Source organism: Rhizobium sp. CC1099 (assembly GCF_029714385.1).
Lineage (GTDB): Bacteria > Pseudomonadota > Alphaproteobacteria > Rhizobiales > Rhizobiaceae > Rhizobium.
In genome coordinates, this window is record NZ_CP121641.1 from 2026187 (window position 1) to 2135781 (window position 109595).

The window sequence follows — 109595 nt, forward strand, 5'->3', positions numbered from 1 at the left end:
AATGGCAGCAACGCAATGGATGACCGATGACGCCAGCCGCTTCCTTTCCCGATCGCGACACTGTTGCCAGCAAATTTGCAGGCGCTTCCGAAGCGGACAGGTCGTATCTTGCGCTGCTCATGGAAAATGCAGCGCAGGACGACAGCCTGATCGACGGCTTGCATCGGTATCTGGATCTGGCCGCGGCTGCGCCCTTTCTCAATTCTCTGAAACTTGAAAATACCGGAATGTGGATTGGTGAAGCCGCGCCGGCGCGGCTTCAGATCCGATTGACCGAAGCAGCGAAATCAAGCCAGCATCCGGCCTATCTTGCTTTCCGCACTGGCCTCAACCGATCGGGCGGCCTCGAACGCGCCTATCCTGCCGCAACGGTCTGAAAAGATTTAGCGGCGTGCGGCGCGGTTGACCGAATGGCCGGCATCCTGCGTCGCGTTGACGGCGTTTGCCGTATCACGGCCCACGCCACGGATGGTATTGCCGCAGGAAGAAAGCGCCAGAAGCAGCATCAGCGCTGCGCCGATTTTGACCGTTATCGTCATTTTGGAAATCCTCTTTTGCAAACTAGAAATCGTGCGGCCGAGGCAGCATGCTGCTCTCGCCGTTCAACGCGCCGAAATCCATTAAAGTTCCTCGCCGTCCGGATCAAGCGGCGGCGGCCTTTGCCTTTTCCGCGAAAGCAAAGCGGATGCTGTCGGCGACCGCCTCCATGGGCCCCGAGAGCTGGGAGGCCGTCAGCAGCCGGATGTCGAACGAGCCGAGTTCAGGCAGGCCTTCTTGCGCACCGAGCATCACCATGCCGTCGGCCACATAGGAGCGCGGCAGCGGCGCGATCGCAAGGTCGGAAAGCACGGCGGCGCGCTGCGCCATCGTATGGCCGCTGAGATAGGCGACGCGGTAAGGCCGCTTGTTACGCTCAAGCTGCGCCAGTGCCTCCTGGCGCCAGATGCAGCCATCCTCCCAGATCGAGATCGGCAGGGGATCGCGCCTGTGGGCAGTACCGCATTTGGCGCCTGCCCAGACAAGGCGTTCACGAAACACGATCTCCCCGCCGGTCGGAAACGGCCGCGTGGCGCAATTGATCAGCGCCAGATCCAGCCTCTGCTCTTCCATGCGCTTCTTGAGGCCCATGCTCATGTCGATCGTCACGTCGACCATGATGCCCGGATAGCTCTCCGCGAAGCTCTTCAGGATACTTGGCAGCAGCCGCTCGCCGATATCCTCCGGCGCGCCGAGCCGCACGACGCCGCTGAGTTCCGGCATGATGAAGCGCGAGACCGCCTCGTTGGAGAGCGCCAAGATATTGCGAGCGTAAGTCAGCAAGAGCTCGCCGTGCTGCGTCAGCGTCACCGAACGCGCATCACGCATAAAGAGCGTCGCGCCGAGCTGTTCCTCGAGCTTCTTGATCTGCATGGAAACCGCCGACGGCGTGCGGAACACAGCCTCGGCTGCAGTCGAAAAATTACCCGTTTCCGCAATGGCGACAAAGGTTCTCAGAACATCATTGTCGAGCAACGGGATCGGGCGGCGAAAGGGCATAGTCATCGTCGCATCTTTCAATTTTTCTGATATTAAACACCATATCATTTCGTTTGTTTGAAAGTCAACGCAAAGCTATTTTAGCAACATGGCTCGATAAACAAAGGAGGCCATAATGACCGAGGCTGCACACAGCATTCTGGACATCTTCTTTGCGTTCAGGGCAAGGCAACTGCAGCGCACCACCTGGGAGAACACTATGCGGCAGATGACCGCGCTGCCCAGCCACCTGATCGCTGATGTCGACCCATATGCGCTCAACAATACCCGAGAAGGAGGCACGCAACCTTCTCCTCACCAGAGTTCTGCACGTTTGGCGATACAGACACTGCATGAAATGCGGTTCACGCCCGGCTCGTCCGCCGCCAGCTATCATCGCAACGCTGGCTCCTAGGTGTGCAAGTCGGGGGTGTGCCCCCACTTGAACTATTGATGCCGCCAGACTTTCAACGCTGAAATCAGGAGGATCACGGCAAGCGTAGGCAATAGGAACACACTCGGTACAATGCTGAGAAGTAACCCGCCGATGAAGGTTCCGACAGTCGATCCCGCCGCCATCACGAGCAGAAATGCCTTGTTGCGACGGATAGCCGAAAAGCTCTGATCCCGGCTGTAGCGGGTGAAGCCGACAAGCATCGTCGGCAGGCTCACCGCGAGCGAGAGGCTTCCGGCCAGCTTGATATCGGCGCCGAACAGTAGCACCAAAGTCGGTATCAGCAATTCCCCGCCTGCCACGCCGAGCAGCGAGGCTACCACGCCGATGACGAAGCCTGCGATCACGCCCGCAATCATCTGGGACGGCCCAGTCAGAACCGGCTGACCTGCACGAGCGTCATGGCCGAGGACCAGCACCGCCGCGATAACAACGAGCAGGACGGCAATAACCTTGTAGAGCGTTTCCGATTTCAGGCGCGTTGCCCATCCGGCCCCACACCATGCACCAAGCAGGCTTCCGGCGAGCAGGTTGGCGGCGATAAGCCAGTTTTCGGCGATAACGGCGAAAGGCACCGTTCCGGCACGGAGCGGCAGGGCCGTCGCGACCACGACGAGGCTCATGGCTTTGTTAAGAATGACGGCTTCCAGGGCCGCGAAATTGAAGCGGCCAATCAGCAACGGCAAACGAAATTCCGCGCCGCCGAGGCCGATCAGCCCACCGAGCGCGCCAATAATTGCGCCTCCCGCGAATGCCATGGGTAAGTTGCGCGATTGAGATGCGGCCGCCGTTTCATGTGTCATCGATATAGCCAGATGGAAGTACCGACTTTGTAGCGGCTTTTCTTGGCGCAGGCGAGATCAAGCGTCGCCGCCGCTAATGCTTCATCATCACTGGATGCGGCGAATGCGACAGCAGGTAGTGAGTGACACGGCCGAGCAGCAGCTCCAGGAAATAGCCATGCTTGAAAGCGCCAATCAAAAGGCACGTCGCATTCACCGACTTGGCGAAATCGAGGATCGCCTCTCCGACGGACCGGCTTCCCGAGCTGATTGCAACGACGTCGCCGTCAAGCCCCAGCTGATCTAGCAATTCCCTTGCCGTTGACTGGTAGCTTCCGTCCGGTTTGTCGTTGACGCATAGAACCGTCAAGCGATCGGCCGCAGCCAGCCAGCGCCTGGCGGCGGCGACGGCACCCTGCGCATGATCATGCGGTTTCCAGCCGATCACCACATGCCCCAGCAGATTGCCGGCATAGGCATCGGCAGGTGGTGCCAATACCAGCTTGTGCTCATTGAAAAGGAGATCGTGAAAAGCGTCGCGGGCATCCATGTTGCCATGGCATGGGGCGACGACGAGCGCCGTCTCATGGACTTCGGCGGTCACGCAGCGATTGAGATCGCCGCGGCAGTCATCGAGAAGGAGCCGTTCTCGGCTGGGCTTGCCCTGCTTCCAATCCTCGAAGGCGCGGGCGACCCGCTCGAACCGCTCTTGCGGCGAGCCTTCGGCCAGGTCGCGCAGCATCTGCAGATCGATCTCCTCCGGCGCGGCGATCATCCGTTCCGGATCCGCACCGACATGGGCCACGGCCATGGTGCCGTGGATGGCGCGGGCGGCGTCTTCTGCAATATCCAGGCAAGGCTGCGCAGTTGCCGGATCGGGCAGCAGAGCGAGAACGTCGGCATGGACGGTCACTTCCCGCACATGGCCGGCGAAGATGACACCGGCTTCTGCCGGGGGCGGTTTCCGCGCGGTGTCGTTTACGGTCGCATTGCTCATACCGGCCTCCTTTCGCGAGTGCTCCCACCTCGCTCCCGGTCCATCACGTTTGAAAGTTTACTCCTGGGTCCCATGGCTAGCAAACGCTGCACACTTGTTAGCACGCAATCACTCGTTTGCCATGGAAGTGACGGTAGGAACTATTCCATGCGCTTCATGACAACCCTTCTCGCCTTGAGCGTCATTGGTCCCACGGCCGCCCAGGCCGAAATGAAATGGAGAATCTACGCGAAATGCGCCTCCCTGCCCCGCGGCGGCCATCCCGCCGCGGAGCAAATGATCGTGGCGAAGCCGCGCCGCTTTCGCACCACTTGCGGCATCCTTTGAACAATCAGGCAGTTTCCGCGTTCATTTGAAGCGCAAAGGAGCTCTTGATGTCATACGGATCGCTGAGTGCTTTTGGTGACACCTGGTGCCGGTACAGCCCGGACACCGAGACCCTCGAGGCCGCTCATGACCTGGTGGACCAATACCTCGTGTTCGCCGAGGAAGCGCAAGTGGGAAATGACATCATCGACGAGATCGAGCTGCCCGTCCCGAAGCCTGTCCTGATCAAGTCGTTTGGCCTCGTCATCGCTGCCGAGCACCGTCCGCAGATAAGAACTCTGCTGATCAAGGCCGCCATGACGCTTGCCCAGTACCGCGACGACGTCGGACCACGGATGCGGTTAAAGCCTACGACACCGCACGGCAGGCCGCGGGCGGCCCGATCGCGGGAATTCGAGCGCCGTCTCGAAAAGAAGCTTGTGGCGGTCGCTGCAGAACGGATCAACCTCGGCGCGTTCTATCGCCGCGCCTTTATCGAGGCCATGCATTGACGCCAGGTGCGGTCGCACCTTGCCTTGCCCGCGACGTTCAGATCGCCGCCTGCATCAGGTAGAGGGATCGTTCCGGAGGAAGCTGTGCAACCATTTTCATCATGATCTTGGGATCGACATGGGGAACGGATCGCAGTTGGCCGTCCCGGTAGATGATCGTCAAGACGCGCGTCTCTTCGTCATAATCGAGTTCAGCGATCGTTTTCGTGTACACCAGGAACCGCATGCCGTTTACACCTCGCTGGTCAATGGAACATCACCAAGGTGATGGTGCCGACCATGACCCACCCGGAAACGATAATCAGGGACATTCTCAACAACGCCGTCTTGATCGTCATGGAATACTCCAAATCGCTTCAACCAAACTAGCTGTACTTTGGGACGAGTGTGGCCTATCGGGCCGAACCCTCATCCCGGCGGGATTATATGTCTGACGCCCTTAGGCGAGTATGGGAGCCGAAGGCGGACTGGAATCACCTCCAGCGCGACTAAGCACACCCTAATATAGGCAGTCGCGTGAAATCGACGTGACACACGTATTGCGCGAACAGCTGTATCGCGCGTCTCAATCTGTGCGCACAGCGACGGGGATAGGATAGGAACCTGATCCGGATCAGAAGTCGCCGAGTGCGTAGCCGGCGCCACGCACCGTCCGGATCACCTTATCGGCCTTGCCGAAACTGATGCCCTTCCGGAGACGCCCGATGTGTACGTCGACAGCGCGCTCATCGACACTGGCATCGTTACCCCACAGCGATGCCCTCAATTCCGATCGGGAGTGGACGCGGCCGGGGGACTTCATCAGAAACTCGAGCAGCCTGAACTCGGTGGGGCCGAGCTTGACTTCCTTCTTCTGCCTGTGAACCCGGCGGGCGTTCTTATCGAGCGTCAGATCCCCGACCTTCAGCGTGCTCTCCAGCAGCGCTGGATTGAGACGCCGCAGGAGGTTCCGCAAGCGGATGAGGAGTTCCACGGGGGAGACTGCCTTTATGAGGCAGTCGTCGGCTCCGGCGGAGAGGACGGCCAACCGGTCCTGCTCGAGGGCCGAGTCCAGCAGCACCACGATCGGAAGGCGGGCGGTCGCTCCAGTTGTCCGGAACTGGCGGCATGTCGAGATTGCCATCGAGCCAGGAGCCGGCGCACCGAATATCACCGCATCAGGCAGCCGCAACGCCACGAGCTCGACCAGCGACGCATGCGGGTGAAGACAGTTCACCGAATACCCTTCTGTCTCCAGAGCATGCTTCAGTGTCGCGAGCAGATCTTCGTCCTGCTCAACAACAAGTACCCGCACCGACATCTTCTCCGGCCTCCCTGCTATGCTTCCATCGAATATCCTGCGCCGCGGACGGTGCGGATGACGTCCTGCATGTTGGAGAAGTTCAGCGCCTTGCGCAGGCGACCGACATGAACGTCCACGGTGCGCTCGTCGACATAAATGTCGTGGCCCCAGACACCGTCCAGAAGCTGCGAACGCGAGAAGACGCGGCCGGGCGACGACATCAGGAATTCCAGTAGACGGAATTCGGTCGGGCCGAGACGGACTTCGCGGCTCTTGCGGTGAACACGATGCGTTTCGCGGTCGAGTTCGATATCGCCGCATTTCAGCACCGTGGAGAGCACCTCGGGCTTGGCGCGGCGCAGCATCGCCTTGACGCGGGCAACGAGTTCGGGCGTGGAGAACGGCTTGACCACGTAGTCGTCGGCGCCGGTGGAAAGGCCGCGCACACGCTCGCTTTCCTCGCCGCGCGCCGTCAGCATGATGATCGGCAGACGCTCCGTTTCCGGGCGCATGCGCAGGCGGCGGCAAAGCTCTATGCCCGACACGCCCGGCAGCATCCAATCGAGGATCAGAATATCCGGCGTGCGCTCCTGAAGCCTGATTTCGGCCTCGTCGCCGCGCAGAATGGTGTCGACCTCGAAACCTTCGGCCTCAAGGTTATAGCGAAGAAGCACGCTCAGTGCCTCTTCGTCTTCAACGACTGCAACTCTCGGGATCATTCGGTTCTGTCTCCTGAGGGCCGGTTCGGAATTGTCATTCCGTGACCGCGCCGACGGTGTTGGCAGTATCGTCCTTCGGACGTTCGCCTTCCGGCTGTGCGCCGGTCGCCATGTAATAGATCGTTTCGGCAATGTTAGTGGCGTGATCGCCGATGCGCTCGATGTTCTTCGCACAGAAGAGAAGATGCGTGCAGCTGGTGATGTTGCGCGGATCTTCCATCATGTAGGTCAACAGCTCGCGGAACAGCGAGGTGTACATCGCGTCGATTTCCTCGTCGCGCTCGCGGATCGACTTCGCCTTGTCGGCTGAACGCGAGGCATAGACGTCGAGTACTTCCTTGAGCTGGACCAGCGCCAGTTCGGAAAGATGCTCGAGACCGCGGGCGAGCTTGCGCGGAACGCCGGTGCTCTGCACGGCGATGACACGCTTGGCGGTGTTCTTGCCGAGATCGCCGACGCGCTCGAGATCGGCCGCGATGCGGATCGAGCCCATGATCTCGCGAAGGTCCGAGGCCACCGGCTGGCGGCGGGCAATCGTGACGATCGCCTTGTCGCCGATCTCGCGCTCGGCGTGATCCATGACGACATCGTCGGAGATGACCTTCTGGGCCAAGCCAGCGTCACCGTTAACCAGCGCGCGGACGGCGTCCGACACCATCTGCTCGGCAAGCCCGCCCATTTCCGAGATGCGGCGGGACAAATACTTCAGATCCTCGTCATAGGCAGAAAAGATATGGGTCGATGCCATTGGGATTGTCCTTGAATAGCCTGAACGCCGCAGCTCAGCCGAAGCGGCCCATGATGTAATCCTGGGTGCGCGGGTCGTCCGGATTGGTGAACATCTTGTCGGTGTCATTCTCCTCGACGAGATTGCCGAGGTGGAACATGGCGGTGCGCTGCGAAACGCGGGCTGCCTGCTGCATCGAGTGCGTCACGATGACAATACTGTAGTTCTCGCGAAGCTCGTGGATCAACTCCTCGACCTTGGCGGTCGCGATCGGATCGAGCGCCGAGCACGGTTCGTCCATCAGGATGACTTCCGGGCTGACGGCAACGGCGCGCGCAATGCACAAGCGCTGCTGCTGGCCGCCCGACAGACCGGTGCCGGATTCCTGCAGGCGGTCCTTGACTTCGTTCCAGAGGCCGGCCTTATGGAGGCTGCTTTCGACGATCTGATCAAGGTCGGCCTTCGACCTCGCAATTCCATGGATGCGCGGTCCGTAAGAAACGTTCTCGTAGATAGACTTCGGGAACGGGTTCGGCTTCTGGAAGACCATGCCGACGCGGGCGCGGAGTTCCACGACGTCGATGTCCGGATCGTAGATATCCGCGTCGTCCAGCTTGATTTCGCCCGTGACGCGGCAATTGTCGATCGTGTCGTTCATGCGGTTCAAGCAACGCAGGAACGTGGACTTGCCGCAGCCCGATGGGCCGATGAGGGCGGTAACAGTGTTTTCGCGGACGTTCAGGTTCACGTCGAAAAGCGCACGCTTCTCGCCGTAGTAGACAGACACCGTCTTGCCGACCATCTTATAGGCGCTCGTATTCAGTTTCTGCTCCAGAGCCTTCTCAACTGCTGTTTCAGTCAACATGTTCATAATCCTTACTCCGTTACCAGCGGCGTTCAAAACGCTGCCTGAGGAAGATGGCGATTGCATTCATCAATATGAGGAAGCCCAACAGCACGAGAATTGCGGCGGAGGTCCTCGATACGAAGCCGCGCTCCGGGCTGTCCGCCCAGATGTAGATCTGGCTGGGAAGGGCCGTCGACGCCGCGAAGATACCATCCGGCGGGCTTGTGATGAAGGCGTTCATACCAATGAGCAGCAGCGGCGCCGTTTCACCAAGCGCTCGCGCGAGCGAGATGATCGCGCCGGTCATGACGGTCGGCATGGCGAGCGACAGCACGTGATGGAAGATCATCTCGTGCTTGGAGGCGCCGACCCCGAGAGCCGCCTCGCGGATCGAGGAAGGCACCGCTTTCAGCGACACGCGTGTGACGATGATGAGCGTCGGCAGCGTCATCAGCGAGAGAACGAGGCCGCCGACGAGCGGAGACGACCGCGGTAGGCCGAAGCCGTTCAGGAAGACGGCGAGCCCGAGGAGACCGAAGACCACCGACGGGACCGCCGCAAGGTTGTTGATGTTGATCTCGATGAGGTCGGTGAAACGGTTCTTGGGAGCGAACTCTTCCAGGTAGATCGCCGCCGCGATGCCGATCGGGAAGCTGATCGCGAAGCAGACCAGCAGCGACCAGAACGATCCGGAAATCGCGCCAGCCAAGCCAGCCAGTTCCGGAAAGCGGCTGTCGGCATTGAGGAAGAGCGCCCAGTTGAACGGGCTGGAGATCACGCCCTTGGATACGAGCTGGTCGATCATGCCGATCTGCTCGTCGCTGACGCGGCGCTGGCTCTCGGGCGTGTCCCGGCTGATCTCACCCTTGACGAACTGGTCGGCCGGGTCCGACATCGGGATAACGAAGGTGCTCGGCCCCTTAAGGCGCGCCGGATCCTTGATGACCGCGTCGCGGACGAGGAACGGTGCCGACGACGTGAAGAGGTCGAAGTAGGCCTTCTCCTGCCTGCGAGGCAAATCCCCCACCTGAGTGCGCAACGCGTCGCGCACAGCGCCGCGCCAATCGGCCTTCATCATATCGCTTGTATCGAGCTCAGCTTTGCTCAGGTCGATGTTGATGGTGGCCACCGTCTGGGTGAACGCCTTGTACCCCGTGAGCGTCAGAGAACCGATGAGGAAGGCGAGGAAGCCGAGCGCGAAAACAATCGCGATCATGCCATAAGCCTGGAGACGGCGCTCGGCGGCATAGCGTGCCTTCCGGCGCGCCTTCATGTCGTCCGAATGCCAGTTGACACGCGTTCCGGCGACTGCGGTCGTGGACATCAGTATTTCTCCCGGTACTTGCGCACGGTGCGCAGCGCGATGAGGTTCAAGCCGAGCGTGACGAGGAAGAGCACGAGGCCGAGTGCAAAGGCCGCCAGCGTCTTCGGGTTGTCGAACTCCGAGTCGCCAATCAGCAGGGTGACGATCTGGACGGTCACGGTGGTGACCGCGTCGAACGGGTTGAGAGTAATCTTCGCGATCAGGCCGGCCGCCATGACGACGATCATCGTCTCGCCGACCGCACGGCTGAGTGCAAGAAGGACGCCGCCGATAATCCCTGGCAAAGCGGCGGGCAGCAGGACCTTGCGGATAGTCTCTCCCTTCGTCGCGCCAAGAGCCAGCGAACCGTCGCGCATGGCACGGGGCACTGCGGCAAAGGCGTCGTCCGAAAGCGAGGAGATGAACGGGATGATCATCACACCCATGACAAGGCCGGTGGCAAGCGCGCTGTTCGGCGACGAGGGTATCCCGACGGCCGCGCCCAGAGCCCTGATAGCAGGGGCGACAGTCAGCACGGCGAAGAAGCCGTAGACGACCGTCGGAACACCGGCGAGAATTTCGAGAAGCGGCTTCACGACGGCACGGAACCGCGGGTGCGCATACTCGGTCAGATAGATGGCGGAGAGGATGCCTGTCGGCACCGCGACCAGCATCGCGATCGCAGAGATGACAAACGTGCCGAACAGAACGGGAAGAACGCCGAACGCGCCCTGCCCCGCCACTTGGTCCGCACGAATGGCGATCTGAGGTTCCCAGCGCAGGCCGAAGATAAATTCGGTAACCGGCACCTTCGCAAAGAAGTGCAGCGCTTCGAAGACGAGCGAGCCGACGATGCCCAGCGTGATGATGATGGCGACCAGGGAGGAGAACATCATGAAGCCCGTGACCGCAGTCTCGACGCTGTGGCGGGCGCGATACCGTGGGCTGATTACCTTCATGCCGAGGAACGCGCCGACGGCGGCGATGCAGAGGCCAATGGCCGTCATCAGGTAGGTAGAGTAGGTCTGGAGGGACCGCAGGTGCTCTGCTGCAGCGGCAACCTCGGGCGACGGCTGGCGGAACAGGTTTCCGGCCGCGACCTGGCGGATTTCGCCAATCAGCAGCGACCGTGCGGCACCGTCCATGGCTTCGGAGCCTGGATATGAGGCCACCACAAGCTGATTGATGACGCTGGACTGGAAGGCGAGCCAGAGAAGAAGAAATACGAAAGCGGGAACAGCAGTCCAAATCGCGGCATTGAGGCCGTGGTAAATCGGCCGGGAATGCGCCTTTATGCGGCTCGTTCCTGCCGTTGTCGCTACGGCGAGGGCGCGCGAGCCTCCAAAGTAGGCCGCGATCACGGCCGCGGCAACCAATACGAGGAAGAGATAACCGGACATGTTGCCCCCATGTGAGAAGAAGCCGCCCGCGGGGTGCGCGGGCGGCCGGTGAAATTCGATATTACGAGCCGAGCTTCTTGGCGGCCAGGACAGCCTTCTCGACTTCCTCGCGCTTGGGGTCGTCAAGCGGCGTCAGGCCACGTTCGGCAAGATAGCCGTCCTCGCCCATCGAAGCCTTGGAAGTGTACTCTTCCAGGAACTCCTTCATGCCAGGAATGACGTCGCGGTGCGCATTCTTGACGTAAATGAAGAGCGGGCGGGATACCGGGTAGGAGCCGTCCTTGATGGTGTCGAAGCTGGCTTCCACACCTTCGATCTTGATGTCCTTGAGCTTGTCTTCGTTCTCGTAGAGGAACGAATAGCCGAAGATGCCAACGGAATTCGGATCGGATTCAAGACGCTGAACGATGAGGTTGTCGTTTTCGCCGGCTTCGATGAACGGACCGTCCTGGCGCATGCGCGAGCAGGCTTCCGTGTATTTCTTCTCGTCGGCCTTCTTGATGTCGGCCATGCCAGGAACCTTGGCGCAGCCCTGGAGCATGACCAGTTCGACGAAGGCGTCGCGGGTGCCGGAGGTCGGCGGCGGGCCAAAGGCGACGATGTTGACGTCCGGAAGGGACTTGTCGATGTCGGACCACTTCTTATTCGGGTTGGCGACGAGGCCGCCCTTGCCGTCGGGAAGCTGGGCAGCGAGCGCCTGGAAGATCTGTTCCTTGGTCAGGTTCCAGTCGCCAGTATTGGAACGGGAGACGGCGATCGAGAGGCCGTCATAGCCGATGAGGGCTTCTGTGATGTCGGTCACGCCGTTGCCGGCGCAGAGCTTGACTTCCGATTCCTTGATCGCGCGCGAAGCGCCGGTGATGTCTGCGAAGTCTTCGCCGACGCCGCCGCAGAAGGCCTTGAAGCCGCCGCCCGTACCGGTCGACTCGACAACCGGGGCAGGCTTGCCGGTCTTGTTCGCGAACTCTTCAGCGACGGCCTGGGTGTAGGGGAACACGGTGGACGAACCGACGATCTTGATCTGATCGCGGGCCGATGCGACGCCTGCGGTTGCCAGCAAAATAGCGGCGACTGCGCAGCTTCCGAGATATTTCTTCATGGATACTCTCCCGTAGAATTTGACGATGACGCTTCGGCGTCGGCTCCCCTCTATAGGCACCACGTAACAGTTTTGTGACAGTTTTGTATCAATTCATTGTACGGGAAGGAAGGCATCGGCGATGCGCGCCGGCTGCGCCAGTGAGGCCGATTTTTAAGTATCGAACCAAAAACAAATTAGACAAACAGAGTCAACGCCTTCCCGACACTTGCCCATCTGATTTCGAGCTGAGCCGGCAGGTTCCGGCGTCCGGGCAGAAAAGAGCTGACCCACACATCCATTATCCGTCGCGCAGCCAAGGGAAAATCGGCAAACATTATAAAAGTGACATAAAACCGACATTACACCGTTAAGAACGCGGCATATGTCCCCTCAGACGCAATGACGAGGGACGCGCCAATGCTGGAAATAACGGATTTGACCCGGCGGTTCGGTGGCAAGACGGCGGTCGACCAGACGAACCTGAGAATACCGCAGGGCCAAATGGTGGGCATCATCGGCCGCTCGGGCGCCGGCAAATCCACGCTTCTTCGCATGATCAACCGCCTGCAGGAGCCGACGTCCGGCTCCATCCGATTCAGCGGCGTCGAAGTCTCCGCTCTCCGCGGCGAAGCCCTGCGCAACTGGCAGCGCGATTGCGCGATGATCTTCCAGCAGTTCAATCTCGTCCCTCGCCTCGACGTTCTGACCAATGTCATGCTCGGCCGCCTCAATCACCGCCCGACCATGCTGAGCATCCTCAACATCTTCAGCCGCGACGAGCGCATTCATGCGATTGCGGCTCTGGAGCGCCTCGGCATCGAGCAGACGGCGCTGCAGACCGCCGGCACGCTCTCCGGCGGCCAGCAGCAGCGCGTGGCGATCGCGCGCGCCCTGATGCAGAACCCGAAAATGGTGCTCGCCGACGAGCCGATCGCCTCGCTCGACCCGCTGAACGCCAAAATCGTGATGGATGCGCTGCGCGACATCAACGAGCGCGAGGGCATTACCGTCATCACCAACCTGCATACGCTCGATACGGCGCGCAACTATTGCGAACGCATCGTCGGGATGGCCGCCGGCCGCGTCGTTTTCGACGGCGAGCCTTCCGAGCTGACAGCCGCTGCAGTCAAGGAAATCTACGGCACCGACAAGGATGGCGCCGGCATCGACGAGACCATGACGTCTACCTCGATCAACATGCCCGCGCCAGCCACCGCTCAAGCATCCGTCGGCCTGCAACCGGTTGCCCTGGCGGGCCTCTGAGAGACGGCGGCGATCGACCGCCCGCGTCAAGGGCACACTTCTTCGTAACAGCAAGACCACCGGGGAACCGGTCAATCAGGAGAGAACCATGTTGAAGAAAGCACTCTTTGCCGCGACAGCGCTTCTAGCGCTTGCCGGTGCCGCCGCAGCCGAAGACCTCAAGGAATTCCGTGTCGGCATTCTCGGCGGCGAAAACGAGGCTGACCGCCTTCGCAATTTCCAGTGCCTGTCGGAAAAGCTTCCCGCTGCGATCGGCGTCGAGAAGGTCTCCTTCTTCCCGGCAGCCGACTATGACGGCGTCGTCCAGGGCCTGCTCGGCGGCACGCTCGACTACGCAGAACTTGGCGCCTCCGCCTATGCCAAGGTCTATCTCGCCAATTCCAAGGCCGTCGAACCGATCCTGACGACCGTGCAGACCGACGGCGCAACCGGCTACTACTCGGTCATGGTCGCCCGCAAGGACAGCGGCATCAAGAAGCTCGAAGATATGAAGGGCAAGAAGCTCGGCTTTGCCGATCCTGACTCGACTTCCGGCTACCTCGTCCCCCTCGTCACGCTGCCTGAAGCCATTGGCGCTCCGGTCAAGGAATACTTCTCTTCCACCGGCTTTGGCGGCGGCCACGAGAACCTCGTCTTGGAAGTCGTAAAGGGCAACTTCGACGCGGGCACCACCTGGGCATCGGGCGTGGGCGAGTTCAAGGATGGCTACAGCTCCGGTAACCTTCGCAAGATGGTCGACAAGGGCATTTTGAACATGGACGACCTCGTCGAACTCTGGAAGTCGCCGCTCATCCCGAATGGTCCGGTCGTCGTGCGTTCCTCGCTGAACGACGACATGAAGGCCAAGTTCAAGGCATTCATGATGGACCTGCCGAAGTCCGATCCGGCCTGCTTCTCGGCAATCCAGGGGGGCGACTTCAAGGGCTTTACCGAAGTCAACGTAGATTTCTACAAGCCGATCATCGACGTCCGCAAGGCAGCCATTGGCGGCTGATGCCGTTTCCTCCCGCAAAGCCGCCGGATCCCTCCGGCGGCTTTGCCATATCCCACGTTCGACAGGCTGAAGATGAGCGACACTGCGCTGCGCCACCCCCCGAGTGAAACTGCAAGCATGATCGAGCGGCACTGGCATGAGCTTGCCTCCCGGCGCCGCGGCCAGACGTTGCTTGCCCTGTTTCTCGTCGTCGTCTTCACCGCGGGTTCGGTGTGGTTCGCCAATGAGACCAACGCGGGCAAATTTTGGGACCGCCTCCCCTATCTGGCGGACTTCGTGGGGGACCTCGTGCCGCGCGACGCGTGGGAGCCGGTGCGTGCCCTGCTCGATCTCCCCTCCCCCTATCACGACGGGAGCCAGAAGTACGACTACCCCGAGGGCCGGTTCTACGTCACGCAGACCCTCTACGTTCCGGAATATGTCGAAAAGATCGTCGAGACGGTGAATATCGCCATCTTCTCCACGGGCGTCGGCTTCTGCCTGGGATTCGTGCTCTGCTTCTTCGCAGCGAAGAACATGACGCCGAATCCTTATGTCAGGGGCGCCGTACGCCGCTTCATGGAAATTCTTCGAGCGTTTCCCGAGGTCGTCATCGCAGGCTTCTGTCTGGCAATTCTGTCGCTGGGGCCGGTCCCTGCGATCATCGCACTATCCGTCCACACCACCGGAGCGCTCGGAAAGATGTTCTTCGAGGTGGTGGAGAACGCCGACATGCGCCCCGACGAAGGCCTGCGGGCCGTCGGCGCGACCTGGCTCGAACGGGTCTGGTTCGCAATGGTGCCGCAGGTCATGCCCAACTTCGTGAGCTATTTCCTCCTGAGGCTTGAGATCAACGTGCGGGCGTCCACGATCATCGGTGCGGTCGGCGGCGGCGGCATCGGCGAGCTTCTCAGGCTCTCGATCGGACAGGGTCATCCGGCCAAGACTCTTGCGATCGTATTCCTGCTTTTCTGCACCATCATTGCCGTCGACCAGTTCTCCGCATGGCTGCGTAAAAAGCTGGTCGGCGAGCAGTCGTTCCGCGCCGTGGCATGAGGTTGCATCGATGAACACGCTTTCGCCCGTCCAAAAGGCCGACATCGCCGCGCGCCACCCGCAGCTCTTCGACACCACCTCGCTGCGCCGCTACCGCGCTCCTCTTCTCGTCATTCTCGCAGCCGCCTATGTGGCGTTCTCGTTCTGGTTCTTCGCGTTCGGAAAGGTCTTCTCTCAGGCCGACTACTCGATCGCCGGCACCTACCTTGCCGACTGGATCTCCTTCGAGGTTCGTCCCGAGATCGACATGGCAGCCGACGGGACCATGAAGATTTCCTATTCCCGGTTCGATCCGCTCGGCGAACATCCGAACCCCGACTGGGTGCAGACCGAAAAATCCGTCGTCACCCATCAGACCGGCACGGCCACACCGACGGCCAGCCCGTCCGAGCCACAGACAAAGCCGAAAAGCGGCATATTGCTGATGGCTCCCGGTGCGGCCATGGGATCGTCCGCACCTAAAGGGTCCGGCTCGCCCGCGCAGCCCCCGGCGGCGACCGCTCCGGCAATCGTCACCGAGGAGGTTGTCACACGGGTGCGGATCGCCATGAGCAGCAGTTCCTCGATAGAAATGACTGCCAATAAGGCGGTGTTGACGAGAGGCGGAGAAACGGTCGTCGTGCCGATGGGCAGGCCGGACATCCGCATTGGCGCTCCCCTTCCGGACTGGGCGTCGCAGAGGCGGCCGGGCGAGAAGATCATAGCCAGCTTCGGATTCGCGGGCTGGGCGGAAGTCACGACCAACGACGTCAAGGTCCACAAGCGTTTCTCGGGTGGGTGAATTTCCTGTTCGACACGCGGTCTCCCTTCTTCGGGAAGCCATATTCCGAGGTTGCAAGCCTCATCCTCGGCGGTCCACGCATCGACCCGGAGCGAAGCAACCTCGCTCTCGCCTGGGACAACATCCTCTACAACGGCGAATGGCAGCACCTCGACGTCTGGACGAAGCTCCTGCAGACCATCGTGATGGCGTTCGTGGGCACCCTGTTCGCCTCGCTCGTCGCTTTCCCCCTGGCATTCGTGGCGGCACGCAACATCACCCGCAACCGCCCTACGAACCAGGTGACGAAAAGGTTCTTCGATTTCCTTCGCTCCGTCGACATGCTGATCTGGGCGCTTTTCTTCACACGCGGCTTCGGACCTGGGCCTCTGGCCGGCATCTCGGCGATCTTCTTCACGGATACCGGGACGCTGGGCAAGCTGTATTCGGAATCGCTCGAGAACATCGACGAGAAGCAGCGGGAAGGCGTCCGCTCCGTCGGAGCGTCGCCGATTGCGGTGCAGCGGTTCGGCGTCCTGCCGCAGGTGCTTCCTGTCTTCGCGTCCCAGGCCCTCTACTTCTGGGAGTCCAACACGCGCTCCGCGGCGATCATCGGCGCCGTCGGCGCGGGAGGAATCGGCCTCAAACTCTGGGAGGCGATGCGCACCAACCAGGACTGGGAGAACGTCGGCTACATGGTGCTCCTCATTCTGATTGTCGTGTTTGCCTTCGACGCCGTCTCGAATGCGATCCGGTCACGTCTGATGGGACGCCGCTGAACGCTTGGCAGCAGGCGTTTGGTTCTTGTGTCAGCTCACTGAATTACTATCTATGATGAGTGCTCCTACGAAGACTTATCGAGGTTTATTTTTCCTCGACTGCGTCTTTTGCTCATCGTTCAAGATGAGCTTCCTGAGTCAACGAACTGCATTTGGCAGACAAAAGAATTCGCCTCGTTTTGCCCACTTGCCGGCGGAAGTTTATAATGATTCAGCTAAAGCCTGGAACAAATATTGATCGAAGCCGCCCGTCACTTTCATCTATTGCGACAAGCCTCTTTTCCCAGTTTCGTCCCTAAGCGTACCGAGGACCGTCGCAGGCGAATCCGCTTCGGCGCACTCTGCGATTAGCCGCATGATGAGAAGATCGAACTTCGCGTGCAACTCTCATTATCCGGGTCCTGGGCATTCAGCGTGTCTCCTGGTGAGCAGGCAACACACGACGCGAGGTTCGTTTCATTGTGAGGGAACATTCCCCATAGCATCTCAGTTTAGCGGCATGAAATTCAAGAGGATGATGCCATGGCTACCCATTTAGACGAGCGCGGCAACCGGGTCGCGTCAGAGGACAAGGATAAGGATAAGGATGTCGTGGAAACGCCGGTCGAAGCACGACAAGGGTTTCTGGGCCGTCCGGTCTTGATGGTCCTGGTCGGGGGCCTGTTTCTGGCGATGATCGCTTGGGGCATCTCGGAAATGTTTGGCGAGGCGGTTGACAACGATGCGGCGACCGACGTCAACCAATCGACCACGACGGAGCCGAATGCCGTTGTCACTCCTACCGACCAAAAGGTGATCGACAATACCCCTCCGGCCGGTGAGAAGATGCAAACCGCGCCGACGGATCGCGATCCGACTGCTGGATCCGGTACGGGCGGAGATTCTCAGTCTGTCGCGCCAGCAGGCACCGAGAAAACACAATAACCTCCGACGAAAAGAAGACACATGACAAAGCGCGAACTCATCGATAGCGGCACCGACAAACGCTACGTCCGGCCGCGAACGGCCGGCTCAAGGAATCAGTGGACGTCGGAAAATCTCTGGCAACCGACCGCCGCACGAAGGCCAAGACAATGGCAAAACGGGCGAAGGTGACAAAGGCGATCACGAGCGCTGATGAAGATCACTTTGTCTTGCATTGTCATGACTTCGCTTCGGAAAGGCGATTTCGCTCATTTCGGCCCGCCTCGTGAGCCGCAGCCATTGTTTGACGCTTTTCGCCCCAGATTCTTAGCCGCCCCCGCGATTGTTTGTGAGGGAGGCTCAGGCTATTATAGAGCAATGCCGTGTCGTATGCTAAGTGCGTGGATAGCTGTGAACGGCATAGGAAAACCAACACGACAGGACGATACAGCTTGAGACATCCAGGCGATGATAATTTTGCCAATCGCCGCAAAGCGGCGAACGAAGCCAAGCAGCACCTGCTTGACAAACTCAAGGCCGCGCCCAAGGCCGACGACCCTGAGATGGTCGCCAGGCGAGCCGAACGACGGGCCACAGCCGAGGCCCGTGAACTACGACGTGCCGAGCGCGTGAAGTCAAAACAGGAAGAAGCCGAACGCAACCTTGCCGCCGCAGCCGCCCTGGCTGACGCAGCCAATGCTGAGGCGCGGGCTAAAGCCGAGGAGCGCGAAACGCAAGAAAGAGAGCGAATTGCCAGAGTGATCTCAGACGAGGCAGATCGGAAGGCTGAGCGGGACCGCCGCTACGCAGCCCGCAAGGCGCGGCGCGTCTAAAAGACAAGGCAGGTCTGGTTGATCAAAGTCCTCAGACTATGAGGACGATCAGCTTTCGGTCGAACAGGCAGACGATGGAATCGTGGTCGTTGGTTCGGTGGCAGCTTGTCAGCGAGGATGGCGATGAAGACCAGGTTGTCGATCCCCAACACGATTTCGAGAGCGATCAAGGTCGCAAGACCAGCCCAAGCCTCTGGATCAGACATGTCGACAGAAGCCGCGTACCGCGAAATGCATAGAGCGTGAAGACAGATCGTTGTAATCGCTGCGCCAACTAGAAAACGCTGACCGAACATGAGCCAGTGACGAGAAAAGCGTTTCATTCAATAGCTCATCTCGCAACCGTACATTGAAGCTCTCGATGAAGGCGTTCTGGATTGGCTTGCCAGGCGCGATGTAATCCCAACCCACCTTGGTTCAATCCGTCCATTGAAGGATCACGTTGCTGGTGAATTCGCTGCCATTGTCACTGACGATCATCTTGGATTTTCCGCGTTCCTCGATGATCCGATCCAGCTCACGAGCAACACGCAGGGCGGAGAGCGAGGTATCGGCCACGAGACCCAGGCATTCTCTGGTGCAAGAAAACTTCCTTCTGGAAGCAAGAAAAAGTTCCCCTGATACCACTATATGTGACGAACTCGGTTTAAAGAGAATCATCCAAGCCACTGATTTGCAACAACACGGTCAGTTTATAGCGAATCTCATCCGTCAGCACCCGTAGAACGACCGTGACTATCGTTGGGTTGTTCCGGTGTCGCGGAAGTACGGGTCACCAATTCGCGATGCTCAAGTTAGGCAGGGCAGCAAGGCGGCCGGACTAGGCGACACCACGAAGGGCCTGGCAGAGTGTGAGCGGGCCTCCATGCCGAAGATTCTTCTCTCGTTGAACATGAAAGACATCCCGGAGCCAACCGACCTCCCGCGCCTCTTTTGGCGTCATTCCAAACTCGTGTCTGAAGGCCCGGCTATATGCGGACGGATCGTCAAAACCCCATTCCTCCGCGATATGAAATATAGCCCGAACGTCATTGCTATTGGTGATTCCTGCACGCGTCCTGACCAGACGCTCATGCCGGATATAGGCCGCAACACCACCCAGCGGCTCGAATAATCGATATAACCGGGAGCGCGAGACACCTAGCTCGCTGCAGATCGTCTCGGCAGTGAGCGAGTGGTCGGCAAGTCTCGTGTTTATCAAACGCTTGGCGCGTTCCAGAACCACCGCCCCGATTGGTGTGTGAGCGTCTACGACCCGATCTTGCGAGGGAGCTAGACACGCGATGATAAGGTTCCTCGTGGCCTCGACCACGTATGGCACCTCTGCCACGGTGAGGTCGGCCAACGATCGAGCCAGAAGCACAAGGTAGTCGGCGAGGAGATGGCCGAACGCGCCCTCCATCTTCCTATGGAGCAGGCTCTCGAGCGTGGACGTCGCGACAAACCCATCTGACGGAAGAAAGACCGACAATGCGCCCTCATCTTCCACCATAACCTCGAACGGTTTGGCCAGGCATCGAAGATGGGGCAAGGTCTGCCCTCCAGAGGCGCGCTCCAGGGCCTGGACCGGCAAGCACAAATACCAGTTATCCAATGCCGCCTTCTTCACGTGCCGCCATTCGTGGGCGTAGCCTTTTCCTGGCAGGACAGTGGAAACAACCAGCATCGAACCGAGTATCCAGACCTTCAGTCGGGCGGGAAAGGAACCGTCCGCGCTCTTGCAGAATGTCAGATCAGCGACGCCAACGTGAGCATTCCTGAATATCTCGAACTGGTTGTCCCTGGGAAACGATTGGGTACTCACATCTATCGAGCAAGGGAATTTGTAATCAATCGCTCGCTCGGTACCCGTCTCTGGCATGTTGTCCATGACAATACCTTCGCCGATGTCCACGAAAGATTTTCCATTTCAAACCTGAGCAGAAGTATCATTTTTTACAACAAACCACAATCGCTACGGAGGTATTTGGAGATCGTGATATCGCGCTACAGCTGCATTTCGCGCCGCACGGCGCTGTTTTCTACTTCGCGCTTCTTGTGGCGGCAGCCTCGCCCCACTGCGGGATCTTTTCGGGACACGCCGCTCAGGTTGTGGATTCTGCGCTCACGACTCTGCGGCTGCTCCAACTAAGATGGGTTGTAGTTCGTCCGCGTCGGCGATGTCGGCGTTGCGCCTCGCGCTGCGGGGCTAAGGGGTAGGAGATCACCCATGTCCACGGCGGGAGCGGCTCCAAAAACCGTTATGCAGAGATTCCTCGATGGGGTCGAAAAGGTGGGCAACATGGTCCCCCACCCCGTCATAATCTTTCTCATCCTCATCGCCATAGTGATTGGACTGTCGGCCCTTCTGGGTACATTCGGTGCCTCGATAACCTTTGAGCGGATCAATCCGGAAAGCCATGAGATCGAGGCCGCTACGACTTCGATCAGGAGCCTGCTGAACACCGACGGCATCCGCTTCATGTACGAGTCGCTCATCCCGAATTTCATGAGCTTCACCGCGGTCGGACTGATGATAGCCGCGATGGTTGGCGCTGGCGTCGCCGAGGAATCCGGGCTTGTGACGGCGTTGATTCGGAAACTGGTGATTGTATCCCCGCGCTGGGCGCTGACCTACATCCTTGCTTTCGTGGGCATCATCGCCAGCGTTGCGGCGGACGCTGGCTATCTCGTCCTTATTCCTCTCGCGGGCATCGCATATCTCGCTGTCGGGCGTCACCCCCTTGCAGGTCTCGCCTTGGGCTTTGCCGCCGTCGCCGGGGCATTCACCGTGAACATGCTGATCAAGCCGCTCGACGCGGTTCTTGTCGAGTTCACCAATGACGCCGCCCATCTTGTCGACGCGACCAGGTCCATCGGGTTGGCCTCCAATGTCTGGTTCTCTGTCGCATCAGTTCTGTTCCTGACCGTAGTGATTGCCTTCATTTCGGACCGCATGATCGAACCGAGGCTCGGCACTTACACCCCTGACCGACCGGTGGACGGTGAGCGCACCGGCGAAGGAGCGGTGCTTTCTGAATCGGAATCACGGGGGCTGCGGTTCGCGTTGTTCGGACTGATTGGCCTCGTGATCGTGTTCTGCCTCCTGACGCTGCCCAGCGGCGCACCGCTACGGAACGCCGAGACGGGCGAACTGATCGGCAACTCGCCTTTCATGAACGGCCTAATCGCGCTGATCATGCTGATCTTCCTTGTCTCCGGCTGGTGCTACGGAATCGGAGCCGGCACGCTTCGGACTCTCACCGAGGTGATCACGGCGATCGAGAAATCCGTCAGGAATCTAGGAGGCACGATCTTCCTATTCTTCGTGCTGAGCCAGTTCGTCGCCTATTTCACGTATACTAACATGGGCACCGTCATGGCCCTGAGCCTCTCCGGAGCGCTGCAGGCCGCCAGTATCGGAGCACTGCCCTTGCTCCTCGGATTTATCATCGTCGTCGCGATCATAGATCTCCTGCTGACGGGTGCGATCGCCAAATGGGCGATATTCGCACCAGTCTTTGTTCCCCTTCTGATGAAGCTCGGAGTAGAGCCGGAGGCGGTCCTAGCTGCCTATCGTGTTGGGGATTCTCCGATGAACGCCATCACTCCGCTGAACGCGTACTTCGCGTTGGTCGTAGGTTTCGCCCAGAAGTACGACAAGTCGGCTGGCGTCGGGACCATTGTATCCCTGATGCTGCCTTACGTGGCTTGGATGTTCGTGTTGTGGACCTTGCTATTCGCGGCTTGGAAGATGGTGGGACTACCCTGGGGGCTATGAGAGCTGCTTGAGCGCCAGAATCTAATCGCATCAAAGGATGGACACGATGGACAACCCCTCGATTCCCTTGGACAAGACTGCTGCCGAAGAACACCTCATGCGGTTCCTCTCCGTCGAAGGCGTGACAGGTCATGAGGCGAACATCGCGTCGGCGGTCATCGAAGCTCTGAAAGCTGTTGGCGTTCCTGAAGCGGATATCCGCTTCGATGATGCAAACGACAGGATTCCTCTGCCAACCGAAACGGGGAACCTGATTGTCGATCTTCCGGGAACCCGCCCCGGCCCTCGCCTGCTATTCTCCACGCATCTCGACACCGTCCCTTCATGTGCGGGGGCAAAGCCGCGACGTGATGGCGACCGTATAGTATCGGACGGAACAACCGCTCTCGGTGGCGACGCGCGCACAGGAGTGGCGCTTCTGGTGGTGGCGGCGGAGATGCTGATCAAGCATAACCTCCCGCACCCGCCAATCACCCTCCTGTTCACCGTGCGCGAAGAGAGCGGATTGCATGGCGCGCGCGAACTCGATCCGGCCGTCCTCGGCGGACCGGTGATGTGCGTCAACGTCGACGGCCAGCTCGCATCGGACCTCATCGTTGGAGCAGTGGGGCAGGAGAACTGGGAAGTGGAAATCCACGGACAGGCGTCCCACGCCGGCGTCGCTCCGGAGAAGGGTATCTCAGCGACGCTCGTGGGAGCTCTCGCCCTTGCCGAGGCCCATGCGGCAGGCTGGTTCGGGAAAGTCGAGAAACCCGACGGTCGCGGCACAAGCAACATCGGAATATTCGGGGGGAAGAACGGCGGGCCTGCCGGCGACGCCACCAACGTCGTCACCGACTACGCCTTCCTAAGAGGCGAGGCCCGCAGCCCCGAACTGACCTTCGCGACGATAATCGCCAAGGGATATAAAGCCGCTTTCGAGAAGGCGAAGAACAGCGTGAAAGACCACCACGGAGCGACTGCCCGCGTGACCTTTACCCACAAAATCGCCTACCCGCCCTTCAAGCTGAACGAAGATGCACCCGTCGTGGTTCGTGCGACCAAGGCAATGAAGTCGCTGGGACTCGAGCCGAACTATCTGTTCTCAAACGGCGGCCTCGACGCAAACTGGCTAGACAAGCACGGCATCCCGACGATCACGATCGGCGCAGGCCAAGCGGAAATCCACACCGTGAAGGAGTATGTCGACCTCGCGGAGTACGAGAAAGGATGCCGCCTGGGTGTGCTTCTCGCGACGATGCCGGACTAGCCTTCACTTAGGACGTGCGAATGATCGCGCGAACAGGGACCTGCAAAGTTTTCCGCCAGACGCAGTTGTTAGAAGGAAGCTGACCAATTGAGCCCGATAGCCTATATCGCCGCAATCGTCGCCGGGGCCGTCGTTTTGTTCGTTTGGAACAAGCTGCCAGTGGTTCTGGTCGCCATCATGACCGCAATGGCACTCTGGGCAAGTGGGGTGTTGACGGTCGAGCAGGCACTCGCAGGGTTCGGAGATCCTGCTGTCATCTTCATCGCATCACTGTTTGTGATCAGTGCAGGCCTCGAGGTGACCGGCGTGACGGCCTGGGCAGGACAGCTTCTCATCCGCGGAGCGGGCAAGGAAAGCAGATTTCGCCTTCTGCTACTGACCATGGGCCTGGTCGCGCTCCTTACAGCGCTCATCAGCGTCAACGGGGCCGTCGCCGCCCTGCTGCCAGTGGTGGTGGTTATTGCAGTAAGGCTCCGGCGGTATTCATCGCAACTTCTCATGCCGCTGGTGTTCGCCGCGCATGCCGGATCGAAGCTCGCGCTTACCGGATCCCCGGTGAACGTGCTGGTCTCGGACGCTGGCCGCGATGCTGGTGTAGGCGAATTCGGCTTCTTCGAGTTCGGGCTCGTCGGTGTTCCACTGCTTGCCGGAACCATGGCAATAATCATACTCTTTGGCCGTCCTCTCCTGCCGGAACGGAACGGCGCGGCGATGCCGGCCGACTTTAGCCGGCACGCCAAGACGCTGGTCGAACAATATGGCCTTGAAAGCGGTATTCACCAGATGCGGGTGCGGGCAAGCTCGCCTTATGTTGGCGCAGCAGCTTCGTCCATCGTTCTCTCGGGGGCGGCCAATCTTCAACTGGTTGCCGTACAGGACGCCGAGACGGGCGCGCCTCTCCGCAGAGCTACTATCGCCGAAGGAGACTACCTCCTGGTGCGGGGCGACAACGAGGCGGTGGCGGCTCTCGCCGCCGACATGCATCTAGCCTTCCGTGAGAAGACTGAATCCTCAAGCGGCGAGGACATGCTCTTCAATCGCCGGTCCGGCCTTGCGGAGGTAGTCATTCCGCCCCGCTCGGGCCTAATCGGCAGGTCAGTTTTCCCTGGTATGGTCACAGAAAGCGGAGACCTCATCGTTCTCGCGGTACAAAGGGGCGGCAACGAGATCGACAGCGAGGCAGGCGGCAAACGCTCAGGCACGACCACCTTGCAGGCTGGCGACACGATGCTACTTCAAGGTACCTGGAAGGCATTGGATATGCACCTCGACGACCCGGATGTCCTGGTCGTCAGCTCGCCGGAACTTGTCCGGCGTCAAGCAGTTCCAATGGGTCCGGGAGCATGGCAGGCGATCGCCATCCTTATCGCCATGGTGTTTCTGCTCGCGACGGGAATAGTGCCTCCGGTTGTTGCGGGTCTCCTGGCTGCCGGCGCGACGATCCTCGCCGGGATCATGACGGTCGAGCAGTCGTATCGCGCGATAGGATGGACGACCGTGATTCTTGTCGGCGCCATGATGCCGCTTTCCACAGCGATGGTGGAGACGGGAGCGGCAAAGCTTATGGCCGAGCAGCTTGTCGATCTAGTTGGCGATGCGGGACCTATCGCTCTTCTGGCTGGTCTCTTTCTGATGACCGCCGTGCTGGGGCAACTGATCAGCAACACGGCGACAGCCCTGATCATCATTCCCATCGGCGTAGCCGCAGCGACGACCATGGGCGTTTCCCCTCATCCGGTTCTCATGAGTACGTCCGTCGCCGCAGCGGCGGCGTTCCTGACCCCGATCGCCACACCGACGAACCTGATGGTCATGGGACCGGGAGGGTATGCGTTCAGCGATTACTGGAAGCTCGGCCTGCCTCTGATTATATGGTTCTTCGTCGTCTCGGTATTCATCGTTCCTCTCATATGGCGCTTCTAGGGTGGAACTCCTACCGCCATAACCTCGGTTTATCCCGGAGTTGCCCACATGCCGCCGATTGTCCCTCGAGGTGCACGATGATTGAGCGCGCTCCGGCGGCTGTGCCGACCATCCTTACAGTGATCGGCACGACAACGGCCCTTTATTTCGCGGACGCGGTGCTGGCACCTGTCGCAGGCGCGCTGTTCATCATCGCCATACTGTGGCCGCTTCAAAGCCGCCTGCAAGTACATCTGCCCAGAGTTTTGGCGTTGGCCATCGTCGCGGCGCTGCTGTTAGGGATCTTTCTAGTGTTCATGTCCCTCCTGACGTTGAGCTTCGGCAGGATCGGGCGCTCGCTGATGGCGGATGTCGGTCAGTTTCAATTGCTTTACACTCGCCTCGCCGAATGGCTGGAGGGGCATGGAATACCTCTGGGCGGAGTCTGGGCCGATAACTTCAACTCCCGGGTCCTGTTGCGCGTCCTGCAAGGAATTTCGGCTCGGCTGAACACGATGGTCGCGTTCTGGCTCGTGGTTCTCGTTTATGTCATCCTCGGACTTTTGGAGGTGCCCGACTTGGGAAACAGGATCCGTCGGCTGGCAGACAGCCGAAACGCTGCTCACATGATCAAAGGCTTCGCACTCGCGTCATCGAGGATCCGACGTTACCTTCTTATCAGGACGATCATGAGCGCGGCAACCGGGCTGGCAGTCTGGGCACTTGCCGCTGCATTCGGTCTGCGATTGGCCGCCGAATGGGGAATAGTCGCGTTCGCATTGAACTATATCCCGTTCATCGGTCCCTGGATCGCGACGCTGCTTCCGACATGCTATGCCCTTGCTCAGTTCCAGTCCCCGCAGTCCGCTCTGGTCGTCTTTGCATGCTTGAGTGCTGCACAGTTTGTGATAGGGAGCTACATCGAGCCAAGAGTGGCGGGAAATACGCTCGGCATCTCTCCGTCGCTCGTCCTCTTTTCCGTCTTCCTTTGGACGTTTCTCTGGGGAATATTCGGCGCGTTCATCGGCGTGCCCATCACGATCGCGGTCCTCGCGTTCTGCACCCAGTTCGCGTCGACCAGATGGATAGCGGAACTTTGGGGCACAGAGGGGGTGGCAAACGGAGAACTTGAACGCAGCTGACGCTCGATCCGCCGCGCACTCCTGTCAAACTGATGTCTGCTAGGGACGAGAACGAGAACCAGCCGACGCCGTCTTGCATGGGCGATGTCTGGTTGATGAATCCTGACAAGGCCATCAGTTCGCCGTTGTCGCCGGTCGCCATTTTTAGCGCCTCTGCAGGTTTGTACGGCGACCAAGCCGTGCAAGCGAAGCATCCGACCGGAACGGCTGGTTCCTCGAAGTCGTCTGCCAGGCTTGGAGCGAGCGCATCTGGCGACACAGTAAAAACGACCGATATTGATAGCCGATACCACCGTCTTCCGAAGCCTGCCATCCATGCACCCATCGAACAGATCCGTCGGAGCTGCTCCTCCTATTGACCACGGGCCTTTGTGGTAGCTTTTTCGCGGATCATAATCTTCTCGTAGTGGTAGTCATGAGCCGAGAATCCATGACCTTGACGCTCCGTCCCAATTCATGGAGCAGGTCGCCGTCTTCCTTGACAACCCACAGTCTCAGAGAATGATGCATCCATCGGCACAATCGATGGAGGTCGCGATGGGCAACTTTGTTGCCGCCAAGCTGTGCCTGGCACTGATCCTGATGACGTTCGTCTCCCAGCCCGCGCTCGCGCAATCTGTGGATGTCAACATCCGCATAGGGACAAGTCTCAACAATGGCAGGTCGATCACCTATTCCCAAGGCGAGAGGCTACTTCGCCTCCGCGGATCCGATATCAGGCGGGTAGATTGCCGGGACGCTTCTACATCTACCGGGCCCGGCTCGGCATAAGACGGTTCAAGGTCGCATTGAACTCGCGTGATGGGCGGGTGGTGGATATGCGGCCAATAAGGAGGTAGCAGCTTCCCCACGGCCATGCGCGACAGCCTATGCTCGTCGTGGATGTGCAATTGAGGCGGGAGCAGCTATGCAGAAGGTGTCTCGATTGCCCCAATTTATCGAAAGGCTCAAGCTGCACTCCCGCGCGGGAGTGATGATGGCGCTGTTGTTTTTCGCCGGGTCGCTGACACCCAGCATGATTCCGAGAACCGACCTCATTCAAGGAATATTATCGGGACTCGCGACAGCGCTCGGGTATGGCATCGGGCTTTCGGTAACCGCGACATGGACTTTTCTCCAGCTTCCACCGGCAAAGGGGCTGATTGCGCGGGTGATAGCTACGGCGGCCACGCTCGCATGCGCGGTAGTCGCGCTCGCGGCTCTTTTGAAAATGCCTGATTGGCAGAACTCCGTCCGGCTGTTGATGGGATTGGAAGCCGTCGAGATTGGCAGTCGACTACGGACTGCACTGGTGACGGCTCTTGTTTTTCTAATGCTTGTCCTTTTGGGACGTCTCTTCAGGTTCTGCTTCGTACGCGTCTCGACGACATTCGAGCGCTTCGTTCCCGTGCGGATTTCCTATGCGATCGGTGCGATCGTCGCGACAACCTTGTTCTGGTTCGCCGCCGAAGGTATTCTCTTGAGGGTGGCGTTGAGGGTGATGGATTCGTCCTTTCAGGAACTCGATGCTCTGGTGGAGGACGACATCCCCCGCCCCACACAGCCAGGGAAGACTGGAAGCCCGCCGTCCGAGGTGTCATGGGACAATCTGGGGCGGCAGGGACGCCGATTTGTATCATCCGGGCCTACCGAGGCTATGATCCGGGACTTGTTCTACGGCGAAACCGTTGAGCCGATCCGAGTCTATGTCGGAATGAATTCTGCCGGAACCGCGGAAGAACGGGCGGAGCTCGCCCTGCGGGAGCTCATGCGGACTGGCGCATTCGAGAGATCGATATTAATCATTGTCGTTCCGACCGGGACTGGGATGGTCGATCCAGCCGCTCTTGATACGGTGGAGTACCTACATCGAGGCGACGTGGCGAGCGTCGCGGTTCAGTATTCCTATCTTGCAAGCTGGCTTTCACTCCTCGTGGAGCCCACCTACGGTAGCGAGACAGCCGTGGCCTTGTTCCGCGCAGTGTACAACTACTGGATCACGCTTCCACGCGACGACCGCCCCAAGCTCTATCTCCACGGACTAAGCCTCGGTGCCATGAACTCCGAGCTATCGGCCGATCTGTACGATATTATTGCCGATCCGTTCCAAGGCGCTCTGTGGAGCGGGCCTCCGTTCACGAGCAGAACCTGGCGGTCGGTGACGAACGGCCGCGATCCACGGACACCCGAATGGCTCCCGCGGTTCCGCAGCGGCTCAGTTTTTCGATTCACGAACCAGAAGAACGCATTGGATATCCCCGGCGCTGTCTGGGGGCCGATGCGGATCGTCTACCTCCAATATGCCAGCGATCCGATCACCTTCTTCGACACTGCCACGTTATACCGGGAGCCGGACTGGCTTCGTCCACCACGAGGCCCCGACGTCTCGACGGAAATCGCGTGGTATCCAGTCGTCACGATGTTGCAGCTCGCTGTCGACATGGCAATCGCGACAACGTCGCCAATGGGTTACGGGCACGTGTTCGCCCCGGAGCACTACATCGACGGATGGGTAGCGGTGACCGATCCGCCGAACGTAACCGCCGACGACATCTTGCGGCTGAAGACTTTCTTCGCCAATCGCCGAACCGGAAGCGGAACCGACTGACAGAAAGGAAGTCGAATTAGGGGAATCACGGACATGGACTGAGGCAACGATCTTAACCGCGCGCCCGGGGTTATACCGGTGTGGCTGACTACATTGGACGATAGGCCGCGAGAACAGAGCAGCGCTTTCAAGAATATCGTCTGATGTAGGACGAGACGCACAGTTTTGGAATTCTGAGCCAATGGCAAGGCGGCCAGAAGGCGCTATCTTCAACGACTGAAACGGAACTGATTAGGTTTGACTATTCCAGTACTGATTATCTCGATGGTAGTGGAAAGCAACAGAACAACAACTGCGGCGCTGCGCTGCTTGCGCTCTCATATGCAGGCATCGTGAGGGTTCTCAAACTGTAACCACGATCCACCGGCGATTGCAACGAAGTCCAGGCATTGGTTCCTGAAGCAACCGCCCAAATTGCATCCCGGCTGCCCTCGGTTCTTGCCAACGGTGGCCTCCGGACTCGGGACTGTTGATCGAGCGTGAGCGGAAAGTGGTGAGGTGACGATGCTGTCGAAGGCATCGTAGCGGAACCGCGAATTTATGCACTAGGTGCATTCATCTCGCGAACGTGGGGGCCCCTGCTCAGATGTCGATCGAACTAAATCATGAAATGCCAGGAAATCTATCCGCCACCCCACCCACATTTCACAAGGGACTTCATCATGTCCGGCAACTCCAAAAGAGGCCTCGACCGTCGCGATCTGCTAATAGCATCCATCGCCACGGTCGGCGCCGCGGCCACTCTCGCAGCTGGCTCTGTGAAAGCCCAGGATGCAGCGGCTCCCTCTGCCGAAGCCGCATCCGATGGGTCTCAGGGAACGGTCTATACCGGCGAAGTGATCCAGGGAAAAAAGGTCGTCAGCGCGCTCGACGTCAACGACCTGGAATCTGGGCAGAAGCACCTCTTGTATTTTCAGGGCGTGCAGATGCCCACCGGACAGTACTGGTATGTGTCAGTGACGGTCGCCAAGGGGGCGAAGCCGGGCAAGCGCATCGTCATGACCAGTGGCGTGCATGGCGACGAGATGAGTTCCATACATACGGTCCAGACCGTGATGAACCAGCTCGACCCGGTGCAGATGTCGGGCACGGTGATGACGGTCACGGACATCTCCCGCCCGGCCATCGAGGGCATGCAGCGTAGATGGCCCAATTTTGGCAGGGGCAACGATCTGATCGACATGAACCGGGAATGGCCAGGGAACGAGAACGGCGCCACCGCGCCGAGCCGACACGCCGGGCTCCTGTTCAACCGACTGCTGCGGCCGAACGCCGACGCCGCGATCGACTTCCACACCGGGACGAGCGGTTTCGATGTCACTGCATTCAACATCGGCGGCATGGACATTCCCGAGGTCAAGGCGATGGTGGAACTCTACCCAGTCGGCCAGATCTTCGACAGTCATGTGTATCCCGGTGTCCTTCACAACGCTTTTGTCGACGCAGGCATCCCGTCCTTTTGCCCGGAGATAGGCGCTGCACGGGTCTTGGACCTCGAGATGATCTCGCTGTTCGTGGAAGGTACGATGAACGTCCTTAAGCATCACGGTATCATTGCTGGGCCCGTGGGGCGCACAGGCAAGGACGTGAGTGTTTTTCTTGGCAACAGTGCGTTCCCGATACTAGCAACAGAAGGCGGGATCGTCGAGCACCTGGTCAAGCTCAACGACAAGGTCGAAGCCGGGCAGAAGGTGGCGATCCAGCGCAACAGCTTCGGTGAGGTTGTTGCGGAATATACAAGCGGCGTTACCGGAGAGGTGACGGGCCAGCGCAGCGACGCGATGTCCGAGCCTGCCAACCCCCTTGTATTCATCCTTTTCCAAAAGCCGCCGCCGGAGGGCGTCGAGGCTTACCCTGAGTGATCTTACACGGCCTCGACCGCGGCAAGCCAACACGTCGTGCTGAGCCGCGTGCTCAAGCGAAGAACGGGCACCGCTCCCGGAAAATGGCGGCAGATGATGTCCACTGCCGAACTAAGCACCTCAGGAGAGATACACACCATTGCACTTAAGCCAGAAGGCGGATCGTGTTCGTTCGACCTGTCAGCGGACAAGGGTGGGGCCTGGTCGACAATTCGCTGGCCACGAACGCTAGAGCGCAGTCCACAGAAGGCTAGCCGCGTTGTCAGGCTCGATCCGTTATACCCTGACCAACCCAGGGTTACCTCACGACCCAAACTCATGAGGGCACTGGTGAAGCGGTATTTACCCGACGATCCACTGACTGAAGATCAAGTTTCTTAACCGGCAGATCGCAGCGTCGGCAGGTTGCTCCGACTGAAAAATTTGGCGGGCTGGCGCCCGACTCTTTCCTTCGGTGTAGTTGAACAACCACGTCATCGTGCAACACGGATGAACGGCAACCGCTGAGTTGCCACTGCCGTCCACCTTAAGCGCTCTACCCTGCATCGGGGTGGCGACCGTCGAGCAAGGTCCCGAGGGTCAGCATCGCTCCTGCTTCGCACAACACTCTCGTTCCAAGGGCGGCCGCGAGCGCGGACGCAAATGGGGTCTTTCCAGTTCCGGCAGTCCGGAAACAAGCGCCCCGGCGCGGGCGAGCTTCCACTCCAACTGCCCGTTACGCCACCGACCTTTATCTCGTCGTTGCCGGGCAAATTCGGGCAAATTAAAGAGGTTGAGTCCAGCACCATTCGCTCGATTAAATCATTGATTTCTTTGATTTTATCTTCGACGTTTTATTTTAATAAATGGTTTCGCTATGGGTAAATCGGTTTCCCTTTTCCCGAATCTGTTTCGCTATAGGCCGGAGTTTATTTCGCTTTAAGCCGGGTTCCTCAATATGCGGTTGCGGCGGCAAACGGGAACCGCCCCGATAGGTTCAACAAATCTGATCGTATCCATAAAATCTATTCGTTTGTTTGATGGATGGCCAGGGAGCATATTAAGCATCAAGCGCAAACCTCGTGAGAAAGGAAACGATGATGACTACGATCGGTTACCGGGATGGCAAGAGCTCATCCTCCGACGCGCACTTTGATGTAGCAAGCCTTGCCCGCAGGCTCGCACATTCCTGGCACCAGTGGCAGAACGCGCGGGAAATCGAATCCATGCCTTTCGACATTCGCAAGGATATTGGTTGGCCGTCTGCGGACGACGCGGATGAACGCAAGGTTATGTAATGAATGCGACATACCTCCCCGCTTGAAGGCGGCGCCAGCCCACCGGCAGCGCCGCCTTCATCGTCTCAGCGCCCCGCAGATTTAATCTTGAATTCTAGAGGCATATATCTTCAAACAAGCCGATGCCGCAACTTTTGCCGACTGTTTTCGTCATTTGACGACGATCAAATTCGCCAATGTCGCAAAATAGCTCTTCACGGCCGCATTTTTCCATGCGAATGTCGCTTTCGAGACATCGGAACGACGCATTCCACGCAACGAATAGGCAATCGCCCCTCGAGCATGGATTTTTCTCATGAACAAGATGCTGACCAAGAAGCGTTCTCTCGTCTTCTTTATGGTTCCCCAGTTCACCATGCTGCCCTTTTCGGCGGCGATCGACACGCTGCGCATCGCCAACCGCATGCTCGGCTATCAGGCTTATACCTGGCGGCTGACCTCGGTCGACGGCAACAAGGTCTATTCCTCCTGCGGCATCGGCGTGGAGGCAAATTCGTCGCTTGCCGAAGAGCGCCGACACCTCGGCGGTGAAAACCGCCCGAACATGGTGCTCGTCTGTTCGGGCATCGATGTCGAGGATTTCAACAACAAGTCCGTCAATGCCTGGCTTCGCGAATCCTACAATCGCGGCGTGGCCGTCGGCAGTCTCTGTACGGGCGCGCATGTGCTTGCTCAGGCCGGGCTCTTGAACGGCAAGCGCTGCGCGATCCACTGGGAAAACCTGCCGGGCTTCTCCGAAGCCTTTCCGCAGGCCGAGGTCTATGCCGACCTCTACGAAGTGGACAGCAATCTCTACACCTGCGCCGGCGGCACCGCGTCGCTCGACATGATGCTGAACCTCATCGGCCAGGATTTTGGCGAAGCGCTCGTCAACCGTGTCTGCGAGCAGCATCTGACCGATCGTGTCCGCAGTCCGCACGACCGCCAGCGCCTGCCGCTGCGCGCCCGCCTCGGCGTCCAGAATTCCAAGGTTCTGTCGATCATCGAACTGATGGAAGGCAATCTCGCCGAACCTCTGTCGCTGCTTGAGATCGCTGATGGCGCCGGCCTGTCCCGCCGCCAGATCGAACGGCTTTTCCGGCAGGAAATGGGCCGGTCTCCCGCCCGCTACTATCTGGAGATCCGGCTCGATCGCGCCCGCCACCTGCTGGTGCAGTCTTCAATGCCGGTCGTCGAGGTCGCAGTCGCTTGCGGCTTCGTTTCCGCATCGCATTTCTCGAAGTGTTATCGCGAACTTTACAACCGTTCACCGCAGCAGGAGCGCGCCGAGCGCAAGCTGACGATGGCAACGGCTCGCCAAGCGATCGCAGCATAACAAAGATGGCGGCGCACTACTGCGCCGCTTCCTCCGTCATCCTGGCGTCGGAATAGACCTGGTTACGGCCCTTGTGTTTGGCCATGTAGAGAAACTGGTCGGCGGCGTTGAGGTAATTCTCGAAGGTTTCGTAACCCGAGATTTCCGCAACGCCGATCGAGATCGTGACCGACAGTTCCTCGTCGTCGGCAGCCACCTTCAGCCGTGAGATATCCGAGCGGATTTCGTCGCAGAGCTTCGTTGCCGCAGCCGAATCCACCATCGGGAAAAGGATCGCAAACTCCTCGCCGCCGAGGCGCGAGAGAAGATTGTCGCTGCCTTCGAAGATTGCAGCAAGCCGGCTTGCAACCGCCTTCAGCACCTCGTCGCCGATCTCGTGGCCATAGGTGTCGTTCAGCCGTTTGAAATGATCGATGTCGAGGATAGCGACTGAACTCGGCGATTTCTGCCTCAGGCACTCGTTCACGACCTTCGGCCCGTAATCGTAGAAATAGCGGCGGTTATAGAGGCCGGTCAGATAATCGCATGCGGCGGCGGATCGCAGTTGCTTCATCTGCGTCAGCGTTTCGACATTGTTGGCAATGCGGCACTGAAGCTCCTCGGCCACGAACGGCCTGTAAACGAAGTCGCTGGCGCCGGCCTTCAGGAAGCTTGCCGACAGCATCCGGTCGTTGGACGAGGAGATGCCGATGACCCGCATCCTGTCGGACCCGAAGCGATGACGGATGCGCCGTGTCAGCTGATAGCCCGTCATGTCCGGCATGTGATGGTCGGTCACCACGAGTTCAATGTCGCTATAGGCCTCAAGCGCAGCCAGAGCTTCGAGCCCCGAGGTTGCCTCGACGACCATGTACTGCTGCGCCTTCAAGAGGTCGACGAGCACCTGGCGCGCAGACGGAACGTCATCGACAACGAGGACGCGCGTCTTGCGGTTCAGCATCGCGCGGCGCACGGTCGCGACCAGATTGTCGAGCGCGAATTCATTGTCCTTGAGGACGTAATCGATGACGTTGCGTTCCAGTATCCGGTTGCGGGTCGCGGTATCGAAGGTCGCGGTAAAAACGATCGTGGGAACATTGTGCTCGATCGTGCAATCAAGCGCCTCGCCATAGGGCGAATCCGGCAGGTTCAGATCGACGACGGCCATCGTGAAGCCCTGACCGTCCTGCGCCAGAGCCTCCTGCAGCGCCTTCAGCGAAGAACAGGGTTTGACGTTGAGGCCGAGTTCGGCCTGAAGCCGATGGCAGAGCACGGCGGAAAACATCCGGGAATCTTCAACCAGAAGTAACTTCTGGGTTCCGAAGCGTGGGCCTGGGCCGTCCCGACTGAAATCCGCCTGAAATGCCATGCCCCCTACTCTCCCAAGTGCAATGAAAACCCGAATCGGCCTTCATTGCGGCGGCAGGGACGATAGCCGAGAGGCCGCAAGGGTTGAAGGGGCAGAACGGCTATAAAGTAACCTCTAATTGCAACAATTCGAGATATCTTAACAGCGGCAGGGGGCTCCTCATTCATCCGGGCGGCTTCCTGATACCGCGTTCGATCCTCGAATCAGGCAACGGCCCTCTCCTTCTTCATCGTCTGGATCTGCAGCAGCGTGTCGAGGTTTTGGTTGACGCGGCAATAGAACTCCTCGTCGATGAACGGGCGCAGCATGAAATCGTTGCCGCCCGCCTTGAGAAAGCGCGCCGAAAGCAGCCGGTTAGATGAGGACGAGACGCCGATGATGCGCAGCTGATGCGAGCCGATATTGGCGCGGATGCGCCGCGTAAGCTCGAAGCCGTCGATATCGGGCATGTTGTAGTCGGTGACCATGAGGCCAATGTCGCGATTGGCCTTCAGGATCTCGAGCGCCTTGGCGCCGCTCTCGGCAACGCTGACGCGGAAGTTATAGCGCCTCAGGCGGCTGGAGAGCAGCGCGCGCGCCGTGGCGCTGTCGTCCACGATCAGCACGTGATGGCGCTTGTTGGTCAGGAAACGGCAGATCGCTTCGGCGAGCAGATCGACTGCGAAGATGTTGTCCTTGAGGATGTAGTCGACGATATCCTTCGCCATCAGTTCGTCGCGCAGGCCCTCGTTGAAGGTGCCGGTAAAGACGATGGTCGGAATGCTGAGATCGACCAGATATTCCAGCGCCTCGCCCTTCTCAGCACCGGGGAGGTTGATGTTGGAGATCGCGAGCATGATCGGCTCGGAAGACTTGTCGTAAGCAAGCTGCAATTCCTCGAAATTGCGGCAGATCTCGACGTCGATATCGAAAAGCTCTTTCAGCCGTTTGCTGATCATCGACGTAAAGACATTTGAATCTTCAGCGAGAATAATACGCGCACCAGCAAACATCTCTCCGGAATACTGCATTCCCGAAATGCCTAAAAATGACATAGCAAACCTTTTGATGGAAATTCTGTCCCCGGCCGAACCGATACATCAATTCGTTTGAGTATTTGTTAATCGACGTAGCGCGATGCCATAAGAAGAAGGCAGTCCGTAAGACCGGCTGCTATTTCTCGACTTATGCTTAAGAGACTATGCGCGAAGGGCTGTGCCGAACGTCTACTTGATGATCGCCGAGCCTTTGACGATCTCGATAGTCTCGCCGCCGCCGAGGCCGATGCGGTCGCCGTCCGGCGTCGTCATGAAGCAGCCTGTGGCGCAGAGCGTCTCCGATGCGCCGGCATCGACGAAGACCTCGACGCGGTTTCCGCCTTCGGTGACGATGACGACGACCGGTGCCGGATCAGTGTTGGTGATTGTCGCCGCTTCAGCGCCCGCGGCGATGAGAAGCGAAAGAAGCATGACCGTGGCAAACCTTGCCATTCAGCGCGGCGCAGCGATGCGCCCTCCCCTGGAGCGTCTCGGCGCTGCTGCCCCAGCAGCGAAATCCCGATTGCCCAGGCTTTATAAGCGAGAGCCTCTGAACGATCCCTGAATAAAATCCTTAGCCTTTGCGATTGCCATCGGCCGCTTTGCTGCGCAGCTGTCGCACCGCTCCGCTGTCCGTCACGCCGGTATCGCCGACAGGCTGTTCGTCTGCTCTTGTCGAGGAAGGTTCCAGCGCCGGAGCAGGCACGTGGTCGCGGTGAAAAATGACATCGCTCTGCGGCAGCGGGATTTCGATCCCTTCTTCCTTGAAGCGCTTGAGGATGGCGATACGCAGGTTGTTCCTGACGTTCATGCCCTCGCCCATGTCGGCCAGCATGAAGCGCAGCTCGAAGTCCAGCGAATAGGCGCCGAAACGCAGGAACTCGACATGCGGCTCCGGATTGCGCAGCACGAATGGCGCCTCGTTGACCAGCTCCAGGAGGATATCCATGACCTTCTGCGGATCGGCGTCGTAGCTGACGGAAATGGGAATTTCCGAACGGCCAACCTTGTTGCGGTGTGTCCAGTTGCCGACCGCAGCATTGATGAGTTCGGAGTTCGGCACGATGATCGACTGCTTGCGGAAAGTCTCGATCTCCGTCGCACGCACGGAAATGCGCGTCACGATGCCTTCTGCCGTGCCCGAGACGACATGGTCACCGACCTTGAATGGCCGTTCCACAAGCAGGATCAGGCCCGAAACGAAATTCGAGACAATGTTCTGCAGGCCGAAACCGATACCGACCGAAAGAGCCGAAGCAACAAGTGCCAGGTTCGAAAGGTCGATACCTGCCGCCGAAACGCCGATGATCGCTGCAACGGCGACGCCGAGATAACCGATGCCGGTCTTGACGGAATTGCGCACGCCGAGATCGACATGGCTTCGCGCCATGACGTTGCTGTCGAGCCATCGCTGAACCCAGCGGGTCAAGAAATAACCGCCGGCGAAAAGCAGAATACCGGTAAAGATGCCGAGCAGCGAAATGCTGATCCCGCCGAGGCGGACCTCCGTGAAAAGACGGTAGGCGATCAGCTGAAGATCCTGGATATGGAAGCCCCAGAGCAACAGGATCAGGGGAATGCCGGTCATGAGCGCAACGGCATAGATCGCAAGTCCCACGCCAAGGCCGACCTGATCGATCGCCACCGGCCCCATATTGAAGCGGCTCTTCAGGAAGCGGCCGATGAAGGTTTCGCCGAAGCTCTCCTGCTTGGAAATCGCCTTGCCCGAGAGCAGGCCGATATAGGTGGTCACGATGATCGCGCCGGTGATGATGAACTGCGTGGCGACGAAGCGGGCAAGGCCGACATAGCCGGTCAGCGCGGTCACGATGAGACCTAGGCCGAGCAGGCGAAGGATGATCGCCATGCCGCGCGGCCAGTGGCGCCCTGGCGCGTCGGGATCGCCGTCGTGCGCCAGCATCGGACGCCCGAAGGAGGCCGCGATCAGGATGAGACCGATAATCAGCGCCGCAATCAGGCTTCTGACGACGGTCAAAACCAGCGGTGAGCCCATCGCTTCGCTGACGCTGCCGAACAGGTAGTCGAGCGCATTGACGATCGCCATCGCCAGCAGGCAGGCGCCGATCGATTGCGCGCCGCGATTGGAAAGGCGCACGAGGCGCCACTGCGGCTCCCGGGGAGCGAAGACGGCATTGCTGAAGCGGCCGACGAAATAGATCAGCCCGATCGCTCCGAAAAGAGCGGCGACAACAGGCGCAATATCCGGCCTCAACACGTTGAAACCATTGAGGAAGATATATGAGGTCACCAGCACTGCGGCAAGCGCGAAGGTGCGGATCAGCGTCGACCAGAAGGCAATCGAGAGCCGGCTGATATAGGAAGGATTCTCGACGCCGTCGTCCCGCGTCAGGTAGCGGCCGAACATCCGGTAGCCGCCTGAAAGCATGACCAGGCCTGTCGCGAGCGACATGAAGATCGCGGCGAACATCGCGAATCGCTTGAACTTCCACACGAAACTCAGCCAGCTCGAAAGTGCCTGCCGGAACTCGCCAACCTCCTCGACAAAGGCCTTGGCCGCATCGTCGAGCACCGACACCGAAACCTCGGTGCGCCTCAGCAAAGTTGCAGCAAAAAGCCGCCGGCGGGTTTCAACCACTTCGTTCATCAGCTGGTTGATCGCAAGCGAGAGGTTTTCGGCATCGCCGGTCACGGCATTGATCTGCGCGCGCTCTGCCGTCAGCGCATTTCGCTCCTCGGTAACGATCTGCGCTTCCGGCGGCTGTCCCTCCTTCGGCGGATCGCCGAGCTCGGTGAGACGGCTCTTGATCTGATCGAAACGCGGGCGGAGATTGACGGAGGTCGTGAGAATGTGGCGTCCCAGTTCATCCACCTGCGCGGACAGGCTGACGAGGGCGTCGTCATTGTCGGCGTTCTGCTTCACGCCGTCCTGCAAGGACGCGAGCTTTGCCTTGGCCTTTTCAATCTCCTTGACTGCTTGGTCGAGCCCCGTATCCGCAAGGGGAACCGGCGCCTCCGTCTGCGCCTGCGGTTGCGGCGGCTCCTGCGCAGCCGCAAAGCTGCCAGGCAGACCGGCAGCCGATGCTGCAAGCATCAAGCAAAGAAGCGTCCGGAGCAGAATGATTGTCAGCCGCAAAATGTCCCCGCAAGGATTCTGTTCATCAGTGAGGCCTGCTTCTTATAGCAAAGAAAGGCGACAGAAAGGCGGAAGTTGTTTTCGCCGCTCAGAAACCGGCGCCGGGCCCGGCAAGATAATCCAGTTCGGCCGTCGTCGAAACTCTTCCGATGATGGCGTTGCGGTGCGGAAACTGGCCGTAGGCAGCGATCACGTCGCGATGGCGAATGGCATAATCGAGATATTCCGCATCGCCAAGCGCCTGAAACAGCATCACCGACCGCTCCTGCTCCGCCATGTCCTCGGCATGCTCGAAAGGCAGGTAGAAGAATGTCCTGCATTCTTTCTCGACCATCTGATCGGCACCGGCATCGAGCGCCAGTTTCGCCTCGCGAAGCGCCAATCCGTCGGTCGCAAACGCAAGCGGCGTGTTCCGATAGATATTCCGCGGAAACTGATCGAGCACGACGACCGCGGCGAGCCGGTTCTGCGGGCTCGCATGCCAGGCGCCGATCACGCCGCCCGCCAGTGCCAGGTGCGTATCCCGGAAACGGTGCCGAATTTCCTCATCGAGTGAGAGGGTCCTTTCGAACCACTGCTCGCGGCTGCATTCCTCGAACCAGAAGGAATACACCTCCTCCGGCGTGCATATCTTGGCCACCGCTCCCCTCCCTGCGCCAGTCAATCGATGGAAAAGACCAGTATGGCCCGGGTGCCGCGGTGGGCCGGGTCATAGGTCAACTCCGATTTGAGGCTTGCTGCCATCGCGGTCAATATCTTCGTGCCGAGGCCGGTGCCCTTCGCGGGGCTGGAATGGTCGAAGCCGGCGCCATCGTCCTCCACGACGAGACGCAACTGCTCGCCCGCTTGCTCGACGATGACCCTGATCTCGCCTTCAACACCTTCATTATAGGCATATTTGAAAGCGTTGGTGACGAGTTCGCTGACGATGAGGCCAAGCGTGACGACCTTGTCGGTCGGCAGATCCATCGGCTGGGCGGTCAGAACGATTCGGTGCGGCCGCTTGTCGTCGCGAATGGAAGCCTCGAGTTCGCTCAAAAGGTTCTCGACATATTCGTCAAGCTGCACGGTGCCGATCTGGCGGCTGTTGTAGAGGCGCCGGTGGACGCTCGCGATGGCGTTGATGCGCATCTGCGTTTCGTGCAGCGCGTCGATCGCCACCTGGTCCGTCGTCATCGACGACTGCATGCGTATCAGCGCTCCGACAAGGCCGAGGCTGTTTGCGATACGATGATTGACTTCGGCAAGCAGCATTTCGGCGCGGTCCCTCTGCTGGCGGATCACTTCTTGCGCATCAGCCGTCTCGCGCCGGTAGCGCGCACGTTCCAGCCCTTGCTCCAGCGTCGCCGCAAGCAAATCGAAATAATCGGGGGAACTGCCCTTGAGGACATAATCGTCGGCGCCCGCCCTCAACGCCGCAACGGCAATGCCGGAGTCGTCGGAGGCAGTCGCATAGATCACCGGCGGATGATCCGGCAGCGCCATCAATTGCGGCAGGACATCGAGTCCGGTTTCCGTTTGCAGGAGATGGTCGATCACGACAGCATCGATGCCGCCTTCAGCAATCCGCTTCAATCCGGCCGCGCCGTCTCGCGCCCATTCCACCGCGAAACCATGGCGAGCGAGGTTCTCCTTCAGCCGCAGCGCGAGCGTTTCGTCGTCATCGATGTAAAGGATGCGGATTTCGAGATCCGCATCATCAGCCGAGTCACGCATTGGGCCTCCGGACTTTGCCAAGCAGCAACGCAACTGCCCGGCGGCCGGGTCGCCTGCATTCGAATGTCGTATTGTATCGGCCATTGCGCGTAAACAGCGGCAAAGCCTCTGTCCCCCTGCAGACCTTCAATCGAAGGAAGTTCGCATTTGAAATCATGCCGGCAATATGACCCCGCCCGCTGGAGACTCCGCGGGATAAAAAGATACTGCGAACGCAGAAAGATGCGCAAACCCGAAACTAAACGCAGCCGGACCGGAATGGTTCCATCGCCTTCACTTTTCTTGAAAGCGCTTGTGCTTGGACACTTCCGCGCCGGCATCTGCAGGCAAACTGAAAAAGCGTAACGACGACACGATCCCCATCAGGCCGACCGCCAAAAAGGCCCAGCGGAAATCGATAAGCGCAGGCTCCAGTGCCGCGCGAAGCGCGGTTGAGATATTAAGCAGAGCCGCCGCAACAGCGACGCCGAGCAGCATGGCGGCCTGCTGGAGCATGCTTGATAATGTCGAGGCAGAGCTGCGCTGCGCCGGGCTGATATCGGCGAAGGCAAGCGTGTTCAGCGCGGTGAATTCCATCGAGCGTGAAAGACCGGCCGCAAGCAGGATCGCGTAGATCACCGCCAGCGGCGTATCCGGCGTGAAAAAGCCGCACGCAATGATGCATAAAGCCGCAATCAGCCCATTCACGCAAAGAACATTGCGGAATCCGAACTGCGCAAGCAGCGGCGTGGTCACTGCTTTCATGCCGAGATTGCCGAGAAAATAAACCAGCAGGTATGTGCCCGCGGCAATCGAGTTCAAACCGAAACCGAGCTGGAACAACAGCGGCAGCAGGAAGGGCGTGGCGTTGATCGCTACCCGGCAGGCCGTGCCCGCAGAGAGCGTCGAAATCGCAAAGGTCTGGACCTTGAACGCCGAGAGGTCGAGCAGCGGATTTTCCACCTTCAGGAAATGCCGGGTGGCCATGACGGAAAGCACGATGCCGGTTGCAAGCATGGCAAAGACTAGAAGCAGGCTGCCTTCCCGCTTCACGGAGAGCTCGAGCGCGGCAAGCACGAATGTCATTCCGGCACCGCTCAGGATGAAGCCCGGCACATCGAGACGACCCGGGTTCTCTTCGCGCTGCTCCGGCACGAAGCGCAGCACGAGCGCCATGCCGAGAAGGCCGATCGGAATATTGATCAGGAAGTTCCAGTGCCAGCTTGCATAGGTTGTGATGAAGCCGCCGAGCACCGGTCCGATGACCGGAGCCGTCAGCGCCGGCCAGGTGATGAGCGCGATCGCATTCACCAATTCAGACTTCGGCGCACTCTTCAAAACGATGATGCGCCCGACCGGCGTCATCAGCGCACTTCCGGCGCCCTGGATCGCACGTGCGACGATGAATTCCGTAAGACTGCCGGAAAGCCCGCAGAAGAGCGATGCCCCGGTGAAGACGCCAATCGACGCCAGGAATATCCGCCGCGCACCGAAACGGTCGCCAAGCCAGCCGGAAAGCGGGATGAAAGCCGACATGGTCAGCATGTAGACGGTGATGCCGATGCTCATCGAGACCGGCTGCACGCCGAAGCTCGCCGCCATCTGCGGCAGCGAGGTCGCGACGATCGTGCCGTCGAGGATTTGCATGAAGAACGATACGGCGACGACCAGCGCAACGATCTTCGCCTGACCTGCGCTCGGCGCTTCGTCCGTTTTTTCACTCGTCTGTAGTGTTGTCATCGATATGCCATTGCGCATTGCGGAGGAGAAGTGCGTATCGCCGCTGGGAACCGGGCAGGCAGGAATTCGGCACCCTGAATACGCTCCTTACGCTGCCGGGAAAAGTCAAAACGGTCCGTGCCCGCTTACAATTTCCGGTTTCCTGCGCGATCCTGTACGCATCAACGGCACAAATTGGCTTCACAAACGTTTGATGATGACCGGGGCGGCAGATTTCGCCACGCCGGAATTCAACCGAGGATATTTCGATGACGCCGGAAGACCGCCGCGCCGTTTTCAGCCATCGCAAGATTGCAGCCATCGTCAAGGGAATGACACAGGAAGACGGAACTGACCTACCCATCACCGGCAAGTCGCTTGGCGAGGCGATCCTCTTCGTCTCCGAAGAATCGGCAACCGATGCGTCGGCCGTGCATATCATCTACGGTGAGCACGGTTCGCTAAGCTACACGGATTGCCTGAGCATCTACCGTGAATACGGAGCAGAGCTTCGCAGCGAATTGACGTAGACGGAAAGAGCAGTGCCCATTCGCATGGCAGCTATTCGCAACCGCATCTGCTCTCCGCAAGGTTTTTTTCGTATTCGGGAGACACCCTCCTCAAGTTCGATTCGAGAACATGTCCCCCACCCATTCGCCGCTCCGCGGTGTCCTCGTCGCATTCGCCGCCTATGCAGTCTTCGCTTTTAGCGATGCCTCGATCAAGATCCTTCACGGTGCGATCCCGTCTTACCAGGTGGCCTTCATCGGCTCGATCTTCGGCCTGGTCGTTTTGCCGGTGATCAAAGCGCGGGATGATTTCTGGCTCGATATCGTCCAGACATCGAACCGCATACTGTGGGCGCTTCGCTTCGTCTGCGGAGCGATCGGCGCGATCGCCTCGATCATCGCCTTCACGAAGCTGCCGATGGCGGAGGCCTTCTGTCTCCTCTTCCTGCTGCCCTCCTTCGTGACGGTTCTCTCGGTCATCTTTCTTAAGGAGGACGTGCGCTGGCAGCGCTGGACGGCTGTCGTCGTCGGTTTCATCGGCGTGCTGATCGTGTTGAGGCCCGGTTTTCGCGAATTGTCGGCGGGCCATCTGGCGGCCGCAATCGGCGGCTTGAGCGCAGCCATTTCCATCGTCATCCTGCGGGCAATGGGCCCCGCCGAAAAGCGCATTTCGCTCTATGGCGCCGGGCTTCTCGGAACGCTGATCGTCAGCGGCCTTCTGATGCTCTCGGATATTGCCGTTCCGACGCCGCGCGAGTGGCTCTTCATGGCGAGCTATGGCATTCTTGGGGCGATCGGCAACGTGCTTCTGATGACGGCGGCCCGCTTCGCGCCCGCAAACCTTGTCGCCCCGCCTCAGTACAGCCAGATGATCTGGGCAATCGTCTTCGGCTATCTCATCTTTGATGATACCATCGATCTCCCGATGGCCGCCGGCATCGTTTTGATCATCTGCTCGGGCCTGCTCACGCTCGCCCGCGAACGCAAGCGCGGTACGCCGCTTCCGGCCGCCGTCGTCTCGGTGGACAATCAGGCCCCCGTCTCTGCAACGGCGGAGCTTGCTGAAGCCAGCTTCGACGGCGTGGAACATCCTGCCGAATAGGCCCGCAGTGGCCATAGTCCGGCCCTCGCTCGCTGCTATTCGAAAGCCGGGACAGTCTTTAGCTCCTTCGGCAACGGAACAATCCGGAGAGGCGCTTGTTCCAGATAAAAGAGGGAGTTTTCATGACTGATGAACCCAAGGAACGCGGTGAGCCCGTCCCGCCGTCGCCCGCCGAGGAAGAAACGCGCCTACTGGCGGAGGAGCGGCGGAGCTGGCTGATCTGGACCTTCGGGATCGCCGGAGCGATCGCCGTTGTCATCATCATCGGCAGCATAGCCATTTCACCCGGTCCTGATCAGGCGACGACCGGCTCTACACGACCCCCGCCCCAGGTCGAAGCGCCGGCACCTTAAATGGGCTGGTGCCGCTGCATGAAAGCATTCTGGCTTTCATGTGCAGCCTTTCAGCTGTATGACGCGATAAAAATGAAGAGGAAGCCGATGGCCGCACGAGACCGTTTTTCGAAAAAGCTGACCTGCCCGCAATGCGGCAATACCGGCTTCGCCGAGGCCTCGGAGGACGACCACCCTTCGCGCAAGAATCCCGCATTTCGTGTCGATCAGCTGCCCAAAGGCTTCTTCGAACAAAAATCCTCGAATTTCCAGGAAACATACATCATCCGCTGCGAATGCAGCCGCAAGTTTCCATTCCGCGCACTGACGGAAAAGACCGCCTGAACCGGCTCAGGCAAGGCCCAGCGGGATTACCGCAACCTTGCGGCTCGGACCATAATCACGCTCATGCGACGAAGGATAGCGGTCATTACGGCGAGCGCTGAAATCGATGCGGTTCGATTCGAAGATACCGTCGGGATAGGTGCCGGTGTCGTCGGTTTCGACTTCGGATTTGGCGGTAACGATTCTAAAGATCATGGGCTCCTCCAGTTCGCCGCCTTAACGGCCGGCGGCACGCTTCCGTTCCGTCATATCCCCGAGATAGTTAAAAATTAACCATACTTCGCGGACAGAAGACGAAATCAAGGGCCGCCTTTGGCTAAGCAAAGAGCCGCTGCCGCGAAGAGAGCAGTGCGTCTCTCCCTGCAGGGGATGTGGATTTACTTTCACCTTCCGCATTTTCCTACCCGCAAGGAAGTGGTATTCTTTACATGGATAAAACATAGGGGGAACTCATGCCACGCGTAGCAGAACTTTACTTCAAGACCGCAATCGTCTTCTTCATTATCGGGATCGCCATCGGTTTGAACATGGCCATTTCCCACGATCATACCGTTATCGGCGCCCATGCCCACTGTAATCTCTTGGGCTGGGTCAGCATGGCGATTTTCGGAGGGTATCATGCACTGAACCCGAAGAAAGCGGAACGCCGCATCGCTATGATCCAGTATTACATCTACACGGCGGGCCTTACGGTATTGGTCCCGGCGCTCTACATGATGCTGCGGGGGAATGCGGCCATGGAGCCGGTCGTCGCCGTTTCGTCACTGATCATCTTCGCCGGCGCTCTGCTCTTCGCCTTCATCATCTTCTCGCCGAAGGAACCGGCAATTACCCCGTCAGCAGCACCGGTGCGGTAGGATCAAGACTCAGACGCAAAAGCGAGGGGCAGCCCATGCTGCCTCCCGCTTAGCCCAACATCTACCTCTTTTTCGAATCAGCTGACAGCACGCGATGCGACGCGTCGTCCATAGCGCGGCTCGCTTCCTGGCCATCACGCTTTAGGCCCCAGGCCGTATTTCCGCAAGACGAAAGCAGCAGTGCCGCGAGGCAGGCGAAGGCGAGCATGGATTTCGGCATCGATATCCCCTGATAGGAATTGGCAATGCCGTGAACATGTTACACAAAACGGCAAAATCAATGCCGTGGGTCGAACAACTCCGGTCTTCAATCCCAAATCATGAATACGAAGATCGCCATTCGACGCGAAGGCCTCATCGGCGCAGCCACTTGAATGATGAACATCAGAAATTACTTATATTAATAGGCGTGCAGTGCACGCGGGAATGATGCTTAGCTAGGCATCATGCTGGGAGGTTGTTATGGCAAACGCACTGATGGAAGGAAGAAGGATACAGGATTGGGTCAACCTGGTCCTGGCGGTATGCTTGTTCATCTCGCCATGGGTTGTCGGCTTTGCGGCTGAAGCCGCGCCGACCTGGAACGCATGGATCGTCGGCATCATTCTCGGCGCCCTGGCGATCACGGCGCTTTCGGCTTTCGCCGAATGGGAGGAATGGGCAAACCTGGTAGTCGGCCTATGGTTGATTGCCTCGCCATGGGCGCTCGGCTTTGCGGCCAGCGCAGCAGCGATGTGGACGGCCGTCATCATGGGAGTGCTCGTCGCTGCGATATCGCTATGGGCAGTCTGGGATGTTCATCATCCGCATGCTCACGCCTAGGCGCGGGTAACAGCAGTCCGACTGGCTGGATAGCATGCAATAAGGCAGTGAGGCGGCGTACAGCAAAACAGCCGCCTCGCGAAACGTTTGTTCGTTCTTACGGTTCTACTGAATGCCCTGCATAATAGGGAAAATGGTGGGTGATGTAGGGCTCGAACCTACGACCCGCTGATTAAGAGTAATCTAGAAATCTCTACAGGCCCTGCAAAGCAAGGAAAGTGGTTTCCAATGGGGTGTCAAAAAACCCGAAAAACTCCGTGAACAAATCGCGAATTGGAAACCGCTATTCGATCTCATAGATCGGCGCGTTATCCTTCAGCGCAGCTTTTGAACCGAAGGCCCCGCAGAGTTACTGCGGGGTTTGTCCTTCAACATCTGCGAGATTTTACTGGCAGTTGCCGGCCGCATTTTTAACCTGACCTGGTGCGCAGTCGGAAGACTCTTGCTTGCCTTGGGAATCCTTGTCTTTATCGGAAGAGCTCGTCCCAGAGGTTGAAGTACCAGATCCGGTACCGGAACCTGACGTGTCGCCGGACTGGCCAGAACCACTAGTTCCACCAGAACCGCCGCTGGCCTGAGCCATGGCCGAAGTTGCAAGACCGATCGAAAGTACAGAGACGGTGATGAGTTTCAGAAGCATTGGATGATCCTCCCATTAGCTTCAGTTATGATCCATCCTCAACACCATGGCTCTCATGATGTTCCGGGTTAGTGTCGGAGATGTGATCGATGTAGGCAGCGTTTAGCCGCGCGGCTATGTCGACTGCCTCCTCACGGGACAATCCAGTGAGCGTGCATCCGGATGCCTCGACAGGCAGGCCCGTTTCCTTGTCCAGCACTGACCATGAGCGATCTATCAGTTGCACGGACGCGGCCTTCGGTCCCTTTGTCAATCTGCGGCGAACCATGGGAACCTCCCGTCGCCGAACTTCCGCGGCGACGACCGGGTTCCTTCGCTTTAATTCAATCTCATAAATATCCGCATCCTCCTCCGGCTCGAGCGTGGTGCGTCGACGCGCGATATTCGATCTCGGCAATCAGTAGGTCACCCAGAAGGCGTACTAAAGGGACCAAGAGTACCCAAAAGGGATAGCTTTTTTGTCCATGCTCACTGACCTAATGTCACAATGACCGGCGATTCCCCAAGGCGACGGGCAGAGGGGCAGACATGGCACACATTCAACCTACTAGCGTTGGTGGCTTCACTCTCCGGCCGAACTCGCTATCGATCATATCGATACTATTCGTTGTGGCGTTCGTCATCCTTTCATTGTTCTGGCATGTCGGGAACGAACCGGGTGAGGGTAAGGCGATCATGTCGATCGCGCCTAAGATATCGATAAGCGCACCATGACGGGCGAACATTGGGAAACGGTCGCGGCAGGCGAGCTCATAGAAGGCGCTGGCCGCTCAGTTGTCGAGTGACCGCAACGGAATGCAGCACGTGACATTCGCCCGCGCCAAAAACGGGACTGACTTCAGCCTCACTCAATCTCGTAAATCCCGGCATTCTCCTCCGGATCGCGCCGCCCCTTGTATGACGACTGCCGCAGCTTTCCGTCATGCGTCCATGCCCGATATTCGACCTCGGCAACCAGCGTCGGCTTCACCCAAACGATATTTTGCGACGGCCGGAATATTCGACAGGTGGCTTCTTCACTTTCAACTTGTCGAGTGCGGCGCGTAGCTCATGGGCCGTTCGTTCATTGAAGCCAGTCCCGACCGATCCGACATAGACTAGTGGTCAAAATCTGACGCTTGGTACCGGAGCCGTAGGCCCGCTCAGGGTGGGAAGCGGACATCAGAGGCGATTCGCATTGAGCTCCCCTAGTCCGCCACCGTCACGCCCGGCTTGCGGCGGCCAGCGCCGCCTTGATCTGCGGTCCGATCTTGTCCCCTACCCCATTACCGAGGGCCATGACGCCCTTGGCCGGCCGCGCGATCAGGTCGATGTCCAAGATCTCCCCATCGGCGTTGAAGCGGATGAGATGCGCGCCCTTCATCTGGATGTCGCCGACATGCGCGGCGAATTCGAGCATGGCGCTGTCGCCGCCCGCCATCTGGCGTTCATACCTGAAGTCCTCGAATACCCCCGCCGCGGTTCGGACCAGAAGGCACACCAGGTCATGTCCCGGATAGGGGTGCCACTCCACCGGCGAATGGTAGATCGCCTCGGCGGCAATGATCGTGTCCAGCTCGCCAAAGTCACCGCTTGCGACCATGGCGAGCCACCTCGCCAGAGTTGCCCGCGCCGCCGAACCGAGCGGTGTCGTCGTTTCAGTGGGCATGGCAGTTCATCCTTCCGCTGAGGACAAGATAGGGATTCCTCTTTCGCGCCCATAGGACGAACGGCACCGACGCATTCCGACACCGAGGACGAATTATTCCTCGGCGGACGCGCGGGGCTTCCGCGCACTGCCACGGCCGCTATCGCCGTGGCGCAGGCGGCCGCTGAACGTGGCGGCCGTGAGCAGTGTCCTTCTCAAGACGCGACCGCAACGCTCGAATGGCAGCTCAGGGTCGGAACAGGTAATCCGCATCGGGTACCAAGCGTCAGATTTTTACCACTAGCTTGCGGCCCTGGCGCGCGCCGAGCAGCAATGAACCAATCCCGGCACGCGCAACGAACGAATGCTCATAGCCGACAATCGCGAAGCCTGCCCTCGAGGCCGTGCTCGCAGGCAGCAAAGTACAGCCGGTCTCCGTCGGCTTCGATCTCTTCCGAAAGCCGGATGACATCGTCCCTGCTCTTGATCAGCCCTTCCAACAGATGCCGGCGCGCGGTGAATTCCAACTTCCTCAGATCGCGGCCGTCGAAATAGAGAAGGTCGAAGGCCATGAAGATCGCTTCGTCTGAGGTACGCTTACCGCCGCGGCCGCCGAGCGATTGCTGCAACAAGCCGAAATCAGAACGGCCTTGCTCGTCGAGCACGACCGCCTCTCCATCGAGGATCGCGGTCGCCACGTCGAGCTTCTTCGCCGCTTTTGCGATGGCCGGAAATCGATCTGTCCAATCGTGGCCGCCGCGGGTTATGACGCGAACGCCTTTCGCCTCGATATGAATGGCTAAGCGGTATCCGTCCCATTTGATTTCGAATGCCCATTCCGGTCCCTTTGGCGGCCTTGGTTTGAGCAACGCAAGGCACGGAGCTATGCGGTCTGGCATGGGATCGAGGGGAAGATTAGGCTGTGCTGGATCTCGCGGCTTGCGTGCTCGGGAGCGAAGCGGCTTATCGGTGGCGAGCAGAGGCTTTGAAGGTGGAGACTTTGCCATCCGATGATTACATCAGGGAATACTTAAAAAGAAAACGAAATTTGAGACAATGACGACGGAAGAATATCAGCCGAAATACAAATGGCGGGAGACATGGCCGGGCGAAGAGCACCAGGACTTTGTCTCTGTGGATGGCGATTTACAGTTCGGGCGCAGCGCTGGATCAGTACCTCCTGTCCGTCATGCATTCACTCCTGCATGGCGGCCGTGCGGTCCGCCGCCAGGCACTTGTGCCTGTATCAGAACTAACTTCTCCAAAGCACACTGCCTCGCTTCATTCGGCGGGGCTTTTTATGTGCTAGCGGAACGATTTCGACGGTTAAGTCGTTGAATTGAACGGATTGCGCGGCGCTACTAACCACGCACGCGCATCTAGCCGGCGACCTGGCCTTGCTCAGCACCCCGTCCGCAGGGCCGCTTTTTTGTCCAGAACCACAGATTAATCTGCTTCGCCGCTCGAACTGTTCGCCAAGGGCGGTTGAAACCGTTCTAGCGATGTCTAGTTCACCATCAAAACCAGCAGGCAGACTGGGCATGAAGTATCGGATTGAGGCAGAGGGCAACGCCAAATACCGTGTTGTCGACAGTGACACCGATGAGATAGCCACCTGGAAGAGCCAACTCCAGACAGGCTTGTCGCATCAGTTAGCGGAAGCCCTTTCAGGTTATCTGAATGCGCTCCACCGTTACGATGAAGCCCATGGCGGGCACCTCAGAAGGCCAGAAGACTAGCCCTTCGCACGGCTGCTGCCACAGCAACTCACGTCGCCCTCTTCATAATGATCAGCTCTCGTGCCGGCGTACCTTCTCCACCAGAGATGTTGGTGTGGACGGCCCCCGAACGGCATCGAAACGTGCCAGAGTGAGTCGTTAAGATCTCAAACAAAGGGAGCCGCCCATGGACAAGGTTATTCGCATCGGCATGGACACGTCAAAGCATGTTTTTCAGCTCCACGGCGTGGACGCCGCTGAGAAACCGGTCTTGCGCAAGAAGATGCGCCGCAAGGAAATGATCGACTTCTTCAGGATTTGTCCGCCAACCGTGATCGCCATCGAAGCCTGTGGCGGCTCCCATCACTGGGCTCGGCTGCTGACCTCGCTCGGGCATGAGGTGAAGTTGATCGCGCCGCAGCTCGTGAAGCCTTATGTAAAGCGGAGCAAGAATGACGCTGCCGACGCTGAGGCATTATGCGAGGCGATGAGCCGCCCAACGATGCGGTTCGTGCCGGTCAAGGCAGCCGATGAGCAAGCCGCCACCATGTTGGTCGGCGTCCGGGATCGCTTGATCCGCAACCGCACCCAACTCGCCAATGCAATGCGAGGTTACGCCACTGAATTTGGCATTTCCGTCGCCAAGGGGCTGGCGCATATTCCCTTGCTGCTTGAACGGATACAGTCCGACGAGACCGTGCCGGAGCTGGCACGGGAATTGTTCGCGAGTCAGGCGGAGGAATACGCCCAGCTGGAAGAAAAGATTACGGACGTGGATGCCAGGCTCATGGCATGGCAGCGAGCCGACGAACGCTGCAAATGTCTCAATACTATTCCCGGCATCGGCCCGATCGGCGCGGCGCTTCTGATCATGAAGACACCGGCGCCAGAGCTATTCCGATCCGGTCGCCAATTCGCGGCGTGGATTGGGCTGACGCCAAAGGATCACTCGACCGGCGGAAAGCTGCGACTCGGATGCATCACGCGGGCAGGCGATGAGACATTGCGAGCGGTGCTGGTGGCCGGGGCAACGGCTGTCATTCAACATGCTCGACGACACGGTAAGGCCTCTTCGTGGCTGGCCGAACTGCTCAAGCGCAAGCCGTCGAAACTCGCAGCGGTCGCACTCGCCAACAAGATGGCGCGTATCGCCTGGAAGATCATGGTGTCCGGAGAAAGGTACAACGCAAAATATGCGTCCGCTCTGGTGGCTGACGCGACATAAAGATCAGCACGACACGGGAAGTTCTAACTTACAATCCGCGTTGAGTTGCTGATTCTCGAACTTGCAAGATAGGAGCAGATGGTGTGATCGATCGATCCAAGACGTGAGACAATCCGTCCTATCCTTTGGCCTTTTACAAGGTCGCAGAGATGTTTGGAACTCACGTCGCGGAAACCATCTTGGCCAGCGTCTATGTGAGCGCAACAACAGGCCGGACATATGGGCGCAAGCGATCGGATCAAAATCGTCTCAGAATATCTTGCGAGCAGGGGGCCGTCCACATATGGAATAGGTCAATTCCGCTGCTGCGAAAGTGACCGCTGAACACATCGCGGATCTGCGGAACGTCGTTGATGGACAAAATGAAGTTGCAGCTGGCATCCGCTGCACGGAATGGGGCAGTTACAGCTTCGAGGAGAGCAAGTCGATCACGCTCTGGTATTTGCGGCAAACATCAGCCGTTGAATTATCGTGAATTGCCACCGCATGACGGTGAGCGATCCTTGATCGGCGAATAGGCCGCCCTCATATGACGGGTCCCACTCTGCGGCGGCTGTCATATCCAGCGAAGATTTTGGGAGGGACGCATAATGGGTGATCCCGATCGATATTCCGGAAAGCCCCCGAAACGGGGCTGCGGCGTGTGGATACTGATAGGGATGGCAGTGGCATTAGCGCTTCTTAGTGCGTTGGTCTTGGGCTTTTTGGGCTAGCCTCGTCCGCGCATCAGATTGCCGGTGGATTCTTCAGCGTCGTGTGACCGTACGCTACCGGACAGGAACGCTGTTACTGTTTCGCTCGTTAACGCAGTGGATTGCGTGGTATGTCATCATCCCGGCTGTAGCTAACGGCCGCTCCAGACGCTGCGCGTCCAGCCAGTCATGCTGGCGACCTGGCCCTGCTGAAACCCCGTCCACAGGGAGCCTCCTTTTGTCCGGAATCGTACTAATACCTTTGGGCCAGTTTACCGGCAGATCGTCTCACCCATCTTATAGGAGCCGCCAGTTTGAGCGGTATTCTTCATTTCCCTTTCGCCCCGCCGATCGGACGCGGGGCTTTTTTTGGAAATTGTCTTTCAAGAACGCCGCGCGAGTTCCCGCTGAATGCGAATCTCTTCGCGGATCCGATCGAGTTCCGTCGCCAACAAGCCGTCGACGAGGAGCGATGCCGGCGACAGTGCGTTAAGCCAGGAACATTTGACTGTCTGGAATGTTAAGAGCGCGGGTCGCGTGGCTACTTGCTGAGAGTGCCATAGAAGAACGTCCCGATGGTAACGAGAACGGTGAAGCACACGCCGGCTGCAGCCCAGATAACAGGCCACTGCGTCTTGCTGCTGCTCCGAAGCTCGTTCGAGAGAGATGCAATATTGGTATTGACCCCTTGGAACCCGCTATTCATGTTCGAGCGAAGGTCGATAATGTCCTTGTCCTGGTTCTCGACGCGCTCGCTGAGCCGTGCCCAGGAGGCCATAGGATCGAATGAGTTGCCGTTCGTGGTCATATCGGTAGCCTCTGCCATCCCTGCGCCTGCCCCTGCCCTGTCTGCTGAGTTTCTTCTTAACGAACGGGAAATCACTCGGCTGGTAGCGTGTGCCAGCCGTTCGCGATCGCCCGTTTCGCGTTCGGTAAGGCCGTGGCGTCCTGTTGCGAGCAGGGCGCCCGGCCGCTTTGGTTCAGCGTGCGCCGTAGCGCGTCTGCATGTCGCGGCCCCAAGCCCTGCAATCGTCAGCCTGGCGGTCCCGGTTATCGGCAGTGATTTCCCACCGCTGGTTAATCCAGCGGAATTTCTCGCCCACCTTCGCCTTCACGCGCTCGACATGGGCGGTGCAGGCTTCAGGAAGCGGAGGGAAGTCTACCGAGGCGGCTGTTTGTCCCTTGGCCTGTGCGGCCCTTGTGGCCCGCTTCTCGACCGTCTGGCATCCGGCCAGGCCCATGAGGATGATGAAGATCAGCGCCTTCCGTCCCATTGCTGGTCCTCCTCGCTCCATCGGCCGCCGTCAGGACTGGTGTCTGCGGCAATCCTCGCCTCAAGTCCTGCCTCTGCCTCTGACTTCGCCCGCAGAGCCGCTTCTGCTCGTTTCGACGCTTCCGTGGTCAGTTGATCCGCGATAAGGCGTCTCCGGCGTTCCTCGGCCAATTGCGCGGCAATGGCGTCACGCTCGAACTTCGTCACCATCTGCGAGGTTGCGAGGCGTACCTGTTCGGCGGCGTAGCGCTGCTTCTCCCCGACCGCGAGATTACCAATAAGCGGAATGACGTTGATGTACGGGATCTTCGATACGACCGGCACGCCCTCGTAGTAGACGAGCAGTGCGACGACAGCGCAGCCGGCGACACCGAGATAGCGAACAATAGCGAGCAGGATCGTCATTGCTTCACCTCGACGGTGGTATCCGTGTCGCCTTGGCTGACTGCCTGCTGCGCAACGTCGGCTTTCAATTCGTTCTTGCGATCCCAGACAGCTCCAAAGATATAGCTGCCAACCGTGCCGCCGAAGAGTGAAGCGAGGTTGATCATGGCAATCTCGCCAATAGCATTCGGCCGCGGGAAGACGACAAGGAAGGTTATCAGCACCGCTTCCCAGATCAGCGACAGGATGATGATCCTCCGCCGCACCGCCCAATCAGGCGAGGCCTTGTGGTCCATGAAGAACTTCATCAAAGCAGTTCCAGAACCTTGGCGCGCAACTTGTCGCCGCAATCCTTGGCGCCGACGGTCTTCGGATCGAACGGCAGGCGAGCCACGTCCCATTTCCCGTTTTGCTGGATGCCAAGGTTTCTCTGCACCTCGGCGTGGGACAGGATGGTCTTGTCGGTGACCGGGATGTGATAGAAGGCCGCGAGGTGCGCGATGACTTCAATCGCCCTGTTCCACTGCGTTTCCGTCATCGGGAACTTGCCGGGATTGAACGGGCTCTCGATCGCACCCGCCATGCAGGCCATGGAAACGCCGATCGATCCGGTGTTGCAGTTTCGGGTGTGAGCTGCGTAATCGCCGTCGGCGCTCGTCACGTTGTCCGAGATCGTATGATCCCCGCGGACCACGTTCCCGTCGCCTTCGACGATGATGTGATAATGCTCCTTGTCGAGCTCAGAGCATTTATGCGCGCCGGCAGACCAATGCAGAATGACACGGCTCATCTTCACCGGCTGGAGCCAATCCAGCGGAAGTCGGTATGTCATGGCGATGTTCCTTGAGGTTAGGCGGAAAAGAAAAAGTCGCGATGCGCTTGTGTGCCGTTGGCGGCTGCGCTACCCAGATGCAATTTGAGATTTAGGGGCTGGGACTGTTTGCATGGAAATCGATTTCGACGATATCAACACACGCCATAAGCAGCATCCGAGCCGTTTCAAACGGGCGGTAAAGCTTGCGTGGAAGCATGTTCGCCCGAGGATCGATGGCGGAAAACTCCTAGAAATCGGGGCGCAGCATCAGCCGATCGGCAAGTACTTCCCGACGTTCGACTATTGGAGCATGGATATCCGAAAGACTGCGGACAACGTCATCGTTGGCGACATAACGAACTGTCCGGAGGTCGAGAGCGAGTCTTTCGACCTCATCGTAAGCCTAGACGTATTCGAACACCTGAACCGCCCATGGAAAGCAGCTGAGGAGATTAAGCGGTTGCTGAAGCCTGGCGGCATTGTGTTCGTGACGACCATCTTCTCCTGGCGCTACCACCCATCTCCGATTGACTATTATCGCTACAGCCCAGATGCGCTCGAATTCCTCTTCGAGGGAATGGAAACACTCGAAAAGGGGTGGGACTATACCGAGCGTCGACGAGACAACCGAAAGGAAACATCGGTGGAACCAGTCGACGAGCTTGGTGGTTGGCGCGAAAATGTTCGGGTCAACTATGTTGGGCAGAAGCCTGTGAAATAAGCTTCACACCGGTGAAACGCTCAAAATTGTAGGTGGCCCAGATGCTATCGCATCGATGACGATATCAAGCGTGACGATGCGGAAGTGTTTAGCCTTCGGGAATTGCTTAAGCATAGCAGCGTGCATTTCCCAAAAGTGAGCACCTTCAACTGTATAGGCCAACCCAGTGGAAGACATGCCACGATTGACATGACCGTCCTCACTATCGACCGCCAGTCCGTCAAGCACTCGCCAGATTATCACCTCACGAAAAATGATCCTTACTTTCCCATCGCCTTCTTTCCTTGCTAAGTCGATGTGCAGCGTCTTGGGCTTCCATTTGAGTGCCGAGACTTCTGCTTCAATTGCACGGAAAGGGGTAGGACCTGGAATTTCTTTGTACTCAGCCATCTAATCACTTTCGCTGCACGAACGATTGTACCGTCACGCGCATATGCGCTAAGGATGGCAAGATTTTCAATCACTTTCACAGAGGGGTAACGGCGTGTCATTCTTAGAACCGGGAAGCGCTTACAGAGAATTAGGTGAAAGGTTCTGCGCGCTACGCGATGTCGCTGCGCAGGCGACGTCTGTTGAAGAGCTAAAAAACGCGGTCTTAAAGCTCTTCGATATGATAGAGGAGATTAACGCCGACAGACTGATTGACCGTTACCACCATCCGGCATGGGATGGCGAAGAGGGTGGCCAAGTCATAAATTTAGATGACGAAGATTAGTCGTTAATCTATTTCAAACGCTCCACGTCGTCGGAACGGACCCATCCCCAGGACTTGCCGCCAATCAGGCCCTCGTCAGTCATCTCTCCTCCGATATTGTTGTTCTCGACCTCGAAGACCCGGACACCATTGGGAACGCCGGGGAGGCTGGCTGTTGTCTCCTGGCCAAGCGTGAACTCCTGCGCAAGATGCCATTCGGTGAAATCTTTCGAGACGTCGCCATGCACGTTCCTCGCAGGCCTCGTGAAGCGGACTCTGTCGCCGGTTTTAAACTCACTCATTGAACCATCCTTTTGGATCAAGCGATTTCGTAGGTAATTTCAAAGTAGATGCGCGATGTCGCGGTGAGGTTCGCGGATGCAAGGTTTGCATCGGAAGCATTGTCGCGCATTGAGAGTTCGATGACATTGGTATTCGGCGCCACATAGCCAGCGAGCACTTTTCCGGCTGTCAAGGCCAGGGACGCGAGATTTGCGAAACTAGCCGCCGCCACGGCCGCCGAATTGTTCCGGGAAGTATGCTGAAGGCCAGTAATGACCATCTGTCCGGTGCCGGCGAGCGTAATTGCCGACAGCCTTTATATGTGACCTCCCTACCCTTCCTTGTCCAACTACCGGCAGACGTGAGGCCATATGTTCCGGCCGTGGTCTTGCCGGCAATCCCCGGCGTCCAAGTCCCTTCCTCGTAGGAATACCAAGAAGAGCCGTCAAAGCTGATCTCGCCCTTGCCTGTGGCGCGTCGACGGCGCCGGAAATATTCGTCAATTCCGGACGAGCTCTTATAAGCATCGCGCATCTCGCCGTTCGCCGCCGGCGATCCGAACTGAGTAACAACATTGTTTTCAAAGTTCCCCTGCCTTGTCGTAAGGCCGTTCTTTGCGCCACTTTCCAAGCCATCATATTCGATCATACGACCAAGTGCAGGATATGCATCGAAACTATAGATCGGTACGTCTGAACCTGTATCCACGCGAACGTTCGAGAACCACTTGCCAGAGACGATCGAGACCGCACCAGTGCAGGTCGAGTCCGTCTGCATTTTGCAGGGGTCGCAGCCTGATAGGCAGAGCCAGTTTCGCAATAGTCAGCGTTGACGCGGATACCGCGGCAGTGACCCAGTTTGACAGACCACTAGCGGAGGACGGGGAACGCCAGCGGTTGACGCTATCTGTCGGTTTCCATCACTGGATGATACCCTTCAGTTCAAAGCCCAATGGGCGGCGCCAGACGACGACTAAGGCGCAGTCCTTCCCTGTACGATGAAGACGACATTCGTCACGCCGTCGTAGTTATTCGGATCGCCGTTGAGGACGCGATACTGTTTGCCGTTGGCGGTGACCACGATGTCGCCGACGGTCGGCTCGATCGCGAGGCCAACGGACGAGATGTAAATCTGCACATCCCCTGCCTGAATGACCGTCCCGTCGATCTCTCGCGCCGTGTATCCCATCGGCACGAGCTTGGCCGTGTACGAGGTTTCGACCGGATCGCCGCCCGTGACAGGGTCGGGAGGCGTCAGGCGCTTCACGTTGCCGATTTGCCCATATGACGTCAGCATGCGGTTCGCAGTGGCCTGCAGGCGCGTATAGAGGGCGTTGGCCATCAGACTACCAATATCCCCGGCAGCAGAGGCACGAGGAACGGCCAGAGCAGTCCTTCGATGATCGTCACGACCGGTGTTGCGAGCGCCACAAGATCAGCGATGTCCGTCGACGTCGAAACGGAATACTCAACTTCCAACTGTCCGACCTTCTCACGCTTCACCGTGGCAGAGCCGGTTATCACGGGTGAAAGGCTGCCAGGATTGGCCAGCTCGAGAAACGCGGCCTCATAGCTCGCGTTGATGATGGCGACCGGGATTTCGCTGTCTGGGATCGCCTCGCCGTAATAGGTGGTTGCCCCGGTGCGCGGCCAAGCCCGTTCTTGCGCATAGCCGCCCGTCCTTGCCGCTGAACCGCGGCTCGTACCGATCGATCACCAGAGAGCCGCGCTGGCGTGCTGCGGTTTTCTGGGCATCGGTCGTTCCAGCCGGAAAGACATAGCCGGCGGCTTCCGCATATGCCGTGAAATCAGCATTGTTTCCGTAGCCAGCCATGTCATTCTCCGGGAGGAAGTTGAACCTGGCAGTTGCCCGCCGGGTGGATTGTCACTTCTTGTCTTCGGCCGCGGCAGTCTTGGCGCCGAACTCGAACCAGCCGGTTTCTTTCGATACCTTCAGTTCTGCTTCGGAGACTTCGACGTCGACGGTCTGGCCCGGCTCGATCAGAACCGGACCTTCCTTGGCGTTGATGCCGCGCGGGCCTTTGGAGACGTTCGTTACCTTCATGGTCGGTTCTCCTCAGATGCCGTCGAGGTAACGGACAGCCTTCGGACGGCGGATATCGACACCACCGACGCGGAAGATCCCCGGGACATCGAACTTGATCGGCCCGGTCTGCCATGCCGGCAGGAACCGGAACGGCATGGGGATGTGCATCTTCAACACTTCCGGCGAGCGGCGATATGCCACCATACGCTTGGTGCTGGATGCGCCGGCCGTGTCGAGATATCCGAAGACGCCGCGGATCGTCAGCGCCTGCCCAGTCGTGCGGGTATAGATGTTGTTCCGTTCGATCCATTCGAGAATGGTCGTCTGGTTGACAGCATCGATACGGCGCGTCGAGAGGTCGAGCAGAACCGCATACGGCAGCAGGATGGTATCCGCGATCTCGGCGCCCAGCGTGCCGGTGAAGATGCCGGTGAGCTGACCGTTGATATCGCGAAGAACCTGATCCGGCGTCTTGCTGGCGAAGGTCGTGGCGGAGCCGGTACCATCTGCCGGCGCCGTCGTTGCCGTCGGCGTCGAAGAATTGACAAGGCCGGTATAGCCCTTGCCGACGGCACCGGAAGTGCTGGTATCCCACTGAGCGTTCGCGATGAGGGTGTTGGAGGTCGACGTCTTGGAAAGGACGCCGGTCGCCGGGGTGTAGTAGACGGGATCGCCAACCGCGACGGCCTCGGAAGCCGTAACGACGATGACGCCCTTCTTCACGACGGCGACATTGTCATACTGCTCGTACTTGCCGGTGGGCCGGGTCGTATCGAGCACGGCAATGCCGCAGAACTTGACGGTTGCTTCGGAGTCGACGACCTGGTTATCGGCCGTACCCTGGACGCAAACCTTGCCGAAGCCGATGCCTTCGACGTCTTCCGCAAGGCGGGTGACGACGACGGACGGCTCCATGTTGAGGACCATGCCCTCGACCCAGCGGGCGTGCTGGGCTGCGTAAGTGGTCTGGATTGCAGGCATTAGGCTGCTCCCTTCGACTGATTGCCCATCCATGCCGACGTCAGATGATCGGTCATTTCCTTGTGGGCTGCGGTTACGGTGGAGCCGTCAACGGGCTTGAGGCCATCCTTGACGACGGTGGCGAAGGGGTCTGCGGCCTTCACGTCCTTGGCAATTGCCTTGAACATGCCGGAAATCTCCGCATCGGAGGCATCCTTGACCATCTCGTCGCCGAGCTTGGCCTTGACGGCGGCGCGGCGGAGATCAGCGTCGGACTTGCCGCTGACTTCGATCTTGCTGTCGATCGCCTTGATGGTCGTGACCAGTGCGGCGCGATCGGCAACGAGCTTGTCGAGGTCTTCCGGCTTCGGAGCGGCGTCCTGGGCCTTCTTGAGATCGGCCTTGAGAGTGCCGATTTCCTCGTCCTTGGCAGCGATTGCAGCGTTGTGAGCCGCATCGTTCGCCGTGATCTTGGCTGCGGAGGATTCCAGATCCTTCTGCAGCTTGGCGATGGCCTGGGCGCCCTGGTCGGTCGTCTGAACCGACAGTCCGTCCACGACCACAGTCCGAAGTGCTTCAGTCATGTCGACTGTCTCCTTGTCAGTGGTGATAATCGGGGCGGCGCCCCACTTTTCCGCACCGTCGCCGATGCGAAGCTCTTCCCTGCCGCGCGCCTTACCGACGATCGCGACGTGGTTCATTTTGAAATCGGACATGATGGCGTCGAAGGCCTCGCCAGAAGGCGTCACACCGTCGGCAAACGTCACTTCCGCGCTGTAGCCCATGGAAAGCTCGCGCGTGCCGTCCTCGACCGTCTTGATGGCCTTGGCATCGCGAAGCATCATCGGCACGCGGACGAACTCGCCATCGCGGAGCACGTCGTCTCCGACCTCGCCAACGGCCAGGTCTTTCCATGTCTCTGCAGACACGCCGTTCTTCGGATGCCCGACAGTAACCGGGACGCCGGCATAACTCGCGATGGCGTCCTTCTTGAACACCTCGTTCTCGGGCCGGTAGACGCGTACCGCTGCTTTGTCCGCCATGCCTACCTCAGATCCGAGGTAAAGCTGCACATTGCCGCCACGGGCCACCTTGGCGGAAACAACGCCGTAGCCATCGGCCGTCCGACGGATCGCGCCGTCGAGCGTCAGCTTGTCTTCGAATTGCATGGGTTATCTCCCTGCCCTTGGTCAGGGCCGGTTGGTTAGGCGTTTCGATTTCAGATGGTCAGGATACCCACCATTTAAAGCTAGGGTACGGGTACGTCGTTCAACGTAATGTAGTCGTCACTAAAATATGCTTAATGAAGGCGAGGCGTTCCCGCCTCGATCTCCAATTGTCATGCTCTTTGGCCCGCCAACACCCCGGCGGGCCTTTTTCATTTCAGGGCTTGCCCCCCACAGATGATGGAGAGGTATACGAGTGGATAGCTCGCCTGATGCGAATGCATCTCTTTATTAGCAAGTACAAAAATGTTCTTCTGGGGATGCCTCCGCATAGGCAATCGTACTACCTCCCGATAGTGCGTGGGCTCTCTCTCCAGAGCCCGACTGCTTGGCCCGCCTCTCCTAGTGGCGGGCCCTTTTCATTTCAGTGCTCCCCCACCATTGAGGGAGGGGTGATGGGGAATGAGACGAAAAGACCAAATGCTCTCGGGTTTTGAAAATGCAGGCGTGCGTTCACATTCGAGATAGAGGGAAAATCCAAAATTCAGACTCGACTTTTGATTTACTTCCTGTTTGTTTTCCCTACGCGGCACTGGGGGACGCATGGCGCGCAAACCAAGACAACCGATTTCAAATCAAGAAGCCCTTGTGGCTACCTTTGCGAAACACTCCATTAGCTCTAGATCAACGTTTCATCCCGATCAGTGGTCGTCAGGAAAAGAGCCGGCCGATATGTTGATCATCGTCGGGAGAGCGCTTTTGTTCTTCAACATGAAGGACTCCAAGGCTTACCTAAAAGACCTATACGAAGCAAACCTGAAACAAGCGCGCGACCGTATTGATGAATGGCGCGGGGGTCGGCAGCTTCGCGGCAAGAACGATTGGCGATCATTCATCATCCATTGGACTGACATCGACTATATCCACGTGATCAGCGTCGTTGATGGCCGTTACGCCGGCTGTTTGGGGCATGATGTGGAGCAGTTAGACATGGATGAAAAGGTTCGCCTCTGCACTACCGTGACATCTAAGGTCCTCCGCGAACTCGCAAAACATGGGGGCGGCGCTCGCGATCTTATCGCGATTTGCCAGCAGATCGAGGCAAAGGGTCAAATCAGCGAAAACGCGACGGTGAGGTTGGTGCGTAAGCGCTACAACGCCCTCCTTTACGAGGCTATGGAGTCCGTTACCATTCAGCCATCGAGGTTGGGTCGAGCCATCATCGGCGGCCGGGAGGTCAGCGCGTTCGATGAGTATCGGTTCACATTCGAGGCTACCAGAAGCCAGTCCGGTGAAGGGTTAGAAGTATTCTCCGATCTAGCGTGGAGCGACATATTCCCTGCCATCGCTTTCATAGTCAGCAGTACCGCGGAAATGGAATGGCTTGAAGAAGGACAGGCAAGATCGGCATGTTTCGGGGAGAATACCAAATTCAGGGTTGTGATTTCCTCGAATATGCAAGGCTTGAATCTCAGACTCCAGGAGATCATAGACATGTCGAGACTTGAAGGCTCGACGTTCACTTACCTGATCAGTCTCACCAACATAGGGCCAATGGGAACTTTTGCCGTTTCCGGCCCTCCTGAAAAGTGGTCCACTGAATTAGACCTAGGTCGATGATGGGGCGGTGGGTGTTAGGCGGGTGCCGACCAGTTCAAGAGCGTGCGCGGATCACTCACCTTGCGAAGCTCCACCTCTCCGACCTTGACGATTGGCGTTCCAGCCACGTTGGCGTCAAAGCTGATCTCAAGACGCCAACGGACGTTCGACGCTGCATCTGTGATCTGGAAGGCCGGAGTTTCGAGATAACCCGCCCGAGCAAGCGCTGACCACTTTTCGTTGGCCGAACCGCTGTTGAACGGTTCCATCGCGTAGGCATCCATACTTCCTGCGCCTTGATCGGAAAGCAGTAGCGAAACGCCGGTGAAGCCAGCATAGTTGTTCGTCTCGATCTTGCACCGGGCGGTAAACCAGTCGCCAGCAACAGCGCCAGTCAGAGAGGTATTCGCCGCAGTCGTGCGGAAGTAGAACATATCCTCCGCTGTGCCGGCCGGCGTGAACGTCAACACCTGATAATCGCCAAGGCCGTCAGCGCGGCTTTCCTTCGAAGCAACCACAGAGGAGGCGCCTGAAGATCGCTCTGCGCGCATCCCTGTCGCAACAGATCCCGTTACGCCTGTTCCGAGGGCGCCGCCCGTTCCGAGGCAAAGCGGGTTCGTCAGACGATTGCCCATCGGATTGTTGGTCGCGTCGAATAGGTCATCCGGGTAGGCGCTGAAGTTCTGCGCGGCGGGTAGGATCGTGGCAAGGAATTGTGCGAAGGCATAACCGACAGCTTCGCCACCCTTGGGATTGAAGTGGATAGCGTCGGGCGAATAGCCGCTCTTCGGCTCGCCATAGGTCGACGCCATATCTACCCAAGGGAGGTTCCAGTCGAAGAAATTGCAGTTCTTTCCAGTTGGCCTTTGCCCGCTCAGCGCTTCCGCCTGCCCAGGAACCAACTCCTCTAGCGAGGATGGGAGCGATAATCACCGGCTTGTTGTATGAGCGGACCATCTCTGCCGCAGCCTCCCTTACCGTCTGGATCGTCTCTTTGGTTTCGGATGGCATATCGTTGGTGCCGAGATCGATAAACACGATATCGCAATCGATATTGCGGCAAAGGAAATCCACCCGATCCAGAATTTGCTGCGCCGTCTGACCGCTGACGCCGGCATTCAGCCCTTGGAAATACCGCGTAGCGCCGGGCGTGCCGCTCGGCTCCCAACCTACATAAACCGTGGCGTCCCACCAAATCGGGCACCAGAACAGTCTGCTGGCATAGAAACGAGCCCACGACAGCCAGCCGCGCGACCAGTGAGAAATCTTCGGGCTGGAAGTGCCAACATCATTTTGTTGAATGAGGGATGTGCCGATGACGCCAAGCCGGTAGCCGCGCGACGGGACAACATTTTCAAGATTGAGTGTCATGTTGCGATCCTCGTGGCGACGATTTCATAGTTTCCGGTGGCGGGATTAAGAGCCCTTACCGGCTCATAGTTTCCGGTGGCGGCGTTCCTTGCGACAAGGATCGTGTAACCAGCAGGCACCCCGCCGCCCTTTACTGGGATGGTGTCCACCCAATCACCAATACTGTTCTGGACGGCCTTCTCGGTGACAAACCGCACCGGAACGCCGAAATCGCTCTCCTCTACCTCAATGACGTCGACGGGATGGCCGATGATATCGGTTTCCCCATCTTCCACTTCGCGCACAGGGATGGATTCGACCACCTGCCCCGCGCTGTTCGTCGTGAGGACGGTCGAGACGGTCTTGACGAGCATCTATCAGGCCGTGATGTGCCGGACTGCCCGCATGACGGCGTCCTCTGCATGGGTGTTTGCCAGCGACAGGTCACGCGAGGCAAACCGATCCCCCTGCGGGTCCGTGCCGCCGATCTCATGCAGCTTCTCGATGAACGCCGCGCCCATGTCCTTCACTTCCTGCATCTGAGCCTTTTCGTCATCGTGAGGACGCGATAGGTATGGCGCACGGCATTGTTTACGGTGCGATCGTCGGAGGAGCTGTCTACTTTGCTCATGATTCCGAAACTCCTGCTTTCCAGTCGTCATTAACCTCGGCGAAGATTTCCGGACCGAACACAATCTTGCCGCGGTACGGCTCGACCTTGTCGATGTCGACCTCTCGCGGCTCATACGTGATGGTCACGTGCGGGCTGTAATCCGGATAGCTCGTCTCGGCGCCGATCCGCTTCAGTTCCATGTGCCGCCATGACAGCGAGGCTGATGCGAATTCCAGCACGACAGCGCCGCCATCGAACTTCGATATGACACGCGGTCCTCCGGGCGGGATGACGAGCGTGCCATCCTCGTTCCAATAATCCTGGCCAGCCTTCATCCAGTCGACTGCGGTGCGGGAATAGATCACGGTCACATGCAGATCGTCGGCGGCCAGCGTGGTCTTGAAACCCTGTCCCTTTGCCCATGCGATGATGTCTGCCGCATTGATGACCTTACGGCTGACATACAACGACCGTGGAGCTGCGTCGGCGGTTTGGCGGGCGTTACCCATTTGCTGAGGTCTCGTCGCTGCCTGTGCGGTTGCTGCGGCTGCCAGTTCCTCTTCGGATGGTTCTTGCTCCTCGATCGGGCCGTATTCCTCGATCGCCTCAGCCAATCCAGGCAGGTTGCCATCCTCAACGATGCGGTTTGCGAGAGCCTTGGACACGGCCTCGCGAGTGATGATCTCCTGGCCGCTCCCGTTGCCTACCAGTTGACGGGCACCATCGGCATAGGTCTTGAAGACGTCCGCCCGTTCCTTTTCGGTCTGGCTGTAAAGCGGTGCCCACTCGTAATAAATCGACTTGTCGCGTGTACCGGTCGCCGATCGAATGCAGACCTCGTCGAAACGCCACAGCGAGGGCGATAGCTTGTTGCGCTGGTCGGCACTGACGCGGTCGTAATAGTTCTTCAGCGTGACCTCGCCATTCGATCCGAGGCCGGAAGGGGCATCCTGCAGGAAGCGAACGAGCGGGATATCCGCAGCGCCGGCCGCCACCTGAAGGTATTGACGAAGAAGCTCCGGGAACTGCCCGAAATTGATGGTCTTCTGCTCCCACTTCTCGCCTACCCCGTTCGGCCCGGTGCCGCCATTACCCTCGAGCAGCAGCATATTGAACATGCTCTTGAGCGTGTTGGCATAGGTGAAGCGCTCGGTCAGCTTTTGCGTGCTGGTCGTATTGGCGAGATGCTGAGACAGGTTCGGGATGTAGATGACATCCGTCTTCGCCTCAGGGATCAGAGATGCCGTGTGCTCCTGCGATGACGCAGCGTTCTGAAGAGCGTCATAGACGACTTGCAGGACGCTATCGCCCCAGACTTCGTTCTCTGCCAGCGCCTTGTCGAGGATCGGCGCCCCGATGAACTTGATTACCCTGGAAGGATGGATATCAACCTGGATGCCATCCTTGCTGCTCACCCGCCACATGACCGGCTCGCCGTAATAAGGTGATGTGATATCCCGGTTGATCTCCTCGTAGCTGACCTGGTCGCGGCCGAGCACATGGACGTATTTCAGCGCATCCTTGCCGACGCGATCGAGGACAAGCTCCTCGTTCATCTGGCCGGACTCGACGCCGAGGATCATCAGCGCACCGCCACGCAGGCGGGCAAGCTGCATCGCCTCGTTGACCTTGGCCTGCACGTTGATTTGTGGAGCGCGCTCAACGGCCTCCAGGAGCTCGATGACTCCTTCGTCGGCCTTCCACTCGCGCCACTCGCGGGTCATATCGTCCGGAATGATGTCGACGACCTTGCGGGCCATCCAGTCAGACCGGTGCATGGCTACGAGCTTGGCGGGATCGATCGGCGTGAAAACGTAGCCTGTCGATACCTTCTTGTCCTTCGACGTGCCAAGGCCGCTGACGAAGTTCTGCAGGCGGTCAAAAAGCAGCATCAGACAACATCCAGCATGCCGTACCGGTAGGACGGCTCAACGAAGGTCAGCATGAGCGCATCGGCATAGTCAGGGCTGTTGATGCCCCTGCGCTTCAACGCTTCCTTCTTCTCAATCATGATTTTCCCACGTTCGTTGCGCTCCCACTTGACGAGAGACATCTCAAGGCAAAGCTGGTCGCTGTCTTTGTCGCCGGATGGCAGGGCAAGAAGGTCGGTGAGCGGATGCTCCTTACCGCCTTCCTTCCCCTCGATCATGAGGACATGCTCGTGCGTCCGCTGTAGTGCGGTGCGGCACATCCACCAGATCTCAGCTTTCTGGTTTCCGAATATTTCATCGGACGTTCTGCCATCGGGCCAGCGCGCGCTTGATGGCGGCACGCCTGTATTGACGGCTGTCACCTGCATTCCGGCGAGCGGGTTATGCATCAGCGTCGATGAGACGCCGGCACCAACGCCAGGAGCATCGAAATTCAGTTTCTGCGCTGCGGTCTCCCGCGCGATGTCCAGCATCCAATGTGCTGTCTCTGTGGTGTCAGGGTTCCCCCTGCTCCGCGGCGCCTCGACAATCGGGCCACGTCGGGGAACGACGACAGACTTAGCCTTGCCGGCGCCGACGTCGCCACCGAGCACCATCTCATTGCTTGGCCTCAGGCGAGGCTCCAGCGCGCGAAGACGCTTTGCGCTCTCCCACCCACAGCGCCGGGATGCAGATGCCTTCCACGGACGCGCTATAGTCGATATCGTACTCACTCGCCCATGTGGTCGGGTCGGAGAAGCTGGCCTGCTTCGCTGCTGCCCACTCTTCCGTCTTGCGCGGATCATCGCGCCAGTGCAGCCGCATGATCTGGTGCGGCTTCATGATCGAGTGACGCTTACGGGCGAACAGGTTGCCCATCCCGTTGACGGACGAAACCCAGATCACGCAATCGGTGTTACCGGACAGCGCCTTCTCGACTGTCTCAGCGTTCGGAACGAATGCCGCCTCGTCGACCACGTACATCGAGGAGCGACCGCCCCGGCCCATGTCCTCGCCACCCTCTCCCGATATGACCGATCCGGTCTCCGGGTTCGAGATCCGCATGTAATTGTCATGCTGCGACCAGTTGAAGCCCTCCGGCATCATCTCAGCCGGCAGCCGCCGCATCATGATCCGGAGCTTCGCGAAGATAGTGTCCGGGTTATCCTTCTTGTCGACGTAATCGACCTTGCGGGAGCCGAACGTCGCCTTGAAGCCGGGATTGAAGAGCCACTGGTGCAGCGCCACCCCTGAGGTCAGGTAGGTAGCTCCGGTATCACGGCTTTTCTCGACCAGCCCTTCCTCGGCGGCCTTCACCCGATCGAGCAGCCACAAGACAACGTCGCGCTGCCTTGGCCAAAGCTTGAATTGAACGTAGGCACCGCCTGGCTTGCCTACCAAGCGAGGGTCGTATGTCCAAACCCACTTATCGAACCAGTAAACGATATCGCGGGCGCAGCGTTCTTTTTCGGCCTGCCAACCACCCGCTTCAGTCTCAACTCGTTCACGTTGCTCGCGCTCTGCCTTCCGCTTTGCCTTGGCTTCGAGGAGTGCGAGATATTCACGCTTCTCCCTCAGATCCATCTTCGCCAGCACCAGCTGCGAGGGCTGCAATGCGAGCATCGATTTCCTCTTCGGTCAGGTTGGCGTATTCGATCGGGCCACCATTCGCGCCGGTCACTTCGCGCTTCACAGGTGCGTAGCTGCCCTGCATCTTGTTAGCCTCGGCGATGGCAGAGATCGCCACACGTGCGTCTTTCTCGGCTTCGCGGTCGAATATCGTCTTGAGGGCAAGAAGCCTGTCAGCGGCCGTCCATTCGGCTTTCTCGGCCACTCTGGACTTGATCTCATCAACGCGGGCGGAAATCCGCTCATTTCCTCTCAATCGCGCCGCGTTGCCATCGTGAGGCTTGAACCCAGCCTCGGCATAGGCGTCCGTCGCGCTCTTGCCTTTGGCGAGCGCCTGGGCAAACTTCTCATGCCGTGCGTTTTTCAGAACTGGCATGGGCTAACCTTGGGAGGAAGAGATGAAGTCTACAGATGATTGCATTCGAATTGCTGCGGCAGGTGGCGGTCTCGATTTAACGACAGGGGCAAAGTCAACGGATGACCTCATCAGGATAGCTTCTGCTGCCTCGGCCCGAGGCGCTCCTATCTGGGTTCCAGGATCAAAATCAACGGATGACCTAATTCGCATTGCCGCAGCCGGAAAAGGTTGCGTCATGGTTCGCTTTGATTGATTACCAGAACATCCATATCAGCGCGGCGATTGCACAGAGGCACATCACTAGCAGCGTGCCGCGTTCGACCATCCCGCTCATCTCGGCCACCATGCCGAGATGGATGACAGTGCGAACATCATCGCCACCAGAGCGATATAGACGACCCATGCTGATACGTTGCGGACAGGACGAGGTAAGCGAGCCAGACGATCTTGCAGGCGATATGCAGGGCTTGGTCCTGGACGAACGTCGTCTTGCCTCTCACCTTCGCCTCGTCGATGATCGCGTGGATCAGCCATTCCAGAAGCCCCAGCCAGACGTTTGCCGTGACCAGCGCCACTCCGGCGCCTTGGATGCCGGAATGTGCGATCAGGTGATAAACGCGGAGCGGGCCTGATTGTTTTGCATCTGAGAGAAACTGCCCTGCAGCGGGTAATCGCAGAGCCAATGCATCGCGAGGAGCATGAGGGCGAGCGTGAGGACGGTTTCGATCAGCATGTACGGATCCTCATCGTAAAGACGACCAGCGCCGCCAGGATCAGGCCCCAGAGACCGCGGCGTTGAAGGTCGATGCCTATAGCTCGCTCTGGGACGCAGCCGCGCCAATCTAACGCCCAAAGCCACCTCGCTTTTGGTAGCTTGGATGCTCGCCTTCCCGTCATCACACGAATGTGACCGTCTCAAAAGTAAATGAAATGCGTTAGACGATAAGCAACCTCTCGGCGTTTCTCGAAGGGCTGCCTCCTAGGAGGTGCACAATGACCTTCGCCACCCTATCAACCGTTTCCCTGATCACACTTGCGGCGATCTCCGTCGGGGTAGTTCGTACCGACGCTCACCAAGCGAAGACCGGCTGGACCTATCCTCCGGCATGCTGCAAGGCTCACGAACTAGGTGGAGATTGCGCAGCCATCCCCGCTCCGGACATAATTCGAAGCGCGCGCGGGTTTTCTGTCCTTTTGCATGCGGGTGACCACCACCTCGCCACAAGACCACATCTGTTCTTCATCCCCTATGGCGATGAGATACCATCCGGCGACGGGCGATATCATATCTGCCTGCATCCCACGGAAGACGACGTGAACTGTTTCTTTGCCCCGCCTGACAGCAGCTAATGCGACTACGCGACCCGAACCTGGCAGGTGCCGCATGCATGTGCGATCTGCACTCTGGCGATCTCGGGTTTCTGGTTGGCTGCATCGACCATGGCCCTGACGCCGCGGCATCTGCCCCGTAACGTCTGACCACGCTTGGCGACGTCGGTGACGGCGGCCGACTGATGATCATGCAGGGCCGACGGCGGAGCATTGATGCCGAGGTCGATGGGGACCGAGGCGGCGGCAGGCATCGTGATCGTGGCGCAGGCAATCATTGCCAGGCCGGCGAAGATCATACTTCGGAAGCTGCGCATTCTGTTTCCTTTTTACTGGTGAGGTCATTCAGCCGGCGTGAAGTCGAGGTAGTACATCTTCCCCGGATCGAACTGGATTGCAGCGTTCGGATTGTCGACCGTCATCCGCAATTCGCCCCAAGGCGTTGCCTTCGTGAAGCGTCCGTCTTCGGACTGGATGTCTTCGGAATAGACGGTGTGAAAGAATACCGTCGTTCCTTCCTTGCCGCTGCACATAAACTTTGCTCGTACGCTCATGCGTCTTCTCCTTGTTATGCCCGGGAACCGCCGGACGCGGATTGGTCAAACTGGCGACGGGCTCTCTCTCGATCGCTTGAACTCAAGTTGAGGGTGTTGCGTTTATTGGGCAAAACCGCTCTTGACCGGAGAGAGACCGTGAGGCTTGTGCAATTGACGTTGGTTGGGCAGGCAGCGATGCCTGTCTTTCTGAACCCGGATCATGTGGTGTCTTTGGTTGCGCTACCTGATCGAACGCAGATCGTCACGACGGCAACAAGCGCCCACGGAGCGTCGATTGTCTACGATGTGACGGAGCTGGCTGCGGAGGTCGTGCGACTGCTGACAATTAATCCCACTGTCGTCCCACCAGGCCGAGCCTAAGGTAAAAAACCCGCCGCCGGTTAAGGTGACGGGCATGGGAAAATCCGATTAGAATTTTATTGGCGAAGGGCGCAAAGATCCGTCGGGCAAAACCAGCCATGTCATCACGCTTCCTTGAGGCAGCACAGATGCAAGTTTCTTTGCATATTCGAAACCTGCGTTCTCTTCGTTCGAGGGCAATATTGAGGACAACGCGCGGCCCACATCCGTAAGCACGTAGACTGGCGTAGATGGCTTTCCATCATTGTCCACAAGAATCTTCTGATCGAAATCAGCTTTGGTATCCTGTGCGAAGCCGACGGCAAATTTACCAAACGTATGAATCCAAACTTTTTTTTGCCCCGTATTGGACTGGCCAGATGCAAATAACCGCTGGTGGCCTGCTAGCCCCGGTTCAACCAACAGACCTGCACTTACAAGTCTCAGGCTCTGCTCGAAATCAAGTTCTCGCGGCATGATGCATTTAACAATGCAATCAACCAGCCTGAACGGCACCAGTTCTTCGAAAAGCTCCGCGGTCGCGGCGTCGAGTTCGTCTGTTGTGCGCATCACCTTCGGGCTAAACGTACCAGGTTTTCTTATTTCGCCCGCAAGGATCCTACCCCATCGCTCTCTAAGCTGCTCGGTGGTCGCCCCTTCGGCGTATCCTTCGAAGCGCGCCATAAACTCTTCGCTTACTTCGTCTGGACCAGAATTGGTCTCCTCGTCCGTTGGGTTGTGGCGACGAAGGTCTTGAATTGCCGCATGAGCCACGGCGTCTTTGTTCACCTGGGCCTGGGCTACTTTCTTGAAATGGTTCTCAAAGGCTCGCTTAGCGAGCTCCTCGTCATATCCCATTCGTTCAACGCCATATTTGGCAGCGGCTTCAATCAATTGCCGCTCGCCCTCATTTTTTGCCCGCTTACGGGTTGTAGCACCCTCGATCCAGGCGTTACCCAAATCGGCGACGTTGCCCAAGAGGCGTTCGACCGCGGCGATTGCACGGCTTTTTGCCGATGCTTTTATGCCGGTGGACGTAATTTCCACGGATAATGACGTTTCGCTACTGAGATGGTCTTCGGGCATGGATCTCCCCACTTGGTAGCGTGAAGATCGGCCTTAAATCGATTCTCTGCAACGGCAATCCAAGCCAAAATTCTAGACTGCTTGCCGACTTCTCGCCCGCTTGCGGTTCGCCTTCTCCAACCGCTTGATAAGTGCCGCGAGTTCCGGGCTATCAGCATCATGGAAGGGCTTTGCATCACCCGGCAGCCAGTGCAGGTCGTGCTTGGCAACAGGTGTTCCAACCTTATCCAAATCGATAGCCGAATTTGGCATCATTGGCGACACTCTGGACCAGTCAGGCTCTTGTAACGATTCAGGAAATTTAATTATAGCGCTGGAAATACGTTGGAACTCACTTTGAAGGTGACGTTCGGCTGTCCTACGAATTCGTCCGGTTTCCTTGCAGAAATCCCGGAATGATCCGCCGATATGCGGGGCTGCAAGGCACAAAGACCACTTGCCGAGAAGGACGCGCCGGTCTTCATCCTTCACATGGTCGAGAAGCCAACCGTACATGACTTCCTCTGCCCTGGATATCGCCGATGAGGTCGGTTTGTACCGGAGCCTCACCTCCTTGTAATCAAGCACATGCTCCGGCTAGAAGGCCCGCAGGGATGCCGGACGAAGCCCTCGGACATCGATATGGAGAAGCGTGTCGGCGGCTTCGACGAACCTCGCCCGCACGATCAGGCTGGCGTCGGCGATCTGTGCCGCGTCTTCCGTCAGGTCTTCAAACCGCAAGGCGGTGTTCTGGTTCATCGAGAATGCTCTCCAATCGATCGTAGATGTATGTTCTGAGGGTTGCCCGTACCGGCCATGGACGGCGCGCGACGGCCTTTCCACGCAAGATACCGAGGGGAATGGTGTCGAAGGCTTCGAGAACGTCTGAGGGACGCTCCAGCGCCCAATCTTGACGCTGTATGAGGATATCGGAGATTGCCCCGATCGTCTCGCTCCAAAGCTCGTCGCGATTGTTCTTTGTCTGCTTGATGCAACGCAGGACGAAGACGAGATGTCCGTCGCCGTACTGGTTGCGGATCTCATGCATCGTTCCCCGAGCATGGCTTTGCGCGGCCGCACGGCGTCGATAGACCGGCACCAACTTGATGCCGAGACCGTCGAGCAGTGCGTCTAGCTTTCCTTTGCTCATATGCCAGCCGCCCTCTCGAAGCGTTCCGTCATCTTGTTAACGGCATGCCAGGCGGTCTTGTGCTCGCGATTGAAGAGCTTCCCGAGCACCGGATAGGAGATATCCGGCTTAACGAAGGTCTTGATCTCGTACATCAGCAGCTGGCGGCACTCGGTTAAATCTTCCCGGCGGCAACTGCTGACCATCTCGCGATAGGAGAAGCCGAATTCCCTGCATCGGCGCTTGATGTAGAGCTTCAACGGCTGGCCAGTCTCTTCCTTCCACCGGCGGTAGGCATGAACATGGCTGTCGAAATAAGTCTTGTGGCGCTCCCAATAGGTGAGCGGAATCGGTGCGACAGGTTCCGGCTGCTTCGGCTTGAAGAGATTGACGACGTTCGATCGGCCGTAAAGCCTCTGCCGCACGGCGCTGTAGCTGGCGACGATCTCCTGTTCGGAGGCGTATTGTTTGACGGCGTGGATCATGCCTCGATCCTCCTGCGCTCTACCTCGATCGTGCCCCCGCCCTTCTTGAACAGACGATCAGCCGCCTTCTTCGCCACACTCTTTTTGCTACCGCCCATGGAGGAGATGCCGGTGATCGGGCTGTTGAGGTATTTCAGGAACTCGGCATTCGCGGCCTTCAGGGCTTCGGCTTCTGTCGCGAAGATGATGTCGTGCTTGCCGTCGCGAAGGACGCGGTTCTGGGCGTCATGCACACGGCGATAATAGGCGATCCAGCCGTGGCCGCGCTTCATTGCTCCTGCTGCGAAACAGTTGGTCATGCGTCTAATCCTTCATTTAAACCAAAAGCGACATTGGCGCCGATCCTCCATGGAACATTTGCCCCTCCAGGAAGGTTCGACGCCGTAAAAACCGGGGAATTCAGATGGCTGAACTCATCAGGGTTGATTTCGGGGTCACTTGGAGTGCGCCGGTCCATGTGCGCGTCGGGAATGGCATCCGACAGGAGATCTCTGGGCCGGATGCTGCATTGGAATGCTTGAAACACCGTTGGCCCGAAAAGCGGTGCGAGCTTTACGCACAGGCGAGGCAATTGTGTTTGGCTGCCGTGTACAAGCATGGGAGTCTCGAACTCGCGAGACAGGCTTTTGTAAACGCTGCCGCGGATGCAAAAATGCTGGCTTAGTTGCGCGTTCGCGCCCTCGCCAATGCTTGGAACGAAACTAGCGGCTTCTCCGTTCAAGGCGTCAAAAAGAGGAGCGCGATGTTTCAAACCGCATGGAGTAAACCTGTTTTCGTCCGGTTGCTCGCAACGACCCACCCCATCCGCACGCCGTCCGACGCAAGAACTTTCTTGGTCGATATTTGGCCCTTCAGTCCTGGTGAAGCCTACGAGAGAGCCCTCGATGCCTCCCAAAGCTGCTTCGATGGACATACAACGGCTGAGGAGGTCCGAGCTGCCTTCATTGCCGCTTGTAGGGAGGCCAATATACTCGTCGGCATATGATCCTCTGGCCAGTGAGTTGAAGCCGCCGGCGACGGGCTGAGCTCCGATTTGAAATTCGTTCATGCTGCCTCCTGAAGAAACTGCTGGGTGGCGTAGTCGCCCCATTGATCGGCCATGGCTGCCGCGATGCCCGGAAAGAAGCGTGAGCGCTCTCTCCACCGATCAGGGCCGGGCGGCATCCTGTGGACACGGGCTTGCCGGCCGCCGACGATGTTTGTCGGTTCAAGCGTCGGAAGGTTCCGAAGCCAGAAGCAAGTTCGCTTGACCTCGGGATGGCCGAACTGCCATGGCTGGACGCTCTGGGCGAACTCCTCGTAGTTCTCGATGCGCTCCTTGGCGTGCTTGTGCATCACCGGGTTTTCGATGCAGACGCGATCGATCGGCGCATTCCAGAATGCCGAGAACAGCGCGGCGCCCTCGTCCAGCTCAGCCCACATGTCATCAACCGTGCGGCCGGTCGGCGGGACCGAGAGCCAGCGAACGCCACTATTGCAAAGCCGCGTGCATGGTGGGTGAGCCACCATGAGCATGTCCCAGCCATCGTTCAAGTAGTCACGGGCATCACCGCGAATATGCCGGTTGCTCCCGTCCTCAGCCGGCAGAAGATCACATGACCATGCGTCGTGACCGCGATCGAGGAAGGCGTTCCGGACAGTGCCAGAGAACTCGCAGGCAACGAGCACGCGAAGCGATCGGGTGGCACTGCGCTCAGTATCAAGGCGAAGAGGAAGCTGCATTAGAACAACTCCGCTGGACGTTCGGGCTGCATGGAGACGTATCGGGTGTAGCGGGCTTCGAATTTCAGCCGCTCGCGGATGGTCGGATCACCGAAGCGGACCTTGATGGCGGCAATCTCCGCAATCCCTTCGATTTCAGACCCGAAGACGCGATTGATGGTTGCCCAATCGGACGGCTTGGCGGCGACGTCCTCGCGCTCCTTCTTGTATTTCTCGGGCCTATAGAGCGTGACGACAGCGTCGTAATCGGCTCTGGCCCCTTCCCCGCCGTACAGGTCGGCAGAGATGGGCCTGGGATTGTCTCGTCTGCTTCCGCCGCCGTTGCGTTGGTTCAGGATGAGGACAGAAGCATGCGCCTCGTCAGCCAGAGACTTGAGCTCTACCGTCACTTCGCCAGAAATGCGGTCCGGCGACAGCTTCGGGTCGCGCGGCTTCACCTTGCCGATGTGATCAATCACGATGAACGGCGTCTTGCCGTTTCCGCGCTTCTTCATGAACCGGCGGGCGTAGGCGGTAAGCTGCCCCACCCCTTCCCGCTGGCAGCGGATGATTTCTAGCGGCTGCTGATCCAGCCACGTGGCGAACCGGACGCAATCGTCTTGTTCCTTCTGCGTCATCATGCGGGCCGGATCGCGCTGCTGGCGAACATCGATGCCGTGAACCTGGGCGATCATCTGCCGGACGCATTGGGCGGATGACTGGTCATAGGAGAGGAAAAGAACCGGATGGCCTTCCCGAACGGCGTGGTAGATGAGCTGCATCGTGAGGGACGATTTTCCCTCGCCCGAAGACGACAGCAGGCCGTAGAGATTCCCGGCCTCGAATACCGGCTCCGAAAGAACCTTGGCGATCTCCGGAAGCGCGATCGGAACCCCGATGACGCCGTCACGCTTTGATGAGGCTTGGAAGGCGGAGAGATAGGAAGGCTAAGCAACACGGCTGCGATGCCGTTGTCACTGCAAGCCGGGAATGGCACGAGTATCTTCTTCCTCATCAAAAGCCGTGGTTCTCGGTCGGCGATCGCCTCTGGGTCCGCGAAGAATACAGCGGCCCATCGCAATTCAAGCCAAAGGTGAACCCGCCATCGACATGGCCAGTTGGCTGCGATATCTGGTACTGGGCTGATGGCAGTCCTGACTACGGCGATCGGACCAAGCCGAAGCGGGCAATGCATATGCCGCGCTGGATGTCGCGCCTTACCCTCATTGTCAAAGCCGTGAAGATCGAGCGTCTTCAGGACATCAGCCGTGAAGATGCAATAGCCGAAGGTCTGGAATGGGTCACCCCGACCTATGGCATCGCCGGCATAGCGTCCACTTGGAACGGCGATCCTCGCGAAAGCTATTTCGCCCTCTGGAATCACATCAACGGCGCTGGCGCGGCTGCGAAGAACCCGTGGGTGGTCGCCTACGCCTATACCGTTCACCACGGCAACATCGACCAGATCGCGAGGGCGGCATGAGCCTTTCCTTCGACAAAGAAGCGATTCTGTCGACGATCACCGACGGCATGAAGATGAAGCAGCAGATGCTCAAAAAGGGCGTCACGTCGGCTCGCGTCAAATGCCCGAAGTGCGACGGGATGCTTCACGCCCGCCTCGCCGGTCGCAAGAACCATATCCGGTTGTGGTGCGACGGGCCTTGCAAACGCCAGATGATGGAATGAGCCATGGCCAGAGCAGAATTCACTCGCAAGACGAAGCAAGACGCCCTGAAACGCTCCAGCCTGAAATGCGAAGCCTCAGGCCCACGCTACGGACTTCAGGAAGGCCAGCGCTGCAACTGCTCGCTCTCGCTCGGCGTCCAGTACGATCACGACGTGCCGGATCAGCTCGGAGGCGACAACAGCCTCGAGAATTGCCGCGCTATCTGCGTCCAGTGCCACAAGATCAAAACCCGTGGCGATATCCAGCAGATCCGCAAGTCAGATCGTCAGCGCGATAAGAGCAGCGGCGTCATCCGTCCGACCGGCAAGATCAAGTCTCCCGGCTTTCCGAGAACCGAGAAATCCGCCACGCGCCAGGCGAAGCAGAGCCTGCCGCCACGCCGCCTCTATGAAGAGCAGCAGCCATGAAACTCGGAACCCGCCAACTCGAATTGCTCCGCACCGTCGGCACCACAAGCGCGCTCGTCGTTCTCGACAATGTGAGCCGGCGCCTGTGCGCTCTCGGCCTCATGAAAACCATGGGGAAAGACGGCGACAGCTTCGCTTGCATCACGCCGAACGGGCTTCGCGCACTGGCGGATGCGGTGGATGCCGGGCGGATCGAGCTTTTCGTGATGCCGGAGAAGAGAGGTGGAAAATGACCGTGCGCCGCCAATCCATGATCCCGGCCGGGAGTTGGCCTCCCCGGATGCTTGCGGAAATCGCTGCAGCCTATTGCGGCGAAAGGCACGTCGAGGACTTCCTCTAGCGCGTCGGTACGACATATCCACAGCCACGGGTTATTGACACGACACGGCGGAAGTTCTGGTATCGCGACGATCTGGACCGCGCGATGAACATCGGAGCGGCCGATGCTGGTTCTGGAATAGGGGCGCGGTTCCGTGAAAAGATCAGGGAGAAGCGGAACGGTGGAACTGCCTAAGCACGTTCATCGCGTCACCAAGCGCAGGAAGGGCGGCGCTGAGACCGTCTATACCTTCTACACCCGGTTCAGGAACACCAAGGAAGCGTGGCCGTCTATCGCCCTTCCCGAACCCCTCGATGGCGACTTCTCCGCACGCCTGGCGATCTGCGAGGCTATGGAACGAGACAGCAAAGGTTTCCTGCTGGACGGGAAACGCCTTCCGGATCACAAGAGCAAAGAGTTCTGGCCTGAGGCTGAGAAGGCGCTCGCTGCGCTGATCAAGTGAGGCCGGGAGGGCGTGAAGGATTTCAAGTCCATGGTCGAGGCGTTTCAGAGTGACGCCAATCCGTTCTGGACTGATCTCGCTGCATCGACGCAGCGCGGCTATAAATCATCCGGCAAAATGATAATTGAAACGGTTGGCGGCGATCTGCCGGCCGATCTGACGACCGTCGATGCCCAGCAAGATGATAGACGAACTCGGAGAGACGCCGGCGACTGCCAATCAATTTCGCGCCTTCCTGTCCCGCCTGATGGGTTGGGGCGTCCCGCGCGGTTACTGCAAGACCAATGTCGTCGAGCACACCGAAAAGATACCAGGAGGCGATCCGTGGGTTCCGTGGCCGAACTGGGCCTTTGAAATCCTGTTCGAGCACGCACCTTTCCATATGCAGATGATTGCCATGTCGGCATTCTTCACCGGCCAACGCCAAGGCGACGTCATTGCCATGGTGAGGCCGAAGACAGGCGAGAACACAATCGCGGTCACGGCGCAAAAGACAAGGAACACGGTCTGGATACCGATCCACTTCGCCTATCGGAAATGGATCGATCGCGTTCCGGCCAACGATAGCGTCATGCTGCACGCCGGATCGCGGACCAAATATTACAAGACGGCCGACGGCTTCCGCACCGAATGGCAGAAGCTGATGAACGAAGACGCCTTCAAGCGTTTTCGCGAGAACAGGATCGTTTTCCACGGATTGCGCAAGAACGCGGTGATCAATCTTCTGGAGGTTGGTTGCACCGAGAACCAGGTCGGGGCGATCTGCAACATGTCTGCGCAGATGGTTCAGCATTACGGGAGGGAGGTCGCTCTGAGGAGTTTGGCGAAGGACGCCATGAAGCTGATGGAGGCCCGATGGAGCGAGATCGAACCTGCTGCTTTCAGGAACAGGAACGGAACGTGAATTGGAAACCGTTTCCAATTTATTGGAAACCAGTCCTCCGGAAACTCCGGACAAGTGCCAAATTTAACAATGATTTCAAGAGGTTTTTGGTGGGTGATGTAGGGCTCGAACCTACGACCCGCTGATTAAGAGTCAGCTGCTCTACCAACTGAGCTAATCACCCGTTCGCGCTTGGCTGCGCGGTGTGACGGGGCGTATAAACAGGATCGCAGGCCTTGTCCAGCGCCCTGCGGAAAATTCTTTGATTAATTTCGAAGATTTTTCTGCATGGCTGAAATGGGAATGAAATCAAAGGTCGAGCGTACCCGTGGCAAGGCGCACCGCCTGCCCCCCGATCCGGGCATTGGAGATGGTGCCGGCCTCGACATCGACATGCAGGTGGATGAAGGATGGCCGCCCCATCTCCACCCCCTGTTCAATCGTGATCGGATGATGGCCGTCCGGCAGCCGGTCGAAATGGTGGATCGCTCCCGAAAGTGCCGCGACTGCGGAGCCGGTTGCGGGATCCTCGGATATCCCCATGTCGCTTGCAAACATGCGCGCGTGGAACTTCGCCGAATGGTTGACGCCGGCGCGGCAGTAGATATAGGCCGAGGCCAGCGAACCGTCGACGAAGGGCACGGTCTTTTCAAAGAGCTGCGGATCGAATTCCAGCCGTTTTGCAACCCCGACATCGTGGACCGGCACGAGCAGGAAAGGAACGCCGGCGCTCCAGATCGAGGGCACGTGATTTTCGAAACCGATCTCCGTCACCTTGAGCGACAGCGCATTGGCGATGCCGAGCTTTTCGAGCGGCATATTGATCTGCTGCGATTTCCGCGGAAGATCGAATTCGGCAAAGCTCACCTCGCCCCGCCGCAGCCGGACCGCGCAGCGCACCGGCCCGACATTTTCCTCCAATACCGAAACGAGATCGAGCGTCATGTCGCAGCCGTGCGCCTCTTCGGCAAGGGCAATCGCCGTGCCGACGGTCGGGTGGCCGGCGAAGGGCAGTTCGCGGCCCGGCGTGAAAATCCTGAGCTTGGCTGTATAGGCTGGATTTGCCGAGGGGCGTACGAAGACTGTCTCGGAGAGATTAATCTCGCGGGCGATCGATTGCATCGCCTCCTCGCTGAGATCGTCGCCGTCGAAGATGACGGCCAGCGGATTTCCCGCGAGTTTGCGGTCGGTGAACACGTCATAGACGCTGTAGCTGCGCGCCACATCGGCCTCCTTAATCGGTCATCGAACCTGCAACCTGCCCGACCGGCGAAACGAGTGCAAGATATTAGCCCTCGTTTGTACTAGCGAAATACCAATCGATGATCGGAAGCATGGCGACGTTATAGGGATAGGCCGAGTGATCAGCAGAACGGATCGCAACCGCTCCGGCAATTTCCTTGTCCTCGGCAACGAGCATATGGGCCGCGATCCGCTCAATCATTTCGTCCGCAGCCAGGCCGAAACGGAACAGCCGGAACACGGTGACCGTGCGGCGGAAATGGCAGGCGTAGTAAGTGGTATCCGGCGTTGCATTGCGAAGTTCCATGCCTGTCTCCTCGAGCACTTCGCGCCGCATATTGCTCTCGACGTCGCAACGGCCGCCGGCGATATCGTCGAGGTCCAGCGAGCCGGCGGCGCAATAGACCTGACCGGCATTTGCCGTATGCGCGCCCATGCGCACGGCGATGATCGCGCCATCTGACGAGACCATGATGCCGAAGGCAAAAAGGTGGATGCCGCCGCGGCGCTCGGCCTGCTTGCGCCACCACAGAAAGGTGGAGAAGGGAATGATGTGGCCCCTGCCCGCAATACCGCCATCGTTCAACGCAAGCTGATGCTGAAACACCATACGACCATCGAAAAGCTCCGGTTTGGCCGATATCTCACGCTTCCAGTTCTCGCTCGCGAGTGCTGCATTCTGCAGATGATAAGGATGCTCGCCCGCCAGCACGCGAAGGTCGATGGAGGCGACAGGAAAAACAGTCTTCTCCGGCGGCCAGCCGGTAAGATCGTCTGAAAATGCAAGACTCATGTCAAATCCAGTGTCATGACGACGGGGCAATGGTCGGAGGCTTTCGGCCGATCCCAGCCGGTGCGCGGATAGCGCTCGACCTCCTGGCCGGGCGGAAAGATAGTGCGGAAGGGCTGACCGTTGCGGATGATCTCCGGCACCCGGCCGGTGTTCGCTTGCGCAAGCGCCGGCGAGAGCCAGAGATAGTCGAGCTGGCAAAGCCACTGCTCTTCCGGTCCCCGCGCGTGATAGAGCGTCCAGCGGTCGAGCGGATCGCGGCGGCGCGCGACATTCTCGGCAAAGCCGTCATGGCTGAACACGTCGAGCGCGCTTTCGGTTTCGTCCGTGTGTTCGAAACGGTATCCGATGCGACGCACGCCGATGACGTTGACGCGCTCCTGGTAGTCGTTCATGTCGCCGCAGATCACGAAATTCTTCCTGGCGGTATGTCCGGCGCCGAAACGGCTCTCGACAATCCGGCGCACGGCCAGCGCCTCCGCCCGGCGGACAGGCATCGTTGCCTGCCGGCTGCTGACGCCGTTGGTGCGCGGCCCATCCATCGACTTGAAATGCACGACATAGAGCGTCAGCGGCACACCGCCGATCGAGAGATCAAGTTCCAGGCAGTCGCGCTTGAAGATCTTGTCGTCGATGCGATTGGTGAGCGCCAATTGATCGTTGAACAGATCGAGCTCGCGATAGGTGAGCATCGCGTGGCTCTTGATCTCCTTCAGTTCGATCTTCTGGCCGTCGTGCGTTTCCTCGCGTACGAGGACCGCGACATCGATGCCGCGGCTGTCATTACCCTTGACGAGATACTTCTGCCGGTAGCCGGTTCCCACCATCCGGAAAAGATAACCGTACTCGAAGGCCTGCAGTGCCCCCATGCTATCGATTTCCTGCAGGCAGAGAATGTCCGCATCGGCATCGGCGATCGCAAGCGCCGTCATCTGACGTGTATCGTCGGTCGAGGCGACGACCCGCGCTTGCTCGAGCTGCTGGTAGACGCCTTCGCTCTGTATCTCAAAAAGCTTGATGACGCGGTCCTGGCGCAGTTGGTTGCGAAAACCGGTAAAATCGAAACGCGTCATCAGGTTTTCGACGTTGAACGTGGCAATGCGAAGCGACATCGAACATTTCCGGTTGGCGTTATGTCATTTGTAGAGACGAAAGAAGCATTCGGGAAGGCAGCGAGACGGAAATCAGAGCCGCCATGCCGAACGGATCGCAATCTTCAGCGCATCGCCCGCCTGCACCGCCGTGCGGCTGAAGGCGCGCAGCATCTGGCCGTCCGCCAGGGCGAGTTTCAGCGCATAGCGCTCGCCTTCATAGAGAACCGATTCCACCGTGGCCGGAATGCCCCCGCCGCCGAGCAGGACGTCTTCCGGACGCACGAGCATATCGATCTGCGGCCCCTCGCCCGGTTGATCTAGAATGATGGCCTGCAGCGCATTCCAATCGAAATTTCGCTTATCACCGCCAGGGGACCGCGTAGTCAGGATCGCCCCTCGCCCGATCAATCCGCCCACCATCCGGCCTTCCGGGCGTGCATAAATCTCGGCAGGCGGCGCGACCTGCAGCAGGTGGCCCTCCGACATCACCGCAACGTCCGTTGCAAGCGCCATGGCCTCACTCTGGTCATGCGTCACATAGATCATGGTGGCGCCGGAGCGCAAATGAAACTCGCGGAAACTCTCTTCCATCTCCTGCTTCAGGTGCCGGTCGAGATTGGCGAGCGGCTCGTCGAGCAGAACCACATCTGGCGATGTCACCAGGCAGCGCGCCAGCGCCACGCGCTGGCGCTGGCCGCCGGAGAGGTCGGCCGGACGCCGCTCGGCGTATTCCGCAAGCCGCACGGTCGAAAGGGCGTCTCGCACCTTCCGGCGATAGGCTTCGCCCACAATGCCGCGCACCTTCAGAGGATAACCGACATTATCGGCGACATTCATATGCGGCCAGAGCGCGTAGGACTGGAAGACCATCGCCATGTTGCGCCGTTCGGGCGGCAGGGATTGCGACGCGTCCGCAAGCAGCCGCTCGCCGAGATGGATCGAGCCGTCGGTCGGCGTCTCGAAACCTGCAATCATTCGCAGCACCGTCGTCTTGCCGCAGCCGGAGGGACCGAGCAGCGCCAGGAATCCACCCTCGCGCACGTCGAGTGAAAGCGCGCTCACCGCTGGTTTTCCAGTGCCGAAATCCTTACCGACATGATTGAGGATCAGCTTCGCCATGGCACCACTCCCTTAGGAAGCCGCTTTGCCAGCAATTCCAGAAGCAGCATCATGACGATGACCATCAGGACGATAAGCACGGAAAGCGCAGACGCCAGATCCGAACTGCCGCTGTCATCGAGATTGTAGATCGCCACGCCAAGCGTCTGGGTGCCCGCAGACCAGAGCAGCGCCGAAATCGTCAGTTCGTTGCAGGCAATTAGAAAGACGAGGATGACCGAGGCGCCAGCCGCAGGCGCAATCAGCGGCACGATGATATCCCTCAGCCGGCGGAAGAAGCCTGCGCCGGAAAGCCGCGCTGCCTCCTCCAGCGCCGGATCGAGCTGATGGAACGCGCTGACGACCGGCTTCAGGCTGACGGCAAAGAAGCTGGAGAGGTAGGCGATCAGGATGATCCAGATCGTGCCGTAGAACGTGATGTTGAGAACCGGCAGCGGCGCGGCGAAGACGAGGATGAAACAAACGGCAATGACGATGCCCGGCAGCGAATAGGGTATCTCAATCAGACTTGAGACGGCGCGCGAAATCGCATCTCTGCGCCGCGTCAACGCATAGGCCGACAGAACAGTCACCAGCAGGAGACACATGGCCGTTCCGGCCGCAAGAGAAAGCGAATTGACGAAGGCCGTCCGCGTCACCGCCTGGTGAAAGAGGATTTCATGAAAAGCGTTGAAGGACATGGTCTTGAAGCTCAGTGGCACGCCATAGGCCGGCACCAGCGCGCCGGCGAGCAGCGCGAAGAACGGTGCGGCCAGCATGAAGAACAAGATGACCCAAAGCGGCGGCGCGAACAGATATTTCCAGCCACCGAGATCGAAGGTGGCAGTCGCACCCGAAAGGCCAAGCACGCGATAGTCTCGGCCGCGCAAGGCCCGATCCTGGATCGCAAGCCCGGCGACGGAGATAATCGCGATGATGGCCGACAGCAGCGCGACTTCCCCGAATGTGCGACTGGTGAAGGCCGAGAATTTCGAGAAGATCAGCGTCGGTAAGGTGTAGATCGAGGCAGGAATGCCGAGGATCGCCGGGATGCCGAAATTGCCGGTGCAGGAGACAAACGAGATCGCCGCACCCGCGATGACACCGGGCAGCGACAGTGGCAGGATGATATCGCGAAAGACACGAAAGCTGGATGCGCCGGAAAGCCGCGCGGCCTCGACGCCGTCTCGCGGCAGCGCCATCAGCCCGGCCCTCAGAGCCAGGTAGACGAGCGGCGCGTGCTGCACGCCATAGAGCAGCGCAATACCGCCGACCGAATAAAGCGGTTGCGGGGAGCCGAGCGGCGGCGCGATATGCAGCGCTTTGAGAAGCGGGCTCGACGGGCCGGACATCTGCACCCAGGCGAGAGCCGTCACCTGCGGCGGGATCATCATCGGCAGCACGAAGAGGAAGCTCAACAGCCCCTTCCCGCGAATATCCGTCAGTGTCAGCAGAAATGCGAAAGCGCAGCCGATGACGAGTGAAATCACCGTGCCGAGGATGGCGGTGACGATCGTGTAATAGGTGGCCGACCAGAGTGCGGGATCGGCAAGCACGGCAGACACGCCGCCATTTGCCAACGCGGCGATGCCTGCAACGGCAAGCCGCGCCAGCGGCAGCACGCTGAGGATCAGAACAACCAGAATGATGAGAGGAAACAACCAGGCCGGCTGGCTGCTTCCTGCACGAACATATCCCTGCATCGGGTATCCGGTGGTGATCAGTTCGATCCGTAGATGCCCGAGAAAGTCTTCAGATCCTGATCGGTATTCTTCAACGCTTCGCCAGCCTTGATCGGCAGCACCTTGATGCTGTCGCGTGCAGGGAAGCCTTCCGGCAGCTTCATACCGTTGCGGGCCGGAATATAGCCGAGCTTCAGGAAGCCTTCCTGACCCTTTTCGGAAAGCACGTAGTCGACGAATTTTTTCGCCGCTTCGGCGTTCTTGGTGCTTGCTAGAATGCCGACCGGCTCGGTCACGGCCGAAACACCCTCTTGCGGGAAGACGAACTCGACGGGTGCACCCTTTGCCTTCTCGCGGATCGGCATATAGTCGACGACCATGCCATAGGCCTTTTCGCCCGAGGCGACCGACTTCAAGACAGCGCCGTTGCCGCCGGCAGCCATGGCACCGTTTGCGGCAAGCGCCTTGTAGTAGTTCCAGCCGAGGCCATCGACTGCAGCCAGCGTCTGGGCGTGGATGAGCGCGGCACCCGAGGTCAGCGGGCTCGGCATGGCAACGAGGCCCTTGGCTTCGGGCTTCGTCAGATCCTTCCAGCTCGCCGGCTTCATCGAGGCCGAGGTATTGTACATGATGCCGGTGGTGATCAGCTTCGTTGAATAGTAGTGGCCGTCAGCATCGTAGAGAGCGGCGTCGTAGCTTGCGGCTTCCGGCGACTTGTAGGCGAGCAGCTTGCCGGCCTCCTTGAGGCGCTCCAGCGTCACCGTATCGGCGATCAGCAGCACGTCGGCAACCGGGTTGCCGGCTTCGATCTCGGCCTGCAACTTCGCCATGATCTTCGGCGTGCCGTCGCGCACCCAGTCGACCTTGACGTCCGGATTTGCGGCCATGAAGCCATCGACCGTCGCCTGCGCGTCCTCGTTCGGCTGGCTGGTATAAAGCACGAGATTGGCAGCCTCAGCCGAAACGGAAACGAGACCGGCAGCCAGCAATGCGGCAAAGATGGAGAGCTTCTTCATGGCAATTCCCTCATGATGAACATGACGGTTCCATAGAGAGGCCGAATAACATGATTGTGACAGTCGGCCATGGGCCTCCGCGAATACTGGCGCGAGCCGCACTTGACCACGACGGTACCCCGCTATTTTCTAACCCGCGTTTCTTTTTTGATTTTGAATTTGGGAGATGAGCAATGGAATATCGTCTACTTGGCCGCTCGGGCCTCAAGATTTCGACCGTGACGATGGGCACGATGACCTTCGGCGGCAAGGGCTGGGCGAAGATGGTCGGCGATCTCGGCGTTTCCGAAGCCCGCCGCCTTGTCGATCTGTGCCTCGATGCGGGCGTCAACCTGATCGACACCGCCGATGTCTATTCGGCCGGCGTCTCGGAGGAGATTCTTGGCGAAGTCCTCGGCGGCAAGCGCAAGAACGGCGTGCTGATCGCGACTAAGGCGCGCTTCCCGATGGGCGACGGCCCGAACGATGCGGGCTCGTCGCGCCAGCACCTGATCGCGGCCTGCGAGGCAAGCCTCAAGCGCCTGAAGACCGATGTCATCGATCTCTATCAGCTTCACGAATGGGACGGCCAGACGCCGCTCGAAGAAACCATGGAGGCCCTCGATACGCTCGTGCACCAGGGCAAGGTCCGCTATGTCGGCTGCTCGAACTTTTCAGGCTGGCACATCATGAAGGCGCTCGGCATTAGCGAAAGGGACAAGCGCCAGCGCTTCGTCAGCCAGCAGATCCACTATACGCTCGAAGCCCGCGACGCCGAATACGAGCTGCTGCCCGTCAGCATCGATCAGGGGCTCGGGGTTCTCGTCTGGAGCCCGCTGGCGGGTGGTCTCCTCTCCGGCAAGCATCGCCGCAATCAGGCCGCTCCGGAAGGTACCCGTCAGTTTGCCGGATGGACCGAACCACCGATCCGCGACGAAAACCGCCTCTGGAACGTCGTCGAGACGCTGGTGGCGATCGCCGAGAGCCGCGGTGTATCGGCCGCGCAGGTGGCGCTTGCCTGGCTGATCGGCCGCAAGGCCGTGACTTCCGTCATCATCGGCGGGCGCACCGAAGCGCAGTTCAAGGACAACCTCGCCGCTGCCGAACTGAAGCTGACCGAGGAGGAGCGCAGGCGCCTCGACGACGTCAGCCTGCCGCCGGTGATCTATCCCTATTGGCACCAGCTCAATACGGCGAGCGACCGTCTGAGTGAGGCGGACATGGAATTGTTCGCCCCGCACCTGAAGAAATAGGCTTCTAAGGGATCGGCGGCGCTCAGCCGCCGATTTCCTTTGCGATCAGCTTGCCGAGGCGGCCGATGCCTTCCTCGATCATGACGTCGTTGGCGCAGGAGAAACTGACGCGGATCGTGTTTTCGCCCGAGCCGTCGGCAAAGAAGGCCCTGCCGGGAACGAAGGCGACCTTTGCGGTCTCGATCGATTTTGCAAGCAGCGCCGCACCGTCCATGCCCTTCGGCAGCGTGATCCAGATGAACATGCCGCCTTCCGGCTTCGTCCAGGTGATACCGGCTGGCATATGCTTGGCAAGTGCGGCCAGCATCGCGTCGCGGCGGTGGCTGTAGGCCGCCTTGATCTTTGCGACCTGCGCATCGAAGCCGCGCTCGGCGACCTGGGTGATCGCCATCTGGTTGATCGTCGAGGAATGCAGGTCAGCGGCCTGCTTCATCAGCACCAGCTTGCGGATAACCGGCGCGTTGGCGACGACGAAACCGACGCGAAGACCGGGCGCCAGCGTCTTCGAGAAGCTACCGCAATAGATCGTGCGCGTGTTGTCGATATGCCTCTTCTTGGCGATCTCCAGCGCCAGGATCGGCGGGATCGGCTCGCCGTCATAACGCAGCGACTGATAGGCGGCATCTTCGATAACGGCGATATCGAGTTCTTCCGCAAGTTCGAGTACCTTTTCACGGCCCGCGCGATCGACGGTCTCGCCGGTCGGGTTCGAGAAGTCCGCCGAGAGATAGGCGAACTTCACCTTGCCGCCGTTCTGGGCGGCGGTGGCGCGGTAGGAATCCGGCGTCCGGTTGCCGTTCGGCGTCAACTGATCGTAAGACGGCTCGTATGCATTGAAGGCCTGCAACGCGCCGAGATAGGTCGGCCAGGTGACGAGCGCCGTATCCTTCGGCGACAGGAAGAGCTTGCCAAGATAATCGAGGCCCTGCTGCGAACCCGAAACGATGAAGACATTGTCGAGCTCACAGGGGATATCGAGCGCCGCCATCTGCTTCACCAGCCATTCGCGCAGCGGCTTGTAACCTTCGCTCACCGAATACTGCAGCGCCGAGCTCACTGCCGCACTATTGAAAATATCGGCATAGGCCGCCTGGAATTCCTTGTCGGGAAACAGCGCCGGATCCGGAATGCCGCCGGCAAACGAAATGATGTCCGGCTGATCGAGAAGCTTCAGCAGCTCGCGGATTTCCGATGCACGCATGCGCGACGATCGCGTCGCAAACATATTCTCCCAATTCAACATGGGCATTTCCTCATATTTTCTATAGCCGCCACCAGACCATGCAGCGGCATTTATGTCAATAATGCTGACCTATTTTCTTGTCCTGGTAACAAGTTTCAGGTCTTGTATTCGAAAGCTGCAAGCACAGGAAGCGAGACAAAGGAAATTGAGCGGATCTTGACTGCCCATGCTATATTCTTGCCTTATGGATATCGATAAAGCAGAGGTAAGAATGGCAACTGCGACCTTATCTGCGAAATTTCAGATTTCCATTCCGAAGGAAGTCCGGGACCAACAACATTGGTCGGCCAGAGCTTCACGATACCGATATTTTAACGCTGGACGCTCACTTCAAAGATTTGGAGCGTACCGTTGATTTCGAGAAAGCTTGATGACGCCCTCATTCTATGACGAAAATGCCGAAGTCTATGCCTTGCGGAACCGCAAGCTGCCGACGGCGCGGCTCGACGCGTTTCTCTCCGCCCTACCTTCCGGCGCCTGCATCCTCGAACTCGGTTGCGGCGGTGGACAGGATAGTGCCTATATGCTCTCCAAAGGCTTCGACGTGATGGCGACGGATGGCTCGGTGGAACTGGCCAAGCAAGCTGAAAAACTGATCGGCAAGCCCGTCAAAGTGATGCGCTTCGAGGAGTTGGAAGCCAAAGACGAATTCGACGGCGTCTGGGCCGAGGCCAGCCTGCTGCATGTGCCGCGAAAGGACTTGCCCGCTGTGCTAGCCCGTATCCGCCAGGCGCTGAAGGATGGCGGCGCGCTCCATGCAAGCTTCAAGGCGGGGACGGCAGAGGGACACGATAGCTTCGGCCGGTATTACAACTACCTTTCCGCGGCCTGTCTGTTTGAATTGCTGATGGCCGGCGGCTGGCGGAACATCACCATCGATGAAGCCGATGGTAGCGGCTACGACAACAAGCCGACGCGCTGGCTTCACCTGCGAGCACAATAATGAAAGGGCCGGAGCTTCCGCCCCGGCCCTTCCAATTCCAGCAGTCAAGACGCGCTTAGTTCACGCTCTTGTCGACCAGCTTGTTCTTGCCGATCCACGGCATCATGCCGCGGAGCTTCGCGCCGACTTCTTCGATCTGGTGCGAGTCGTTGACGCGGCGGATGCCCTTGAAGCGCGAGCCGCCGGCGCGGTATTCCTGCATCCATTCCGACGTGAACTTGCCGGTCTGGATGTCTTTCAGGACGCGCTTCATTTCGGCCTTGGTTTCTTCGGTGATGATGCGCGGGCCGGTGACATATTCGCCCCACTCGGCCGTGTTCGAGATCGAGTAGTTCATGTTGGCGATGCCGCCTTCATAGATCAGGTCGACGATCAGCTTCACTTCGTGCAGGCACTCGAAATACGCCATTTCCGGAGCGTAGCCGGCTTCGACCAGCGTTTCGAAACCAGCGCGGATGAGCTCGACGAGACCGCCGCATAGAACGACCTGTTCGCCGAAGAGGTCGGTTTCGCATTCTTCGCGGAAATTGGTCTCGATGATGCCCGAACGGCCGCCGCCGACGCCGCAGGCGTAGGAGAGAGCGAGTTCAAGCGCATTGCCGGACGCGTTCTGGTGAACGGCAACGAGGCAGGGAACGCCGCCGCCCTTCTGGTATTCGCCGCGAACCGTGTGGCCCGGGCCCTTCGGCGCGATCATGACGACGTCAACGGAAGCCTTCGGCTCGATGAGGCCGAAGTGGACGTTGAGGCCGTGTGCGAAAGCGATCGCGGCGCCGTCGCGGATGTTGGCAGCGATTTCCGACTTGTAGATGTCGGCCTGCAGCTCGTCAGGCGTCGCCATCATCATCAGGTCGGCCCACTTGGCGGCTTCTGCAACCGTCATGACCTTAAAGCCGTCGGCTTCGGCCTTCTTGACGGTCGGCGAACCAGCCTTGAGCGCGATGACGACGTTGCCGGCGCCGCTGTCCTTCAGGTTCAGCGCGTGGGCGCGGCCCTGCGAACCGTAGCCGATGACGGCGACCTTCTTGGACTTGATGAGGTTGAGATCGGCATCACGATCGTAATAGACGCGCATTCGAAGTTCCTTCCCTTTTGCTTGTCGTGTTGATTGGTAAAACAGCGGAACTCAGCTCAGCGCCGGCATTTCCGCCAAAACCTTCTCCGTGCCGTAGAGCCGGAGGAAAGCAGTCACCGCCCTCTCCGCCTGCCGCGCGGTATCCTTGAGACCTGGCTCGCCGAGCAGCATGCGCACATGCAGGTCAGAGACGATCAGGCCGTAAAGCGTGTGATAGGCCTCGTCGGCATCATAAAAGCGCAGCAGCCCTGCCCGCTTCCCCGCATCGATCAGCGCCATGGCGCGGCGGTCGATCTGGCGGCGGCCGCGCTCCAGAAGCAGCTTGCCGAGCTTCGAGCCGTCGCGATGCGACTGGCCGATCGCCAGCCTGTTTAGCGCCAGCGAAACATCGCCGGCCAGAACCTCCAGCAGGTCGCGTGCGAAGAGGACGACATGGTCATGCAGACTCGTCGCCGTCAGCCGTTCGCCGTTGCGCTCGAACGTGCGCACCTTGCTGGCCTGATAGGCAATCATCGCCGACAGCAGGCCATCGCGGTCGCCGAACCATTTGTAGAGGCTTTCCTTGGAGCAGTTGGCAGCGCGTGCGACGCCCGACGTCGTCAGCGCCTTCTCCCCGCCATCGACAAGGAGCTGCAGCGCCTGCTCCAGAACGGCGTTCTGACGCGGCGAAAATTCGCTGGGCTCCAAGGTTTCGACAGACACGATATGCGCTCCCAAATACGTACCGTACGGTACGGTTCGTGGATGCTTATTGCGCAGTCGCCCTCACCCGTCAAGAGGGAGACGAGAGGCGAAGCAAAAATTTTCTGCAGCCGGCCGCTTTATTCGGCAGCGGTCGCCAAGCGCTCTGCGTCGACGTCGCGCGCAGGCGAGATGCCGTAGAGACGGCTGTATTCCCGGCTGAACTGCGACGGGCTTTGATATCCGACGCGATGCCCGGCCATTCCGGCATCCAGCCGCTCGACCAGCATCAAGCGACGCGCCTCGTGCAGGCGGAGCTGCTTCTGGAACTGCACCGGCGTCAGCGCGGTGACAGATTTGAAATGATGATGGAACGACGAGACGCTCATGCCAACAAGCTCGGCGAGCGCTTCAATCCTTAAAGGTCTTGCATAATTTTCCCTGAGCCATCCCACGGCGCGGGCAATCCTGTTGCTCTGGCTTTCTGCGAGCGCAATGTTCAAGAGGTGCGGGCCGACGGGCCCGGTCAGCACGCGATAGAGGATTTCCTGCTCGATCAGCGGTGCCATGGCAGCGATATCATTTGGACGGTCAAGCAGGCGCACCAGCCGCACGGCCGCCTCCAGCAGTTCCGGCGGCGCGGCGTTGACCGCCATGCCCCGCAGCCCCTCGGTATGCGCCGCTGGACGGGGGATATCGACGCGGCGCAGAAGCGCAGCAACCCTTTCGGCATCGATCGCCATTGCAAAGCATAGATGGGGCGCCTCCTGGCTTGCCTCCGTCACGCGCCACGCGACCGGAAGGTCAAGTGACGTCAGAAGATAGTCGCCGGTGCCGTAGTTCAGCGTTTCCGTCCCGAGCCTGACGCTCTTTGCGCCCTGCAGCACCATAGCGACGCACGGGCGGTAGGCCGAGTGAAAGGGTCCCGCCGGCTTTGAACGGCGGCTCAGGAACAGGTTGCCGATGGCCGTCGCGAACTCGCCCTCCCCGGACGTATGGCGCGCCGCGATAGACGCGATTTCCTGATAAGGGTTGAAGGGCAATGTCATGGGATAACTCGTTCTGAGATGGTGCAGGTCCACCTTATCTAAGCTTCACGGCAGCATCCTACAAACCCGAAGTCGCATTATCAGGTCTCAGGAAGCAAGGGAGTGGCCGCCATTGCGGAAATGGACCGCTGAGGACAGCTCGGCGTCAGGATCGGCCATTGCGGCATTCGCGAAACCTCCTATTCTGCCAAGTTGCAAAAGCCTCATGCGGAACTCGCGCGCTTTGGTCAGTATCTTGCGGCAATGAATTTGAGCCTGTCGAGAGGAAAATGATGCGTTTTATCAATCCTATTCCTTTCGTTCGCGACATCAATCGCTCGAAGGAATTCTACAACCAGCTGCTCGGCCTGAAAATTATAGAGGACGCCGGAAATTTCGTCCTTTTCGAGTCCGGCTTTGCAATCCATGAGGGACGATCGCTTGAACAAACGGTCTGGCGCCAGACGCGTGACGGAGCCGAATCCTATGGGCGAAGAAACTTGCTTTTGTATTTCGAACATGGCGATGTCGATGCCGCCTTTGAAAAGATCGCGCCGCATGTGGAGTTGATTCACCCCGTAGAAAAACAAGCGTGGGGACAGAGGGTCTTCCGTTTTTACGATCCGGATGGGCACGCAATAGAAATTGGCGAACCACAGAGCTGAAGAGGAACATTTGACTTCGAATTGTCCGGATTATCCTGACAGGTCAGGTGAACTCTGACTGCGAAGGCAGCCTTCGAATTGGACACGCTAGTCGCTGAATACGGCCGCATTTTCAGCTGTGAAGAGTGCATTGCGGCGAGGCAACAACGGAAAGATTGCTAGCTCTGCTCAGGCCGGTTCAAGAAGCGGTTGAGGGGAAGAGCACCAACTCCAATCGGTCGTGGAAACGCGTCGGTCCCGCGGGGTTAGTTGGAGGCGTTGCGCATATCCCGACAATCTGCGTGGCGACGTTTCACACGCGAAGGTCCGCTGATCATCATCCTGTAGCACGGCCCAGCACACCTAAATGACAGCGCCGAACCTGCGACTTCCGCCAATAGCATTTTGCTGGCGGGGGGTAGCGGATTTGCAGGATCGTGCAAAAAGCTCGCAGGATCGCTCTAACGCCACCTTGCAGTTTCGATGCATTGTCCGGCCGTCCAATTCCTCAAATCAAAGGAAGATTCAGATGGCTATTGCAAAAGGCTATGCCGCCACTGACGCGTCAAAACCGCTGGCGCCCTTCACCTTCGAACGCCGTGAACCGAATGACGATGACGTCGTCATTTCCGTCCAATATTGCGGCGTCTGCCATTCCGATATCCACCAGGCCCGCAACGAATGGGGCAATTCGCGTTACCCGATGGTGCCGGGCCATGAAGTTGCAGGTGTGGTTTCGTCTGTCGGCTCGAAGGTCACGAAGTTCAAGGTCGGCGACCGCGTGGGCGTCGGCTGCTTCGTCAATTCCTGCATCGGCTGTGCCACACGCGATCTCGATTACGAGCATTTCTTGCCAGGTCTCACCCAGACCTACAACGACGTCGAAGCGGACGGCGAAACGCCGACCTATGGTGGCTATTCCGACTCGATCGTCGTCAAGGAAGGCTATGTCCTCTCCTTCCCGGACAACATCCCGCTCGATGCCGGCGCGCCGCTGCTTTGCGCCGGCATCACGCTCTATTCGCCGCTTCGTCACTGGGGGGCCGGTCCCGGCAAGAAGGTCGCAATCGTCGGCATGGGCGGTCTCGGCCACATGGGCGTCAAGCTCGGCGCCGCCATGGGCGCCGACATCACCGTGCTCAGCCAGACGCTGTCGAAGAAGGAAGACGGTCTGAAGCTCGGCGCCAAGGACTATTACGCTACCAACGATGCCGAGACCTTCAAGAAGCTCGCCGGCACCTTCGACCTGATCATCAACACGGTCGGCACGGCGATCGACTGGAACGCCTACCTCAACCTCCTGAAGTTCGACGGTTCCATGGTGCTTGTCGGCGTTCCGGAACATGCTGTTCCTGTCCACGCCTTCTCCGTCATCGCCGGCCGCAAGAGCCTTTCGGGTTCAATGATCGGCTCGATCAAGGAAACGCAGGAAATGCTCGATTTCTGCGGCGCGCACAACATCGTCTCCGAAATCGAGAAGATCGCCATCCAGGACATCAACGAAGCCTACGAGCGCGTCATCAAGAGCGACGTGCGCTACCGCTTCGTCATCGACATCGCCTCGCTGGCGGTCTGACAACGGAAGGGCGGCTCACCCGAGCCGCCTTTCTCTTAATTCTCTTCCCGCATGGTTTCCTTCTGGGTGATCAGCCGCGCGCTGTGCTGACCGCTGAGATAGATCCACAGCCAGCTCCAGGCAACGGCAAAGCGCGAGCGCGTCCCGATCAGGAAGTAGATATGGGCAATGCCCCATATCCACCAGGCGATCCACCCCTTCAGCTTGATCTTGCCGAAATCGATGATGGCAGCGCTTTTCCCGATCGTCGCAAGGCTTCCCTGATGCCAGTACCGGAAAGGTCCTGGTGCCGGCTTTGCCTGTAAGCGCGCGCGGATGACCTTTGCGACGTAAGCGCCCTGCTGCTTGGCGGCAGGCGCGATCCCGGGCACCGGCTTGCCGTTGTCCTGAACGACGGACGCCGTATCGCCGATGACGAAGACATCTGGCAATCCCGGCGCGCTAAGGTCTTTTTCGACAATTGCCCGCCCTGCCCGATCGGCTGGAATATCTAGCCATTTTGCCGCAGGCGAGGCCTGCACGCCAGCCGCCCAGACGATCGTCTTGCTGGCAATGAACTTCTCGCCGACTTTCACGCCGGCGGCGGTGCAGTCCGTTACGAACTCGCCGAGGTGAACCTCGACGCCGAGCTTTTCGAGCGCCTGCTGCGCATAAGCCGAAAGCTCCTCGGCGAAGCTTGCCAGCACCCGCGGCCCCGCCTCGATCAGCACGACCTTCGCCTTGCGCGTATCGATGTTGCGGAATTCCCGCGGCAGCGTCTTGCGCGCCAGCTCGGCGATGATGCCGGCAAGTTCGACTCCGGTCGGTCCTGCGCCGACGATTGCGAAGGTCAGAAGCGCATCACGCGTGACCGGATCGGTTTCCGTCTCCGCACGCTCGAAGGCCAGCAGCACGCGCCGGCGGATCGTCGTCGCGTCCTCCAGCGTTTTCAGGCCTGGTGCGACGGGCGCCCACTCGTCGCGCCCGAAATAGGCATGCGTTGCGCCCGTGGCCAGAACGAGCGTATCATAACCTAACGTCAACCCGCTGCGTAACGTCACTTGCTTTGCCGCGGTGTCGACGCCGGTGACTTCGCCGAGCAACGTCGTAACATCCGGCCTGTTGCTGTAGAGATGACGGATCGGCCAGGCGATCTCCGATGTCGATAGGATCGTCGTCGCGACCTGATAGAGCAGCGGCTGGAAGAGATGGTGGTTGCGACGATCGACCAGTGTGATCTTGGCCCCTGTACCCTTGAGCCCGTTGACGAGTTGTAGCCCGCCGAAACCCCCGCCGACAACGACGACCCGATGATCGCTCATGACATAACCTTTTTGCTGTTTTGCTGACGCAAATGTCGCCCTTTGCAGGCAGGTTTCAACGGCCGGTTCAACATAGCTGCCGTGCGATCTTAATCGGCATAGCCGACCGGGATCGCGCTGCCGCTTTTCAATATCTCCATGGAAATCGAAGCCGAGACGTCGAACAGCTCGATCTTGCGGACGATCTGCTTGTAGATGACGTCGTAATGTTCGACGCGCGGCAGCACGATCTTCAGGATGTAATCCTGATTGCCCGTCAGCCGATGGGCCTCGACGATCTCCGGAATGCCGCTGATCGCCCTGCGGAACGTCTCAATCCATTCGTCGGAATGATGCGCCGTCTTGATCAGCGCAAAGACGGTGGTCGGCACGCCCATCTTTTCGCGGTCGAGCACGACGATGCGTCGGGCGATGTGGCCGCTTTCCTCAAGGCGCTGGATGCGGCGTGAACAGGCCGAAACCGAAAGCGCGACGCGCTCGGCAAGATCGCTTACGGAAATGCCGGCATCGGCCTGGAGAAGGTCGAGAATCTTTCTATCGCGATCATCAAGCATTGCCATCTCTTTAATTGACGCTGAGTTTTTGCACATTACAGAAATCTTACGCAAACTGATAGTTCGTTACTGCAATCAACGTCAAAGAATGCAAACATTCGGCGCAGCGACTGAGGCATGCTTTACGCGTCAGAAATCAAAAAGCAGGAGCGTGGAAATGCAGACAATTGGCCTGATCGGCGGCATGAGCTTTGAAAGCTCGGCGGTCTATTATCGTCTGGTGAACGAGATGGTGCGCGAACGCCTTGGCGGTCTCGCATCGGCCGAACTCGTCATGCATTCCGTCAATTTCGAAGAGATCGTCGCCATGCAGAAGGCCGGCGACTGGGACGGCGCTGCAGCACGCCTCGGCAATGCAGCGCTTCGCCTGCAGACCGCCGGCGTCCGCTGCGTTCTCATCTGCACCAATACCATGCACCTGATCGCCGATCAGGTGGCATCGCGCCTCTCGGTTCCGCTGATCCATATCATCGACGAGACGGCGAAGTCGCTCAAGGCAGCCGGCCGCAAGCGTCCGCTGCTGCTCGCAACCCGCTACACGATGGAGCATGGCTTTTACGCGGACCGCATGAATGGCCTGGGCGTCAACGTGACGGTCCCGGATGCAGCCGACCGCACCATCGTTCACGACATCATCTTCAACGAACTTTGCGCCGGAAAGGTGCTCGACAGTTCGCGGACGAAGCTGATGGAAATCATCGAACGCGAACGCGCCAAAGGCGCCGACAGCATCATTCTAGGCTGCACCGAGATCTGCCTCATCCTGGACCCCGGCAGGCTGCCTCTGCCCGGCTTCGACACCACGGCGATCCATGCAAGGGCGGCCGTCGATTTTTCAATCGGCAAGGAGCGGAGCGATGAAACAGAAGCTGCATAACATGCAGTTTACTTGACTGAGTCAATCAATTGCAGGACAAAGTCTCCTATCAGGAGATTTTGTCCATGCCCGATTCCTCCCTTATCGATGCCGCCCGCGACTTCAATCGCTTCTACACCAACTTCCTCGGCGTGCTGAACAAGGCCTATCTCGACTCGCCGTTCACCTTGACGGACGCACGGGTGCTGTTCGAGATCGGCTCGCACGACGGAATCACCGCCGTCGCGCTCGTCCGCGACCTGCATCTCGATCCCGCCTATCTCAGCCGCATTCTGAAGCGCTTCCGCAGCGACGGTCTCATCGAGACGAAGGCCGATCCCGCCGACCTGCGCAGCCAGATCATCACGGTCACCGGCAAGGGAGAGGAGCAATTGCAGGAACTCGGCCGCCGCTCGAATGTGCAGATCGCCGAACGTTTCGATGCGCTTGCCCTTGGCGAGTCGCAAAGCGTCTTAAACGCGATGCAGACCATCCGCTCGCTGCTCGACCCGGGCGTCAAACCGTCCCCCGCGGTCATCCGCGCACATAGACCCGGCGATATCGGCTGGATCGTGCAGAGCCAGGGCAAGGCCTATGCCGAGGAATATGGCTGGGACATGCGCTTCGAAGGCCTGGTGGCCGAGGTCGCCGGCAAGTTCCTGGCGACCTTCGATCCGGCGATGGAATATTGCTGGATCGCCGAGCGCAATGGCATCAACGTCGGGTCTATTCTTGTGAGGAACGGCGGCGACGGCGTTGCCAAGCTCCGCCTTCTCTATGTCGACGAGGCCGCGCGCGGGCTTGGTCTCGGCAAGACGCTGGTCGACGAGTGCATTCGCTTCGCGCGGGCGAAAGGTTACCGCCAGATATCGCTCTGGACCAACGACGTTCTGCACGCGGCACGCAGCATCTATGTCAAAGCCGGTTTCCGTCTTGTCTCCGAAGAGAGACACCGCATGTTCGGGCCAGAGGAAAACGGCCAGACCTGGGTTCTCGACCTCTGATTTTGTCGTGTCGCAAAAGTTTCGCTTGATTTGGAAACGATCATTTCCTAATTAGGTGAGCCATGACGACGGCAACCCTCGATGACAAAATCCGATCCCGCGGCAGGCCGCGCGAATTCGACATGGACGCAGCGCTCGACAAGGCGCTCTGCGTCTTTTCCGAGCGCGGCTACCACGCAGCCTCGATCAGCGAATTGACGGACGCGATGGAGCTTACCTCCGGAAGCGTCTACAAGGCCTTCAAAGACAAGCGCGGCATCTTTCTTGCCGCCTTTGACCGGTACCGCGCCGTGCGCCGCGGCCTGCTTGATGAGCGCCTGGACAGGGTCGAGACCGGCCGCGACAAAATCCGTGAAATCCTGCGCTTTTACGCTGCGTCATCGCATGGCGTCATCGGCCGTCGCGGCTGCCTCGTCGTCGGTAGCGCCAACGAGCTTGCGATCTTCGACGAGGAGGTCGCGGAACGCGTCGCCGCTGCTTTTGCCGCCAACGAGGACTTGCTGCTGAACCTCATCCGGCTCGGCCAGTCCGACGGCTCGATCCCAAAAACGCTGGACGCTGTAACGGCTGCCCGCGCCCTGCTGTGCCTGACGAAGGGCATGCGCGTCGCCGGCAAGACCGGCCGCCGAGAGGACGACATGACCGCCGTGGCGGACGCCGCCATAAAACTTATCGACTGACAGCGCTTCGCCCGCAACAAGCGGGTGGCGCAGAACGACTTCAAGACCGATCCTCCCCCAGATCAGCATACCGGAGCTTTTCATGAGCATTTCAACTGCAACGAACGAGACCGCTATACCCCGGGCGATCTCGCCTTTGATGACATTCCTTTTCGCGGCCGCCTGCGGCCTCGTCGCCGCCAATCTCTATTACGGCCAGCCACTGGCCGGCCCGATCAGTGCCGATCTCGGCTTCACGCCGGCAGCCACGGGCCTGATCGTGACGCTGACGCAGATCGGCTACGGTCTCGGCCTGCTCCTCATCGTGCCGCTCGGCGACCTGCTCGAGAACCGCCGCCTCGTGCTGATGCTGATCCTAGTATCGGCAGTCGCGCTCGTCGGCGCAGCACTCTCCTCAACGCCCGCCCTGTTCCTGCTGGCCTCGCTCTGTATCGGCCTCTCTTCGGTCGCGGTGCAGGTTCTGGTGCCTTTCGCCGCCCATATGGCGCCGGATGCGATGCGCGGCCGTGTCGTCGGCAACGTCATGAGCGGCCTTCTCTGCGGCATCATGCTGGCCCGCCCCTTTGCAAGCTTCATCGCCGAAGCCTCGTCGTGGCACATGGTCTACTACATCACCGCGGTCGTCATGGTCGGGCTGGTCCTCATCCTGCGCGCAAATCTGCCGGTTCGCGCCCCGCACACGAAGCTCGGCTACGGTGCACTGCTTGCCTCGATGCTGCACCTTGCGGTGACCTCCCGCATCCTGCAGCGCCGCGCGCTCTATCAGGCCGGAATGTTCGGTGCCTTCAGCCTGTTCTGGACGACGACGCCGCTTTTGCTTGCAAGCCCGGCTTTCGGCCTGACCCAGAACGGTATCGCGCTCTTCGCGCTTGCCGGCGCTGCCGGTGCCGTCGCCTCGCCGATTGCCGGACGCCTGGCCGATCGTGGGCTGACGCAGATCGCTTCGGCCTTTGCCATGCTGCTCGGCATGGTGTCCTTCGTCATCAGCCATTTCGCAGCCGACGGCTCGCTGACCGCGCTCATCCTTTTGACGGCAGCAGCGATCCTTCTGGATTTCGGCGTGACGACCAATCTGGTCTGCGGCCAGCGCGCGATCTATGCGATCAGCGCCGACCATCGCAGCCGTCTGAACGGTCTCTACATGGCGACCTTCTTTGCCGGCGGCGCTCTCGGCTCCGCGCTCGGCGGCTGGGCCTATGCGGCAGGTGGATGGACGATGACAGCCTGGATCGGCTTCTGTTTTCCGGCTTTCGCCTTCCTGCTCTTCCTCACCGAGGGGCGCGGCAAGTAAGCCGCGCCTCAACCTTCAGCGGTATCGAAGCGGGCGCGGGCGTCGCGAACGGCGTCATGATTTGCTTCCGCCCAGTTCAAAAGCAGCGCCAGCGTGGCGTAAAGCGAGCGTCCGAGTTCGGTGACCCGGTATTCGACGCTTGGCGGCTTCGTCGGGAACACCTCCCGCTCGATATAGCCTTCGCGCTGCAGGTCGCGCAGCGTCTGCGTCAGCATCCTCTGCGAGATATCCGGTATCTTCCGCCGCAGCTCGCCGAAGCGGTATGGCCGCGCGGCAAGCGCTTCCAAAAGCAGCGTCGACCACTTGCCGCCGATCTGCTGCATCATGTCCCGGACAGGACAATTGCTGAAATCGAGACTCCCCAGATCGATCTCCCGGCGGATGCCGGGGGCGGGCTTGCTCTTCAGAATGAGGACAGCGCTCATAATGGGACGGTTCCCTTTTGGTAACGTAGAGCGGAAAAACTGCCTTCTTTACAGCTCGAAGTCAATTCCTATTTTAGAGCTGCTCTCTTTTTGAGACCACCATAGAGGAAGACCTTATGAGCGAAACGATTCTCGTCACCGGCGCGGCCGGCCAGCTTGGCCGGCGCGTCATTCATCACCTGCTCGAAACCTACAACGTTCAGGCCCGAAGCATCATCGCCGCCACCCGCGACCCGGCGAAACTCGCATCGCTCGCCGCCAAGGGCGTGGCCACCCGCAAGGCCGATTTCGACGATGCGGCAAGCCTCGAAGCCGCTTTCAGGGGCGTCGATCGCCTGCTGATCATCAGCACCGACGCGCTCGCCGTCCCCGGCCAGCGCCTGACGCAGCACAAGGCCGCCGTGGAGGCTGCGGCAAAAGCCGGCGTGAAGCACATCGCCTATACCTCGATGCCCTCGCCGGACAAGTCGCTCGTCACTTTCGCGCCGGACCACCTCGGCACCGAGAACGCCATCAAGGCTGCCGGCATTCCCTACACGATCATCCGCAACGCGTGGTATTTCGACAACTATCTACACGGCATGCCGCATAACCTGCAGTCCGGCAGCTGGTACACGGCAAGCGGCGACGGCAAGGTTTCCAATATCTCCCGCGAAGACTGCGCATTGGCAATTGCCGCCGCCCTCGCCTCCGGAACGGGCGAGAGCGCGACCTACACGCTGACGGGCAGCCAATCGCTGACCGCCGACGAGATCGCCGCCGGCATCGCCGCTGCTGTCGGAAAGCCTTTGCAGGCCGTCAAGGTCAGCGACGAGCAGCTCGGCCAGGGCATGCGCGGCGCAGGCCTTCCCGATTTTGTCGCCGACATGCTGGTCTCAGCCGACGCCAACATTCGCGCCGGCAACTTCGACCTCCTCACAGACGACTTCAGGGCGCTGACCGGCAAGCAGACGCAGAAGCTCGAGGACTTCTTCGTTGCAAACAAGGCGGCTCTGCTGACGTAAAGCGTCGATTGCTGCCTCATCAAGAGTTGATGGGGAGGGCAAGGCGGGCATCTCCTGGCGCTTCAATCGCAGGCAAGGGAGCGGCAAACAGGGCGCCGCTGTCTTGGCCTTCCCTCCCTTTTCTCTTTCATGTGCTTTCACAGGAATCCAGCGTGGCGCAGGAGACTCCCTTCAAGGTAAATGAGTCATTCACGGCGAAGACGCGTCGTAGCTGGATCTCTGTGACAATCCTCGGGTTTAATTCGAGGACAGAGATGAGAAAGATGAGACGTCGAGACCCTCTGCACCTCATTGCGCGCCCCTCGTCCTTCGAAAGAAGAAGCACTGTCCCTCATATCTTCTGCCCGCACGCACGGCAGAACCGCCGCACAGTTTCCGCCATGCCGTATTCCAGTGCATCCGCGGTCAGGCCGTGACCGATCGAAACTTCCGCAAGCCTCGGGATGCGCTTCACAAGCGGCGGCAGGTTGGCGACGGTCAGGTCGTGGCCGGCATTGACGCCGAGGTCGATTGCGAGTGCTGCGTCCGCCGTCTTGCCGAGCGCTTCGAGAATGGGGCCTGCCCGCTCCGGCGCATCGTAGCAGCCGCCATAAGGACCGGTATAAAGCTCGATCCGGTCCGCTCCCGTCGCCTTGGCGATCTTCACCGCCTCGGCATCACCGTCGCCGTCGGCAAACAGCGAAACCCGGGTGCCCATCTTCTTCAGTTTTGCGACGACATCCGTGAGAAAAGCCTGGTGCTTGCGGAAATCCCAGCCGTGGTCAGAGGTCGCCTGCGATGGATCATCGGGCACGAGGGTCACCTGCTCGGGTGCGGCACCTCTACAGAGATCGAGGAATTCCTGCGTCGGATAGCCCTCGATATTGAACTCGGCCTCCGGAAACTCGTCGTCGATCAGATTGCGGATCACCGGCAGGTCAGAGAAGCGGATGTGCCGCTGGTCCGGCCGCGGATGGACGGTCAGCCCGCTGGCCCCCGACTGCAAGGCGATGCGCCCCAGCGCCTCGACGCTCGGCCAGGGCAAATCGCGCCTGTTGCGCAGCATGGCGATGGCGTTGAGATTGACGGAAAGCGTCGTCGGCATGTCGATGATCCATTCAGTGCGATAAGCGTGAGCTGCTTTTTATGCCAATGGGCCCGGCGAGGCCAACGAGATTCGCATATGACTGCATGCAAATCTGTGATGGACGCCCGCATGGTCGGAAGTGTCTACGGCAGGAGTATTTCCCATTCCGCCGCAAGAAATTCAGCCGCCGCGGGCACCCTATCCGGCCAACCTTACGTTGGATATAAGTTTTCGGACGCTGCGTTGCTATCCTATTTAAAAGCGATTATTTTTAGCACTTACAAAAATGTCCGTTCACGCATAACGTGAGAATAAGTATCGAGTAAGTACGCCGCGTACTGCTTCTTCCCGACGACAAGAACGCCTCGAGGAAACACCACTCCGCAGCGCCTTCGAAGCAACTGGCAAAACCGCATGAGGTGCAACTTTTGCCCCAGGAGGGTTCATGCCAGACGGTACCAAACGTGCCGCCGCCGGTAAGTCTTCGGAGCGCCGGTCCAGATACCGGTTCCTGCCATCTGCCGCACTGCCGCCGGATTTGCCTGAGGGACCGGTGCCTATCGCCGAGATGGCGAACGCATTCGGGGTCACGCACAGGACGCTGCATTTCTACGAAGAGAAAGGACTGCTGTCGGCAAACCGTATCGGCCTGATGCGCGTTTACGGCGAGGACGACGTGATGCGCATGGCCGTCATCAACGTCTGCCGCGAGACCGGGATGCCGATCGCGGTCATTCAGGAGCTGATGGACGAATTGCGCCGTGCCTCCTCGCAGGACGAAGCAGAGGCAATCTTCCAGGAGGCGCTCGCCGTGCGCAAGCGCGAGCTGACGGCGGAAATGTCGACGCTGCACCGTCAGCTGCAACAGGTCAGCGATCTGCTCGACCCCGATGCCAGCAGCGAGATACCGCCGCTGAACGACAACGAGGATCAATCCGCCCTTTCGGATGAGGAACTGCGCTGCCTCTCGTTGATGGCCGAAGGCTTCTCGACGCAGCGCATCGCCCGCGCGCTTGACCTGAAGCATGACGAAGCACAGGCGCTCGAAGCTGACATCATCCTGAAGTTCCGGGCAAACAACCGCTTTCAGGCGATCACCAAGGCAGTGCTTCTCGGCATCGTCAAGGTATAACGTTCCGGCAACGGCCGCCACCGTTTCCGCAGCTTCACCGCACGATCGTCAGCGTCTCCGCCGCGCGCGTGATCGCCGTGTAAAGCCAGCGTTCGCGCGTATCGCGGAAGGCCCAGCTTTCATCGAAAAGCACGACATTGTTCCACTGCGAGCCCTGCGCCTTGTGCACGGTGAGCGCATAGCCGTAATCGAATTCGTCGTAGCGCTTGCGCGTATTCCACGGGATTTCGCCTTCGACATCCTCGAAAACCTGCTTCAGCAGCTTGATCTTGGCCGCGCCGCGATCCATGTCGTCGTCTTCCGGCCGCACGAGCAGGTTGATGCCCGGCTTCGTCGTCTCCTTCGATGACGTCATTACCTGCCAGAGCGAACCGTTGAGCAGCCCCTTGGCAGGGTCGTTGCGCAGGCAGACGAGCTTGTCGCCCGTCTGCGGATAATCCGCCGTGAAGGCCTTCAACTCCCGCAGGCGCTGGTTATAGCGCCGCCGCGTGCGGTTGGTGCCGACAAGCACCTGATCTGCATCGAGCACCAAGGCCTGGTTGACTTCGTTCTTGGCGATCACCTGGGCGGTGCCGTAGTCGCCATACATGATCTCGTTGCCTTCGCGCACCTGCATCGCAAGCTTGATAATCGGATTGTCGCGCGCCTGGCGGTGAATGTCCGTCAGCAGGTAATCCGGCTCCTGATTGGTAAAGAAGCCGCCGCCCGATACCGGCGGCAGCTGACCGGGATCGCCGAGCACCAGGATCGGCGTGCCGAAGCTCATCAGGTCCTTTCCAAGCGCCTCGTCGACCATCGAGCATTCGTCGACGATGATCAGCGCCGCCTTGGCGACCGGGCTCTGCCGGTTGATGGTGAACATCGGCGTCATCGAGGTCTTGCCGGTTTCCTCGTCCTCGACAGCCTCTTCCCCACGCGGGCGATAGATCAGCGAATGGATGGTCTTGGCATTGCTGGCACCGCGCGAGCGCAACACCTGCGCCGCCTTGCCGGTGAAGGCGGCAAACAACACGTCGCCATCGACATTCTCCGCAAAATGCTTGGCGAGCGTCGTCTTGCCCGTTCCGGCATAGCCGAACAGACGGAAGAGCGGCGACCGGCCCTCCTTCAGCCATTTCGAAACGGCCTTCAGGGCTTCGTCCTGTTGCGGAGCAAATTGCATGGGAGCGACTTGGCAGGATTCGCAGCCGCGAAGCAAGGTGGAAAAGTGCGCCCGCAGATTGCTGCCGCGCGATTGCCTGCTTTCAGCCGCTTGAACGCAGGTTTTGCGCCCTTTAGTGTCGCCCCGTTGCTTGAGGGATTCACGTGAGAAGAAGCATTCAATTATGCCTGATGATGGCGGCCCTGCCGATACCTGCTGCCGCCCACGCGGAATGGCAGGCCGTCGAACAGGTCAAGCCCTATACCATCACTGGCAAATCCGGCGCCGAGCTCTACGCATCGATCGGCGAACACGGCCCTAAGGCTGGCATCGGACGCGTCATCGCGCACACGACCTTCAAGCTCACCTGGACCAGGAAATACGAGCCGCAGGCGGACAGGTCCTGCAGGCTGACTGTGGCGCGGCCGAAACTGATTATCACTTACACTCTACCTAAGCCTACGACACAGCTGCCACCTGCAACCAAGGCAAGCTGGGACAGCTTCATTACTAGCGTCGAGACCCACGAGCGCTGGCACGGCGAAACCATAAAGCATATGGTCAAGGCGATCGAAGCCTACAGCCTCGGCCTCACCGCCGCCGACGATCCGGACTGCAGCAAGATCCGCGTCGTGCTGACAAAACGCCTCGGCGAACTCTCCGGCTACCAGCGCCAGCAGGGCCGCGACTTCGACAAGGTCGAAATGGGCCAAGGCGGCAACATCCAGCAGCTTATCCTCAAGCTGGTAAACGGCCCGTAGGCAACTCCAGTCTGCGCGTAATCCCAATGCCTTCCAGGAAGACTTCGTCGTGACTGATGACCAGCAGCGCGCCGTCATAGGCACGCAATCCGCTCTCGACCGCAGCGATCGAATCGAGGTCGAGATGATTGGTCGGCTCGTCCAGGATCAGGAGCGAAGGCGGTTCCGGTCCGCCCAAAACGCACGCCAGACCGGCCCGCAACAGCTGGCCGCCGCTGAGCGTCGATACGATCCGGAGCGCCGCATCGGCCCTGAACATGAACCGGGCGAGCGCCGCCCGACAGGCATTTTCAACCGCGCGCGGGTTTATCCGCAGAAAGTTGTCGCGGATCGAAATCGACGGATCGAGAAGGCTCACCTGCTGATCGAGCATTGCGAACTTGGTCATGACCGAGACCGTCCCGGTCCAGGGCTTCAACTCCGCGGTGACAAGCGCCAGCAATGTCGTCTTGCCCGAACCGTTCGGGCCGGTGACGGCGATGCGCTCCGGTCCAACGATGCCGAAGGACAGATCGCTGAGGACCGGCTCGGCAGGCTGATAGCCCGCCGTCACCGAATCCATCTTCAGGACGACCTTGTTGGCAGGCAGTCCGGCCGGCGGAAGCGTCACCGAAAAGGGCTGCAGGATTTCGATCTTCTCGCGCGCGGCTGCTGCGTCTTCGAGCGCCTGGGTACGCCGGCGTTCGGCAAGCCGGGCGTTATCGCCGCCTGTTGCTTCGCTGCACTCCTTCAAGCCGCCGGCGACGATACGCGGCATGTCGCCTCTGGCAGCCTTCTTCCGGCCGATACGATCCCTGCGAGCTTGCCGTTCGGCCGTTGCTTGGGCGCTTCGGGCAACCTCGGCCACACGCTTCTCGGCATCGGCGAGATCATGCTGCACGGCAGCCAATTCTAACGCCTTGCGCTCCTGATACTGGCTCCAGTTGCCGCCGTAACGCGTGGCCTCAAGCGAAGTCAGTTCGACGATGGCGTCCATGGTTTCGAGCAATTCCCGGTCATGGCTGACGACAATGGCCCCCGCCCGCCAGTTTGCAAGGAGTTCGATGACGGCCTGGCGGCCATCGCGGTCGAGATTGTTGGTCGGCTCGTCCAGGATGAGAAAATCGGGCTCCGAGAAGATCAGCGCTGCAAGCCCTGCCCGCGTGCGCTGTCCACCCGACAGTGCGACAAGGCGCGTTTCGGGCTCAGCGTCGATCCCCGCGCGATCGAGAGCCGAAGCAATGCGGGCTTCCAGCATCCAGTCGGCAGATGCAAGCTCTTCAGCGGTCGCCTCGCCCACCTCGGCACGCCGAATGACGGCGAGCGCCTCGGTCACGCCGAAGAGATCGCCAACCGTTTCTTCGGCTTCCACCTGGACCCTTTGGCGGAGCACGCCCAGGCGACCGCCTAACGCAATCGTCCCGGACAAAGGCTGGAGTTCGCCTGAGATCAGCTTGAGAAGCGTGGTCTTGCCAACGCCGTTGCGGCCGACAAGACCCGTTCGGTCCGCGCCGAAGCATAGATCGAGACATGAGAAAAGCGGGCGGCCGTCAGGCGTGGACCACGACAGATTGGAGAGTGTGATGAATGCAGGCATGGACATGAAATTCCCCAGTGGCAAGGCGAATTGGCGATGCGATCGGGTTGAAATCCATTGCTGCACACATCCTGTTGAGATCAACGATGGCCGGTAATTTAAGTGACGAGTGTATCTGGTTCAAGCAGGGTCAATCTCGGCACGGCACCAAACGCGGCATTCGTTCAAAAAATCTCTCACACCGCATGGAATAAAATCACTGCTTTCGGTGTCTCATCTCCGGTAAGCAAAAAAGCTGCCGAACGTGAGGAGAGACCCACATGAAATCCCTAAAATTCGTGATCGCTTTCGCCGTCGCATCTGCTGCGGCAACGGCTGCATTCGCGGCAGCGCCGGTCATGACCGTCGAGTCCGCCAAGGGCAAGGTGCTCGCCGGCGAAAACGGCATGACGCTCTATACCTTCAAGAAGGACACGAAAGGCGTTTCCAATTGCTACGACCGATGCGCCAAGAACTGGCCGCCGCTGATGGCCGCTGGCGATGCGAAGGCCGATGGTGCATATTCGCTCATCGACCGCAAGGACGGCACAAAGCAATGGGCCAAGGACGGCATGCCGCTCTATTTCTGGGTGAAGGATACCAAGAAGGGTGATATCACCGGCGATGGCGTGGGGGGCAACTGGGACCTTGCCAAACCCTGAGTGGACCGGCGTGAAGACACCCGCACCCGAAACATTCGAGGGCCAGATCCTGGCCCTCCTTCCCTCGCTCCGGCGCTATTCGCGAAGCCTCACCCGCTCCGACGCCGACGGCGAGGATCTGCTGCAGGACTGTGTCGAGAAGGTACTTGCCCGCCGTTCGCAGTGGCGTGGCTTGAACCTGCGCGGCTGGGCGCTGACTATCATGACCAATCTCTACCGCAACACCCGCCGCCAGAGCCCGCCCAGCATGATGGTCGAGCTTGACAGCGCCGAAGACATGCCCTCACCCGAGACGACCGCCGATCCGCTAGAGCGCTTGCGGCTGGAAGACGCGCTGAACAGCCTGTCGGAGGAAAACCGCGCCGTGCTGATGCTGGTTGTCATCGAAGGCTATACCTACAGCGAGGTGGCCGCCGCGCTCGACATACCGGTCGGCACCGTCATGTCGCGCCTGTCGCGCGCGCGTCAGCGGCTTGGAGACCGAATGAAGGCCGACAATGTGATTACGCTTCGGAGACCGAAATGAACGAGACCAACTCGACCGTGCCCGAAGCGGACCTCCACGCCTATGCCGACGGGCAACTACCCGAAAACGCCCGCGCCCGTGTCGAGGCTTGGCTGCAGGACAATCCCGAGGACGCTGCCAAGGTGACGGCATGGCAGGCGCAGAATGCTGCGATCCGTTCAACGTTCGCGCCTTACGAAAAATCCAAGGAAAACGACATCCTGCTGGTCGATCCGGAAAATGACGCTTCCGTTTGGCCGAGACGTTCGGCCATTGCCGCAGCCGCCGTCGCTCTCTTCGCGCTTGGCGTCCTTGCCGGTCATTACGGCCCTCCGCTCGTCCAGCAACCCGAACTGCAGCTTGCCGCTTCCGAGACACTGCCGGCAGAGGCGCAGAACGCCTTCCTGGTCTATGCAGGCGAGGTCCGCCATCCTGTCGAAGTCTTCGCCAATGAGGAAGCGCATCTGGCGACCTGGCTCGGCAAGCGGCTTTCTATTCCGAACCTGAAGGTGCCGGATCTACAGCCCCTCGGCTTCCGGCTCGTCGGCGGACGGCTGCTGCCGGTGGATGGAAAGCCGGGCGCGATGTTCATGTACGAGAATCAGGCTGGCGAACGCCTGACCGCGCTGGTCGGCCGCAACAAGGCGAACCGGACGACGAGCTTCCGTTTCGCCTCCGCCGGCGATGTCGAGACATTCTACTGGATCGACGGCGAGCTCGGCTATGCCGTCACCGGCGAGATTTCGCGCGATATGCTGCGGCAGGTGGCCGAGGAGTGCTACAAGCAGTTCCCGTCGTGACGATCAGCGCAGCGGATCGTTGGAAAGCTCGATCGGCTTTCCGTGCGGCGTGGCTTCCGCCGCACGCTGCCAGCTCTCCTGCAGCGAAAGGATGGCGCCGGCATCGGCGATGCCTTTGTTGACAAGGAGCGAGGATAGCGCCGCGACCCAGCAGTCGAAGTAGTCGCTGCCATCCACCGCCCGGCCCGGCTTGTGCAGTTCGGCCGAAAGCGTCTCCGCCCACTCGCTCCATGTGAAGAGACCGCGTTCGTGGAGGTGCACTGTCATTGCAAAAGCAGCAGCCGCCCAGGGCTCGGGAAAGACCGGCTCGCCATCGGCGGATTTCGGCAGTTGGGGCGATCGCGTCAGCGGCGATGCCGTTTCACAAAGGCTCAAGGTAGCTCTCCCAGGCATCGATCGAAACCGTCAGCGATGGATCGGCGCCCTCGCCCCAGATTTCCCTGCCATCGAAAACGACGGTATAGACCCATTGTGGATTCTCGCCCTTGCCATGCGCATTGTCGTCCGGGAACACGAAGGAGCCTTGCACCGCCTCGACCACGCCATTCTTGGCACGCGCATAGCGCGGCAGCCGGGTATGGGTTTCCGGATTAAAATTCCTTGTCCGGACCTTCTCGCCGACGGCAAAGCGCGCAGCCCTTTCCACCGGACGGTCGCAAGCGCCGCCGCGCGCCAGAACGTTCGCAACCATATCCGCCTTCAGAACCCGTTTCGGCACTGCTCCGGCCGTCTGCTTGTGGCCGGCATCGATCTCCGCAGCCGTTGCAAATCCGTGCCGATCGAGCAGCACTTCCAGCGCCCGCATCCATATTTCGTAATAGCTTGCGGAGAGATAATCAGCTGGCAAAATATTCTCGCGCGCATGCCGGCTCTCATCGATCGTCCAGGCACCGAAGGCACCGCACGATAGCGTCAGTCCAAGCGCACGCTTCTCCCACTCAGCATGGAAATACGGCTCGTCCTTTTCAGGCGCGACCGGCCCGAACCCCATCTGTCCACCAAG

General features: G+C 59.4%; 125 protein-coding genes, 1 tRNA gene and 7 pseudogenes (1 of these 133 cut by a window edge). 53 read left to right on the forward strand and 80 right to left on the reverse strand.

Features of this window, described 5'->3' with window-relative positions; translation table 11 throughout:
- The first annotated feature begins 26 nt into the window (after positions 1-26).
- Positions 27-377, forward strand: a complete 351-nt coding sequence (locus tag QA644_RS10375) for a hypothetical protein (protein ID WP_239598404.1) — start codon at positions 27-29, stop codon at positions 375-377.
- A gap of 6 nt (positions 378-383) precedes the next feature.
- On the opposite strand, the gene QA644_RS10380 is transcribed toward QA644_RS10375, so the two are convergent.
- Both QA644_RS10380 and QA644_RS10385 read right to left on the reverse strand, forming a co-directional pair.
- Complete coding sequence (locus QA644_RS10380) at positions 384-539, reverse strand: entericidin A/B family lipoprotein (RefSeq protein ID WP_039845170.1); 156 nt, start codon at positions 537-539, stop codon at positions 384-386.
- A gap of 103 nt (positions 540-642) precedes the next feature.
- A complete protein-coding gene (locus QA644_RS10385; RefSeq protein WP_239598402.1) occupies positions 643-1584 on the reverse strand; it encodes a LysR family transcriptional regulator in 942 nt (313 codons plus the stop codon).
- Between the two features lie 67 nt (positions 1585-1651).
- Between QA644_RS10385 and QA644_RS10390 the strand changes: the two genes are divergently transcribed.
- Positions 1652-1930: a hypothetical protein gene (locus tag QA644_RS10390; RefSeq protein WP_283072260.1), complete on the forward strand. Its 279-nt coding sequence runs from the start codon at positions 1652-1654 to the stop codon at positions 1928-1930.
- 32 nt (positions 1931-1962) lie between these two features.
- On the opposite strand, the gene QA644_RS10395 is transcribed toward QA644_RS10390, so the two are convergent.
- Both QA644_RS10395 and QA644_RS10400 read right to left on the reverse strand, forming a co-directional pair.
- On the reverse strand, positions 1963-2727 hold the full coding sequence (locus QA644_RS10395) for a sulfite exporter TauE/SafE family protein (protein WP_283072261.1): 765 nt from the start codon (positions 2725-2727) through the stop codon (positions 1963-1965).
- A 118-nt stretch (positions 2728-2845) separates the two neighbouring features.
- Positions 2846-3748 carry a universal stress protein gene (locus QA644_RS10400; protein ID WP_283072262.1) on the reverse strand — a complete coding sequence of 301 codons (903 nt, stop codon included), beginning with the start codon at positions 3746-3748 and terminating at the stop codon, positions 2846-2848.
- 147 nt (positions 3749-3895) lie between these two features.
- On the opposite strand from QA644_RS10400, the gene QA644_RS10405 reads away from it, so the two are divergent.
- Positions 3896-4075 carry a hypothetical protein gene (locus QA644_RS10405; protein ID WP_283072263.1) on the forward strand — a complete coding sequence of 60 codons (180 nt, stop codon included), beginning with the start codon at positions 3896-3898 and terminating at the stop codon, positions 4073-4075.
- A gap of 47 nt (positions 4076-4122) precedes the next feature.
- On the forward strand, positions 4123-4566 hold the full coding sequence (locus QA644_RS10410; protein ID WP_194729924.1) for a hypothetical protein: 444 nt from the start codon (positions 4123-4125) through the stop codon (positions 4564-4566).
- Positions 4567-4603: 37 nt separating this feature from the next.
- Here QA644_RS10410 and QA644_RS10415 read toward each other — a convergent pair whose 3' ends face one another.
- The 8 genes from QA644_RS10415 to QA644_RS10450 all read right to left on the reverse strand — a co-directional run bounded on the left by QA644_RS10415 (position 4604) and on the right by QA644_RS10450 (position 11943).
- Positions 4604-4792: a hypothetical protein gene (locus QA644_RS10415; protein WP_074068664.1), complete on the reverse strand. Its 189-nt coding sequence runs from the start codon at positions 4790-4792 to the stop codon at positions 4604-4606.
- A gap of 387 nt (positions 4793-5179) precedes the next feature.
- Entirely contained in the window at positions 5180-5866 is a 687-nt protein-coding gene (locus QA644_RS10420) for a winged helix-turn-helix domain-containing protein (protein WP_074068666.1), read from the reverse strand.
- A gap of 17 nt (positions 5867-5883) precedes the next feature.
- The gene (gene phoB, locus QA644_RS10425) at positions 5884-6567 is read right to left on the reverse strand and encodes a phosphate regulon transcriptional regulator PhoB (protein ID WP_022714998.1); all 684 of its coding nucleotides are present in this window, start codon (positions 6565-6567) and stop codon (positions 5884-5886) included.
- Between the two features lie 34 nt (positions 6568-6601).
- Complete coding sequence (gene phoU, locus QA644_RS10430) at positions 6602-7315, reverse strand: phosphate signaling complex protein PhoU (protein WP_074068669.1); 714 nt, start codon at positions 7313-7315, stop codon at positions 6602-6604.
- 34 nt (positions 7316-7349) lie between these two features.
- Complete coding sequence (pstB, locus tag QA644_RS10435; RefSeq protein ID WP_074068671.1) at positions 7350-8165, reverse strand: phosphate ABC transporter ATP-binding protein PstB; 816 nt, start codon at positions 8163-8165, stop codon at positions 7350-7352.
- A 13-nt stretch (positions 8166-8178) separates the two neighbouring features.
- Positions 8179-9465 carry a phosphate ABC transporter permease PstA gene (gene pstA / locus QA644_RS10440; RefSeq protein WP_239598390.1) on the reverse strand — a complete coding sequence of 429 codons (1287 nt, stop codon included), beginning with the start codon at positions 9463-9465 and terminating at the stop codon, positions 8179-8181.
- Positions 9465-10844 carry a phosphate ABC transporter permease subunit PstC gene (gene pstC, locus QA644_RS10445; protein WP_283072264.1) on the reverse strand — a complete coding sequence of 460 codons (1380 nt, stop codon included), beginning with the start codon at positions 10842-10844 and terminating at the stop codon, positions 9465-9467. The genes pstA and pstC overlap by 1 nt, the downstream gene beginning before the upstream one ends.
- A gap of 61 nt (positions 10845-10905) precedes the next feature.
- Positions 10906-11943: a PstS family phosphate ABC transporter substrate-binding protein gene (locus QA644_RS10450; protein WP_283072265.1), complete on the reverse strand. Its 1038-nt coding sequence runs from the start codon at positions 11941-11943 to the stop codon at positions 10906-10908.
- 399 nt (positions 11944-12342) lie between these two features.
- On the opposite strand from QA644_RS10450, the gene phnC reads away from it, so the two are divergent.
- The 6 genes and pseudogenes from phnC to QA644_RS10480 all read left to right on the forward strand — a co-directional run bounded on the left by phnC (position 12343) and on the right by QA644_RS10480 (position 18492).
- On the forward strand, positions 12343-13188 hold the full coding sequence (gene phnC, locus QA644_RS10455; protein ID WP_283072266.1) for a phosphonate ABC transporter ATP-binding protein: 846 nt from the start codon (positions 12343-12345) through the stop codon (positions 13186-13188).
- An 88-nt stretch (positions 13189-13276) separates the two neighbouring features.
- On the forward strand, positions 13277-14182 hold the full coding sequence (phnD, locus tag QA644_RS10460) for a phosphonate ABC transporter substrate-binding protein (protein ID WP_239598386.1): 906 nt from the start codon (positions 13277-13279) through the stop codon (positions 14180-14182).
- Between the two features lie 72 nt (positions 14183-14254).
- Positions 14255-15217, forward strand: coding sequence for a phosphonate ABC transporter, permease protein PhnE (gene phnE, locus QA644_RS10465; protein WP_283072267.1), 963 nt, complete (start codon positions 14255-14257; stop codon positions 15215-15217).
- A gap of 10 nt (positions 15218-15227) precedes the next feature.
- Positions 15228-16756: pseudogene (phnE, locus tag QA644_RS10470) on the forward strand (phosphonate ABC transporter, permease protein PhnE).
- A 522-nt stretch (positions 16757-17278) separates the two neighbouring features.
- Positions 17279-17680 carry a hypothetical protein gene (locus QA644_RS10475; protein ID WP_283072268.1) on the forward strand — a complete coding sequence of 134 codons (402 nt, stop codon included), beginning with the start codon at positions 17279-17281 and terminating at the stop codon, positions 17678-17680.
- Between the two features lie 431 nt (positions 17681-18111).
- A complete protein-coding gene (locus QA644_RS10480; RefSeq protein ID WP_194729931.1) occupies positions 18112-18492 on the forward strand; it encodes a DUF6481 family protein in 381 nt (126 codons plus the stop codon).
- A gap of 80 nt (positions 18493-18572) precedes the next feature.
- Here QA644_RS10480 and QA644_RS10485 read toward each other — a convergent pair.
- From QA644_RS10485 to QA644_RS10495, 3 genes and pseudogenes are all read right to left on the reverse strand, one after another.
- Positions 18573-18698 (reverse strand): annotated as a pseudogene (locus QA644_RS10485) (TerC family protein); the annotation flags it as partial.
- A 49-nt stretch (positions 18699-18747) separates the two neighbouring features.
- Positions 18748-19074, reverse strand: a pseudogene (locus QA644_RS10490) (integrase core domain-containing protein); the annotation flags it as partial.
- 238 nt (positions 19075-19312) lie between these two features.
- Positions 19313-20386: a helix-turn-helix domain-containing protein gene (locus tag QA644_RS10495; RefSeq protein ID WP_283072269.1), complete on the reverse strand. Its 1074-nt coding sequence runs from the start codon at positions 20384-20386 to the stop codon at positions 19313-19315.
- 315 nt (positions 20387-20701) lie between these two features.
- Here QA644_RS10495 and QA644_RS10500 point away from each other — a divergent pair, with 315 nt between their 5' ends.
- The 8 genes from QA644_RS10500 (at position 20702) to QA644_RS10535 (ending at position 33586) form a co-directional block, all read left to right on the forward strand.
- On the forward strand, positions 20702-22252 hold the full coding sequence (locus QA644_RS10500; protein ID WP_283072270.1) for an AbgT family transporter: 1551 nt from the start codon (positions 20702-20704) through the stop codon (positions 22250-22252).
- A 37-nt stretch (positions 22253-22289) separates the two neighbouring features.
- A complete protein-coding gene (locus tag QA644_RS10505) occupies positions 22290-23501 on the forward strand; it encodes a M20/M25/M40 family metallo-hydrolase (protein WP_283072271.1) in 1212 nt (403 codons plus the stop codon).
- Positions 23502-23588: 87 nt separating this feature from the next.
- Positions 23589-25424 (forward strand): SLC13 family permease, encoded by a 1836-nt coding sequence (locus tag QA644_RS10510; protein ID WP_239598380.1) that lies wholly within the window; start codon positions 23589-23591, stop codon positions 25422-25424.
- 77 nt (positions 25425-25501) lie between these two features.
- Positions 25502-26545 (forward strand): AI-2E family transporter, encoded by a 1044-nt coding sequence (locus QA644_RS10515; RefSeq protein WP_283072272.1) that lies wholly within the window; start codon positions 25502-25504, stop codon positions 26543-26545.
- A 907-nt stretch (positions 26546-27452) separates the two neighbouring features.
- The gene (locus tag QA644_RS10520) at positions 27453-29132 is read left to right on the forward strand and encodes an alpha/beta-hydrolase family protein (protein ID WP_283072273.1); all 1680 of its coding nucleotides are present in this window, start codon (positions 27453-27455) and stop codon (positions 29130-29132) included.
- Positions 29133-29794: 662 nt separating this feature from the next.
- The gene (locus QA644_RS10525) at positions 29795-30994 is read left to right on the forward strand and encodes a succinylglutamate desuccinylase/aspartoacylase family protein (protein WP_283072274.1); all 1200 of its coding nucleotides are present in this window, start codon (positions 29795-29797) and stop codon (positions 30992-30994) included.
- Between the two features lie 1079 nt (positions 30995-32073).
- Positions 32074-32271, forward strand: coding sequence for a hypothetical protein (locus QA644_RS10530; RefSeq protein ID WP_028739595.1), 198 nt, complete (start codon positions 32074-32076; stop codon positions 32269-32271).
- Between the two features lie 295 nt (positions 32272-32566).
- Complete coding sequence (locus tag QA644_RS10535) at positions 32567-33586, forward strand: GlxA family transcriptional regulator (RefSeq protein WP_039845252.1); 1020 nt, start codon at positions 32567-32569, stop codon at positions 33584-33586.
- 16 nt (positions 33587-33602) lie between these two features.
- On the opposite strand, the gene QA644_RS10540 is transcribed toward QA644_RS10535, so the two are convergent.
- The 7 genes from QA644_RS10540 to QA644_RS10570 form a co-directional block, all read right to left on the reverse strand.
- Positions 33603-34934 carry a diguanylate cyclase gene (locus tag QA644_RS10540; protein ID WP_283072275.1) on the reverse strand — a complete coding sequence of 444 codons (1332 nt, stop codon included), beginning with the start codon at positions 34932-34934 and terminating at the stop codon, positions 33603-33605.
- Between the two features lie 203 nt (positions 34935-35137).
- On the reverse strand, positions 35138-35968 hold the full coding sequence (locus QA644_RS10545; RefSeq protein ID WP_183922805.1) for a response regulator: 831 nt from the start codon (positions 35966-35968) through the stop codon (positions 35138-35140).
- 171 nt (positions 35969-36139) lie between these two features.
- Complete coding sequence (locus QA644_RS10550; protein WP_074068843.1) at positions 36140-36403, reverse strand: hypothetical protein; 264 nt, start codon at positions 36401-36403, stop codon at positions 36140-36142.
- A 121-nt stretch (positions 36404-36524) separates the two neighbouring features.
- Positions 36525-39065, reverse strand: a complete 2541-nt coding sequence (locus QA644_RS10555; protein WP_283072276.1) for a mechanosensitive ion channel family protein — start codon at positions 39063-39065, stop codon at positions 36525-36527.
- An 88-nt stretch (positions 39066-39153) separates the two neighbouring features.
- Entirely contained in the window at positions 39154-39705 is a 552-nt protein-coding gene (locus QA644_RS10560; RefSeq protein WP_283072277.1) for a DUF924 family protein, read from the reverse strand.
- 20 nt (positions 39706-39725) lie between these two features.
- Positions 39726-40781: a histidine kinase dimerization/phosphoacceptor domain -containing protein gene (locus QA644_RS10565; protein ID WP_283072278.1), complete on the reverse strand. Its 1056-nt coding sequence runs from the start codon at positions 40779-40781 to the stop codon at positions 39726-39728.
- A 273-nt stretch (positions 40782-41054) separates the two neighbouring features.
- Positions 41055-42500, reverse strand: coding sequence for an MFS transporter (locus tag QA644_RS10570; RefSeq protein WP_283072279.1), 1446 nt, complete (start codon positions 42498-42500; stop codon positions 41055-41057).
- A 248-nt stretch (positions 42501-42748) separates the two neighbouring features.
- On the opposite strand from QA644_RS10570, the gene QA644_RS10575 reads away from it, so the two are divergent.
- The 4 genes from QA644_RS10575 to QA644_RS10590 all read left to right on the forward strand — a co-directional run bounded on the left by QA644_RS10575 (position 42749) and on the right by QA644_RS10590 (position 44767).
- On the forward strand, positions 42749-43009 hold the full coding sequence (locus QA644_RS10575; protein WP_239598316.1) for a hypothetical protein: 261 nt from the start codon (positions 42749-42751) through the stop codon (positions 43007-43009).
- 109 nt (positions 43010-43118) lie between these two features.
- Positions 43119-44090, forward strand: a complete 972-nt coding sequence (locus QA644_RS10580; protein WP_283072280.1) for a DMT family transporter — start codon at positions 43119-43121, stop codon at positions 44088-44090.
- Between the two features lie 122 nt (positions 44091-44212).
- Entirely contained in the window at positions 44213-44443 is a 231-nt protein-coding gene (locus QA644_RS10585; RefSeq protein WP_022714918.1) for a hypothetical protein, read from the forward strand.
- Positions 44444-44530: 87 nt separating this feature from the next.
- Complete coding sequence (locus QA644_RS10590) at positions 44531-44767, forward strand: hypothetical protein (RefSeq protein ID WP_039846821.1); 237 nt, start codon at positions 44531-44533, stop codon at positions 44765-44767.
- A gap of 6 nt (positions 44768-44773) precedes the next feature.
- Here QA644_RS10590 and QA644_RS10595 read toward each other — a convergent pair whose 3' ends face one another.
- Entirely contained in the window at positions 44774-44962 is a 189-nt protein-coding gene (locus tag QA644_RS10595) for a hypothetical protein (RefSeq protein WP_074068850.1), read from the reverse strand.
- A gap of 257 nt (positions 44963-45219) precedes the next feature.
- On the opposite strand from QA644_RS10595, the gene QA644_RS10600 reads away from it, so the two are divergent.
- Complete coding sequence (locus QA644_RS10600; RefSeq protein WP_074068851.1) at positions 45220-45624, forward strand: hypothetical protein; 405 nt, start codon at positions 45220-45222, stop codon at positions 45622-45624.
- A 61-nt stretch (positions 45625-45685) separates the two neighbouring features.
- Here the strand turns inward: QA644_RS10600 and QA644_RS10605 are convergent, their stop codons facing one another.
- Positions 45686-45844 (reverse strand): entericidin, encoded by a 159-nt coding sequence (locus QA644_RS10605; RefSeq protein ID WP_239598311.1) that lies wholly within the window; start codon positions 45842-45844, stop codon positions 45686-45688.
- 242 nt (positions 45845-46086) lie between these two features.
- Here QA644_RS10605 and QA644_RS10610 point away from each other — a divergent pair, with 242 nt between their 5' ends.
- Complete coding sequence (locus tag QA644_RS10610) at positions 46087-46446, forward strand: SPW repeat protein (RefSeq protein WP_239598309.1); 360 nt, start codon at positions 46087-46089, stop codon at positions 46444-46446.
- Between the two features lie 385 nt (positions 46447-46831).
- Here QA644_RS10610 and QA644_RS10615 read toward each other — a convergent pair whose 3' ends face one another.
- The 5 genes and pseudogenes from QA644_RS10615 to QA644_RS10635 all read right to left on the reverse strand — a co-directional run.
- The gene (locus tag QA644_RS10615; protein ID WP_084796962.1) at positions 46832-47086 is read right to left on the reverse strand and encodes a hypothetical protein; all 255 of its coding nucleotides are present in this window, start codon (positions 47084-47086) and stop codon (positions 46832-46834) included.
- A 25-nt stretch (positions 47087-47111) separates the two neighbouring features.
- Positions 47112-47354, reverse strand: a complete 243-nt coding sequence (locus QA644_RS10620) for a hypothetical protein (RefSeq protein WP_283072281.1) — start codon at positions 47352-47354, stop codon at positions 47112-47114.
- Between the two features lie 576 nt (positions 47355-47930).
- A pseudogene (locus QA644_RS10625) lies at positions 47931-48184 on the reverse strand (ATP-dependent DNA ligase); the annotation flags it as partial.
- 103 nt (positions 48185-48287) lie between these two features.
- Positions 48288-48734 (reverse strand): nuclear transport factor 2 family protein, encoded by a 447-nt coding sequence (locus QA644_RS10630; RefSeq protein WP_283072282.1) that lies wholly within the window; start codon positions 48732-48734, stop codon positions 48288-48290.
- A gap of 277 nt (positions 48735-49011) precedes the next feature.
- Positions 49012-49720: pseudogene (locus tag QA644_RS10635) on the reverse strand (ATP-dependent DNA ligase); the annotation flags it as partial.
- 534 nt (positions 49721-50254) lie between these two features.
- On the opposite strand from QA644_RS10635, the gene QA644_RS10640 reads away from it, so the two are divergent.
- Positions 50255-50452 carry a hypothetical protein gene (locus QA644_RS10640; protein ID WP_283072283.1) on the forward strand — a complete coding sequence of 66 codons (198 nt, stop codon included), beginning with the start codon at positions 50255-50257 and terminating at the stop codon, positions 50450-50452.
- A 166-nt stretch (positions 50453-50618) separates the two neighbouring features.
- Positions 50619-51656 carry an IS110 family transposase gene (locus QA644_RS10645; RefSeq protein ID WP_283069254.1) on the forward strand — a complete coding sequence of 346 codons (1038 nt, stop codon included), beginning with the start codon at positions 50619-50621 and terminating at the stop codon, positions 51654-51656.
- A gap of 1233 nt (positions 51657-52889) precedes the next feature.
- Here QA644_RS10645 and QA644_RS10650 read toward each other — a convergent pair.
- The 5 genes from QA644_RS10650 to QA644_RS10670 all read right to left on the reverse strand — a co-directional run bounded on the left by QA644_RS10650 (position 52890) and on the right by QA644_RS10670 (position 54837).
- Positions 52890-53174: a hypothetical protein gene (locus QA644_RS10650; protein WP_283072284.1), complete on the reverse strand. Its 285-nt coding sequence runs from the start codon at positions 53172-53174 to the stop codon at positions 52890-52892.
- 154 nt (positions 53175-53328) lie between these two features.
- The gene (locus tag QA644_RS10655) at positions 53329-53622 is read right to left on the reverse strand and encodes a hypothetical protein (protein WP_283072285.1); all 294 of its coding nucleotides are present in this window, start codon (positions 53620-53622) and stop codon (positions 53329-53331) included.
- Positions 53604-54026, reverse strand: a complete 423-nt coding sequence (locus QA644_RS10660) for a hypothetical protein (RefSeq protein WP_283072286.1) — start codon at positions 54024-54026, stop codon at positions 53604-53606. The genes QA644_RS10655 and QA644_RS10660 overlap by 19 nt, the downstream gene beginning before the upstream one ends.
- A complete protein-coding gene (locus tag QA644_RS10665; RefSeq protein WP_283072287.1) occupies positions 54023-54313 on the reverse strand; it encodes a hypothetical protein in 291 nt (96 codons plus the stop codon). The genes QA644_RS10660 and QA644_RS10665 overlap by 4 nt, the downstream gene beginning before the upstream one ends.
- Positions 54313-54837 carry an N-acetylmuramoyl-L-alanine amidase gene (locus tag QA644_RS10670; RefSeq protein ID WP_283072288.1) on the reverse strand — a complete coding sequence of 175 codons (525 nt, stop codon included), beginning with the start codon at positions 54835-54837 and terminating at the stop codon, positions 54313-54315. Before QA644_RS10670 ends, QA644_RS10665 begins: the two co-directional genes overlap by 1 nt.
- A gap of 112 nt (positions 54838-54949) precedes the next feature.
- Between QA644_RS10670 and QA644_RS10675 the strand changes: the two genes are divergently transcribed.
- Entirely contained in the window at positions 54950-55540 is a 591-nt protein-coding gene (locus QA644_RS10675) for a class I SAM-dependent methyltransferase (protein ID WP_283072289.1), read from the forward strand.
- 3 nt (positions 55541-55543) lie between these two features.
- Here the strand turns inward: QA644_RS10675 and QA644_RS10680 are convergent, their stop codons facing one another.
- A complete protein-coding gene (locus QA644_RS10680) occupies positions 55544-55930 on the reverse strand; it encodes a hypothetical protein (protein ID WP_283072290.1) in 387 nt (128 codons plus the stop codon).
- A gap of 94 nt (positions 55931-56024) precedes the next feature.
- On the opposite strand from QA644_RS10680, the gene QA644_RS10685 reads away from it, so the two are divergent.
- Positions 56025-56255, forward strand: coding sequence for a hypothetical protein (locus QA644_RS10685; RefSeq protein ID WP_283072291.1), 231 nt, complete (start codon positions 56025-56027; stop codon positions 56253-56255).
- A gap of 8 nt (positions 56256-56263) precedes the next feature.
- Here the strand turns inward: QA644_RS10685 and QA644_RS10690 are convergent, their stop codons facing one another.
- From QA644_RS10690 to QA644_RS10720, 7 genes and pseudogenes are all read right to left on the reverse strand, one after another.
- A complete protein-coding gene (locus QA644_RS10690; protein WP_283072292.1) occupies positions 56264-56536 on the reverse strand; it encodes a hypothetical protein in 273 nt (90 codons plus the stop codon).
- A gap of 17 nt (positions 56537-56553) precedes the next feature.
- Positions 56554-56709, reverse strand: a complete 156-nt coding sequence (locus QA644_RS10695) for a hypothetical protein (RefSeq protein ID WP_283072293.1) — start codon at positions 56707-56709, stop codon at positions 56554-56556.
- A 779-nt stretch (positions 56710-57488) separates the two neighbouring features.
- Positions 57489-57857, reverse strand: a complete 369-nt coding sequence (locus QA644_RS10700; RefSeq protein WP_283072294.1) for a hypothetical protein — start codon at positions 57855-57857, stop codon at positions 57489-57491.
- Positions 57857-58349, reverse strand: a pseudogene (locus QA644_RS10705) (DnaT-like ssDNA-binding protein). The gene QA644_RS10700 and the pseudogene QA644_RS10705 overlap by 1 nt, the downstream one beginning before the upstream one ends.
- Before the next feature lie 51 nt (positions 58350-58400).
- Positions 58401-58580: a hypothetical protein gene (locus QA644_RS10710; protein WP_283072295.1), complete on the reverse strand. Its 180-nt coding sequence runs from the start codon at positions 58578-58580 to the stop codon at positions 58401-58403.
- Between the two features lie 12 nt (positions 58581-58592).
- Complete coding sequence (locus tag QA644_RS10715) at positions 58593-59543, reverse strand: major capsid family protein (protein WP_283072296.1); 951 nt, start codon at positions 59541-59543, stop codon at positions 58593-58595.
- Positions 59543-60691 carry a DUF2213 domain-containing protein gene (locus tag QA644_RS10720; RefSeq protein WP_283072297.1) on the reverse strand — a complete coding sequence of 383 codons (1149 nt, stop codon included), beginning with the start codon at positions 60689-60691 and terminating at the stop codon, positions 59543-59545. The genes QA644_RS10715 and QA644_RS10720 overlap by 1 nt, the downstream gene beginning before the upstream one ends.
- Before the next feature lie 600 nt (positions 60692-61291).
- Here QA644_RS10720 and QA644_RS10725 point away from each other — a divergent pair.
- The gene (locus QA644_RS10725) at positions 61292-62308 is read left to right on the forward strand and encodes a hypothetical protein (protein WP_283072298.1); all 1017 of its coding nucleotides are present in this window, start codon (positions 61292-61294) and stop codon (positions 62306-62308) included.
- A 14-nt stretch (positions 62309-62322) separates the two neighbouring features.
- On the opposite strand, the gene QA644_RS10730 is transcribed toward QA644_RS10725, so the two are convergent.
- From QA644_RS10730 to QA644_RS10760, 7 genes are all read right to left on the reverse strand, one after another.
- A complete protein-coding gene (locus QA644_RS10730) occupies positions 62323-63099 on the reverse strand; it encodes a hypothetical protein (RefSeq protein WP_283072299.1) in 777 nt (258 codons plus the stop codon).
- A gap of 555 nt (positions 63100-63654) precedes the next feature.
- The gene (locus QA644_RS10735) at positions 63655-64011 is read right to left on the reverse strand and encodes a hypothetical protein (protein WP_283072300.1); all 357 of its coding nucleotides are present in this window, start codon (positions 64009-64011) and stop codon (positions 63655-63657) included.
- A 3-nt stretch (positions 64012-64014) separates the two neighbouring features.
- On the reverse strand, positions 64015-64176 hold the full coding sequence (locus QA644_RS10740) for a hypothetical protein (RefSeq protein WP_283072301.1): 162 nt from the start codon (positions 64174-64176) through the stop codon (positions 64015-64017).
- Between the two features lie 88 nt (positions 64177-64264).
- Positions 64265-66142 carry a phage portal protein gene (locus QA644_RS10745; RefSeq protein WP_283072302.1) on the reverse strand — a complete coding sequence of 626 codons (1878 nt, stop codon included), beginning with the start codon at positions 66140-66142 and terminating at the stop codon, positions 64265-64267.
- Positions 66142-66654 carry a hypothetical protein gene (locus QA644_RS10750; RefSeq protein WP_283072303.1) on the reverse strand — a complete coding sequence of 171 codons (513 nt, stop codon included), beginning with the start codon at positions 66652-66654 and terminating at the stop codon, positions 66142-66144. The genes QA644_RS10745 and QA644_RS10750 overlap by 1 nt, the downstream gene beginning before the upstream one ends.
- Before the next feature lie 124 nt (positions 66655-66778).
- Positions 66779-67783, reverse strand: coding sequence for a hypothetical protein (locus QA644_RS10755; protein WP_283072304.1), 1005 nt, complete (start codon positions 67781-67783; stop codon positions 66779-66781).
- The gene (locus QA644_RS10760; RefSeq protein WP_283072305.1) at positions 67722-68165 is read right to left on the reverse strand and encodes a hypothetical protein; all 444 of its coding nucleotides are present in this window, start codon (positions 68163-68165) and stop codon (positions 67722-67724) included. Before QA644_RS10760 ends, QA644_RS10755 begins: the two co-directional genes overlap by 62 nt.
- 22 nt (positions 68166-68187) lie before the next feature.
- Here QA644_RS10760 and QA644_RS10765 point away from each other — a divergent pair, with 22 nt between their 5' ends.
- Positions 68188-68400: a hypothetical protein gene (locus QA644_RS10765; protein WP_283072306.1), complete on the forward strand. Its 213-nt coding sequence runs from the start codon at positions 68188-68190 to the stop codon at positions 68398-68400.
- Between the two features lie 118 nt (positions 68401-68518).
- On the opposite strand, the gene QA644_RS10770 is transcribed toward QA644_RS10765, so the two are convergent.
- Both QA644_RS10770 and QA644_RS10775 read right to left on the reverse strand, forming a co-directional pair.
- Positions 68519-68722: a hypothetical protein gene (locus tag QA644_RS10770; RefSeq protein ID WP_349254114.1), complete on the reverse strand. Its 204-nt coding sequence runs from the start codon at positions 68720-68722 to the stop codon at positions 68519-68521.
- Positions 68723-68751: 29 nt separating this feature from the next.
- Positions 68752-68880 (reverse strand): hypothetical protein, encoded by a 129-nt coding sequence (locus QA644_RS10775; protein WP_283072466.1) that lies wholly within the window; start codon positions 68878-68880, stop codon positions 68752-68754.
- Between the two features lie 260 nt (positions 68881-69140).
- Between QA644_RS10775 and QA644_RS10780 the strand changes: the two genes are divergently transcribed.
- Positions 69141-69497 carry a hypothetical protein gene (locus tag QA644_RS10780; RefSeq protein ID WP_283072307.1) on the forward strand — a complete coding sequence of 119 codons (357 nt, stop codon included), beginning with the start codon at positions 69141-69143 and terminating at the stop codon, positions 69495-69497.
- 5 nt (positions 69498-69502) lie between these two features.
- On the opposite strand, the gene QA644_RS10785 is transcribed toward QA644_RS10780, so the two are convergent.
- The 8 genes from QA644_RS10785 to QA644_RS10820 all read right to left on the reverse strand — a co-directional run bounded on the left by QA644_RS10785 (position 69503) and on the right by QA644_RS10820 (position 73350).
- Positions 69503-69793: a hypothetical protein gene (locus QA644_RS10785; RefSeq protein ID WP_283072308.1), complete on the reverse strand. Its 291-nt coding sequence runs from the start codon at positions 69791-69793 to the stop codon at positions 69503-69505.
- Positions 69794-69817: 24 nt separating this feature from the next.
- Entirely contained in the window at positions 69818-70030 is a 213-nt protein-coding gene (locus QA644_RS10790; RefSeq protein WP_283072309.1) for a hypothetical protein, read from the reverse strand.
- Positions 70031-70441: 411 nt separating this feature from the next.
- Positions 70442-71458 carry a DUF2806 domain-containing protein gene (locus QA644_RS10795; RefSeq protein WP_283072310.1) on the reverse strand — a complete coding sequence of 339 codons (1017 nt, stop codon included), beginning with the start codon at positions 71456-71458 and terminating at the stop codon, positions 70442-70444.
- A gap of 72 nt (positions 71459-71530) precedes the next feature.
- Entirely contained in the window at positions 71531-71953 is a 423-nt protein-coding gene (locus tag QA644_RS10800; RefSeq protein ID WP_283072311.1) for a hypothetical protein, read from the reverse strand.
- 81 nt (positions 71954-72034) lie between these two features.
- A complete protein-coding gene (locus QA644_RS10805; RefSeq protein WP_283072312.1) occupies positions 72035-72196 on the reverse strand; it encodes a hypothetical protein in 162 nt (53 codons plus the stop codon).
- Positions 72168-72587: a hypothetical protein gene (locus QA644_RS10810; RefSeq protein WP_283072313.1), complete on the reverse strand. Its 420-nt coding sequence runs from the start codon at positions 72585-72587 to the stop codon at positions 72168-72170. Before QA644_RS10810 ends, QA644_RS10805 begins: the two co-directional genes overlap by 29 nt.
- The gene (locus tag QA644_RS10815) at positions 72584-73051 is read right to left on the reverse strand and encodes a helix-turn-helix domain-containing protein (RefSeq protein ID WP_283072314.1); all 468 of its coding nucleotides are present in this window, start codon (positions 73049-73051) and stop codon (positions 72584-72586) included. Before QA644_RS10815 ends, QA644_RS10810 begins: the two co-directional genes overlap by 4 nt.
- The gene (locus tag QA644_RS10820; protein ID WP_283072315.1) at positions 73048-73350 is read right to left on the reverse strand and encodes a hypothetical protein; all 303 of its coding nucleotides are present in this window, start codon (positions 73348-73350) and stop codon (positions 73048-73050) included. Before QA644_RS10820 ends, QA644_RS10815 begins: the two co-directional genes overlap by 4 nt.
- 104 nt (positions 73351-73454) lie before the next feature.
- Here QA644_RS10820 and QA644_RS10825 point away from each other — a divergent pair, with 104 nt between their 5' ends.
- Positions 73455-73715: a DUF982 domain-containing protein gene (locus tag QA644_RS10825; RefSeq protein WP_283072316.1), complete on the forward strand. Its 261-nt coding sequence runs from the start codon at positions 73455-73457 to the stop codon at positions 73713-73715.
- 380 nt (positions 73716-74095) lie between these two features.
- Here the strand turns inward: QA644_RS10825 and QA644_RS10830 are convergent, their stop codons facing one another.
- Positions 74096-74773, reverse strand: coding sequence for a hypothetical protein (locus QA644_RS10830; RefSeq protein WP_239598277.1), 678 nt, complete (start codon positions 74771-74773; stop codon positions 74096-74098).
- Entirely contained in the window at positions 74773-75651 is an 879-nt protein-coding gene (locus tag QA644_RS10835) for a DnaB-like helicase C-terminal domain-containing protein (protein WP_349254116.1), read from the reverse strand. The genes QA644_RS10830 and QA644_RS10835 overlap by 1 nt, the downstream gene beginning before the upstream one ends.
- A gap of 194 nt (positions 75652-75845) precedes the next feature.
- Here QA644_RS10835 and QA644_RS10840 point away from each other — a divergent pair, with 194 nt between their 5' ends.
- The 6 genes from QA644_RS10840 to QA644_RS10865 all read left to right on the forward strand — a co-directional run bounded on the left by QA644_RS10840 (position 75846) and on the right by QA644_RS10865 (position 78532).
- A complete protein-coding gene (locus QA644_RS10840) occupies positions 75846-76235 on the forward strand; it encodes a hypothetical protein (RefSeq protein WP_283072317.1) in 390 nt (129 codons plus the stop codon).
- Complete coding sequence (locus tag QA644_RS10845) at positions 76232-76438, forward strand: hypothetical protein (RefSeq protein WP_239598275.1); 207 nt, start codon at positions 76232-76234, stop codon at positions 76436-76438. The genes QA644_RS10840 and QA644_RS10845 overlap by 4 nt, the downstream gene beginning before the upstream one ends.
- Before the next feature lie 3 nt (positions 76439-76441).
- Entirely contained in the window at positions 76442-76846 is a 405-nt protein-coding gene (locus tag QA644_RS10850) for an HNH endonuclease signature motif containing protein (protein ID WP_283072318.1), read from the forward strand.
- Entirely contained in the window at positions 76843-77079 is a 237-nt protein-coding gene (locus tag QA644_RS10855) for a hypothetical protein (protein ID WP_239598273.1), read from the forward strand. The genes QA644_RS10850 and QA644_RS10855 overlap by 4 nt, the downstream gene beginning before the upstream one ends.
- Positions 77080-77346: 267 nt before the next feature.
- Positions 77347-77628, forward strand: coding sequence for a hypothetical protein (locus QA644_RS10860; protein ID WP_283072319.1), 282 nt, complete (start codon positions 77347-77349; stop codon positions 77626-77628).
- A 169-nt stretch (positions 77629-77797) separates the two neighbouring features.
- Positions 77798-78532, forward strand: a complete 735-nt coding sequence (locus QA644_RS10865) for a hypothetical protein (RefSeq protein WP_283072320.1) — start codon at positions 77798-77800, stop codon at positions 78530-78532.
- Positions 78533-78619: 87 nt separating this feature from the next.
- Here the strand turns inward: QA644_RS10865 and QA644_RS10870 are convergent.
- From QA644_RS10870 to QA644_RS10900, 7 genes are all read right to left on the reverse strand, one after another.
- A tRNA-Lys gene (locus tag QA644_RS10870) sits at positions 78620-78695 on the reverse strand.
- A 125-nt stretch (positions 78696-78820) separates the two neighbouring features.
- Positions 78821-79735, reverse strand: coding sequence for a PhzF family phenazine biosynthesis protein (locus tag QA644_RS10875; RefSeq protein WP_283072321.1), 915 nt, complete (start codon positions 79733-79735; stop codon positions 78821-78823).
- 64 nt (positions 79736-79799) lie between these two features.
- Positions 79800-80546, reverse strand: coding sequence for a DNA mismatch repair protein MutT (locus tag QA644_RS10880; protein WP_074068855.1), 747 nt, complete (start codon positions 80544-80546; stop codon positions 79800-79802).
- Positions 80543-81655, reverse strand: coding sequence for an endonuclease/exonuclease/phosphatase family protein (locus QA644_RS10885; RefSeq protein ID WP_283072322.1), 1113 nt, complete (start codon positions 81653-81655; stop codon positions 80543-80545). The genes QA644_RS10880 and QA644_RS10885 overlap by 4 nt, the downstream gene beginning before the upstream one ends.
- A 72-nt stretch (positions 81656-81727) precedes the next feature.
- On the reverse strand, positions 81728-82756 hold the full coding sequence (locus QA644_RS10890; RefSeq protein WP_283072323.1) for an ABC transporter ATP-binding protein: 1029 nt from the start codon (positions 82754-82756) through the stop codon (positions 81728-81730).
- Complete coding sequence (locus QA644_RS10895; RefSeq protein WP_283072324.1) at positions 82744-84438, reverse strand: iron ABC transporter permease; 1695 nt, start codon at positions 84436-84438, stop codon at positions 82744-82746. Before QA644_RS10895 ends, QA644_RS10890 begins: the two co-directional genes overlap by 13 nt.
- Positions 84439-84455: 17 nt before the next feature.
- The gene (locus tag QA644_RS10900) at positions 84456-85433 is read right to left on the reverse strand and encodes an ABC transporter substrate-binding protein (RefSeq protein WP_283072325.1); all 978 of its coding nucleotides are present in this window, start codon (positions 85431-85433) and stop codon (positions 84456-84458) included.
- 173 nt (positions 85434-85606) lie between these two features.
- Here QA644_RS10900 and QA644_RS10905 point away from each other — a divergent pair, with 173 nt between their 5' ends.
- Positions 85607-86665, forward strand: a complete 1059-nt coding sequence (locus tag QA644_RS10905; RefSeq protein WP_239598260.1) for an aldo/keto reductase — start codon at positions 85607-85609, stop codon at positions 86663-86665.
- 22 nt (positions 86666-86687) lie between these two features.
- Here the strand turns inward: QA644_RS10905 and QA644_RS10910 are convergent, their stop codons facing one another.
- Positions 86688-87908, reverse strand: coding sequence for a PLP-dependent aminotransferase family protein (locus QA644_RS10910; protein ID WP_283072326.1), 1221 nt, complete (start codon positions 87906-87908; stop codon positions 86688-86690).
- Positions 87909-88119: 211 nt separating this feature from the next.
- Here QA644_RS10910 and QA644_RS10915 point away from each other — a divergent pair.
- Together QA644_RS10915 and QA644_RS10920 are read left to right on the forward strand one after the other, a co-directional pair.
- Positions 88120-88197: pseudogene (locus tag QA644_RS10915) on the forward strand (AbrB/MazE/SpoVT family DNA-binding domain-containing protein); the annotation flags it as partial.
- An 81-nt stretch (positions 88198-88278) separates the two neighbouring features.
- Positions 88279-88851 (forward strand): class I SAM-dependent methyltransferase, encoded by a 573-nt coding sequence (locus tag QA644_RS10920; protein WP_239598258.1) that lies wholly within the window; start codon positions 88279-88281, stop codon positions 88849-88851.
- 55 nt (positions 88852-88906) lie between these two features.
- Here QA644_RS10920 and ilvC read toward each other — a convergent pair whose 3' ends face one another.
- The 3 genes from ilvC to QA644_RS10935 form a co-directional block, all read right to left on the reverse strand.
- Complete coding sequence (gene ilvC, locus QA644_RS10925) at positions 88907-89926, reverse strand: ketol-acid reductoisomerase (RefSeq protein WP_022714456.1); 1020 nt, start codon at positions 89924-89926, stop codon at positions 88907-88909.
- Positions 89927-89977: 51 nt separating this feature from the next.
- Positions 89978-90643, reverse strand: coding sequence for a TetR/AcrR family transcriptional regulator C-terminal domain-containing protein (locus QA644_RS10930; RefSeq protein WP_194729979.1), 666 nt, complete (start codon positions 90641-90643; stop codon positions 89978-89980).
- A 104-nt stretch (positions 90644-90747) separates the two neighbouring features.
- The gene (locus QA644_RS10935; protein ID WP_239598257.1) at positions 90748-91656 is read right to left on the reverse strand and encodes an AraC family transcriptional regulator; all 909 of its coding nucleotides are present in this window, start codon (positions 91654-91656) and stop codon (positions 90748-90750) included.
- A gap of 272 nt (positions 91657-91928) precedes the next feature.
- Here QA644_RS10935 and QA644_RS10940 point away from each other — a divergent pair, with 272 nt between their 5' ends.
- Positions 91929-92300 carry a VOC family protein gene (locus QA644_RS10940; protein ID WP_239599514.1) on the forward strand — a complete coding sequence of 124 codons (372 nt, stop codon included), beginning with the start codon at positions 91929-91931 and terminating at the stop codon, positions 92298-92300.
- A gap of 508 nt (positions 92301-92808) precedes the next feature.
- On the forward strand, positions 92809-93855 hold the full coding sequence (locus QA644_RS10945; protein ID WP_283072327.1) for an NAD(P)-dependent alcohol dehydrogenase: 1047 nt from the start codon (positions 92809-92811) through the stop codon (positions 93853-93855).
- Positions 93856-93890: 35 nt separating this feature from the next.
- Here the strand turns inward: QA644_RS10945 and QA644_RS10950 are convergent, their stop codons facing one another.
- Both QA644_RS10950 and QA644_RS10955 read right to left on the reverse strand, forming a co-directional pair.
- Positions 93891-95156: an NAD(P)/FAD-dependent oxidoreductase gene (locus QA644_RS10950; RefSeq protein WP_074068867.1), complete on the reverse strand. Its 1266-nt coding sequence runs from the start codon at positions 95154-95156 to the stop codon at positions 93891-93893.
- Positions 95157-95245: 89 nt separating this feature from the next.
- Positions 95246-95710, reverse strand: a complete 465-nt coding sequence (locus tag QA644_RS10955; RefSeq protein ID WP_028739539.1) for an Lrp/AsnC family transcriptional regulator — start codon at positions 95708-95710, stop codon at positions 95246-95248.
- A gap of 157 nt (positions 95711-95867) precedes the next feature.
- Here QA644_RS10955 and QA644_RS10960 point away from each other — a divergent pair, with 157 nt between their 5' ends.
- From QA644_RS10960 to QA644_RS10975, 4 genes are all read left to right on the forward strand, one after another.
- Positions 95868-96587: an aspartate/glutamate racemase family protein gene (locus QA644_RS10960; RefSeq protein WP_283072328.1), complete on the forward strand. Its 720-nt coding sequence runs from the start codon at positions 95868-95870 to the stop codon at positions 96585-96587.
- 65 nt (positions 96588-96652) lie between these two features.
- A complete protein-coding gene (locus QA644_RS10965) occupies positions 96653-97570 on the forward strand; it encodes a helix-turn-helix domain-containing GNAT family N-acetyltransferase (protein ID WP_283072329.1) in 918 nt (305 codons plus the stop codon).
- A gap of 62 nt (positions 97571-97632) precedes the next feature.
- On the forward strand, positions 97633-98250 hold the full coding sequence (locus QA644_RS10970) for a TetR/AcrR family transcriptional regulator (RefSeq protein ID WP_283072330.1): 618 nt from the start codon (positions 97633-97635) through the stop codon (positions 98248-98250).
- 82 nt (positions 98251-98332) lie between these two features.
- Positions 98333-99541, forward strand: coding sequence for an MFS transporter (locus tag QA644_RS10975; RefSeq protein WP_283072331.1), 1209 nt, complete (start codon positions 98333-98335; stop codon positions 99539-99541).
- 8 nt (positions 99542-99549) lie between these two features.
- Here QA644_RS10975 and QA644_RS10980 read toward each other — a convergent pair whose 3' ends face one another.
- On the reverse strand, positions 99550-99969 hold the full coding sequence (locus QA644_RS10980) for a helix-turn-helix domain-containing protein (protein WP_283072364.1): 420 nt from the start codon (positions 99967-99969) through the stop codon (positions 99550-99552).
- 113 nt (positions 99970-100082) lie between these two features.
- Between QA644_RS10980 and QA644_RS10985 the strand changes: the two genes are divergently transcribed.
- Positions 100083-100970, forward strand: a complete 888-nt coding sequence (locus QA644_RS10985) for an SDR family oxidoreductase (RefSeq protein WP_194729986.1) — start codon at positions 100083-100085, stop codon at positions 100968-100970.
- A 331-nt stretch (positions 100971-101301) separates the two neighbouring features.
- Here the strand turns inward: QA644_RS10985 and QA644_RS10990 are convergent, their stop codons facing one another.
- Entirely contained in the window at positions 101302-102054 is a 753-nt protein-coding gene (locus QA644_RS10990; RefSeq protein WP_283072332.1) for a pyridoxine 5'-phosphate synthase, read from the reverse strand.
- Between the two features lie 427 nt (positions 102055-102481).
- On the opposite strand from QA644_RS10990, the gene QA644_RS10995 reads away from it, so the two are divergent.
- Positions 102482-103168: a MerR family transcriptional regulator gene (locus tag QA644_RS10995; protein ID WP_074068876.1), complete on the forward strand. Its 687-nt coding sequence runs from the start codon at positions 102482-102484 to the stop codon at positions 103166-103168.
- 34 nt (positions 103169-103202) lie between these two features.
- On the opposite strand, the gene QA644_RS11000 is transcribed toward QA644_RS10995, so the two are convergent.
- On the reverse strand, positions 103203-104330 hold the full coding sequence (locus QA644_RS11000) for an ATP-dependent RecD-like DNA helicase (RefSeq protein ID WP_283072333.1): 1128 nt from the start codon (positions 104328-104330) through the stop codon (positions 103203-103205).
- A 170-nt stretch (positions 104331-104500) separates the two neighbouring features.
- On the opposite strand from QA644_RS11000, the gene QA644_RS11005 reads away from it, so the two are divergent.
- The gene (locus QA644_RS11005) at positions 104501-105070 is read left to right on the forward strand and encodes a DUF922 domain-containing protein (RefSeq protein WP_283072365.1); all 570 of its coding nucleotides are present in this window, start codon (positions 104501-104503) and stop codon (positions 105068-105070) included.
- Here the strand turns inward: QA644_RS11005 and QA644_RS11010 are convergent.
- The gene (locus QA644_RS11010) at positions 105048-106646 is read right to left on the reverse strand and encodes an ABC-F family ATP-binding cassette domain-containing protein (RefSeq protein ID WP_283072366.1); all 1599 of its coding nucleotides are present in this window, start codon (positions 106644-106646) and stop codon (positions 105048-105050) included. The two genes, QA644_RS11005 and QA644_RS11010, sit on opposite strands and share 23 nt — an antisense overlap.
- Before the next feature lie 260 nt (positions 106647-106906).
- Between QA644_RS11010 and QA644_RS11015 the strand changes: the two genes are divergently transcribed.
- From QA644_RS11015 to QA644_RS11025, 3 genes are read left to right on the forward strand one after another with little or no spacing between them, the layout of a single operon-like run.
- Positions 106907-107287 (forward strand): hypothetical protein, encoded by a 381-nt coding sequence (locus QA644_RS11015; protein WP_283068395.1) that lies wholly within the window; start codon positions 106907-106909, stop codon positions 107285-107287.
- A 10-nt stretch (positions 107288-107297) separates the two neighbouring features.
- The gene (locus QA644_RS11020; RefSeq protein ID WP_283068396.1) at positions 107298-107813 is read left to right on the forward strand and encodes an RNA polymerase sigma factor; all 516 of its coding nucleotides are present in this window, start codon (positions 107298-107300) and stop codon (positions 107811-107813) included.
- A complete protein-coding gene (locus QA644_RS11025; RefSeq protein ID WP_283068399.1) occupies positions 107810-108592 on the forward strand; it encodes an anti-sigma factor in 783 nt (260 codons plus the stop codon). Before QA644_RS11020 ends, QA644_RS11025 begins: the two co-directional genes overlap by 4 nt.
- 3 nt (positions 108593-108595) lie before the next feature.
- On the opposite strand, the gene QA644_RS11030 is transcribed toward QA644_RS11025, so the two are convergent.
- Together QA644_RS11030 and nthB are read right to left on the reverse strand one after the other, a co-directional pair.
- Positions 108596-108967 (reverse strand): nitrile hydratase accessory protein, encoded by a 372-nt coding sequence (locus QA644_RS11030; RefSeq protein WP_283068401.1) that lies wholly within the window; start codon positions 108965-108967, stop codon positions 108596-108598.
- A protein-coding gene (nthB, locus tag QA644_RS11035) for a nitrile hydratase subunit beta (RefSeq protein WP_283068403.1) crosses the window boundary here: on the reverse strand, positions 108954-109595 show its 3' portion. It continues 18 nt past the right edge of the window; only the last 642 of its 660 coding nucleotides appear in the window; its start codon lies off the right edge, out of view; it ends in the stop codon at positions 108954-108956. Before nthB ends, QA644_RS11030 begins: the two co-directional genes overlap by 14 nt.

Coding starts and splice junctions, on each gene's coding strand:
- QA644_RS10920 (WP_239598258.1), top strand. CDS start 88,279: ATGACGCCCTCATTCTATGACGAAAATGCCGAAGTCTATGCCTTGCGG.
- QA644_RS10765 (WP_283072306.1), top strand. CDS start 68,188: ATGAAGTCTACAGATGATTGCATTCGAATTGCTGCGGCAGGTGGCGGT.
- ilvC (WP_022714456.1), bottom strand. CDS start 89,926: ATGCGCGTCTATTACGATCGTGATGCCGATCTCAACCTCATCAAGTCC.
- QA644_RS10700 (WP_283072294.1), bottom strand. CDS start 57,857: ATGGCCAACGCCCTCTATACGCGCCTGCAGGCCACTGCGAACCGCATG.
- QA644_RS10570 (WP_283072279.1), bottom strand. CDS start 42,500: ATGACAACACTACAGACGAGTGAAAAAACGGACGAAGCGCCGAGCGCA.
- QA644_RS10850 (WP_283072318.1), top strand. CDS start 76,442: ATGGCCAGAGCAGAATTCACTCGCAAGACGAAGCAAGACGCCCTGAAA.
- QA644_RS10960 (WP_283072328.1), top strand. CDS start 95,868: ATGCAGACAATTGGCCTGATCGGCGGCATGAGCTTTGAAAGCTCGGCG.
- QA644_RS10580 (WP_283072280.1), top strand. CDS start 43,119: ATGTCCCCCACCCATTCGCCGCTCCGCGGTGTCCTCGTCGCATTCGCC.
- QA644_RS10715 (WP_283072296.1), bottom strand. CDS start 59,543: ATGCCTGCAATCCAGACCACTTACGCAGCCCAGCACGCCCGCTGGGTC.
- QA644_RS10520 (WP_283072273.1), top strand. CDS start 27,453: ATGCAGAAGGTGTCTCGATTGCCCCAATTTATCGAAAGGCTCAAGCTG.
- QA644_RS10950 (WP_074068867.1), bottom strand. CDS start 95,156: ATGAGCGATCATCGGGTCGTCGTTGTCGGCGGGGGTTTCGGCGGGCTA.
- QA644_RS10900 (WP_283072325.1), bottom strand. CDS start 85,433: ATGAAGAAGCTCTCCATCTTTGCCGCATTGCTGGCTGCCGGTCTCGTT.
- QA644_RS10940 (WP_239599514.1), top strand. CDS start 91,929: ATGCGTTTTATCAATCCTATTCCTTTCGTTCGCGACATCAATCGCTCG.
- QA644_RS11025 (WP_283068399.1), top strand. CDS start 107,810: ATGAACGAGACCAACTCGACCGTGCCCGAAGCGGACCTCCACGCCTAT.
- QA644_RS10895 (WP_283072324.1), bottom strand. CDS start 84,438: ATGCAGGGATATGTTCGTGCAGGAAGCAGCCAGCCGGCCTGGTTGTTT.
- QA644_RS10820 (WP_283072315.1), bottom strand. CDS start 73,350: ATGACCAACTGTTTCGCAGCAGGAGCAATGAAGCGCGGCCACGGCTGG.
- QA644_RS10760 (WP_283072305.1), bottom strand. CDS start 68,165: ATGCCAGTTCTGAAAAACGCACGGCATGAGAAGTTTGCCCAGGCGCTC.
- QA644_RS10995 (WP_074068876.1), top strand. CDS start 102,482: ATGCCAGACGGTACCAAACGTGCCGCCGCCGGTAAGTCTTCGGAGCGC.
- QA644_RS10785 (WP_283072308.1), bottom strand. CDS start 69,793: ATGCGCAGCTTCCGAAGTATGATCTTCGCCGGCCTGGCAATGATTGCC.
- QA644_RS10595 (WP_074068850.1), bottom strand. CDS start 44,962: ATGATCTTTAGAATCGTTACCGCCAAATCCGAAGTCGAAACCGACGAC.
- QA644_RS10855 (WP_239598273.1), top strand. CDS start 76,843: ATGAAACTCGGAACCCGCCAACTCGAATTGCTCCGCACCGTCGGCACC.
- QA644_RS10565 (WP_283072278.1), bottom strand. CDS start 40,781: ATGCGTGACTCGGCTGATGATGCGGATCTCGAAATCCGCATCCTTTAC.
- QA644_RS10645 (WP_283069254.1), top strand. CDS start 50,619: ATGGACAAGGTTATTCGCATCGGCATGGACACGTCAAAGCATGTTTTT.
- QA644_RS11015 (WP_283068395.1), top strand. CDS start 106,907: ATGAAATCCCTAAAATTCGTGATCGCTTTCGCCGTCGCATCTGCTGCG.
- QA644_RS10410 (WP_194729924.1), top strand. CDS start 4,123: ATGTCATACGGATCGCTGAGTGCTTTTGGTGACACCTGGTGCCGGTAC.
- QA644_RS10505 (WP_283072271.1), top strand. CDS start 22,290: ATGGACACGATGGACAACCCCTCGATTCCCTTGGACAAGACTGCTGCC.
- QA644_RS10990 (WP_283072332.1), bottom strand. CDS start 102,054: ATGCCGACGACGCTTTCCGTCAATCTCAACGCCATCGCCATGCTGCGC.
- QA644_RS10680 (WP_283072290.1), bottom strand. CDS start 55,930: ATGGCTGAGTACAAAGAAATTCCAGGTCCTACCCCTTTCCGTGCAATT.
- QA644_RS10665 (WP_283072287.1), bottom strand. CDS start 54,313: ATGAAGTTCTTCATGGACCACAAGGCCTCGCCTGATTGGGCGGTGCGG.
- QA644_RS10970 (WP_283072330.1), top strand. CDS start 97,633: ATGACGACGGCAACCCTCGATGACAAAATCCGATCCCGCGGCAGGCCG.
- QA644_RS10965 (WP_283072329.1), top strand. CDS start 96,653: ATGCCCGATTCCTCCCTTATCGATGCCGCCCGCGACTTCAATCGCTTC.
- QA644_RS10605 (WP_239598311.1), bottom strand. CDS start 45,844: ATGCCGAAATCCATGCTCGCCTTCGCCTGCCTCGCGGCACTGCTGCTT.
- QA644_RS10825 (WP_283072316.1), top strand. CDS start 73,455: ATGGCTGAACTCATCAGGGTTGATTTCGGGGTCACTTGGAGTGCGCCG.
- QA644_RS10650 (WP_283072284.1), bottom strand. CDS start 53,174: ATGGCAGAGGCTACCGATATGACCACGAACGGCAACTCATTCGATCCT.
- QA644_RS10845 (WP_239598275.1), top strand. CDS start 76,232: ATGAGCCTTTCCTTCGACAAAGAAGCGATTCTGTCGACGATCACCGAC.
- QA644_RS10395 (WP_283072261.1), bottom strand. CDS start 2,727: ATGGCATTCGCGGGAGGCGCAATTATTGGCGCGCTCGGTGGGCTGATC.
- QA644_RS10600 (WP_074068851.1), top strand. CDS start 45,220: ATGCCACGCGTAGCAGAACTTTACTTCAAGACCGCAATCGTCTTCTTC.
- QA644_RS10655 (WP_283072285.1), bottom strand. CDS start 53,622: ATGGGACGGAAGGCGCTGATCTTCATCATCCTCATGGGCCTGGCCGGA.
- QA644_RS10910 (WP_283072326.1), bottom strand. CDS start 87,908: ATGTTGAATTGGGAGAATATGTTTGCGACGCGATCGTCGCGCATGCGT.
- QA644_RS10985 (WP_194729986.1), top strand. CDS start 100,083: ATGAGCGAAACGATTCTCGTCACCGGCGCGGCCGGCCAGCTTGGCCGG.
- QA644_RS10590 (WP_039846821.1), top strand. CDS start 44,531: ATGGCCGCACGAGACCGTTTTTCGAAAAAGCTGACCTGCCCGCAATGC.
- QA644_RS10475 (WP_283072268.1), top strand. CDS start 17,279: ATGGCTACCCATTTAGACGAGCGCGGCAACCGGGTCGCGTCAGAGGAC.
- QA644_RS10515 (WP_283072272.1), top strand. CDS start 25,502: ATGATTGAGCGCGCTCCGGCGGCTGTGCCGACCATCCTTACAGTGATC.
- pstC (WP_283072264.1), bottom strand. CDS start 10,844: ATGTCCGGTTATCTCTTCCTCGTATTGGTTGCCGCGGCCGTGATCGCG.
- QA644_RS10740 (WP_283072301.1), bottom strand. CDS start 64,176: ATGCAGGAAGTGAAGGACATGGGCGCGGCGTTCATCGAGAAGCTGCAT.
- pstB (WP_074068671.1), bottom strand. CDS start 8,165: ATGAACATGTTGACTGAAACAGCAGTTGAGAAGGCTCTGGAGCAGAAA.
- QA644_RS10725 (WP_283072298.1), top strand. CDS start 61,292: ATGGCGCGCAAACCAAGACAACCGATTTCAAATCAAGAAGCCCTTGTG.
- QA644_RS10945 (WP_283072327.1), top strand. CDS start 92,809: ATGGCTATTGCAAAAGGCTATGCCGCCACTGACGCGTCAAAACCGCTG.
- QA644_RS10400 (WP_283072262.1), bottom strand. CDS start 3,748: ATGAGCAATGCGACCGTAAACGACACCGCGCGGAAACCGCCCCCGGCA.
- QA644_RS10780 (WP_283072307.1), top strand. CDS start 69,141: ATGACCTTCGCCACCCTATCAACCGTTTCCCTGATCACACTTGCGGCG.
- QA644_RS10550 (WP_074068843.1), bottom strand. CDS start 36,403: ATGGCAAGGTTTGCCACGGTCATGCTTCTTTCGCTTCTCATCGCCGCG.
- QA644_RS10805 (WP_283072312.1), bottom strand. CDS start 72,196: ATGAACCAGAACACCGCCTTGCGGTTTGAAGACCTGACGGAAGACGCG.
- QA644_RS10545 (WP_183922805.1), bottom strand. CDS start 35,968: ATGTCATTTTTAGGCATTTCGGGAATGCAGTATTCCGGAGAGATGTTT.
- QA644_RS10830 (WP_239598277.1), bottom strand. CDS start 74,773: ATGCAGCTTCCTCTTCGCCTTGATACTGAGCGCAGTGCCACCCGATCG.
- QA644_RS10735 (WP_283072300.1), bottom strand. CDS start 64,011: ATGCTCGTCAAGACCGTCTCGACCGTCCTCACGACGAACAGCGCGGGG.
- QA644_RS10615 (WP_084796962.1), bottom strand. CDS start 47,086: ATGCTTCTGAAACTCATCACCGTCTCTGTACTTTCGATCGGTCTTGCA.
- QA644_RS10380 (WP_039845170.1), bottom strand. CDS start 539: ATGACGATAACGGTCAAAATCGGCGCAGCGCTGATGCTGCTTCTGGCG.
- QA644_RS10375 (WP_239598404.1), top strand. CDS start 27: ATGACGCCAGCCGCTTCCTTTCCCGATCGCGACACTGTTGCCAGCAAA.
- QA644_RS10880 (WP_074068855.1), bottom strand. CDS start 80,546: ATGAGTCTTGCATTTTCAGACGATCTTACCGGCTGGCCGCCGGAGAAG.
- QA644_RS10815 (WP_283072314.1), bottom strand. CDS start 73,051: ATGATCCACGCCGTCAAACAATACGCCTCCGAACAGGAGATCGTCGCC.
- phnE (WP_283072267.1), top strand. CDS start 14,255: ATGAGCGACACTGCGCTGCGCCACCCCCCGAGTGAAACTGCAAGCATG.
- QA644_RS10390 (WP_283072260.1), top strand. CDS start 1,652: ATGACCGAGGCTGCACACAGCATTCTGGACATCTTCTTTGCGTTCAGG.
- QA644_RS10690 (WP_283072292.1), bottom strand. CDS start 56,536: ATGAGTGAGTTTAAAACCGGCGACAGAGTCCGCTTCACGAGGCCTGCG.
- QA644_RS10540 (WP_283072275.1), bottom strand. CDS start 34,934: ATGGCATTTCAGGCGGATTTCAGTCGGGACGGCCCAGGCCCACGCTTC.
- QA644_RS10620 (WP_283072281.1), bottom strand. CDS start 47,354: ATGGTTCGCCGCAGATTGACAAAGGGACCGAAGGCCGCGTCCGTGCAA.
- QA644_RS10420 (WP_074068666.1), bottom strand. CDS start 5,866: ATGTCGGTGCGGGTACTTGTTGTTGAGCAGGACGAAGATCTGCTCGCG.
- QA644_RS10385 (WP_239598402.1), bottom strand. CDS start 1,584: ATGATATGGTGTTTAATATCAGAAAAATTGAAAGATGCGACGATGACT.
- QA644_RS10500 (WP_283072270.1), top strand. CDS start 20,702: ATGTCCACGGCGGGAGCGGCTCCAAAAACCGTTATGCAGAGATTCCTC.
- QA644_RS10745 (WP_283072302.1), bottom strand. CDS start 66,142: ATGCTGCTTTTTGACCGCCTGCAGAACTTCGTCAGCGGCCTTGGCACG.
- QA644_RS10750 (WP_283072303.1), bottom strand. CDS start 66,654: ATGCTGGACATCGCGCGGGAGACCGCAGCGCAGAAACTGAATTTCGAT.
- QA644_RS10790 (WP_283072309.1), bottom strand. CDS start 70,030: ATGAGCGTACGAGCAAAGTTTATGTGCAGCGGCAAGGAAGGAACGACG.
- phoU (WP_074068669.1), bottom strand. CDS start 7,315: ATGGCATCGACCCATATCTTTTCTGCCTATGACGAGGATCTGAAGTAT.
- QA644_RS10575 (WP_239598316.1), top strand. CDS start 42,749: ATGACGCCGGAAGACCGCCGCGCCGTTTTCAGCCATCGCAAGATTGCA.
- QA644_RS11010 (WP_283072366.1), bottom strand. CDS start 106,646: ATGCCTGCATTCATCACACTCTCCAATCTGTCGTGGTCCACGCCTGAC.
- QA644_RS10415 (WP_074068664.1), bottom strand. CDS start 4,792: ATGCGGTTCCTGGTGTACACGAAAACGATCGCTGAACTCGATTATGAC.
- QA644_RS10775 (WP_283072466.1), bottom strand. CDS start 68,880: ATGCTGATCGAAACCGTCCTCACGCTCGCCCTCATGCTCCTCGCGATG.
- QA644_RS11000 (WP_283072333.1), bottom strand. CDS start 104,330: ATGCAATTTGCTCCGCAACAGGACGAAGCCCTGAAGGCCGTTTCGAAA.
- QA644_RS10890 (WP_283072323.1), bottom strand. CDS start 82,756: ATGGCGAAGCTGATCCTCAATCATGTCGGTAAGGATTTCGGCACTGGA.
- QA644_RS10865 (WP_283072320.1), top strand. CDS start 77,798: ATGCCCAGCAAGATGATAGACGAACTCGGAGAGACGCCGGCGACTGCC.
- QA644_RS10800 (WP_283072311.1), bottom strand. CDS start 71,953: ATGTACGGTTGGCTTCTCGACCATGTGAAGGATGAAGACCGGCGCGTC.
- QA644_RS10630 (WP_283072282.1), bottom strand. CDS start 48,734: ATGCCCACTGAAACGACGACACCGCTCGGTTCGGCGGCGCGGGCAACT.
- QA644_RS10610 (WP_239598309.1), top strand. CDS start 46,087: ATGGCAAACGCACTGATGGAAGGAAGAAGGATACAGGATTGGGTCAAC.
- QA644_RS10640 (WP_283072283.1), top strand. CDS start 50,255: ATGAAGTATCGGATTGAGGCAGAGGGCAACGCCAAATACCGTGTTGTC.
- QA644_RS10535 (WP_039845252.1), top strand. CDS start 32,567: ATGAACAAGATGCTGACCAAGAAGCGTTCTCTCGTCTTCTTTATGGTT.
- QA644_RS10975 (WP_283072331.1), top strand. CDS start 98,333: ATGAGCATTTCAACTGCAACGAACGAGACCGCTATACCCCGGGCGATC.
- QA644_RS10450 (WP_283072265.1), bottom strand. CDS start 11,943: ATGAAGAAATATCTCGGAAGCTGCGCAGTCGCCGCTATTTTGCTGGCA.
- QA644_RS11005 (WP_283072365.1), top strand. CDS start 104,501: ATGATGGCGGCCCTGCCGATACCTGCTGCCGCCCACGCGGAATGGCAG.
- QA644_RS10525 (WP_283072274.1), top strand. CDS start 29,795: ATGTCCGGCAACTCCAAAAGAGGCCTCGACCGTCGCGATCTGCTAATA.
- QA644_RS10660 (WP_283072286.1), bottom strand. CDS start 54,026: ATGACGATCCTGCTCGCTATTGTTCGCTATCTCGGTGTCGCCGGCTGC.
- QA644_RS10530 (WP_028739595.1), top strand. CDS start 32,074: ATGACTACGATCGGTTACCGGGATGGCAAGAGCTCATCCTCCGACGCG.
- QA644_RS10755 (WP_283072304.1), bottom strand. CDS start 67,783: ATGCTCGCATTGCAGCCCTCGCAGCTGGTGCTGGCGAAGATGGATCTG.
- pstA (WP_239598390.1), bottom strand. CDS start 9,465: ATGTCCACGACCGCAGTCGCCGGAACGCGTGTCAACTGGCATTCGGAC.
- QA644_RS10905 (WP_239598260.1), top strand. CDS start 85,607: ATGGAATATCGTCTACTTGGCCGCTCGGGCCTCAAGATTTCGACCGTG.
- QA644_RS10720 (WP_283072297.1), bottom strand. CDS start 60,691: ATGCAATTCGAAGACAAGCTGACGCTCGACGGCGCGATCCGTCGGACG.
- QA644_RS10955 (WP_028739539.1), bottom strand. CDS start 95,710: ATGCTTGATGATCGCGATAGAAAGATTCTCGACCTTCTCCAGGCCGAT.
- phnD (WP_239598386.1), top strand. CDS start 13,277: ATGTTGAAGAAAGCACTCTTTGCCGCGACAGCGCTTCTAGCGCTTGCC.
- QA644_RS10935 (WP_239598257.1), bottom strand. CDS start 91,656: ATGACATTGCCCTTCAACCCTTATCAGGAAATCGCGTCTATCGCGGCG.
- phnC (WP_283072266.1), top strand. CDS start 12,343: ATGCTGGAAATAACGGATTTGACCCGGCGGTTCGGTGGCAAGACGGCG.
- QA644_RS10670 (WP_283072288.1), bottom strand. CDS start 54,837: ATGACATACCGACTTCCGCTGGATTGGCTCCAGCCGGTGAAGATGAGC.
- phoB (WP_022714998.1), bottom strand. CDS start 6,567: ATGATCCCGAGAGTTGCAGTCGTTGAAGACGAAGAGGCACTGAGCGTG.
- QA644_RS10675 (WP_283072289.1), top strand. CDS start 54,950: ATGGAAATCGATTTCGACGATATCAACACACGCCATAAGCAGCATCCG.
- QA644_RS10795 (WP_283072310.1), bottom strand. CDS start 71,458: ATGCCCGAAGACCATCTCAGTAGCGAAACGTCATTATCCGTGGAAATT.
- QA644_RS10585 (WP_022714918.1), top strand. CDS start 44,213: ATGACTGATGAACCCAAGGAACGCGGTGAGCCCGTCCCGCCGTCGCCC.
- QA644_RS10810 (WP_283072313.1), bottom strand. CDS start 72,587: ATGAGCAAAGGAAAGCTAGACGCACTGCTCGACGGTCTCGGCATCAAG.
- QA644_RS10885 (WP_283072322.1), bottom strand. CDS start 81,655: ATGTCGCTTCGCATTGCCACGTTCAACGTCGAAAACCTGATGACGCGT.
- QA644_RS10405 (WP_283072263.1), top strand. CDS start 3,896: ATGCGCTTCATGACAACCCTTCTCGCCTTGAGCGTCATTGGTCCCACG.
- QA644_RS10730 (WP_283072299.1), bottom strand. CDS start 63,099: ATGGCGTCGACCTATGGCGAGCCGAAGAGCGGCTATTCGCCCGACGCT.
- QA644_RS10710 (WP_283072295.1), bottom strand. CDS start 58,580: ATGAAGGTAACGAACGTCTCCAAAGGCCCGCGCGGCATCAACGCCAAG.